Origin of the sequence: Rheinheimera sp. MM224 (assembly GCF_947090785.1) — a bacterium.
Taxonomy (GTDB): Bacteria; Pseudomonadota; Gammaproteobacteria; order Enterobacterales; family Alteromonadaceae; genus Pararheinheimera.
On sequence record NZ_OX352320.1, the window covers coordinates 2,885,687 to 3,001,029 of the forward strand.

The window sequence follows — 115,343 nt, forward strand, 5'->3', positions numbered from 1 at the left end:
CAGTCACATCAGCTAACCAGGCACCTGACTGATAACTGACACCAGCAAAAATAGCTTTATTGATACGGGAATCAACGTCATAACCTAAGTCGCTGTCTGACACATCTTCCTGATACCAGTTCACACCAGTTAACGCAGTTAAAGTCTGAGTCAGTTGGCGGCTGTATTGGTAATCCAGTTCCTGCCGCTCTGTTTCAAACAAACTGGCAGGGCTATCTTCGCCCCAGTTTAAGTCTTCAGTCTGATTATGTGAGATGCTCAGCTTTTGACTGGATTTATCGCCATCCAATGCCCAACCTAAACGGCTTTGATTGGTTTTGGTTTCAACCTGATCAGCACCAGGGCCCCATGCAGGGTCAAAGTCGTACTGGCCACGACTTATGAGCACGTTGTGATCGGCAGACCATACACCATAAGCTGTATTGTATTCTGCACCTAATTTACCGTAACGCTGATCAAAACCATCTTTATCCGCTTGTGTACCTGGGCGGACATCAAAACCTTCAGAGTCGGACCAACCTAAATTACTGCGAACCGTCAAATCACCATACTGCTGACTGGTGGCGATATCGGCTTCATGGCTTTGGTAACGGCCGGTTTTTAACTGCACTGAAGTGTTATCTGCTTTGCGGGTTGTGATAGCAATCACACCAGCTAAAGCATCAGAGCCATATAAAGCGGCTTTAGGCCCTTTAATAACTTCAATTTGTTCAATCTGTTGCAAAGATAATTCAGCTAAAGAGGCATAACCTAAAGTGGCAGATCCTGTTCGAACACCGTCAATCAGCACTAAGGTATGACCGGCAGACCCACCCCGTAAAAACACAGTATTAGTTTGGCCTTTACCACCAGAGCGGCTGATTTGTACACCAGCGACCTGACGTAATAAAGCGGGCACGTCAGACACTTGAGCCTGTTCGATTTGCTCACGGTCCAGAACTGTCACTGAAGATAAAATCTGATGCACAGGCTGAGGCTGGCGAGTGGCGTATACACTGATATGTTCTAGTGGATCGTCTGAGCTGTCGTCAGCTTGGGCGGTCAATACAAAAGCAGGCAGGCCAACGACTACTGTCGCCAGCAAAGATTTTTTAAACATGATGTCTCCCAAAGACGCCCACCGCGTCCTGAATAGTGAATGAACTTTTCAGGCCGGTCTCCGGGCTGACAGCAGGCTATTTTCCATAGCTACTTTAATCCCTTCCCATCCAAAGCAAAGACAGTGGTTTGATTAAAGCCAGAGCAAAGCTCTCTGTTGTTTTACCGTTGCGGGGGCAGCTCTGGGTTTTCACCAGATTCCCGTTTCACCCTTAAATGTCGATCACATTCTATAGGCACCTGAAAAACGCGGCGTCAGTGTAGCTGTCGCAGTCATAAAGTCAATAGAAATCCAGACGTCTCCCCTCGTCGATAAGGGCAGAAAACGGCTCGATGATGTTCGCTCCTTGGATTCTTTCGCTTATAATGGCCCAATAAATTTCAGTGGAAAAAAGAGAACGCTATGCCTTCATTTGATATTGTTTCAGAAATTGATATGAACCAGGCCAGAAATGCTGTTGAGAACGCGAAACGCGAGCTTGAAACCCGTTTCGATTTTCGTGGAGTTGATGCCAAAATTGAGTTGAATAAAGAGCACATTGAATTGACTGCAGAAGCTGATCAGCAAGTCATGCAGCTATTTGATATTTTTGCCACCAAAGCAAGCAAGCTTCAGCTGGATGTAAGTAGTTTCAAAATTGAAAAAGAAGATCGTCACGGAAAATACATCACGCGCCATGTCACCATTAAACAAGGCATCGACAAAGAGATCGCAAAAAAGGTCGTTAAACTGATCAAAGAAAGTAATATTAAAGTACAGGTGGCAATTCAGGGAGAAGAGCTGCGTGTCACAGGTAAAAAGCGCGATGACCTGCAAGAGGTTATGCAGTTAGTCAGAGGAAGTGACCTGGGTCAGCCGTTCCAATTTAAGAACTTCAGAGACTAAGTCCGTTCTCCATAAGTCTGAGCAGCACCTTAAACAGGAGGAGAGACCGAACCGCAAAACGGTGGCTCCTCCCAAAAGCTCAAAATCCCTGCATGCTGCCAGATAAGATCTAAGCCAGGTTTTACCGCTTTGGGCAGAAAAATTTCGATCACTTGTTGTCACTGAAATTCTGCTTCAGCTGTCGTGCTGATTTGTTTGTTTTTTTCTTTTATAACGAGCCTGCACAGCACGAAAATCAAAGCGGGTAGCCAATTCCCGGTTCGTGTAATCCACCGTATTCAGTACTTCTTGTTGATCAATTTTTGACACCAGGTCGAATGAAGACTTAGCGGGCCTCCTTGTTTCAGGCTGGAGATTGTAATCGTAAAACTGATACAATCCGGGCAGGTCTTTTAAAGAAGAGTATCTTGTGAAGCGTCATCTTTACCATGCGATTTGTTTGCTGGTGTTTACCGCCGCTACTTTTGGTTTTTTGACGGAAGTAAAAAGCAGTGGCATTAGCCTGAACCGCTATGACAAGCATCTGCATTTTTTAATCTTTTTTTGCCTTACCGCTCTGCTGCAATGGAGCTACAAACCTAAATTGTGGCAAGCCGTTGTTATTATGGCTGGATATGGTGTGGCTATTGAGTTTCTGCAGAATTATCTGACCAGTTACCGCAGAGCCGAATTACTGGATTGGGTTGCGGACATCACGGGTATGGCTGCTTTTTACTTATGCTATTTTGCTGTGAAGAAATGGCGCAACCGCAGGCAATAACACAATCTCTCTGGACTGTCGTAGGCGAAGGTGCCATTGGCCTTCTCTCGGCAGCTCAATTAATTATGGCAGGTTATCCGGTGCAATTGCATCGGCGCATTGCCGGCCCTTTTGACTTCGTTTTCCAGTCTGCTGATCGCTCCCAACATATTTCTTTGCCTCATCAGGCCCAGTCTCCCTACTCTTACGTCCTGCTGCCTGTAAAAGCTTATGCGGTGCTGGATGCTGTGCAACAGCTAATACCTTTGCTGAGCGATGATGCGCAACTGGTGCTGAGCCACAATGGTATGGGTACTATTGAACAGATATTGCCACTACTTAAACCAGAGCAAGGACTATGGTTTTTAAGCACCAGCCACGGCGCTTTTAAACCTGACGATGCAACCCTGATCCACAGCGGTCAAGGACAGTCTGTGTTGGGGGCTCTTAATCAGGCCGCTTTTGCGCAGCAACAAAAGGTTGAACAGGCTATGCAGACCGCTTTAGGGCCGCTGGAGGTTATAGCTGATATCTGGCCAGCACTCTGGCTAAAATTGGCAGTAAATGCGGTGATTAATCCACTGACCGCTTTGCATCAATGTAAAAATGGCGAGCTGAGCAACAGCAAATATAATGCAGCTATAGAGCTATTGATTGAAGAATTTGTGCTGGTGGCAAAAGCATCAGGGCAAGCCTTTAGCCTTGAGACGATACAAAGCAGAGTAGCGCAGGTGATCAGGCAAACCGCTGATAATTATTCCTCGATGCAGCAGGATTTTGCCAAAGGCCGCCGCAGTGAGCTTGACTACATCACAGGTTTTTTACTGAAACAGGCAGAGCAGCATCAACTGCAACTACCTACACATCAGGCTATTTATCAGCTTTTACGTCAAAAGTCGCCGCGATAAACACCAACGTTCTGATGCCCCTGTTCAGTCAGCAGCAGCGCCTGTAAACGACTCATCACCCCACGTTCACAATACAGATAATACTGCTGTGTTTGATCAAGTTGGCTGAACTGACTGGCAAGCTTATAAAAAGGCATGACTTGGACCTGATGACTGACCCCAGTCAGAGGTTTGACATCCACTTCATCCGGGCCACGAATATCCAGAATTATGGCATCAGCAGCCATGGCGCTTTCATCCAGTACAGTGCTGATTTGTTGCTCTGCCTGGAATTCTACAGTGCGAATATCCAATACGTTCGCATCCAAAGCCAGTTTTTCCAACGCAGCCAAATCGAGTTGCTGTTCAGCAAGCAGCACTTTGTTTAAATCGGCGTTGATAGTAGGCTTGTTGGAAATCACGCCGCAGTATTCCGGCATGGTTTTGGCCATATCTTCAGCACCAATTTTGCGGGCTAAATCAATGATTTCTTGTTTGTCCTGATAAATCAGCGGACGCAACACCAGGGTATCAGTGGCTTTATCTATCACACTTAAATTAGCAATAGTCTGACTGGCCACCTGACCGACACTTTCACCTGTCACCAGAGCCTGAACGCCAATACGTTCAGCCACTATAGCAGCGGCACGCATCATCTGGCGCTTCAGCACAACGCCCATCAGGCCGTTATCGACTTTCTCCAGAATTTCAGTGACCACAGGGGCAAAATCAACACTGATAAATTTCACTTTGTGCGACAAACTGAATTTTTGCCATAAATAAAAAGCCATCTGCCGCACACCTGTTTCATGGGCTGCGCCGCCTAAATTAAAAAACAGATAGTGAGTACGCAGGCCTTTGCGGATCATCAGATAACTGGCCACAGCTGAGTCAAAGCCACCAGAAATTAGTGACAACACATCACTCTGGCTTGGCAGCGGAAAGCCGCCCATACCATCAAACACCTGACTGACAATAATCAACTGGTCACGTTTAATCTCAACACGTACCACTTCATCAGGGTTTTTCAGTTGCACGCGGGCTGAAGGGATGTGCTGATTTAAACCACCGCCTATGTAACGTTCAGCTTCGAGCGAGCTGAATTCGTGATCGCCAGTACGTTTTACCCGCACACAGAAACTTTTACCTTGCAGTCTTTGGGTAAACACAGCTTTGACTTGCTCAAAAATGTCGTGCAGTGAACTGTAGGTGCCCGACTGCATTTCCATAAACTGCACTATGCCGGGAATACAGGCCAAATGATCAATCATCTGCTGACGCAATTTAGGACTGTCGGATGTAACCTGCACCAGCAAATGGTCGTAGTTGTTTTTGATGGCAACGGATGGGTCTAACCGCAACAAGATAGTTTTCAGATTCTGCTCTAAAAGCATGGTCTGACGTTTCCGGACCGATTTACTTTTAATCGATATTTCCGGGTGCAGTTTGACTAAAAATTCCATCACAAGGAGCTCACTGAAAAAATAAAGGCGCGAATTATAGCGCGCCTTGATGCAACAGTTTAGTTTTTATTGCTAGGGATTAGTGCGGCCCTGCGCTGCAGGTTCGAGGCTGATAGGTTCAGACTCTTTTGGTTTGCCCTGCATAATAGAAATCTCAACCCGACGGTTACGTCTTCTATTACTTTCAGTGTCATTCGGCACTAAAGGACGGGTTTCCGCATGTCCTACCACTACCAGACGGTTTTTATCAAAGCCCGGAGCTTTAATCATTTCTGAGGCTACAGATACAGCTCGTTGGGCAGATAAGTCCCAGTTATTGCTGTGTAATTCATCCGAAACCTGATCATCATCAGTATGACCAGACACAGTGATTTCGCCTGGTACATCTTTTAATAAAGCACCAATATTTTGAATAATAGGCTTAAATTTTGGCTGTAAAAATGACGAACCAGAAGGGAATGAGCCATTTTCACGAATACGGATAATGATTTGCTGACCTAAAGATTCAAGTTCAATAGCGCCATCCATAATTTGTTTTTCCAACTGCTCAGCAATTTTTTTCAACAGCTCGTTGGTTTGCTCCTGCAACTCACCTGCTGCGGCAACTTCTGGCGAGTCCATAGGTTCTTCTGCTGTACTGGTTGACTGACCACCGGTTTTATCCTCCCGCTGCTCCTGGCGTCCACCCGCTTCATCTTCCTTACCCGCCTGGAAATTCAGCATTTGTTGAGTCATTTCAACAGTTTGCTGTTGGATGGTGTCTATCGGCGTTGGATCAGGACGGCCCGGGCGAAACTCCATCGCAATGACGCTGGTTCCTTTAGGAATGTCTTTGACTTCTATCTTGTTTTGCACACCAAAAGCGTACTGCATCGAGCCTGCAATCTGCTTGAATTTCAGTACATCCATTTCAGAAAAAGACAACAACAACACAAAAAAGCACATCAACAGCGACATCAGATCAGCAAAGGTTCCCATATAAGCCGGTAAACCTGGTGGTGGGCACTTTTTACACTTGGCCATACCTGTGCCTACTCTGCGGCGGCAGGGGCTGCCGGGTCACGTTTTTTCGACTGCAGGTAATTACGTAAAATGCCTTCGATCACTTTCGGATTCTGACCATCCTGTATCCCCATAATGGCATCCAGTATCAGCTCGTTATTGGTTTTCTCTTCTTCATTACGCACTGCCATTTTTTCTGACAGAGGTAAAAAAATACAGTTTGCTTGCATAGCGCCATACATAGTGGTCAACAAAGCAACAGCCATAGCCGGGCCTATGGCTTTAGGGTCAGACATATTAGATAGCATGGCAACCAGACCTACCAAGGTCCCTATCATGCCCATAGCAGGGCCCAGATCACCCATTTGCTTAAATACCTGAATAGCAACATCATGGCGGGCATAAGTCAGCTCAATATCTTTTTCCAGTGTGCCCCGCACTACATCAGCATCATGGCCATCGACCAGCATATTGATGCCTTTTTGCATAAATTGATTAGGAATTTCAGCTTCTTCCAATGCTAAAAAACCGCCTTTACGAGCCGCATCAGCCAGTTGCACGGCCTTTTCAATCAGCTCCTCAGCTGACTCAATTTTAAACATAAAGGCTTTACCAGCGGCTTTCATCGAGTCGGCCAGCTGCGTGAAGGTAAATTTGATCATGACCGCAGTAATACTGCCGCCGAACACGATGACGATAGACACAAAATCGTAAAACATGGCGATATTGCCACTGGCGCTGAGCCACATTGCCCAGCCCATCATGCCCATGACCGCGACTAATCCTATGACGGTTGCTAAATCCACTGCGTATCTCCCGGAAAACTGAATGCAAATCGTTGATTTTGTACCAGCGTAAAGTTGGTTTTATCTTAGCTTATAGTGAGTTATCGGCAAAAGTATGGGATAGTTAACTATAAATTAAGGCTTCAAACAAATTTATCCTTTCCCAACGCGGTCCTGATTGCTCATAATAGCGCGCTGGGCTTGGTCAGACACCCATTATCAGGCGAAAATATGACAAAAAAGAAAACAGATTTCAGCCATTTTGAGCAGAGTATTGCCGAGCTGGAACAGATAGTACAGCAGCTGGAACAAGGTGATCTGAGCCTTGATCAGGCCTTGCAACAATTTGAACGTGGTATTGAACTCTCCCGTACCAGTCAGCAGCAGTTACAATCTGCACAACAAAAAGTCCAGTTATTAGTCCAGGACGCCGGGCAAGACCATCTGGAACCTTTTGTGACCAACGAAGGTGAATGATTTGACGTTAGATTCTTTAACCTCGTACCAGCAACGGCTGGAACAGGTACTGCAACAACAATTAGATAAAAAACCTCTGACCGACCCGCGGCTGCATCAGGCCATGGCTTATAGTTTGCTGCTCGGCGGTAAACGCATGCGGCCTTTTTTGGTTTATAGCTGCGGTCAGATGTTAGGCGCTTCTATCACGGATCTAGATGGTCCGGCAGGCGCTATTGAAGCTCTGCATACCTACTCCTTAATCCATGACGACTTACCCGCTATGGATAACGACGATTTACGCCGGGGTAAAGCCACCTGCCACAAAGCTTTTGATGAAGCTACAGCTATTCTGGCTGGCGATGCGCTGCAGACCTTCGCGTTTGAACTATTAAGCAGTCATCACTACCAGCAGGTTCAGCCAGAACGTGTTCTAGCCATGGTACAACAGTTAGCACTACATGCCGGCTACAACGGCATGTGCGGTGGCCAGGCTATTGATTTGGCACACACCAATCAGAAAATGTCGGTTGAAGCACTGGAGCAAATGCATCAGTTAAAAACCGGTGCTTTAATTGAGTGTTCGGTACGTTTTGCTTATCTGGCCAGTCCAGTGGATAATGTGGCTCATTTAGACGCTTTAGTTCGTTATAGCAGAGCCATAGGTTTAGCTTTTCAGGTGCAGGACGACATTCTTGATATCGAAGGCGACACGCAAGTGCTGGGTAAAACCGCAGGTTCAGATCAAAAAGCCAATAAAGCCACCTATCCGGCTTTATTGGGCTTAGATCAAGCGAAACAAAAAGCACACTTATTGGTTGAAGAGGCATTAGCCGCTTTGCGCGAACTTCCTTATGCAACAGACGAACTGGTGGCGTTGGCCCGGTACGTTATTGCCCGACAGTTTTAATACAGGCATTCTCATGACATCAGCTAGTCAGGATTTCCCTCTGCTTCATAAAGCCAACTGGCCTGCCGATTTGCGCCAGCTGCCACAGGATGAGTTACCCACTCTGAGTGACGAGTTAAGGGCATTTTTATTGAAAACCGTCAGCCAAAGCAGTGGCCACTTCGCCTCAGGTCTTGGCACTATTGAGCTGACTGTTGCTTTGCATTATGTCTACAACACTCCTTTTGACCGTCTGATTTGGGATGTGGGTCATCAGGCTTACCCTCATAAAATTCTGACAGGTCGTCGTGATCAGATGCACAGCATCCGTCAGAAAGATGGTTTACACCCTTTCCCATGGCGGGAAGAAAGTGAATACGATACCTTAAGTGTCGGCCACTCCAGTACTTCCATCAGTGCTGCTTTAGGCATGGCCATCGCTGCCCGCGCTGAGCAGAAAAACCGCAAAGTAGTGGCTGTGATTGGGGATGGTGCTATTACTGCTGGTATGGCCTTTGAGGCCCTGAACCATGCCGGTGAAGTCAAACCCGATATGCTGGTGATCTTAAACGACAACGAAATGTCGATTTCTGAAAACGTTGGCGCGTTAAATCGCTATTTTGCCCGTATTTTATCCGGTAATTTTTACACCAGCCTGCGTGAAGGTGGTAAAAAGATATTAAGTGGTGTGCCTCCTTTGCATCAGTTAGCCAGCCGCGCTGAAGAACATTTTAAAGGTATGGTCACCCCTGGTACTTTTTTTGAAGAACTGGGCTTTAACTACATAGGCCCCATTGACGGTCATGATGTCAAAGGTCTGGTCGACACTATCCGTAATATGCGCAACCTTAAAGGTCCGCAATTGCTGCATGTGGTAACGAAAAAAGGCAAAGGCTATTTACCTGCAGAACAAGATCCTATTGGTTACCATGCCGTCAGTAAATTTGACCCAACAGCAGAGTGCCAGCCGGCCAAAAAAGCCGGTAAAGCCACCTTCTCCAATATTTTTGGTCAATGGATATGCGATATGGCGGCGGTGGATCCAAAGCTGCAAGGCATTACACCGGCCATGCGCGAAGGCTCAGACTTAGTCCAGTTTTCTAAAAGCTACCCGGAGCGTTACTTTGACGTAGCTATTGCAGAACAACATGCTGTGACTTTAGCCGCAGGTATGGCGATTGAAGGCTTGAAACCTGTCGTAGCCATTTACTCCAGCTTCCTGCAACGTGGTTACGATCAGCTTATTCACGACATTGCGATTCAGAATCTGGATGTACTTTTTGCCATAGACCGCGCTGGTGTCGTAGGAGCCGATGGCCCAACCCACCAAGGGTCTTTTGATTTGAGCTTTATGCGCTGTATTCCAAACATGCTGATCATGGTGCCTTCGGATGAAAACGAATGCCGTCAGATGTTATATACAGGCTATCAACACAAAGGCCCCGCAGCTGTGCGTTACCCTCGGGGTAGCGGCAATGGCGAAGCGCCAGAAGCTGTGATGAGCGAATTAGCTATAGGTAAGGGTCTTATCCGCCGTCAGGGTGAAAAAGTCGCCTTGCTGGCTTTTGGGCCTTTATTACAGGCTTGCCATACAGTGGCAGAACAGTTGAATGCAACATTGGTCGATATGCGTTTTGTTAAACCTCTGGATCAGCAACTGCTGACTGAGCTTGCCAAAACTCACAGTCATTTTGTGACTATTGAAGATAATGCTCTGATGGGCGGCGCAGGTTCTGCGGTCAATGAATACTGCATTGCAGCACAGTTGCCTGTAAAGCTGCTGAATATAGGTTTGCCAGATCTCTTTATCAAACACGGTACTCAGGAGCAGATCTACGCCGAACTGGGGTTAGACTGCACAGGTATCCAGGCCAAAGTAGCAGCTTTTCTTAGCCGCTAAATCCACTCTGCTTTACGGGCGGGCCTTGTGCCCGCCAGTCCCACATTCGAATTCACGAGAAAGCGCAAACAACAACGCCGCAGCTTCAAGAACAACGGCTATTAGCCTAAGTAGTTTTTCACTTCGAACCAGGCCACACCATCAGCTAATAGCTTTTCAATCTGCACGTCGATATGCCCCGAATCTTCAAACTCAAACGCATCGACCTGAGGATCAAATCCTAAGGTCGCGCAGCCATTGCGGCCCGATTGCTTCACTTTTCGTAACGCGATTTCAGACAGTTGCAACGAGATCTCCCAGGAAATCAGTTGCCCTCCGAGCAGCTCCAATGGAAAACAGCTGTAGCCGATAGAACAGGTGAGTGATACGTTGCGGCCATCCGGGATCTGGAAATGAGCGTTAGCAACCAATTGATTCAGTTGCAAAGCAACATCCTTCACAGTGGCAAATTCCACGTCCCGTAACACCAGAACAAACTGCTCGCCGGCGTAACGCACCACATAATCAGCGCCACGGCTTTCACGCAGCAATAAACCACTGATTTGCTGTAAGACACTATCGCCAGCGCTATTGCCGTACAAGTCATTAATAGACTTAAAATTATCCATATCCAGCTGCAGCAGCGCTATGCACTTTCCTTGTTGCAGCATGGCATCTCTGTTGTGTTGATATTGTTCGACGTCTTTCGGTAATTGCTCAAACAGGAAACGACGGTTTCGAAGTCCGGTTAAGGTATCTTTATGGGTCAACTGGGACAACTGCTCGTTAAGTTCATACAAACGCGAGTTGCTGTTTTCAAGCTCCTGAGTACGCAGTCGCACCAGCTTACTTAGCTCCTGTTGCTGCATCACCGCATTACGGCGCCATAACCAGGCTAAGCCGTATAATGCCAGCACAACCAATAATACCCATAACCCCTTGTAGACGACCGTTTCTGTAAATAAACGTGGCACCACCAGATCTAATTTAAGTTGTTGCGATTCAGTCCAGCTTTGACTGGCATAACGGGCCTGCACCACAAACTGATAACTGCCTGGCGGCAGGTTGGTGTAAATAGCCTCACGGCGCTGCCCAACCTTTTGCCATTCCTGATCAAAACCTTTGAGCTGATAACGGAATTCAATGGCATTGGCTTTGATAAACTCCAGCGCGCTGTAACTGATACTGATATTACGATCTGAAGTTTCTAAAACTAACTGATGCTGATCAGGCAATAATGCATAAGATTTCTGCCCCATCACCTCTTGTAGCAAAGGCTGTAACGGTCTGTCCGGTGCCATTTTTAATTGCAATGGCACAGCCACCAGCCCTTTTAAACTTGGATACCACAACTGATCCAGCCACTTCGCTACTTTGCTATGACCAGCACCGTTACAACAGCGACCTGGTGCAGTGCCCAACTGCCTGTCGTAAGGAGATAAGATCAGCTCGAAATTGAATTGCTGGTCACTGTCTTTCATCGCAGTGGGTTTAAATCTGAATACGCCTTTTAAACTGCTGGCCCATAAATAATCAGTGTCTCTGTCGTACCATAAGCTGGTCACCGGGTCCAAAGGTAAGCCATTGCTGCTGTCATATTGTTGCCAGTGACCCTGTGCAGTTTTGATAAACAAACCATCATCTAAGGTTGCTACCAGCATCTGCTGATCCGGTAAAGTTAAAACACTGGTGATATAAGCACCAAACAAAGGAGTACCCAGCCCTACTCTGTTTAACTTATCCTGTTGATACCAATACAAGCCACTGGTCGTTCCGACCAGTAGATCCTCGCCCACAATTTCAATCACAGTGACAAAACCAGACTCCAGATCGGCATTAAAAGGGGCTGCTTGTAATGTTTTACCATCATAATGGTAAAGACCGCCGGCTCCGCCGAACCATAACCCTGTTTCTGCATGAGGCTGTACCACACGAATAGCGCTGCTCGCCAATTCTTTAAAAGGACGGCTGACGCTGTTGTCGTCAAAGTTATACAGCAGCAAACCATTATCTGTGCCCAACCACAACTGATTATTTCTGTCGTAAAAATCAAAAACGGTACTTTGTCCGAGGGATTGATGATCCACCAGCTCAACAAAGTGTTGATCGGCTTTTAACAGTCCGACATTGGTTTGCGTGGCAACCAGCAGGCTATTTAAGCGGGCTGAGTAGCGCACACTGCGCACCACAACATCCTGCTGGCCCTCTCCTACCACACGGCGCATTTTCCCCGGAGAAGCGCGATACAGGCCTTCACTGAAACTAGCCATCCAGATGTTGTGGTCTCTGTCTTCGAAGATATCGCTGAACCAGGGAGAACTGCCCAGTTCCTCAGCACTGATTTGTTGCCATGCTTGTCCGGCCTGACGGTGATGTAATTTGTTGTAGCCTGAGATCCAGTCGCTACCCGAGCTGTCTCTGAATAATTTATAGATGGCCGAATTATCCACACCGTTAATGGCACAGCGAACTATCTGTTGTTGCTTATCCAGATGGAAATAACCTGACTCACTGGCAAAATGCAGGCTGTCATTCAACCAGCTTAAATCATAAAGTGGGTGTTGTTGCAGCTCATCAGGCAGGGGGATCTGTTGGATTTCTCCTGCAGGCGTTAATTTATACAAAGAACGGGCAGTGCTGACCCATACCGCATCTCCCGCCTTCTCCATCTGTACCACAGCCTCTTTCACACTATGAATACGACTGACTTTACCTTGTTTTACTTTAAACAGATTTTCAGCTGCGACCCATAATTCATCCGGAGCCACCTGCACTATAGAGGTGACTTCAGCCAGGATCGGGTATCGGTCAAATTTCAGGGTCTGAGGGTTAAAGCCAGATAAACCAGCTTTAGTCCCTACCCACATATAGCCCTGTTGATCTAACAACAGTTTATTAATGGAGTTACTGGCAAGCTGACGACTGGTTTTGGTGCTGAACTGGGTGAAATGATGGCCATCAAAACGATTTAAGCCATATAAAGTGCCGATCCACAAATAGCCTTGTTGATCCTGACTGACAGCCCTGACCGAATTAGAAGACAGCCCATCAGCACTATTCCAGTGTTTGATATCAAAATCATAAATGGAACCAGACTGACCCTGACCGAATGCAGTCACAGAGAAAAAGGCTAAAAAAACCAAGAGCGCAAAACGCACAACAATCACCGGGTTGCAGGGAAAAATTTATATTAACTAAAAGCTTGCCACTGCACCAGCGCGAAGAGAATGAGCCAGCTAAAGAAACCGGCCAGCATATCGTCAATCATAATGCCAAAACCGCCGTGGATTTTTTTATCCAGTAAACGAATAGGCCAAGGTTTGACGATATCAAAAAAGCGGAAGAGTAGAAAACCAACCAGCAGGTACTGCCATTCAAACGGAATACACCACATAGCCAGACTGTAACCTGCGACCTCATCCCAGACGATGGCGCCATGATCATGTTCACCAATGTCTTTGGCTGTCTGACCACAAACATAACAACCCAACACAAAAGCGAACAATACCCAGAGCAACGCAAATTGGGGGCTGAGTAAAGATTGCAGATAAATTAAAGGCAAAGCAGCTAAAGTGCCAAAAGTACCTGGTGCTTTAGGGGCAAGACCTGATCCAAAACCCAAAGCGAGAAAATGAGTCCACTTTCTCAAGTCAAATTTAGCGGCGGATTTTTGAGGAGATGTCATCAAAAGTGCTCAAAGCCCTGATGCTGGTACACAAAGGGTAAATCCCCCTGCTTAAACTCCAGTTTACCCACAGCACCTGTGATGCGGCCAATACAAGTCACTGGCACACCATAAGGAGATAACAGCACTTCTAAAGAACCCCGACGGTTTTCCGGCACGGTAAACAGCAGTTCGTAGTCTTCACCACCGGACAAGGCAAATTGCAGCGCTTGTTCAGCGCTGCAACTGTCTTTGAGTGCCTGAGACATCGGCAGTTTGCTGACATCCACCACGGCTCCTACTTTAGAGCGCCTTAAAATATGAAGTAAATCGCCAGCAAGACCATCAGAGACATCCATGGCTGAACTTGCAATATTACGCAGCGCCTGACCTAAAGCCACACGAGCTGTTGGATAGTGAAAACGTTGCAGAATATGAGCCCGGTGTTTTTTACTGACTTCAACCTGCTCCTGCACCAGTTTTAAACCTAAAGCCGCATCACCTAAAGTGCCAGTGACATACAGGTAATCACCATTCTGAGCACCAGCGCGGGTAATGGCTTTGCCTTTGGGCACTAAGCCTTTGGCAATCATGGTTAAACTTAAAGGACCACGGGTGGTATCACCCCCTATCAGCTGGCAATTGTAATAATCCGCTGTTTCGCTTAAACCTTCAGCAAAAGCAGTCAACCAGTCTTCATCCACTTTAGGTAAAGTTAAAGCCAAAGATAACCAGCAAGGTTCAGCGCCCATAGCAGCTAAATCGCTGACATTGACTGCCACCAATTTATGCCCAAGCGAGCGCGGATCGACATCCGGGAAAAAATGGATGCCTTCGACCATGCTGTCGGTGGTGATCACCAGATCACAGCCTTCACGCACCTGTACCACAGCACCGTCGTCACCAATACCAATGGCAACGTCCGTGCGTTTACGGCCCGCTTCAGCAAAACAACGTTGAATTAACTCAAATTCACCCATAAAAAAGCCGACTTACGCCGGCTCTCCATTTTTTATTCGGTTCGCAGGCGTTTGACGGCTTTATCAAGTATGCCGTTGACAAACTTGTGGCTGTCATCGGCAGCAAAGGCTTTCGCCAGTTCGATGGCTTCGTTAATCACCACCTTGTACGGCACATCCAGACGGTATTTCAGCTCGTAGGCTGATACCCGTAATATGGCTTTTTCGACCAGATCAATTTCTTCAAATGGACGGTCTAAAAACGGCTTTACCGCTTCATCCAATACAGGATGATTCACAGCCACACCACGTAAAATATCCTGGAAATAGCCCACGTCCAGGTGTTTGGTGTTTTGTTCCAGCAATAACTGCTGTTCAATATCACCAATAGGGTTCTTGCTGACTTGCCAGCTGTAAACTCCCTGAACGGCCAAAGAACGGGCCAAACGACGTGCATTAGGTTTCATCAACAAATCCTACAACTGAGAGAGAACGTTTACCATTTCCAGCGAGGACATCGCTGCTTCTGCGCCTTTATTGCCCATTTTGGTACCAGCACGCTCAACAGCCTGCTCGATACTGTCTACAGTCAATACGCCAAAAGCAACAGGAATACTATGCTGCATCATCACCTGAGCCAGGCCCTTGGTGCATTCGCCAGCCACGTATTCAAAATGAGGTGTACCGCCACGGATCACAGCACCCAAAGCGATGATCGCGTCATACTTACCACTGGCAGCTACCTTTTGTACAGCTAATGGCATTTCAAAAGCGCCTGGGATTCGAACCACAGTGATGTCTTGATCAGCGATATCGCCGACACGCTTTAAGGTATCTACAGCACCGTCTAATAAACTTTCGACAATAAAGCTGTTGAATCTGGCCACAACGATGGCAAATTTTTTACCTTTAGCGGTTAACCCTGCTTCAATCACCTGCATTGGAGGTCCTTATTGCAATTTAGCTGCAAAAAAATGGTTTTAAACACCAGAATTCAAAAAAACGGGCGCCATGATAACACAAGATTGCCATTTCACGGCTAGTAAATCTTGATCTGTGATGGCGCCTGTATACCGTACTATTCAGAAACGTAATCGACGACTTCTAAGCCAAAACCGGACAAAGCATGGTATTTTTTTGGAGCGCTTAACAAGCGCATTTTTTTCACGCCTAAACTGGCCAGAATTTGTGAACCTACACCGACATTACGTGAGGTGCCTTTCCACAGATCGGTCTTGGCTTTTTCGCCTTTATCTTCGGCTTCAAAGTTTTGCACCATCTGTACCAGCTCTTCACTGCTTTCATTTTTACCTAAAAGCACCAGCACACCACCTTCATCGGCAATACGTTTCATCGCACAATGCAAAGAAAAACTGCGATTGGCGCCACGGTCAGATAACAGCAAATCACTGAAGGTATTATGTAAATGCACACGGACTAACGTCGGCTGTTCTGCTTCAACTACACCTTTGACCAAAGCAAAATGAATTTGATTGTCGATGGTGTCACGGAAAGTGACGAGATTAAACTCACCAAATTCAGTAGGTAACTGACAGCTGGCGACTTGCTCTATCGTGGTCTCATGCAGATTACGGTATTCAATTAAATCAGCGATGGTGCCAATTTTAATGCCGTGTTTTTCAGCAAAAACTTCTAAGTCAGGACGACGCGCCATAGTGCCGTCTTCATTTAAAATTTCAACAATCATTGCCGCAGGTTCTAAACCCGCCATGCGGGCTAAGTCGCACCCTGCCTCAGTGTGACCAGCGCGTACTAATACGCCGCCGTCCTGAGCCATCAACGGGAATATATGGCCTGGATAAACAATATCTGTAGGCTTGGCGTCACGGGCTACAGCAGCTTTGACAGTACGGGCACGATCGGCTGCTGAAATACCAGTAGTCACCCCTTCAGCCGCTTCAATAGATAAAGTAAAAGCGGTAGAGAATGGCGATAAATTTTTATCCACCATCAGAGGCAACTTTAACTGCTCGCAGCGCTTTTTAGTCAGAGTTAAACAAATCAAACCACGACCATGAGTGGCCATAAAATTCACTGCATCAGGCGTGACGTATTCGGCCGCCATCACTAAATCGCCTTCGTTTTCGCGGTCTTCGTCATCCATCAGAATAACCATTTTACCCTGACGAATATCTTCAATAATTTCTGCTGGTGTATTCAGTTGCATACTTCACCTCAGGCCCCGGGCCTTACTGCGTTATAAAAAACCACGTTGTTGCAATAAATCCATAGTCACGCCTTTACTGCCAGCGCCTTCCCGGCCTTGCAGCAAACGTTCTAAATAACGCGCTATTAAATCCACTTCCAGATGCACCTGACTGCCCACTTTTAGGCTCATCAAAGTGGTTTCCCGTGCCGTATGAGGCACTATGGTTAAACGAAAAGCGCTAGAACTTAATTCATTGACGGTCAGGCTGATGCCATCCACTGTAATAGAGCCTTTTTCAGCGATGTAATGTGCTAAGTCTTTTGGCATTTTTATCCAGACTTGCCAGGCTTCGCCAAACTTTTCAATTTTTTCAACACTACTGATGCCATCTACATGGCCGCTGACCAGATGTCCGCCTAAACGCCCTGTCGCCAGCAAGGCCTTTTCTAAGTTCAGTAACTGCCCTGCTTTGTACTGACCAAACAAAGTCCGTTTGACGGTTTCACCTGACACATCGGCATCAAAACTTTTGCCATTTAATGCGGTGACGGTCAGGCAAACACCATTACTGGCAATACTGTCGCCGAGTTTTACATCAGAAAAGTCCAGACTGTCAGATTCAATAGTCAGCTTTAAATCCACACCTGACGTTTTAATGGCGCTCACCCGACCCGTCGCTTCGATTATTCCGGTAAACATGGCTCTAACCTTGCTGTTAATTTTAAATCAGGCCCCAGTTTTTCAACTGAAGTCCATACAAAGTGCTGAGCTTCACAAAGCTCACTATAGTCAGGTAACTGCAGCATGGCTTTGGCTTTATCACCCAAAAGCACGGGCGCCTGATAAACAATCAGTTCATCCACCAACCCTGCCTGCCACAAAGAACCAGCCAGTACAGCCCCGGCTTCAACCCACAGGTCGTTGATGTTTTCTGCGGCTAATACAGGCATTAATTCGTTTAAATTCAGTCCTGACTCATCGGCATCCAGCGCAATAAAACGAAGGTGCGGATGCTCAAATGCAGGTTTGAATTGTTTGTCATGCACCAGCACTATGGGGCCATTTTGTGAAAACAAAAGCTCCTGGCCTGTTAATTTAAGGCTGCGGTCCAAAATCACCCGTATTGGCTGACGCACAGAGCCATCGTCCAAAGACGGTATGGCCAGTCCTTCAGAGCGCACTGTTAAACGGGCATTGTCAGCAAGCACAGTAGTAGCAGTCGATAAAATGGCATGAGTCTGAGCTCGCATCAGCTGCACGTCAGAACGGGACTGCGCCGAGCTTATCCATTGGCTTTTGCCGTTGGAAAGCGCAATACGCCCATCCAGACTGGTGGCAAGTTTAAGCCGGATATAAGGTTTTTGCCGCTCCATCCGGCTTAAAAAGCCAGGATTTAATGCACGGGCTTGATCTTCAAGCAAACCAACCTGCACTTCAATGCCTGCATCTTGCAGGATCTGAATGCCACGCCCAGCCACTAAAGGATTAGGATCCAGCATAGCTACTATGACTTTTTTCACACCGGCATTCACCAGCGCCAAAGCACAAGGCCCAGTGCGGCCATAATGACTGCAAGGCTCTAAAGTGACATAACAGGTGGCACCTGAAGCAAAATGCTCCGCCTGACGCAAGGCGAACACCTCAGCATGTGGACCACCAGCCTGACGATGATAACCTTCACCTACTATCTCGCCATCCCGGACTATGACAGAGCCGACATTTGGGTTAGGTGCAGTGGTAAAACGGCCTTTAGAGGCAAGTTCTATGGCACGCGTCATATAATGATGATCGAGTTCAGTAAAACTCACTTAGTTGTCTCCAAGCCGGGCAATCTCTTCGCCAAACTCACGGATATCTTTAAAGGAGCGGTAGACGGAAGCAAAACGCACGTACGCCACTTTATCGAGTTTCACCAGCTCATCCATAATCAGAGTACCCAGCATTTGGCTTGGCACTTCGCGCTCGCCCGTGGCGCGTAATAAGCTTTCCACTTTGCTGATCAGAGATTCAATCTGTTCTGTAGGGACAGGACGTTTTTCCAGTGAACGCATCACGCCACTGCGCAACTTAGCCTCGTTATAAGGCTCGCGGGAGCCATCGCGTTTTACAATACGGGGCATCACCAGTTCGGCAGCCTCAAAAGTGGTAAAACGTTCATGGCAGGCGCCACATTCACGTCGTCTTTTTACTTGAGACCCATCCGCGACTAAGCGGGAGTCTATAACTTTGGTATCGTCGGCACGACAAAAAGGACAAAACACGGAATTTCTCCGAAAAAAATGGCCGCATTAAGCGGCCATCATAACACTCTATCTTTGCTCAGTCATAGCTGGCAATCAGGCATAAACCGGTAAACGGCCACAAACTTCAGACACCTGAGCCCGCACTTTATCAATGACGCCAGCGTCACCGCGGCTGTCCAGCACGTCACAAATCAGGCTTGCAACCAAACGGGCTTCAGCTTCCTTGAAACCACGACGGGTGATAGCAGGAGTACCGATACGTAAACCGCTGGTGACAAATGGAGAACGTGGGTCATTTGGCACTGAGTTTTTATTCACAGTGATATGAGCCAGACCTAACCAGGCGTCAGCTTCTTTACCCGTGATGTTTTTGTCGATTAAATCCATCAGGAATAAGTGGTTTTGAGTGCCACCAGATACAATTTTGTAGCCACGTTTGATCATTTCATTACACATTGCCACAGCGTTTTTCAGCACTTGTTGCTGATAGACTTTAAATTCCGGCTCTAAAGCCTCTTTGAAAGCCACAGCTTTAGCTGCAATAACGTGCATCAAAGGACCACCCTGACCACCAGGGAAAACGGCAGAGTTGAATTTCTTTTCAAGCTCTTCGTTTTTACGGGCCAGAATTAAACCGCCACGAGGACCGGCTAAGGTTTTGTGAGTAGTGGTCGTCACAACGTCAGCAATTGGCACCGGGTTTGGATACAAACCTGCAGCCACTAAACCAGCCACGTGAGCCATATCCACCATCAGGTAGGCGCCCACTTTGTCGGCGATTTCACGGAATTTCTGCCAGTCGATAATGCCTGAATAGGCTGAGAAACCAGCGATGATCAGTTTAGGTTTGTGTTCCAAAGCTAAAGCTTCAGCCTGGGCGTAATCAATCACACCTGTTTCAGGGTGCAGACCGTATTGCACAGAATTGTATAACTTACCTGAAGAGCTAACAGAAGCACCGTGAGTTAAGTGACCACCGTGCGCCAGACTCATACCTAAAATGGTATCGCCTGCGTTTAATAAAGCTAAAAATACTGCAGAGTTGGCCTGCGAGCCTGAGTGCGGTTGCACGTTTGCGTAATCGGCACCAAACAATTCTTTCGCACGGGCGATAGCTAAATCTTCAGCCACGTCCACGTACTCACAACCACCGTAATAACGTTTATGCGGGTAACCTTCAGCATACTTGTTAGTTAACTGAGAACCCTGAGCCTGCAACACACGTGGGCTGGCATAGTTTTCAGAAGCGATCAGTTCAATGTGATCTTCCTGACGTTGGGTTTCATTGGTAATGGATTGCCATAATTCCGGATCAAAATCGGCAATGTTCATTTCGCGCTTTAACATGCTTGCTCCCAGGTGGCCAAAAGGGCCAGGCTATTTACAAAAAAACTGCGCGCATTCTACATGGAATCCACCAAAGATGCAGCTATTAAGTAGCCATCTAAACTTCTAAAATCAGCTTTCAGCCGGGTGGTCGGCGGAGTAATAGTATCAACTGTAAATAAAACCAGTATCTGACTTTACAAAAAGCCAAAACTGGTCAATTATACAACTGTATAAACCAACAGTGCTTTGTAAATGAAAAAAATCATTCATATCGACATGGACTGTTTTTTCGCTGCGGTAGAAATGCGGGACAGGCCTGATTGGCGTAACATTCCGTTAGCTATAGGCGGCAGTCGCAGCGAACGTGGTGTGATCAGCACCTGTAACTACCCTGCCCGCGTGTATGGTGTGCGTTCTGCCATGCCTACAGGACAAGCCTTAAAGCTCTGCCCTCACCTGTTGTTATTGCCCGGCAATATGGAAAAATACAAAGCAGCCAGCTTACAAATTCAGGCTATTTTCCATCGATATACTGATAAAGTAGAACCTTTATCCTTGGATGAAGCCTACTTAGATGTCAGCGACAGCACCTTATTCTCTGGCAGCGCAACCCGTATTGCCGAAGAAATCCGCCGGGTAATTTTTGCCGAAACAGGTTTAACAGCATCAGCTGGTGTAGCCCCGAATAAATTTCTCGCCAAAATTGCCAGTGATGAAAATAAACCTGATGGCTTGTTTGTTTTGCCGCCTGAAAAAGTCAGCGACTTCGTAAAATTCCTGCCTTTGCAAAAAATCCCGGGGGTTGGCAAAAAAACTGCTGAGCGACTGGCAACCTTAGGTTTCTATAAATGCGTCGATATTCAAAATGCACCTTTGCATACGCTGGTGAAACACTTCGGCAGTTTTGCTGAAACCTTGATAGAACGCAGTTTTGGCCGCGACAGCCGTGATGTACAAAACGATTATCCACGTAAATCTGTAGCTGTTGAACACACCTACACTGAAGATTTACCGGATCTGGATGCAGGTCAACAAAGCTTATCTGAGCTGTTACCAAAACTTCGGCGCCGCATTGAACGCTGTGAAGCTAGTGCTCATATTCAAAAAATTGGCATTAAACTGAAATTTGCCGATTTTCAGCAAACCACAGTAGAGAAACAACAACCCGAATTGGATATGGCCAGCTTAAAGCAGTTATTAGAGCAAGCCTGGCACAGAGGTCATGGTAAAAAAGTGCGGTTGGTGGGTATTCATGTTGGATTAAAAGCACAGGAAGCTCAGGCTCAGTTGTCCTTAGAACTTTGATACCAAGGTCAAGAAAGCCGAAACAAATTTCATATTTAACCAATAAAACAATGAGTTAAAAATAATTTCACTGAATTTCAGGCATAAAAAAAGCCAACTTAAAGTTGGCTCTTTTTCAGAAAACTATTAACCGGTAACAGTTACGTTCTCAGCCTGAGGACCTTTTTGGCCTTCAGTAACTTCGAAAGTTACGCGTTGACCTTCAACTAAAGTTCTGCGGCCTGTGCCATTGATAGCGCGGAAATGTACGAATACGTCTTTGCCGCCTTCACGCTCGATGAAACCAAAACCTTTATCTTCGTTGAACCACTTAACGGTACCGGAAATTAATTGTGACATAACATTCTCTTACTTTAACTAAATTTGCCAATTGTTTGGCGACTTAAATATTACCGGCCGTATTCGAGCTAGTACATATTACGACCCCATTATCAGTGAACCCGACAAAGTGGTCAATAGCTATTACTGTTCCGACAGAAAAATAGTTTTTCTGGTTTTGGCCGTTCCAGTTACTCTAAATAATTCTTCAGCCAAAACAATTGCTTGCATTAAAAACTGTCGAACAAATCTACAAAGTAACGACCTGAGTGTAGCACTATTTTCCGAATAAAAAACATACTACTGTAAATTATTTGATCTTTTTCTTCACTGGCGTCATGCCATCATCGCCAGCCTGATAAAAATTAGGTTTTGGCGCGACCTTTACTTTAGTCGTTGTATCTGTTGATTTTGCTTTGGCTTTTCTGACCACAGGCTTAGTTTTCTTTACGGCTTTCACCGGTGCATGCAAATCCACACCTTTAAATTTTGCCGGTAAAGATTCCACTTTTTCCATAGGTAAAGGACGGCGTAAGAAACTTTCTATTGCACAAAAAGCAACCCAGTCTTTTGGACCAACTAAAGAAATCGCACTACCTTTAGCTCCTGCTCTGCCGGTACGACCTATACGGTGCACGTACTCTTCAGCATGTTTAGGTAAATCAAAGTTCACCACATGGCTGACCTGCAATAAATCCAGACCGCGGGAGGCTACATCCGTAGTTACTAACACCTGATGTTTATTGGCGGAAAAGCCCTGCATCACCGCATTCCGCTGACCCTGAGTTAACTTGCCACTTAAACCTACAGCGGGATAACCTAAAGAGTCGCACAGTTTTGCAAGACGATCGGTATCTTCGCGGGTCGCGGTAAAAATAATCAGCTGACTAATTTGTTCCTGCTTTAACAAATAAGCCAATAAAGCCTCTTTGTGGGACAAATGATCAGCGAAATAACAACGCTGTTCTATATCTTCGTGTTGCTGATAAGAAGCGCCCACTGAAACTCTGTGTGGCGATTTTAACAACGACATCGCCAGTTCATTCACTTCCGCGTGATCTAAAGTGGCTGAGAACATCAATGTTTGGCGCAGGCGGTGATCAGCAGCTCTATTGATTTCATTCAATTGTGGCATAAAGCCTAAATCCAGCATCCGGTCTGCTTCATCTAAAATCAGCATTTCCAGACCCTGAATAAAAAATGTTTTGTGCTGCAGGTGATCAATAAAACGCCCTGGCGTTGCCACTATGATAGTCGGCTGACGCTTCAGGATTTTTTCCTGCTCGTTAAAGTTCTCACCGCCCACTATTAAAGCACTGGTTAACGGCGTATTGGCGACAAACAAACGTAATTTGGCATAGACCTGATGAGCCAGTTCGCGGGTCGGTACCAGAATCAAAGCCCGGGCATCTTGTTTGGATAAAGGTCTGCTGCGTAATAAGCGCTGCATCATCGGCAGCAAGTAAGCCAGAGTTTTTCCTGAACCGGTTTGCGAAGAAACCATTAAGTCTTTGCCCGTCATAGCAGCAGGCACAGCCTCCTGCTGAATTGGCGTTGGTCTCGCAAAGCCAAGATGCTGGATAGAACGGACTAAACGAGGGTCTAACGCAAGATCGTGAAATAACAAGATAAGGTCCCGGACAAATTCAATAAAAGTGCCTTATCATAACGCATTTTTTGCATGGGCAGTTAGTCTGCCCTTCTGCTCTTTGCAGCACAGCTGTAACATGAAACAATAGCGCTATCTGATCGACAGGACATTTTTATGAGTAAATCACTGCAGGAACAATTACTCAAAGCCGGACTAGGCAATGAGAAAAAGCTAAAAGCCATCAAAAAAGAGAAGCATAAAGAACGGGTACAAGCCGGAAAAAATGGCTCAGTCGTCAATGAAGCCTCAGTGCTCGCCGAACAAAGCCGTCAGCAACAACTGCAACGCGACCAGGAATTAAACCGTCAGCGTAAAGCCGAGCTGGATAAAAAAGCCTTAGCGGCCCAGGTGAAGCAACTAATTGAACTTAATACCATTACTCATAAAGGTGAAACCGCCTTTAACTTCACCGACGGTAGTGTGGTAAAGCGTTTATACGTCAGCAACCGTATCCATGCTGAATTAACCAAAGGTCAGGCGGCGATTGCCAAGCTTGCAGAGCAGTATTATGTGATCCCAGTGAAAGTGGCAGAAAAAATTCAGCAACGTCTGGCTGAAGCCATCATAGTACTGCATAACACAGGTCAAAGTGCCGAAGTGCAGGCGGAAGATGATCCGTACGCAGCCTATCAAATTCCGGATGATTTGATGTGGTAACTTTAGTTCAGGTCAAACCCGGCCTTGAGCTTGATTTGGATGAGCTGGAGTTCAGCTTTATCCGCGCTCAGGGCAGTGGTGGCCAGCATGTCAATAAAGTATCTACTGCGGTGCAGCTGCGTTTTGATATAGAGCGCAGTAGTTTGCCGAATGAATTTAAGCAAAAGCTGCTGCAGTATCCGGACGACAGGATCAGTAAAAGTGGTGTTATTGTCATTAAAGCTCAGGCCCACCGCAGCCAGGATATGAATAAAGAAGATGCAGTTGCGAAATTGATGCAACTGCTGCAATCAGCCAGTTTTGAAGCAAAAAAAGGCGCGCAACGAAGCCCACCTTTGGCGCTAGAATGGACAGGCTGAACCAAAAAACTCAGCACAAAGAACGCAAAAAACTGCGCGGCAAAGTCGGTTCTTTTGATTAATCAGATCTATTTACTCCAGAGGTTTTAAGCAGTGATCCGTATTTTTAGTCTTTTAACTTTATTACTGCTAAGCAGTTCTGTGCTCGCCGATGGCGTATGGAAAGTCAGCAAAGGTAAACAACATTTTTATCTGGCAGGCTCCATTCATATGCTTGGCGCTGAAGATTACCCTTTGCCAGCAGAATACCTGAAGGCGTTAAAGCAAAGCGACGTCCTGCTGCTGGAAACAGATTTAGAGCAGTTATCAAGCCCTGCCGGCATACAGCAGATGCTCGCTTTAAACTCCTACCCTTCTGGCGAAAATTTGCTACAACAACTCTCTGCACCGCTGGCGAAACAGCTGGCTGAATACTGCAGAGCACATAATATTCCCCTTGAACAAATCACCCGCTTCAGACCTGCCTTTGCCGCTGTGATGCTGACCACAACTCAACTTCAGGCTCAAGGCGCAACAGCTCCAGGAGTAGATGCCTACTTGCAAGAGGAAGCGAAAAAAGCCGGAAAAAAAGTAACGGGTCTTGAAACTATGCAGCAGCATCTGGCCGTGCTGACAGAACTGAATAACAGCGGCGCTGAAACCTTGATTAAAAGCACCATGGAAGACCTGACGGACAGCAGCGAAGACTTTGATGCGATGCGAAAAGCCTGGCGTAGTGGCGACCTGAAACAACTTGAGACTTTGTATCTGGATGATTTAAAAAACTATCCGGCGATTTACCAGACCTTGATTGTGAAAAGAAACCAGTCATGGGTGAAGCAGCTGGTCAGCGCTGAACACAAAAAGCCTGTTTTTGTCGTAGTTGGTGCTTTGCATCTGGCTGGAGATGACGGATTAATCCAGCAGTTCAAACAGCAGGGCTATCAGTTAACTTTGGTTCAAGGCCATTTATGAAACATGCTCCTTATCAGTTAAGTCCTGTTACACCAGAGCAATCGGCTTACCTGCACAACTGGTTTGATTCACAGCAAGACCTGGATCAATGGGGCGGCGATGGTTTTTATTTTCCTATTCGAGCTTTGCAGTTTTTGCAGCAGCTGTATTTACCAGGAACTCAAAGTTATTGGTTGTATCAACACAGACAACGTGTTGCCTTTGGTCAACTTTGTGATCGTTTTGACTGCAATCATCTGGCACGTTTACTGGTGCATCCGGAATCCCGAGGTCAGGGCCATAGTAAAACCCTGATAAAAGGTCTGATAGCACAGGGCCTGCAACAGCATCCCCAAAGGGATTTTTCGTTGTTTGTCTATCGCAAAAATCTCATTGCAGTGCAGTGTTATCAGCAGTTGGGTTTTATTGAGGCTGAGCAGCCTGGTGAATCGGACCCGCTGCTGTACTTTATGAAGCTTAATAATAAACAAGCCAGACAACTATTAAAGGATCATCAGGATGCCAATCTGGGTTGATGCAGATTCCTGCCCCAAAGTATTAAAAGAGATGTTGTTTAAGGCTGCAGAACGAAAACAAGTGCCTTTGTATCTGGTCGCCAACCATAGCTTACAAATTCCTCGCAGCCCTTATATCAGAGCTGTGCAGGTTGAACATGGTTTTGATGTGGCGGACCGCTACATTGAAGAACGCATAGCGCCGGGTGATTTACTGATCAGCAACGACATTCCGCTAGCGGCCGCTGTGGTTGCCAAAGGAGCACTTTGCATCACCAGCAAAGGCCGTCTGCTGACACCGGATAATATTAGTGACCGACTAACGATGCGCAATTTGCAGGAAGAGCTGCGCAGCGGCGGTGTGCAATTGTCTGGGCCTTCGCCTTTGGGCCAGCAGGACAAACAACAGTTCGCGAATCAACTGGATCAGTGGTTGCAAAAGCAGGTAAAAGTGGAGAAAGAGATCGATTAATCGTGATAGAGCCCCTGTCGGGCACTAATGCCTTTGACTGAAGTCTGGAAGGCCGGAGCACGTTGCCACTTAGGCCGGATTGGAGTTAAAGGCAACACCCTCTTGCGGGCAACCAGCAAATACGAAGCCCCAAAATACCCCAGGTAAGTTTCACACCATTTTTGCCAACGACTATCAGGTTTATGTTTACCAAGCAAACTAGACCAGAAAAAACGTTGTTCATACATCACTTCAAAGCCTAATAAATGCAGCCAGTCTTTGACACGGGACGGTGTAAAAAACCGGCCGGCCCACGGCAATTGCTGTTTCACACCAGGCCAGAGTTTAATAAAACCTGCACTGCTTAGCGGGTTGTAACCACTTAACAACAAATAGCCATCCGGCATCAGCACCCGGTGGGCTTCACGCACTATGTGGTGTGGGTCCGGATAAAACTCCAGACAATGTGACAACAAGACCGCATCAATGGAGTGTTCGAAAAATGGCAATGCATCAGGGTCCGCCACTACAGAGGCCTGATCGGATTGTTCACTTAAATTGATTTGATGTTTGATGTTGCAAGCTGACGTATCCAAGGCGCAACTTAAACTACCCACTTTCAGTAAATGATAACCGAAGATTTTTGGCCACCACTGACTTAGTTGCTGTTCTATCGCTTTGGCCATCAGCTCGCCTTGTGGCAATTGCTGCCACTGTCGGGGTATTGTCGTACTGTGGTAACTTAAAGCAGGTTTCATCCGGTACACTACACCTTATCAGAACATCAGCCATGGATATTATTTATGTCAGACATCACCGCCATTGCGGCTTTTAAGGATAACTACATTTGGTGCCTGCGCCAAGCGAAGTTGGCCTTGATTGTTGATCCGGGTGACGCTACTGCAGTGCAACAGCATTTACAACTGCACCAGTTGCAATTAGCCGTGATCCTGATCACCCATCACCATCCGGATCATACGGGTGGCATTAAAGAGCTAAAACAACGTTGGCCAGATGCGGTGGTGTATGCCCCAGCCTTAGAGCAAGACAAAATCCCTTATGCGGACGTCTGGTTACAGGACAAGGCTCAGATTGAGCTGGTTGATTTCAATTTAACCTTTCAGGTGATGCAACTTCCTGGTCATACCCTGGGTCATATAGCCTACTATTCAGCGCCCGTTCTGTTTTGTGGTGATACTTTATTTAATGCTGGTTGTGGTCGTTTGTTTGAAGGGTCGGCAGCGCAGATGTGGCAGAGTTTGTCACACATTCTGACGTTGCCGGATCAAACGTTAATCTATGCCACACACGAATACACTCTGGCCAATCTGGAGTTTGCCCGTTGGGCAGATCCCGACAATACAGAATTGGCCAATTACCAACACTGGTGTCAACAGCAAAGGGAACTGCAGCAACCTACCCTGCCCACTCCTCTTGCCATGCAGCGACAAATTAACCCTTTTTTAAGGGCTGAAGATGCCGCTCTGCAACACCGCTGGCAACAACACAATGCTGTGGATCTATTCACCGCATTACGATCCGCCAAAGATCGATTTTGATCACTAACCTTGCTTTTGAAGGCTGAGCAGGTAACATAAGGCGGATTTTTGATTTTGGAAAAAGCGAATGCTGAAAAAATTATCTGTCGCGGTAGCGGCTGCACTACTGGCCAGTTGTGCCGTTCAAACCTCACAGCATAAAACAGCAGACTCTGCTGGTGACTACCAGACATCGGCTTCTGATAGTTCTATGAAGGATAAAGCGGCCACTGCTCAGCAGGTTGCCAATGCCTTATTGAAGCATAACTCTCCGTTGCAACCTGACGCTAAGTTAGCCAAGTACGATAATTTATGGCAGCGTATCGCTGACCAAATGACCTTAACTGTGCCAGACAATGACGATATAGAAAGCCAAAAGCGCTTTTTTATCCGTAACCAAAAGCTGTTAAAAATAGCTTCAGATAATGCAGAACCCTTTCTGTATCATATAGTTACTGAGCTGGAACGGCGCAATATGCCGCTTGAACTGGCCTTGCTGCCTATAGTCGAAAGCACTTACAACCCTAAAGCAGGTTCATTTTCTGGTGTGCTTGGGATTTGGCAATTCAGTGCAGGCACAGGCCGTAACTTTGGCTTAAAACAAAACGCCTGGTATGACGGTCGCCGTGATGTGATTGAATCCAGTCGCGCAGCTATGGATTATTTGCAGTACCTTTACAGCAATGTTGATCAGGATTGGCTCAGTGCAGTCGCGGCTTTTAACGCAGGGGAAGGCCGGGTTTTTAAAGCAATTGAGCGCAATAGATACCGGGGAAAACCAACAGATTTCTGGTCATTGAATCTGCCAAAACAAAATACAAGCTATATTCCAAAATTACTGGCGCTGGCTGAGCTGCTGAAGAATAGCGAAAAATACGCTATTCCTATGCCACAACTTGCCAATCAGCCCCAAACCAAAGTGATCCAAATCAACAGAGGTTTGGATTTAAATAAAGCAGCAGATTTGCTAAACCTGAGTGTCACTGAACTCAGACGACTGAATCCGGGTTTTAAAAGTACAACGGTCCCAAGCGCCAGTTATCAGTTAGTCGTGCCATTTGGCAGCGCCGAAGACATAGACCAGCAGTTGGCCGCTTTGCCTAAAGTGAAAGTAGCTCCCGTTGCTTCAACTGGTCGTTATAAGGTCAAATCCGGTGATAGCTTAAGTAAGATTGCGGCACAACATAAAACCTCGGTCAAAGCCATACAACAAGCCAACCAGTTAAGTAATAGCCAGTTAAAAATAGGCCAGCAGCTGATTATCCCAGGCCTGGCGCAGTCTGCTGAAGCTCCGGCAGTGACAGGCTCAGGCAAAAAAACCACCTCTGGTGCCCAAACTTATACAGTTAAAAGTGGCGATAGTGTTTGGGAAATAAGCCAAAAACTTAAGGTAAGCAGTGAACAGCTGAAGAAATGGAACAAACTGAACGCAAAAACCCGGTTAAAGCCAGGTCAGACACTGACTTACTATAAAACGTCAGAGCCCAAATCAAGCTTTGACGGAAAAAGTATGATCTATAAAGTGAAGGCTGGTGACTCACTGGCCAGCATTGCCCAGCGCTTTAAAGTAAAAGTTGCTGATATTGTGAAATGGAATAATATTAAAGCAAATAAGTACTTACAGCCTGGACAGGAACTCACCTTGTATCTGGCGAGCTGACAGGCTGAAGTCGCAAATGGGGTTTGAGGTGTTGTATGGTTAAAACGAGCCTGATGTTGCTCTTTTTGCTATGGGTTCCAAGCACATGGGCCTATTTTACTGTGCCCGGACAGGGCCAGCTTATGCTGCTGGACGGGACCAAACAAAGCCTGCAATTTGGTTTTTCCTTTACGCAAAAAAATGGCACTGAAGTATTTCAGGCTGGTATTCAGGAAGTCGAAGTCGCTGAATTACCTGACAAATACACTTTAGCTTTGGTGTTGCATCAGGACGAACAGATTTGGGTAACAGATTGGATCAATAAACCCTTGCAAGGGTTTGAGTGGACCCTGGGGAAACACAGCTTTAAACTTAGTAAAAACACCGACCCAAAATACAAAGACAAAGCACGAGGTGGTTACGTGCTGATGTTTGATGATACGCCGTATTTTTTCCACAAAAATATGGCGCAAATCAAATTTCATTTTACCAAAGAGGGCGTCAGTGAAATCCGCATTGAAGGCATGTTCACGCCCGGACGTTAACAGTTAAATCACTGATACTAATCTTCTTTTTGAAGTTGTAAACGCGGAATTATCCCCCACAACAGACAGAGCGTCGGTGCCAGCCAGTGAAACCACCAATGCCAGTCCATGGTGCGGCCTTGAGTCAGTAAGTAGAAACTCACCAGCACCTGAGTCAGTAACCCCAAAGTCCCTACATAAAAAAGCACAGCATTGACAGGCTTTTTTGGCAGTTTCAACATACTTTATATTCTCCCTACTTCAAGTCGCGCCAGAGTAGCAAAAATGCCAGGCTGATGCGACTTAAACAGCATCAGCTTGTTGTTCAGGCGCAGCTTTTTGAAAGGCATCCAGTTCGTTGCAGCGCTGATAAATAGCGTTGATCAATGGATAATCTGTCATATCCAGTTGAAAACGTAAGGCGTTATAAACTTGTGGTACTAAACACAGATCGGCCACTGTCACTGCATCGCCAAAGCAATAACGCCCTGTCGTTAACTGAAGTCTTTTCTCCAGAGCAATAAAACCCACCGCCAGCCAGTGTTTAATCCACTGCATTTTTTGTGCTTCGGACAATGCCAGAGGCCCGGTCAAATACTGCAACACCCGCAAGTTATTCAAAGGGTGAATATCGCAGGCGATGTCCAATGCAAAAGCCATCACGGCGGCCTTCTGCGCTGACTCTTTAGGATATAAAGGTGCTTGCGGGTAACAGTCTTCCAGATACTGAATAATGGCTAAAGATTGGTTCAGACTCAGCTCACCATCTTCCAGAGTAGGCACCAGTTCTGCAGGATTTAAGCGCTGATAATCCAGACTGTGTTGCTCTCCGCCATGATTGACCAGGTGCACAGGGCAATGTTCCGCTTGTACACCTTTTAGATTCAATGCAATACGCACTCTGTAGGCGGCGCTGGAGCGCCAGTAACCATGTAGTTTCATTCTAAAACATCCCTTTCAGGCAGATATAAAAAAGCCAGTCGACCCCTTATGGAACAATCGACTGGCTCGTGATACTAAGGCAAATTAAGCGCCGTATTTCACTACTTTTTGGTTTATGGCACCAAAGATAGAGTGGCCAGCTTTATCCAGCATTTCAATGCGAATGCTATCACCAAACTTCATAAATGAGGTTTTAGGTGCACCATCACGTATAGTTTCAATCATACGGATTTCGGCAATACAGCTGTAGCCTAAACCACCTTCATCAATCGAAGTGCCGTAGTCAGTGCCTTGTTTATTCGACACAGTGCCTGAACCTATGACAGCACCAGCACCTAAGTTACGGGTTTTAGCTGCATGAGCCACCAACTGACCAAAATCAAAGGTCATATCGACACCGGCATTAGGTTGACCAAACAGCTTACCGTTTAAATGCGACACTAAAGGCAAATGCAGCTTAGCATCCTGCCAGTCACTGCTTAATTCATCCGGTGTCACAGCCACAGGGCTGAAAGCAGACGCAGGTTTTGATTGAAAGAAACCAAAGCCCTTCGCCAGTTCGTTTGGAATTAAACCCCGTAACGATACGTCGTTCACCAACATCACCAGACGAATTTTATGACGGGCGTCTTCAGCACTAATCGCCATAGGCACGTCGTCAGTGATCACTGCGACTTCACCTTCAAAGTCGATGCCGTAGTCTTCGCTAACTACCTCAATCTGATCGCGTGGACCAATAAAATCATCCGAACCGCCCTGATACATTAAGGGATCAGTCCAGAAGCTTGGCGGCATTTCTGAGTTACGGGCACGGCGCACCAGCTCAACATGATTGACATAAGCACTGCCATCCGCCCATTGATAAGCGCGTGGCAAAGGCGATTCGCACTGTGCCTGATCAAAGGCTTGTTCGCCTTGCACGGAGCCACTGTTCAGCGCCTGATAGACTTCAGACAGCTGCGGAGCTGCTACAGACCAGTGATCCAGCGCTTGCTGCATAGTGGCAGCAATAACAGGAACTGCGATGCAACGGGATAAATCACGGCTGACCACCACTAACTGGCCGTCACGCTGGCCGTTTTTCAAACTTGCTAACTTCATTTTTAATCCTTACAGAGCGGCCGGTTTGATTTTCCAGCTATTCACATAGTCCGGGTTTTCAGTGGCTACAGCCGCATCACCCACATAAAGTGCATCGCGGGTATCCAGCATCACAGCCACTTCGTCGGTAAATTTCTTTTTGTACTCACGACCCGCCGCAAAGGCTTTTGGATGAGGCCCATGAGTAAAACCTGCAGGGTGAAAAGTCACCATGCCACGCTCAATATTATCGCGACTGAAGAAATCACCTGCATGGTAAAACAGCACTTCGTCATAATCGTCGTTGTTATGGTAAAACGGCACTTTTAATGCGCCCGGATCACTCTCAATGGGGCGAGGCACAAAAGTACAAACTACAAAACGCTGTGCAACAAAGGTAGTATGAGCGGATGGCGGTAAGTGATATCTGTGGCTCATTAAAGGCCGGATATCACGCCAGTTAATCCGCATCACCGCCAAGTCACCATGCCAGCCAATCGCATCCAGTGGATTGTATGGGTAGGTGATTTGAGACACCTGATCGTGACGTTTCACCTGCACCCTGCTCTGCTGTTCGCTGTATTGAGCTTTGAAAGCCTCATCTATTTTTGGTGTATCGATCATAGCCGCATCAAAAATAGCGTGATTACCGACTAGACCTTTTTCCGGTAACTGGAAAGAGTCATTAGTCGCTTCAATCATCAACAAAAACAGCGGCTCTGTGACTTCTAAACGCCATAGGGTAGAACGTGGGATCACCACATAATCACCATCACGTAAGGTTAAATGACCATAGTCACAATAAAGCTCAGCAGCACCTTCGTGCACAAACAACAACTCGTCGCCGTCGGCATTACGCACCAGATAATCCATTGACTCTGTTAAACGCCAGGTGCGCATTTTTAAGTGCGCATTGTGCAATAAAGTCGGAACTTGCCATGGTGAAACGTTTTGATTGCCGGCTATGTCGTTAAAGTTATACAAACGTGGTTTTAACGGCCCTTCCCAGTCACTCCAGCCCGTTGGGGCATGGGTGTGATGGAAGTGGGTCGCTGGGCCAAAAAAGCCACTGCGGCCCACTTCACGCTCATAGATGGCTCTGTCTGGAAAATCAGCATGAGCCTGACGGGAAACTTCGCCTTCTTTTAGCGGAAAAGACGCCCATTTACGCATAATTAAATAACTCCGCGACGGATTTGATCTTCTTCAATGGATTCAAACAAAGCTTTGAAGTTACCTTCACCAAAACCTTCATTGCCTTTACGCTGAATGATTTCAAAGAATACAGGGCCAATCACAGTTTGGGTGAAGATCTGCAGTAAAATACCGTCTTTCAGTGGTGCACCGTCGATCAGAATACGCAGCTGTTTTAACTGGTCCAGATCTTCAGTATGACCTTCAACCCTAGCATTAACACGCTCGTAGTAGGTCTCTGGTGTTGGCATAAAGTCCATGCCACGCTGACGTAAAGTGCGGACTGTTTCATAAATATCGTCTGTGGTCAGAGCAATATGCTGGATGCCTTCACCTTTGTATTCACGGATAAATTCTTCAATCTGAGATTTATCATCCGAAGATTCGTTGATTGGAATACGGATTTTGCCACAAGGAGCGGTCATGGCTTTAGAGACCAAACCTGTCAGCTTGCCTTCGATATCAAAATAACGGATTTCACGGAAATTCCCGATCCGCTCATAAAAACCAGCCCACAGTGCCATATTGCCGCGACGGACGTTGTGCGTCAGGTGATCGATGACTTCTAAACCGACCTGGTTTTTCGCCATTTCGGCCTGCCAGTTATCATGGAATTTGAAATCAACGTCGTAAACAGAATTCTGACCATAACGGTCGACAAAATACAGCAGGCTGCTACCAATGCCATACACAGCAGGGATATTCAGCTCCATAGGGCCTACCTGATTCTGATAGGCTTTAGCGCCATTGGCCACGGCATGTTTTAAGGCTTCGGCAGCATCTTTGACACGGAAGGCCATAGCACAGACGCTTGGGCCATGTTCGGCAGCAAATTGTTCAGCCTGAGAATTTGGCTGACCGTTCACAATAAAATTCACGTCACCTTGTTTGTATAACCAGGCGTCTTTAGAACGGTGTTTGGCCACTTCAGTAAAACCTAACGACTTAAACAGTTGCTTCAGATCTGCAATGCCCTGTTCTGTGGCGGCAGTGTATTCAACAAATTCAAAACCATCGGTGCCCAAAGGGTTAATAGGGTCAAACATAAGAGTGTCTCCAGACAAAATAAGGCAAGTTTGTGCTTATCTTGCGCTTGCCGGGAAAAAATGGAAGAGAGGGTCAACGGATGGCAGAATTGCGATAAAAGCTCGATTTTGTACAGATTAACTGACAAAAACGTTATTTTGCTTAAATAAGAACCAAAAAGGCCCTAAAACCAGCTTTAGAGCCTTCCATTTGTAGAGCAAATCACACAAAGCGTATCTAAATTTTTACGCTCTTGCGGTTAATGCCGTATTCGCGCAATTTATTCGCCACAGCTGTGTGACTTAAACCGAGTTTTTTTGCCAATTGGCGTGAACTTGGATAAGCCGGATAGAGTTTTCGAAGTAAATCCGCTTCAAAATTTCGCACCGCTTCGTCCAAAGTGCCATCAAAGTCTTTTTCCAGATAACCAAAGTCACTGGTGTAACTTGGCAACTGCATATGTTCTTTATCCAGCTCATACCCTTCGAGCAAAGTCACGGCGCGGTACAAGGCATTTTCTAATTGGCGCACATTACCAGGCCAGGGGTAATGCTGCAGAAAATGTGCGCAGGAGTCGGTCATTTTGGGTGCTTTGCGGCCTAAACGGGCAGAAAAGCGTGCGATAAAAAACTCAGCCAAAGGCACAACATCCTGTTTACGCTCACGCAGTGGCGGCAGGTTGAGTGTCAGCACATTTAGCCGGTAGAACAAGTCTTCACGGAATTTGCCTTCCTGCACCATGGCGGGTAAGTCTTTTTGCGTGGTACAAATCACCCGCACGTCGACTTTCACTTCGTTTTCATCACCGACACGGCGGAAACTGCCATCCTGCAAAAAGCGAATGAGCTTAGTTTGCAGCTCTCGCGACATCTCGCCTACTTCATCGAGAAATACAGTGCCTTTGTTGGCCTGCTCAAAAATACCTTTTTTCGCTTCACTAGCACCAGGGAATGCATTGGGGCCATGGCCAAAGAGTTCAGACTCAGCCACTAAATCCGGCATAGCAGCCACGTTTACTGCCAAAAAAGGTTTGCCAGTTCTGCTGCTGGCGGCATGACAAGCACGGGCCAAGACTTCTTTGCCTGTGCCGGTTTCGCCCATAATCAAAATAGGAGCGTCCAGCTGAGCCATTTTCTTGGCTTCACGCACTACTTTGCGCATTAAATTGCTGTGAGCATGCAGGTTATTAAAACTTTCCTGATCGCCTTTTTTAAATACCACCATCTGCTCGCCTAAACGGCTTTCAGATTTCAGGTTCAGTACAGCCCCAGCCAGAATATCTTTACCAGAATCATCAGGCACCAATACAGGCAATAGATCGGCAATAAAACGTTTGTTCTGAATTTCTACCCGCCGGGTTTGTGCCAGTACATCATCACTTTCCAGCCAGCGGCTTAAATTAAAACCTTTGACCATGGCAGTAAGTGACTGACCTTCAATAGCGCTGCGCTCCATAGACAAGGCTTCAAGCGCTGCTTCGTTAATAATGGTGACATTGGCACGGGTATCTACTGCAATAATGCCATCAGGCAAAGTGCGTAATAAGGTGCTCAGTTCGTTGTGTTCCCGCTCGGATGGCATAAAAGCTGTGGTCTTCACATCGTCAACGCCAGGAATACGACGGATTTTAGCCATCAGCTCCTGAAATTTTTCAAACTCGACTGTTGGGAAGGATACAAAAATCCGGCCCAGAGTCGGATCTACTTCGATACCACGTAAATCCAACTGATAGCTGACCAGGATATTTAACACTTCCTGGGTAATACCCAGTCGGTCCTGGCAATGAATTTCTAACCTCATGATACTAAACCACCTCAAGCTTGTGCTTAGATTTAATCATACGGTAAAGAGGCTCGGGCAGACCAGTATTATTTGTAAAGAAATATGCACATCCCCTTGGGACTCTGTGCGGAGCATGGGCAGTCACGACTGGCGGGATCAAACTGTTAGGCCTGAGTGTTGCTGGCAAGACGGGATGGGACAAGCCCATCCCCTACAACCGCAGATATTAAGAAACTAACAAAGCGTCAGTTTTAGCAGCACAGATAAAATCGTTTTTATGCAGGCCTTTAATCGAATGCGACCACCAGGTCACTGTCAGCTTACCCCATTCCAGCAATAAGGCTGGGTGGTGGCCTTCATCTTCAGCCAACTGCGCCACTTTCTGATGAAAAGCCCATGCCAGCTTAAAGTTCTTAAATTTGAACTCACGCTCCAGTTGTAAAATGCCATCACGGGCCACTGGGGTCCAGTCCGGGATCTGGTGCATCAGCTGGGCTAATTCTTCATCCGATACCTTGGGTGCATCAGCACGGCAGGCTTCACATTTCGCTTGTTTTAATTCAGACATTAGAGTGTTCTCTGTTATCGGCAGGGCTTAACCTGCCTTTTTTTCTTTTGGCGGAAATTTAGCAGCATGTAAACCCAGAGATCGGGCTTGTTGTACCATAGCCATCAAATCCAATTGGGATACATCAAATAAATCGTTAATCGAATTAATCATAAAATACACCGGCTGCATAATGTCGATACGGTAAGGCGTACGCAGCACATCAACCACATCAAAGGCTTTACGCTCTGGCACGTCAGAACCAATAGCGTATTGAGTTTCACCAGGCGAAGATAAAATACCGCCGCCATAAATCCGCAAGCCATCTTTGCTGCTTAATAAACCAAACTCTATGGTAAACCAGTACAAGCGAGCCAGATACACACGGTCTTCTTTGCTGGCCGCTAAGCCCAGTTTGCCGTAGGTATGGGTAAATTCAGCAAAAGCCGGATGGGTCAGCATGGCGCAGTGACCAAATATTTCATGGAACACATCAGGTTCCTGCAGGTAATCAAACTCTTCCCTGCTACGAATAAAAGTCGCGACCGGAAACTCTTTATTGGCTAATAGCTGGAAAAACCGGTCAAAACTAATGAGTGCTGGCACTTCCGTGACTTTCCAGCCAGTACTTGGCTCTAACACTGCATTAATTTCTGCCAGCTGCGGAATACGATCCAGTGGCAAATTGAGCTTTTTCAGTCCATCCAGATATTCATCACAGGCCTTACCTTCAATGCAGGACAGTTGGCGCTGCATTAACTCAGACCAGATTTTATTTTCGTCAGCCGACCAGTGAATAAAGCCATCTTCATCCGACTGGTGCGATACGTATTTACTTGATTTGCTCATAGAACCCTGTTGTTTCGATCTTATAGTGGTTTTATCAACCTTTTAGTTGCGGCCGATACTAGAGGATTGGACAACAGCTGTTAACCCATGGTTGAGTTGACGTGAACGTCAACTCTGTTGTTTTTGTAAAGCAATGGTTACATTAAGCCATTGCGCTATGCTGGCGTTGCTGCATCAGGGTCAGTGCCTGCGCCAGGTCCGCAATAATATCTTCGACATGCTCAAGCCCTACAGAAATACGAATTAAGCCATCGCTGATTCCGGCCATCTGCCGTTCTTCGGCTGAATACGGACTATGCGTCATCGAAGCCGGATGCTGAATAAGCGACTCCGCATCACCAAGACTGACCGCCAGACTGAATAAGGTACATTGATTAATAAAATAACGACCATCATCCAGACTACCGTTTAGCTCAAAGGCCAATACCCCACCGGCTGCTTTCATTTGTTTGCCGATAAATTTATAACCCGGATGAGACTTTAACCCCGGGTAATAGACCTGGCCTACCGCAGGATGAGCTTCAAGGAATTCCGCTACTTTTTGCGCATTCTGACAATGCCGCTCCATCCGCACCGACAAGGTTTTTAAACCACGGATAATCAACCAGGCATCATGCGGGCTGATGGTTGCCCCCATATCTTTTAAGGTGGTCAGTTTAATCTGAGTAATACGCTCGGTGCTGCCGACGATAATACCAGCCACCACATCGCCGTGACCGTTCAGGTACTTGGTCGCGCTATGCAAAATAAGGTCGATGCCATAATCAGCCGGCTTTTGCAGTAAAGGCGTTAGGAAGGTATTGTCGATCACCGAAATCAGCTGGTGTTGTTTGGCAAACTGGCCAATAAAATCTAAATCCAGCACAGTCAAAGTCGGGTTAATGGGTGTTTCTGCAAAAATCATTTTGGTGTTGGATTTTAGCGCTTGTTTGATGGCGTTGTGGTCAGTCATATCAACAAAACTAACGTCTATACCGTAGCGGGCAAACTGATGATTAAACAGTGCAAAGCTGCAGCCATAAATGGCTTTGCTGGCAATCAGATGATCGCCTTGCTGTAAAAAGGCCATAGTGGCAGCTGCTACAGCGCCCATACCGGTGGCGGTAGCGGCGGCATCTTCCATGCCTTCCAGCGCAGCGACTTTCAACTCAAGCTCTCTTGTGGTTGGATTACCTAAACGAGTGTAGATATAACCTGGCTCTTCACCAGCAAAACGGGCTGCGCCTTGTTCGGCACTATCAAATACAAAAGTGGAGGTCTGGTACAAAGGCGTGGCTAAAGCGCCATGTGGATTTAAACCGGTTTTTCCGGCATGGATACATACCGTATCAGGATGACTGTACTGCTTGCTCATAAAACACCTGTTGCTGTATACCCTTCGTACTTGAAGCTGCAGCGTTGTTGACCGCACTCCTCACCCCATTCACATAGGACAACTATGCTTATGGGGTCTCGCTCGCTTGTCGCCTAGCTGCAGCACCAATTACTTTGGGTATGTATTTATTTGTTATGCGTTTTTTTATTTTATCTAAACAAAAGGTTATATCAGCGACAAGGCATATAGACATCTGACGGTCTGAAGCAGCACCGTCAGTTTGAGCAGAAACGACAGGAGATGTAGCGTTAAGTTGACAAAGGAGCCGCCTTACCGAGCAAACGTCGCACTAAGGCTTTGCTTAAATCCAGCAAACTTAGTTTCTGACTTTTCGCCAATGGCAAAGGGCGTAGCAATTGCTGTGCAGCTAAACCTAAACGAGCTACCAGCATACCTGCTATTAACCCCTGCCCTGCCCGCATCGATAATTTGCTGGTCAGTTCAGCACCCAGCACATCTGAACCAAGATCCAGCGCCAGCTCCGAACTGCCAGCCCATAACAAAGCCGCAAATAAGTGTTTAATCAGGATCAGACTGCGCAACTGCCCCAATGAGGCGCCATAAGTTTCAGCCATTTGGCGTAACAATTTACTGGTACGCCACATGACCAGCAGCATATCGGCCAGTGCAAAAGGACTGACGGCAACGGCCATAGCGGCGTCGGCAGAGGCCTGATGTATTTGCTGACGCACTTTTGCATCGGCTTTGCTCAGCACTTTGAGTTCAAACAAATCCAGCAGCTCCTGATCGCTGTGCTCTGCTTGTTTTTGCGCTTTCCAGTCCGCCACATCCTGCTGTGTTGATTCAGGTAATACGGCGGCGATATCCAGACAAAGCTGTTCGGCTTCACCGTATTGGATGCTGGCATGAATACGCTGATGCGCTTGCTGCCAGCTGCGGGTTTTGGCTAAACGTCGCCATAAGCGCCATTCCCTCGCCAGCAACAAGCTGCCTAAAGTTAATAAAGCGGCACAAAATAAGGCTTCCAGCACAGTACTGATACCTGGCGCTATAAAAGCCTGCTGGATGGTTGTCACAGCGCTGTACAAAGCCACAGACACTAACAGCACAACACTGCTGATCCCAGCCCACATCAGCGCAGACACAGGCTTGCGTTTTGCTGGTTCTGGTTCGAGGTGGGGTTCAACCACAAAATCTGCTTGCTCAAACTGTACAGCCTTTGTCATCGGTAGTTCTGATACCGCATCAGAGCCAATAAAATCGGCCTCTTTAAAGCTTTTGGCTTGTTTTAAATCTGTCATGTCAGTTTATCTCCTAACAGGTACTCCAGCAGATGATCCAGACGGATATGTTGCAGCACTTGCTGTTTAGGCCATGGCAAAGGCGCCAGGGACTGAAATTCAAAATGATGTTCGGTAAATAGCTGATGATCCGGCCAGTAGCGTGGCACATCACCAGGATAATACGTCAGCGCCTCTCCTGTTTGTGCGCTAAGGCCGCGTAAACAAGGCTGTTGCGAGCCGTTGTGTTTCACAAAACCAGCTTCACTGGCTTTAATAGCAGCTATCGCCATCACCTCGTAAGGGCAAAGCTGGAACTTCACACTCTGCAGATGCTGCAACAGCAGCTGTTGTAATAACAAAGTCAGCGCCTGATGCTGATCCGGTGTGACATGATCGGCTTTACTGACAGCAAATAACACTTTACTGATCCGTGGTTTAAAAATCCGCCGCAGCCAGTGTTCTGGACCATAATCAAAACTTTGTAAAATCAGTAATAGACTTTGTTTCAGCTCTAACAGTGCGGACTCACCTGCATTCAGTGCCCCCAAAATATCGACCAACACCACCTGACGGTCTAAACCTGAAAAGTACTGGCGGTAAAATGGCTCAATCACTTTGCTTTGGTAACTGACAAAATGCTTTTGCATCAAGTCCACCAAAGCTCCACCTTGCGCCAGCTGTTCTGGCAACAAAGGCAGGAGTTGCAGCAACGGCGTGCCTTCAAATTCACCAGGCACCAATAACCGGCCAGGCTGATTTAAGTAAGCGCCTGCCACTTCACGGAATTGCTGCAGTAAGTGGCTGTATTCAGTGCATAGCTCCTGCACAGAAAGCACTGAAGCATCATTTAAATCAATGGCCTCTAACCGCTTTCTAAACTCTTCTGCGGTGGCAGCCCTATGGGATTGGGCAAACAGCAACCAGCTTTGCTCACACCACTGCTGATAACTTTGTTGCAGCATAGGCAAATCCAGCAGCCACTCACCCGGATAATCCACCAGCACCAATTCGGTTTCCTGGTAGTCCTGAAACCTGGCACGTAAGCTGGATTCTGGTTGATAACGCAAAGCTAAGGTCAGTTGGCTCCAGCCGACAGTAGAAGGAGGCCAGCTGGCAGGTTGTTGCTGCAGGTAACTTAAGTTTTTTTCAAAAGCAAAACGTGGTAACTGTGGCAACTGATTGTCATCAATGCGGGCGCCTAACCAACGTTTTTGCATCACGGAAAAAAAGGGTAAATTGGAAGAGTGACTTTGGGTCAACTGGTGCACTATTGCAGTTAAGAGCGCAGTTTTGCCTGCGCCGCTTAAGCCGGTCACTCCCAGTCTGAGCTGACGGTGAAAGGCTCGCTGTGTCAATTGTTCTGAATGCCAGCGCGCCTTTTTTAACCAATCCATGCAGTGATCCTATATGGCGTCTTTTCGACAGGTCGACAAACTTATTCCCTACTTCGATTATAACTTACTGATTTCTCTGTTCAGTTGAAACTTGGCAGAGGTAACATGAGTTTCCATGTCGCGTAACCGCAGTTCCAGACTATTAAACTGATTGACCAGGTGGTGTAAGGCCGACTTTGGCACTTCCCCCCGTTGCCATACGCGGGTTTTTACTTCCACAGGGCGCTCGTCGTAAGATGGTTCAGTCACGCCCTTTTTCGCTTCATGCACTGATTTCTTTTCCAGAATAAACCAGGCTGCTACGTACAAAACAGGCAATAAACCACCTAAACCTAATAACACCGAAGTGACCACAATCAACCGCACTAACCACACTTCCCAACCGAAGTAGTCTGCAATACCTGCACAGACCCCGGCCAGTTTGCCGTTGCGGTCATCCCGCAACAGCTCTTTGCGTATTTTAGTCATGTTTCTCTCTCCACTTCGGTGACTCCGCATCTAAAATCGCTTCCAGCGTTTTGATGCGGTCCGCCATTTTTTCGGCGCGATGAGATAACTCATTCAGTTGAGCCAGTTCACTGTCACCCAAACCTTCACCAATTTTGTTTTTGCTTCTGTAGTGCATAAACACCCACAGTGGCGCCACAAAAATCATGAATACAATGAGTGGTACACCAATGACCTCAGTAATTTCCATCTTTAGCTCCTACAACGCCTGATAATCAGGCGTTATCTTTTTTAGACATTTTAGCTTTTAATTCAGCCAGTTCGTTATCGATTTTCTCAGATGATGCCAGTTCTGCAAACTCATCTTTTAAGGTCTTTTTGCCTAAATCGTACGATTCAACCTGAGCTTCCAGCGAATCGATTTTTTGCTCATAACGTTCAAACTTGTACATGGCGTCGTTTAAACGGTTGCTGTCTAAAGTACGCTTTACATCCAAACGGGATGACACAGTTTTCTGGCGCATCAGCATGGCTTTCTGACGGGCTTTGGCATCCGCCAACTTATCCTGCAGCTGACCCACTTCATCCTGTAACTTACTGACATGTTCATCTAAATGAGTGATGTCGGCAGCTACTGCTGCAGCCTGGTCGGCCGCTTTTTGACGTTCAATCAACGCGGCACGGGCTAAGTCTTCACGTTCTTTGCTTAAAGCCAGTTCAGCTTTAGCCTGCCAGTCGGCCACTTCAGCTTCTAATTTGGACACTACACGTTGCAGTTCTTTTTTCTCTGCAATGGTTTTAGCTGAGGTAGAACGTACTTCAACCAAAGTGTCTTCCATTTCCTGAATAATCAGGCGGACCATTTTTTCCGGATCTTCTGCTTTATCTAATAAAGCATTGATGTTGGAGTTTACGATATCTGAAAAGCGAGAGAAGATACCCATAATGTTTTACCTCTTAATGACTTGTTGGATTCGCTATTACCTATTCAGGTTTCTTGCCAACTTGCCAAACTATTTTAAATCATTGTTTTATATGAATTTTATTTATATATCAAAAAAGCTATGCCAAGTTCACGTTATGAAATACACTACTTATTAGTTAATTTCACCACTTCGTGAATCCAGATGAGCAGAAGTTTCCAGCAAGATAATTTAATAGGCCAATCCAACAGCTTTTTAAACGTATTGGATCAGGTTTCTCAAATCGCGCCTTTGCACAAACCTGTGCTGATCATTGGAGAAAGGGGCACAGGTAAGGAGCTGATCGCAGCCCGTCTACATTACCTGTCTCAGCGCTGGGATCAAAATTATTTAACGCTCAACTGTGCTGCGCTGAACGAAAATCTGCTTGAAAGTGAACTATTTGGCCACGAAGCAGGCGCTTTTACCGGTGCAGCGAAACGTCACGAAGGCCGCTTTGAGCGGGCCAACGGCGGCACCTTATTTTTAGATGAATTGGCGAATACTCCTGCGATGGTGCAGGAGAAGTTATTGCGGGTTATTGAATACGGCGAGTTTGAACGGGTCGGTGGCAGCCGTTCGGTGAAAGTGGATGTGCGTTTAATTTGCGCCACCAATGAAGACTTACCTTCGATGGCTGAACTGGGTGAATTTCGTGCCGACTTACTCGACCGGCTGGCCTTTGATGTGATCACCCTGCCTCCGATGCGGGAAAGGCAGGAAGACATTCTGGTACTGGCCGAACATTTTGCCGTCAATATGGCGCGTGAACTGGGTTTCGAACTTTTTAGTGGTTTCAGCGAAAAAGCCAAACGTATCCTGCTTGAGCACGAATGGCCAGGTAATGTGCGGGAGCTGAAAAACGTGGTAGAACGCAGTGTGTACCGCACCAATAATCCTTATGTACCAGTGCATCATATTCAGCTCGACCCTTTTGAGTCACCATTTCGCCCCAGAACCCGGGTTCGTACTTTAGATCGCAGACCGCAACCAGACAAAGCAGTGGTAGCATCCAGAGAGCAAAGCAGCGATAATCCGCCCGCTTTAGTAAAGGCGGCAGCAGCTTTTGATTTTAATCAGGTGCAGGATTTCAAAGTTTTATCAGAAAACTTTGAAATGGATTTGATAAAACAAGCACTTGCAGCCAGCCAATTCAATCAGAAGAAAACCGCTGAAGCATTGAATCTGACCTATCATCAGTTACGTGGTTATATGAAAAAGTACAAACTGCTGGACAGCCAACAATGATCAAAGCCTTACTGAGCCTGATGGTCCCCTGTGGCTCTGTGTTGATACTCAGTGCCTGCCAGCCTGATATTCCTGAAACTATTCAGCAAGGTATGGTGTATTGCGCCGAAGGCTCACCTGAGAGCTTTAACCCACAACGGGTCACCTCAGGCACCACTATCGATGCGATTAGTCAGCAACTTTATGACCGCCTGCTGGATATAGACCCAGTCACTGGTGAGCTGTTGCCTGCTCTGGCCACCACCTGGCGTTTAAGTGAGGATGGCAAAACCTACTGGTTCACCCTACGCCCTGATGTGCAATTTCACCACACTGTGTTTTTCTCTCCGGCCAGGCCACTGAATGCCAACGATGTAACTTTTACGTTTAACCGCATTTTGCAAACCGATCATCCTTACCATCAAGTCGGTGGGGCAAACTATCCGTATTTTCAGAGTGTCGATTGGGGCTCTTTGGTCAAAGCCGTGATCGCCGAAAACAGCACCACTGTGCGCTTTGAGCTGACTCGTCCTGACAGCTCATTTTTATCCAATCTGGCGACCGATTTCGCTGCCGTTTTATCTGCAGAATATGCTGAGCAATTACTGCAACAAGGCACACCTGAGCTGCTGGATCAACGACCTATAGGCACAGGGCCGTTTTTCTTTAAAGAGTATAAAAAAGATCAGTTTATTCGTTATTACCGCCACCCAGAGTACTGGCGTGGTAAAACAGAACTGACTCAGCTGGTATTTGACTTAGTGCCGGATAATGCCAAACGTATGGCCAAACTACTGACCCATGAATGTGATGTAGTGGCTTATCCTCGCAACGCCGAGTTAAAGCTGATTGCAGAACGACCAGATGTTGAAGTGCAAAGCCAAACCAGTATGAACGTGGGTTTCTGGGCTTTTAATACCAAAAAACCTCCTTTTGATAATGTATTGGTACGAAAAGCTTTAGCTTATGCCATTAATAAAGACGCCATTCTGGATGCGGTCTATTTTGGTTATGCCGACAAAGCTAAAACCTTATTGCCCCCTACATCCTGGGCCTTTTACCACGATTTACCTGAACAACAATACGACCCGGTGAAAGCCAAAGAGCTGTTGGCTCAAGCAGGTTATCCAAACGGCTTTCGTATGGATATCTGGGCTATGCCTGTGCAACGTTTATACAACCCGAACGCGCTAAAAATGGCGGAACTGATGCAGGCAGATTTAGCCAAAATTGGTGTACGGGCTTCGGTGGTTTCTTTTGAATGGAACAGCTTCAGGCGCAAACTTTCAGAATTTGAACATGATTCAGTGCTGATTGGCTGGTCAGCTGACAATGCCGATCCGGATAACTTCTTCCGCCCACTGTTAAGTTGCAGTGCCGCAGAGTCTGGCAGCAACAGAGCCAACTGGTGCGATCCTAACTTTGATACTCTGATTAATCAGGCATTACTGACAGCAGATGTGAAACAAAGACGCAGTTTTTATTTAACAGCTCAACTTTACATTGACGAGCAAATGCCTTTGGTCAGTATTGCGCATTCCAAAAGGTTTCAGGCCAAAAGTGTCAAAGTAACAGGAGTAACCATTAACCCATACGGTGGTATTTCAATGGCTGCAGCGAGAAAATCCTTATGATGCTGCATTACTTTTTACGCCGTGCTTTTTTAATAGGTTTTGTTTTTGTTGCCCTGACAGTGCTGGCCTTTAGCTTAAGTTATCTGTTTCCCGGTGATGTCCTCACCAACGTTTCGGGACTAACCAACATTCAACCGGAACAGCAGCAAAGCTTAATTCAGTATTATGCTTTGGATCAGTCACTGCTACAGCAGTACATAGCTTATGTGAATCGCATACTGGATGGTGAATGGGGCTTGTCATTCTCCAGCCAACAACCTGTTTTATCTGAAATTATCGCGGTATTTCCAGCCACATTGGAACTGGCAAGTTACGCGCTGATTTTATCTTTTGTCCTGGGAATTCCTTTGGGATTATTTGCCGCAGTCAAAGCCGACAGTTTTTTCGGCAAGCTGATCTCAGGGGTCACACTGGTGGCTTATTCCATTCCTATTTTCTGGTGGGCGCTGCTGCTTATCATGTTGTTTTCGCTGACGCTTGGTGTATTGCCCACTGCGGGTCGTATCAATGTGTTATTCGATATCCCAACGACCACTGGTTTTATGTTGCCGGATATCTGGCTGTCCGATATCAGCTATAAGTCTGAAGCCACCCAGGATGCTCTGCGTCACCTGTTATTACCCGCCATAGTGCTTGCTACCTACCCAACCACCGTGATGATCCGCTTTACCCGCGATTCGATGTTGGCCGTGCTGGAGCAAAGTTATATTAAAACAGCACGCGCCAAAGGCTTAAGCCGGGCACAGGTGTTGTATCACCACGGTCTGCGTAATGCGTTATTGCCAGTGATACGCCAGATTGGTTTGCAGTTCAGCACCTTGATTACCCTTGCGATGATCACCGAAGTGATATTTTCATGGCCTGGCATAGGCCAGTGGCTGCTGGACAGTATTTATCAGCGTAATTATCCGGCTATTCAGGGGGGGTTATTAGTGGTGTCCTGTTTAGTGATAGTGGTGAATATGCTGACAGAAATTCTGCATACTTTGTTTAATCCGCTGGCCAGGAAAGCATAAAATGAGAAAATTCCGGCTGTATTTTGAGGAACATAACCGCGGACCACTGACGCAACTGTGGCAGCAATTCCAGCGCCAGCACGCCGCTGTTTTGGGTTTAGTGATGTTTTCGTTTTTTCTGCTGCTGACATTGTTGGCTCCACTGATTACACCTCACAACCCCTATTTACAAAACCCGGATCTACTGCTGCTGGCGCCGTCCTGGAGCGACCAGGGTTTAGTGCAGTACCCTTTTGGCACTGATGATTTAGGTCGTGATTTAATGTCACGCCTGATGAAAGGTGCAACTTATACTTTTGGTATTGCCCTGGTTACTGTCATTGGCTCTTTGCTGATGGGTCTGGCCTTAGGTGCTATGGCAGGCATGAGCAAAGGCGTGAAATCCAGTATTTTTAACCATGTGCTGGATTTGGCATTAACTATCCCTTCCCTGCTTTTGGCGATCATTATAGTGGCGGTGTTAGGACCTGGTCTGTGGAATACCACCTGGGCCATTATGCTGGCGCTGTTACCGCAGTTTGTGCACGGTATTCGTAATGCGATACAAGACACTTTAAAACAGGATTACGTGGCAGCCTACCGGCTGGATGGCGCGTCCAACTGGCAGGTGTTACGTTATGCGGTTCTGCCAAATATCTGGGAGCATTTAACAGTAATGGCGACCATGGCACTCTCTACCGCTATTCTGGATATAGCAGCCTTAGGCTTTTTAGGTTTAGGTGCCCAGGCACCGACGTCCGAATGGGGCGTGATGATTGCAGATGCGCTGGACTTAATTTATCTGGCGCCATGGGCCATAGCACTGCCAGGGATTCTGGTATTTGCGTCCGTCTTGTCGGTGAATCTGGTGGGTGATGGCTTGCGCACAGCGATGAAAAAGCGGCGGGAAAACTGATGATTCTGCTCGATATAAAAAATATGACGATAGAGCTCGAAACTCCGGAAGGCTTAATTCGCGCTGTAGACAGAGTCAATCTGACCATACGTGAAGGTGAAATTCGCGGTTTAGTTGGTGAGTCAGGGTCTGGCAAAAGTTTAATCGCCAAAGCCATAGTGGGCGTGCTGAATAAAAGATGGCAAATCACAGCCGATCGTTTCAGCTGGGCTGGTCAGGATTTATTACGTTTATCTTATGAAGAACAGCGCAAAATCATTGGCCGCGATATAGCCATGATTTATCAGGAACCCAGCCGCAGTATGGATCCGACCGCTCCTATTCTGGATCAATTACTTGAAGCCATACCGGATTCTGAGCTAGTTGGCAGCTGGTGGAGCCGTCCTTTTGAACGCAGGAAAAAAGCCATAGCTCTGTTGCATAAAGTAGGCATTCGCGACCATCAGGCGATTTTTAACTCTTACCCTTATCAATTGCCTGAAGGGGTTTGTCAGAAAATAATGATCGCCATGGCTATTGCGAAAAAGCCAAAACTGTTGATCGCAGATGAGCCGACTACAGCGCTGGAAAGTACCACTCAGGCACAGTTATTCCGTTTGCTGGCCAGCTTTAACCAGCTTAAAGGCATGTCAATTTTATTAATAAGCCACGAGCTGGAAACTGTTGCCCGCAATACTCAAACCTTAAGTGTGCTCTATTGTGGTCAGTTGGTGGAAGCCGGTGAAACGGCTGCTATTCTGAAACAGCCTTTCCATCCTTATACAGACGCGCTGATTAAAAGCGTGCCTGAATTTCAGCCGGAGCTTGCCAGTAAACAGCCACTTTATGCGATGCATGGCAGTATTCCTACTTTGCAGCATTTACCTATAGGCTGTCGTTTAGGCCCACGTTGCCCAAATGCCCGCAAGGAATGTGTCAAAACACCTGTGCTGGAACGCCTACAAAATCACTATTTCAGTTGTCATTTTCCGCTGCAGGGTAAAAAGCTATGACCACCCCATTGCTGGAGATCCGGCAGCTTTATAAAAGTTATCAGAAAGCCCAGGGTATCTTTGGCCGTAAAACCATTCAGGCATTGTCTGATATCAGCTTTACGATTTATCCAGGACAGACACTGGCTATTGTGGGTGAAACCGGCTCAGGCAAAAGCACGCTGGCAAAATTGCTGGTAGGTATTGAAACACCGGATAGTGGCGAAATACTGCTCGACGGTAACGCCGTCACCATCAGTGATTATAAAAAATATAATCATGTCATTCGTTACATCTTCCAGGACCCTGCCCGCTCATTAAATCCTCACCATAAAGTAGGACAAATGCTGGATGATGTATTGCGGTACAGCACGCTACTGGATGAAGAACAACGTCAGGATAAAATTCATCAAACCTTACAGCAACTGGGTTTAATGGAAGAACACGTCGACTACTACCCTCATATGTTCTCAGGGGGTCAATTACAGCGTGTAGCGCTCGCCAGAGCCCTTATTATGGATCCGAAGCTGCTGATACTGGACGAAGCCTTAACAGCGCTGGACCCATCGCTGCGGGCTCAGATCGTGAACTTATTGCTGGAGTTGCAAAAGAACACCGGCTTATCTTATCTGCTGATCACCAATCATCTGCGTTTGGTGCGTCATATCAGTGACAGCATGCTGGTATTGCATCAGGGCAAAGCACTGGATTACGGCCTCACCAATGAAGTATTTAGCAACCCGCAGCATGACTACAGCAGAAAATTAATTAAAAGCGCACAAAGCTGACAGCCGCTGAGAGTACCTTGACCAGCCATAAAAAAACCAACCCGCAGGTTGGTTTTTTGTTTTCAGGCTAACAAGTACGAAGATTATTCGTCGACTGTCGCAGCTGGTAAAGAGCGGGTAATTTCAGCATTGGCTTTTAATGCAGCCAATACAGCAGCAAAACTACTTTGTGCTTTCTGATCCGCAAACTGTTGTAACTGTTCCACCGGCGGCTTGGTTGTTACTTCAGTATCTGTCACTTTCGTGACTGCAACCAAAGCAGCATCGCCACTGGCCAGATTTAACATAGCCACAGTCGCAGGTTGAGCTTCTGTAGGTTTTGCCAGTTCAAAAGCTTTAGTACGGATGTCTGAGTCGACATCACCACCAAAACGGGTCACAGCAGCTTTGCTTTCCAGAGTCAGATTCGCTGCGGCAACAACATCAGCTAAAGACTTGCCTGCAACCACTTCAGCTAATAAAGCTTCTGCTTTTGCTTTCGCCAGCTCAGAACTCTTAGTTGCGATCACAGCGGCTTGCACCTGTGCTTTCACTTCTTCAAGCTTTTTAGTGGTCTCAGCTTGATGAGCATTCACGCGCACTACCACTACATGTTGCGGAGCCACTTCAATCACATCACTGTTCACACCAGCACTGATAAAGTCTTCAGAGAACAAAGTTTCCAGCACCTTTGGCGCAGTTAACTCAGCAGGAGCTGCAGAGCGGCTGAAGGCTGGTACTGACACAACTTTAGTACCTACAGCTTCTGCAGCTTCTTGCAGGCTATCAGCGATTTCAAAACTCTTCTCGCCTAACAGTTGTTGCAGCTCAGCAAACTTCTCAGCCGCTTTTTCTTCTTTCACTGTCGCCAGAATTTGCTCTTTTACATCAGCGAAAGCTTTAGTTGAACCAGGCTGAACTTCAGTCAGTTTGATGATGTGGTAACCGAACTCGGTTTTCACTACAGGGCTGATATCGCCGGCTTTAGCCAGGGCATAAGCTGCTTTTTCAAATTCAGCATCCATCACGCCTTTTTCGATAAAGTCTAAATCACCGCCTTTTTCAGCAGAAAAAGTATCAGCAGATTCTTTTTTCGCCAGTTCAGCAAAATCAGCACCTTGCTGTAACTGCACTGCTAAAGCATCAGCCTTGGCTTTGATTTCCGCATTATCTTCAGCAGACTCTAACAGAATGTGTGACACACGACGACGCTCTTCTGACTGATAACGGGCTTGATTTGCATCGTAATAAGCTTGCAGATCGGCATCAGCCACTACAACAGACTTGGCAATATCAGCAGCAGTTAACTGCACATAATCCACAGACACTGTTTCTGGTGACACAAACTGATTGGTGTTGCTTTGATAATAGTCCTGCAGCAGTTGATCATTCATTTCAACAGCAGAGGCAAAATCAGCGGCTTTTAATACAGCGTACTGAATATCACGGTTTTGTTGTTGTAGTTTAGACAACAACTGCATTTCAGACACCGTCGCAAACTCTGAACCCGCTAAACCTACCACTAACTGGTTAGTTGACATTTGCGCACGCAAATAATCACGGAATTGATTTGGCTCGTAGCCATTTTGACGCAGCAGCGCTATGTAACGGTCGTTGTTAAACACACCCTCTACCTGAAACTCAGGCATAGTACGGATAGTGTCACGCAACACCTCATCGCTGACCATCAAATCCAGCTGGCTGACTAACTGACGTTGCAATTGCTCGTCAATCAGCTTTTCCAGCACTGAATTGCGGAAGTTGCTCATATAATTATTGTCAGCCGACAGCATGCCAAACATTTCACCAAATTGCTGCTGCATTCTGGCTCTTTCGTTTTGGTAGGCAGTATCAAACTGAACTTTGGTTATTTCATCACCGTTGACTGTGGCAACAGGTACTTCACTGCTGTTGCCAAGATAACTGCCAACCCCGGCTAAAGCGAACGTCAGGATCACAAAGCCAAGAATGACCTTGGCGATCATACCCTGCGAACCATCTCTGATCTTTTCTAACATTGTATCTACGTCTCTTTTGGCAACTTTTTGTTGTCTTAAAAAAAAAGCGCATCTTAGCAGATACGCCTTTTTCATAAAAGCTGTGGCAGCGTCAGGCTTAATGCGTTTTGCTTTTCTCCGCCTGTATCAATGGTGATTTGGGCAGAACCATCAGCTTCATAGGCCTGACTGTAATAGCCAAGCGTTCAGCTTAGTTTACGCTGTCTTTCAGCGCTTTACCTGGCTTGAACGAAGGAATTTTCGCAGAAGCGATTTGGATAGTTTCACCAGTTTGTGGATTACGGCCTGAACGTGCAGCGCGCTCGCGAACTGCAAATGTACCAAAACCAACTAAGGCTACTGAATCGCCTTCCTTAAGAGCCTCAGTAACAGCGTCGATGAACGCGTCCAGAGAACGACCAGCTGCCGCTTTAGAAATATCTGCACCAGCAGCGATTTTGTCGATAAGTTGAGACTTGTTCACAATATCATCCCCTTCAATTGTTATTATTTTCAACAACTACAGTAAATTTGGTTTGTCGTAGTAGCGAGTTTGTTATATCAAGCCTGATGTGGGCTTGCAAGCACAAAACGACGTACTACAAAAATTTCTGTTAGGCCACAACCCTTGCTGGGCAAGGGCTGCGTCGAAACTGCCCATAACTTAACACAGCCAGAGCAATTGAAAAGCCCCTAAGCCGGATTTTTTACGCTTTTTTTGCTTTTTGCTGGATTTTTTTCCACTTCAAGCACCGACATGCCTGTTGGCGGCTCTTGCAGAGCTAATTCCAGCACCTCATCAATCCATTTTACTGCACGAATTTCGATATCCCCTTTGACGTTATCCGGAATATCTTTTAAGTCCCGAACGTTGTCATGAGGGATTAAAACCCGTTTGATACCACCACGGTGTGCAGCTAACAGCTTCTCTTTCAGGCCACCTATAGGCAGAACTTCACCACGTAAGGTAATTTCACCTGTCATCGCCACATCAGCCCGCACCGGGTTGCCTGTTAAGCTGGATACCAGAGCAGTCACCATAGCTATACCAGCGCTTGGACCATCTTTAGGAGTAGCCCCTTCAGGCACGTGCACGTGAATATCACGCTTTTCGTAGAAATCTTCATTAATACGCAGTTTCTCAGCACGGCTTCGAACCACAGTCATGGCAGCCTGAATTGACTCTTTCATCACATCGCCCAAAGAGCCTGTGTACGTCAGTTTGCCTTTACCTACTACAGCAGCCGCTTCAATCGTCAGTAAATCACCACCAACAGACGTCCAGGCTAAACCTGTCACCTGACCGATGCGGTTGCTGTCTTCGGCTTTACCGTAGTCAAAACGTTGTACGCCTAAGAAATCTTCCAGATTGTCCTGATTAATCACAACTTTCTTCAGATCTTTACCCAGCAGAATGTTTTTCACTGCTTTGCGGCATAACTTGGAGATTTCACGCTCTAAGTTACGTACACCGGCTTCACGGGTGTAATACCGGATAATGCCGACAATAGCGCTGTCTTCAATCTCAATTTCATGAGGTTTTAAGCCATTGCGCTCAATCTGTTTATTGATCAGATGCTGCTTGGAAATATTCAGCTTCTCATCTTCGGTGTAGCCCGCTAAACGAATCACTTCCATCCGGTCCAGTAAGGCAGCCGGAATATTTAAGCTATTCGATGTGGCGAAGAACATCACGTCGGATAAGTCGTAGTCCACTTCCAAATAGTGATCACTGAATGAGGTGTTTTGCTCAGGGTCCAATACCTCAAGCAAAGCAGCCGCCGGATCACCGCGGAAATCTGATGCCATTTTATCAATTTCATCCAACAGGAACAGTGGGTTACGTACCCCAACTTTCGCCATTTTCTGGATAATTTTGCCTGGCATAGAGCCAATGTAAGTGCGTCTGTGACCACGGATTTCCGCTTCGTCACGCACGCCACCTAAGGCCATACGTACATATTTACGGCCTGTTGCTTTGGCAACAGACTGACCTAGTGAAGTTTTACCCACACCTGGAGGTCCGACTAAACATAAAATCGGGCCCTTTAATTTATTGACGCGCTGCTGTACTGCCAGATATTCCAGAATGCGTTCTTTGACTTTATCCAGACCATAGTGGTCCGAGTCCAGAATACGTTCTGCGCCTGCCAGGTCTTTTTTCACCTTGCTGCGTTTTTTCCATGGCACATTGGTCAGCCAGTCGATATAACTGCGCACCACTGTGGCTTCAGCCGACATAGGTGACATCATTTTTAATTTTTGCAGTTCAGCCGTCGCTTTAGTGCGGGCTTCTTCCGGCATTTGAGCCTGTTCGATTTTCTTTGACAGGGTTTCGAACTCATCCGGTGTATCTTCCAACTCGCCCAGTTCACGCTGAATGGCTTTCATTTGCTCATTCAGGTAATACTCGCGCTGGCTTTTTTCCATCTGCTTTTTAACGCGGCTACGAATACGGCGTTCCACTTGCAGAATATCGATTTCGCTTTCCATCATCGCCATCAGGAACTCTAAACGTTCCGTGACATCAATGATTTCTAATACCTTCTGCTTGTCGTCGACTTTTAATGGCATATGAGCAGCCATGGTATCAGCCAGACGTGCAGCGTCATCTATGCCAGAAAGCGCCGTCAGCACCTCAGGTGGGATTTTCTTATTCAGTTTGATGTAACCTTCAAACTGATTCACTGCAGAGCGCAGAATCACTTCCTGCTCGCGGCTGTCCATTTCCGGTGTCGGAATTAAATCAACATAAGCGGCGAAGGTATCTTCTGTGTCGGTAAATTCTACCAGTTGAGCACGCTTGCCCCCTTCCACCAGCACTTTGACCGTGCCATCAGGAAGCTTGAGCAATTGCAAAATAGTGGCGACAGTACCAACCTGATACAGATCAGTATCTTTAGGGTCGTCCAGCGTGGCGTCTTTTTGCGCAACTAAAAAGATTTGTTTCTCTTTTTCCATCGCGGCATCCAGGCATTTGATAGATTTAGCCCGGCCAACGAACAGCGGGATCACCATATGCGGATAAACGACCACGTCTCTTAATGCCAATACAGGCATATGCAAACGTTCAGTCTTTGCTACTGTCATGAAATCTCTCTCGAATTATTTACTGCAGGTGACATGATTCAACAGTATATGGGGGCTGTTTATGTCACTTCAATGAGTTAGCAAAAAATTTGGACTTCTAAAATGAGGTCAGATCACATTCATGTTGCATGATGTGATCTGACCTTTTTACTTACTGAGAAGCAGCAGCTTCTACAGTCTCATAGATCAATATGGGTTGAGACTCACCACGGATCACTGTCTCGTCAATAACAACTTTGCTGACATGTTCCATGGATGGCAAATCATACATGGTATCCAGCAAGACGTTTTCGACGATAGAGCGCAAGCCACGGGCACCGGTTTTACGTTCCATGGCTTTTTGCGCTATGGCTTTAAGCGCATCTTCACGGAACTCCAGCTCAACATTTTCCATCTGGAATAATGCACCAAACTGTTTCACCAGAGCGTTTTTCGGCTCACTTAAGATTTGCATTAATGCAGCTAAATCCAGCTCAGTTAAAGTCGCAACCACTGGCAGGCGACCAATAAACTCCGGAATTAAACCGTATTTGACTAAATCTTCAGGTTCCACATCTTTAAAGCTTTCGGTCAGAGTGCGGCTTTGTGACGTTGCACGTACTTCAGCACCAAAACCTATGCCCGAACCTTTAGCACAACGCTGTTCAATCACTTTATCCAGACCAGCAAAAGCGCCACCACAGATAAACAGAATCTTCGAGGTATCTACCTGTAAAAACTCTTGCTGTGGATGCTTACGGCCACCCTGAGGCGGAACTGAGGCAACAGTGCCTTCAATCAGTTTCAGCAGTGCCTGCTGCACACCTTCACCTGAAACGTCACGGGTAATAGATGGATTGTCAGACTTGCGTGAAATTTTGTCGATTTCATCGATATAGACAATGCCACGCTGGGCTTTTTCTACATCGTAATCGCATTTCTGCAGTAACTTCTGGATGATGTTTTCCACATCTTCACCCACATAACCAGCTTCAGTTAAAGTGGTGGCATCGGCCATAGTAAATGGCACATCCAGCAAACGGGCTAAAGTTTCAGCCAATAAAGTTTTACCGCTACCTGTAGGGCCAATCAGCAGAATGTTACTCTTGCTCAGCTCAACGTCCTGTTTATGCTGCATGCTGCGTAAACGTTTATAGTGGTTGTAGACCGCCACCGCCAGAACTTTTTTCGCGTGCTCCTGACCTATGACATAGTCATCCAGGTGGGCACGGATCTCTTTTGGCACCGGCAATTTATTGCTGTCGCGTTTTGGCGAAATATCTTTAATTTCTTCGCGAATAATATCGTTGCACAAATCAACACATTCATCACAGATATAGACCTGTGGGCCTGCAATCAGTTTGCGCACTTCATGTTGTGATTTGCCGCAAAAAGAGCAATACAACAACTTGCTGCTTTTCTCGCCATCAGAGCGATGATCAGACATGTAACTTCCTCTTCCACTACATAGGGATGGCCGGCTTCGCGCCCTTCACCACCCCTGAATTAAACTTACTTCGCATCCCTTTGAGTTAATATGGCATCGATTAGGCCATATTCCAAGGCTTGCTGTGCACTTAAGAAGTTATCACGCTCTGTATCTTTACAAACCTGTTCATACGTCTTGTCACAATGCTCTGCCATCAAACGGTTTAATTTCTCTTTGATAGACAGAATTTCACGGGCATGGATTTCAAAATCTGTGGCCTGGCCCTGGAAACCACCTAATGGTTGGTGGATCATCACACGGGCGTTGGGTAAGCAGTAACGCTTGCCTTTGGTACCACCAGATAATAAGAAAGCGCCCATGCTGCAGGCCTGACCCACACAAACTGTGGCGATATTTGGCTTGATATACTTCATGGTGTCGTAAATCGACATGCCCGCAGTGACAGAACCACCCGGTGAGTTGATATAGATATAAATATCTTTCTCCGGATTTTCAGATTCTAAAAATAACAGCTGAGCGACGATCAGATTGGCCATATGGTCTTCGACCTGACCGGTTAAAAAAATCACCCGTTCTTTTAATAAGCGTGAATAAATATCAAAAGAGCGCTCACCCTTAGCGGTTTGTTCAATAACGATAGGAACTAAGGCATTTACTAACTCATTCATTCTCGGCTCAAATGCCATAATGCGATTTCCTTAATTGAAAAGAGGGCTGTGTTATAGAGCTGTAGTCATTGATGTTGCAGCGCGCTGTCAACAATGCTGCAGCTTCAAGTACGACGGCTAAAAATGAAAATGGCCCGAACTATGATGTTCGAGCCATTAAAACTGCCTGACAAACAGATGTCAAATCTTAGTTTGCAGCTTGTGGATTCATGATCTCATCAAACTTGGCTTTTTCTTCTGTTACTTTCGCTTTGGTCAGAACCAGGTCAATAGCCTGCTCTTCTAAAGCAACATTACGCATGCCTTGTAACAATTCTTTGTTGCTGTTGTAGTACTGGATCACTTCTTGTGGATCTTCGTACGCAGAAGCCACAGTTTCAATCAGAGACTGAACACGGGCATCTTCAACTTGCAGGCTGTTTGTTTTGATCACTTCACCTAATAACAAACCTACTTTAACGCGGTCTTTGGCTTGTTCAGTGAACAGAGCAGCTGGCAGTTCTGGTAATTGTTTTGGATCCAGGTTGTTGCCAAAACGCTGTAACGCCTGACGACGTAATACATCGATTTCGCTTTCGATCAGAGCTTGTGGCACTTCAACTTCGTGAGTGGCTAACAAACCTTTGATTACCTGATCTTTTACACGGGCTTTGATGCTGTTGTTCAGCTCACGCTCCATGTTCTTTTTCACTTCAACTTTTAATGCATCAACAGTAGCTTCAGCCAGACCGAACAGTTTAGCGAACTCGTCGTTTACTTCTGGTAATTGTTGAGCTTCAACTGCTTTTACAGTCACAGCAAAGCTGGCTGCTTTGCCTTTTAAGTTTTCAGCATGATATTCAGCAGGGAAAGTCACTTCAACAGTTACTTCTTCGCCCGCTTTTTTGCCGATGATGCCGTCTTCAAAACCTGGGATCATACGACCCTGACCTAATTCTAAAGTGAAGTCAGAGGCTTTGCCGCCTTCGAACTCTTCACCATCGATAGAACCTACGAAATCGATGATCACGCGGTCACCTGAAGCTGCTGCAGCTTCAGTTTTTGCCCATGTTGCATGTTGCTTACGCAAAGTGCCTAACATGGTTTCTAAGTCATCAGCAGTGATTTCAACTACTGGCTTAGTCACTTCGATTTTGTCCAGAGCGTTCAGTTGAACTTCCGGGTAAACTTCGAAAGTCGCTGCGAATTCTAAGTCTTTGCCTTCAGCCAGTTGGCCAGGAGCAAAAGTAGGAGCACCAGCAGGAGTCAATTTGTTCGCAATGATTGCCTGATAGAAATGGTTTTGCATCTGACGTGAAGCTACGTCTTGTAATACAGACAGACCAAACATTTTTTTGATCATGGCAACAGGCGCTTTACCCGGACGGAAACCATCAACACGACGGTTTTTAGCAATCTGTTTTAATTCTTTGTCAACTTCAGTGCTGATTGCAGCAGCTGGAACAGTAATGGTCAAACGGCGTTCTAAACCCTGTGTGGTTTCAACAGAAACTTGCATCTTGTTACCTCAAAATCAAATCGGGCGTCTGACTACGCCATCTCTTCGCTTGTCCGGCTTATGCTTTAGGGCGCACAATCCAGACCTGTTATATAGGACGCGGCATTATAGCGAGGGTTTTTCGCCGAGTCGAGCTTTTGATACAACATCAGATACGACGCGGCTTAGAGGCCTAATTTCACTTCATTTTTTAGTTCAAAGACGACTCGTTCGAAAGAAAAAACAACAAAGGGCAAGCATCGCTTTTCCAATGATTTTTAGCGTTTTGCTCTCGCCTTAGCCCCCCATTTTGTGTAGCAATAGACTTCGATCACAAAAACAACAGGATTTTTATGCCCGATTTCAGCCTTTGGCCTTTGCTTGGCATCGCCGTCGTGATGCTTGGTTTTTTATTGAAATTTAACCCTGTGCTGGTGGTGACAGTGGCCGCTTTTGCCACAGGTATGGCGGTCAACATGCCCATTCTGAGCTGGCTTGAATCCTTGGGTACGGCCTTTTTAAAAACCCGCAATTTACCGCTGATCTTGTTATTGCCTTTGGCTGTTATTGGTCTTTTAGAGCGGCATGGCCTGCGTGAAAAAGCCCAAAGCTGGATACAACAAATTAAAGCCGCCACTACAGGGCGTTTGCTATTGGTGTATCTGGCACTTCGCGAAAGTACAGCAGCGGCGGGCCTGACAAGTTTGGGTGGACATCCACAAATGGTAAGGCCTTTGCTCTCTCCTATGGCGGAAGCGGCTTTTGAGCAAAAACACCACAGCCTGCCGGATAAAATTAAATACAAAATCCGCGCTATGTCGGCTGCGACCGACAATATAGGTCTGTTTTTTGGTGAAGATATTTTTGTCGCTTTTGGCGCCATTATTTTGATGCATACGTTTTTACGGGAATCCGGTATTGAAACTGACCCTTTGCATATTGCACTCTGGGGTATTCCAACTGCCATAGCTGCTTTTTTAATTCACGGTACCCGTTTAATCCGATTTGACGCCTATCTGGCGCGCAAACTTAAACATGAGTTGAAGCAAGAACAGCAGGAGCAGCGCCATGATTAGTATGACTTTGCTTTACTACGTGGCTGCTGTGCTGTTTTTTGCTGTGGCTTTTTTTAGTTTCAAAGATAAAAGATATAGTAGTGCTCTGTTCTGGTTAAGTTATGGCCTGATTTTCTTGTTGGGTGATTTGATGCCACCTGCTCTGGTCGGTGCTTTAGTGGTATTGATGGCCTTAGTGGCAGGTTTTGGCGGTGTCAAAGGGGGTGAGTATCAGACGCTGGAACTGCAACAACGGCTGGACTCGGTCAAACGTCTTGGCAATAGATTGTTTATTCCCGCCTTGATGATCCCTTTGCTTACGGTATTTTCAGCTTTGGTTCTGGTGCATATTCAGGGCGATGGCTGGTCTTTATTGGATCCCAAAAATGCAACCTTATCGGCTTTAGGTTTAGCAGCTTTTTTTGCAGTACTGGCGGCTTTGTATTTCACTAAAGAAAAACCGCAACAAGCCTTAAAAGAATCCTCACGCTTAATCGAAGCCATAGGCTGGGCTTTTTTATTGCCGCAGTTACTGGCCACTTTAGGTTTATTGTTTAATCAGGCCGGTGTGGGTGAAACCGTATCGCAACTGACGAGTTTGTATTTAAATTTAAATCATCCTCTGCTGGCTGTGGCTTGTTATGCCATAGGCATGGCCTTATTTACTGTCATTATGGGTAATGCTTTTGCTGCCTTTCCTGTCATTACCGCAGGTATAGGTATCCCGTTATTGGTGCTGCAGCATGGCGGCGATCCGGCCATTATGGCGGCTATAGGTATGTTTTGTGGCTACTGTGGCACTTTGCTCACCCCTATGGCGGCGAACTTTAATATAGTGCCGGCTGCACTTCTGGAGCTGCCGGATAAAAATGCAGTCATTAAAGCTCAGGCGCCTACAGCCCTGCTGCTGCTTGGCGTCAATATAGTGTTGATGTATTTGTTAATGTTTTAAGCTGGAGCACACATGCAAACTATTTTACTGACAGGCTTTGAGCCTTTTGGCGGCGAACAAAGCAATCCGTCCTGGCTCGCCGTACAGCAGTTGGATGGGTATCAACTGGACGATGAAGTGCAGATTGTCAGCAGGCAACTTTCTTGTGTGTTTGAAAAAAGCCAGCAGGAACTTAAAACAGCCATTGATGAATTAAAACCTGTGCTGGTGTTGGCTGTAGGTCAGGCCGGTGGGCGCACCGAACTTTATTTTGAAAAAGTCGCTATTAATTTTATCGACGCCCGTATTGCCGATAATGCCGGACAGCAGCCTGTGGGTACGTCTGTGATCACTGATGGCCCTACGGCCTACTTCACGACCTTGCCAATCAAAGCCATGGTCAACAATCTGAAACAGCAAGGTATCCCCGCAGCAGTATCTTACACAGCTGGTACTTATGTCTGCAATACAGTGTTTTACGCGTTGATGCACCAGCTTAAAAACAGCCCCAAAGTGCGGGCTGGTTTTTTACATATCCCTTATGCACCGGAACAAGCCATTGGCAAAGCCGTCGCTTCAATGCCGGTCGATATGGTGGTCAATGCATTAAAGCTTTGCTTACCTGTGGCACTGCAGACTACTGAAGATTTACAAATAGCAGCGGGCATACTCGACTAGATTTCAGCCTAAAGCTTGCCTTAAAGCGCCAGCATGGTTAAAATTGCGGCGCTTTTTCTACAAAGCCTTAGTCAAAAGCCTATCGGGACGACCCGATAGCGCATCAATAATTCGGGGACGACCCCAACTTCAAAAACTGGAATACCTTATGAACTGGTTATTGCTTGTTGTGGCTGGCTTATTGGAAGTCGGTTGGGCTGTGGGTTTAAAATACACTGAAGGTTTTACCCGATTCTGGCCATCGGTCTGGACTTTGGGCGCTATGTTGCTGAGTATCACAATGCTCGGACTCGCGATGCGCGATTTGCCCGTCGGCACTGCCTATGCGGTCTGGACTGGCATAGGTGCGGTCGGCACTGTGATAGTCGGAATTTACTTGTTAGGTGACCCGGCTACAGCAGGACGCTTAATCAGTATTGGCTTGATATTATTAGGTATTATCGGCCTAAAACTCAGTTCTTAAATAGAAGGGGCACTGCTGTGCCCCGCTAAAAAGTTAAAGTGTAATATGCTGACGTACTCGTTCACCTAAACCCACACCAGCTTCTGACATCGTCAGATAAGTGTGATCAGCACCCGCTTCCAGAATCGCAGCCGCTTCATCTTTGTGCATGCTGTGCGAGACTATCAAACCACCAAACCCTGCTTGCCGCAGTTTTTTGGTCGCTATCACTTTAGCTTCGACATCATTTAAACAAAGCACTACAGCTTTAATGCCACCTAATTTTAAGCCCTGCCAAAACACCTGATCCTCTGCATCCGCAAACAGCACATTGTTGCCTTTGTCCTGATGTTCAGCCACTTTGGCTGGATCGGAGTCCAGCGCCACCAAATGGCATTTATGCTCCAGATATTGATAGGCAGCAGAGCCTGTGCGTCCCATGCCCATAATCAGCACTTCAGCGTCGCCCAAAGACACAGGCTGCTCGTCAGGGTGATGGATATCGCGCTCAAAAGGAATAAGCCGATGAGCTAAACGTTCATACAAAGGGTGAGCAAAGCGGTTTAAAGGTGCAGAAACCACAAAAGATAAAGCCACTGTTAAAGCCAGCGGAATAAGGAATTGTGGCATCACACTGGCAGCGACAATAAGCGCAAATTCACTGTAGTTACTTAGGGCCAAACCGGATAAGAATGCGCTACGGGCTCTTAATTTGAATAACACCAGCAGCGCAAAAAACAGCACAGCTTTAAAGGGCAATAATGCCGTCATCAAAGCAGCAAAAAGCCAGGCTTGTTGGTCAGGCAAACCACCTAAACCTATTTGCAGGAAAAACCCGACCAGGAAAAACTCTTTTAAACCCCATAAAGTTTTAGATAGCTCCCCTGCTCTGTTGTGTCCCGCCAGCAAAGCACCAAATACCAGAGCCCCCAATTCAGAGCTTAAGCCTATGGCATGAAAGCCTGAACCGCCGAGTACCACAGCAAGCAAGACACCAAATAAAATCTGCAAGTCGTCATGGCCTGTTAAATCCATTAGCTTGTACAGCAGTGGTCTTAGTAAGGGGAGCAACAGCACCAATAAGGCCCAAGGCGATGGCGTAATGCCCTGAGTAAAACTCAGCAGTGCCATCGCTATTAAATCCTGCATAACCAGAATGCCAATAGCGACACGGCCATGGAAAGCACGGATTTCACGTTTACCCTCCAGTACTTTGGCCGCCAGCACTGTGCTGGAAAACGCCAAAGCTGCTGAGAGCATCAAGGCGTAATACCAATCGGGTTCAAAGGTCAGATAGATAATGGGGGTATAAAGCAAAGCTGAGCTGGCAAAATGCGCCAGACCTCCCCCCAGAACTTCAGGTTTACCTAAACTGCGGATATTCAGTTTTAAACCTACAGTGAATAACAGCAACAACACGCCTAAATGCGCAACATGGGCAATAATGGCATTGCCTTCTTTAGGTAAATTAAGTTCTGTGGCTGAGGCTGTGATCATAAAACCAGCAGCCAGATAACCAATTAATGGCGGCAAACCAATTAATCGCACCAACAAACCTAAACTAAAAGCAAAACCTATCCATACCGCTTCTAACATAACAATCCTGTATTTATAATTTATCGTTTGCCTTGATCAGGGTCTGTTTCCAACTGTTCATTACTATCACCTGCACTATCCCCTGCTTTACGGGCAATCCAGTCTTTTGTTGTTCTGTGTACACCACGACGCAATGCCGCGCTGGCATTTTCCAGCGTATCCACGCCTGTTAATACTCCTACCACCACGACTGATAACCAAATAGCCACCTGATAATGGCCTAAACCCGTGGCGACACCTATAGCAGCGAGCACCCAAATTGTGGCTGCTGAAGTGACACCTACCACTATGCCTTCACGGGTTAACATGACACCGGCACCAAGAAAACCAATACCTGTCACCACCTGACCAATAATACGGCTTGGGTCTGTCACAACTTGTCCCATCAAACGGCTGGGATCGAGCACTGAATGGCCTAAAGGCAACGACAAAGCGACAAATAAATAAGTGCCCAAAGTGATCAGAATAGAAGTACGGATCCCCGCAGGTTTACCCCGCAGTTGCCGCTCTAATCCAACAATACTGCCAGCTAACAAGGTGACACCTATGGCTTGCCAGGATAAAGGGCTGATATCAAACCAGGCTGGATCCAGCATCATACTGCACCTCCGGCCATTAATTTTTCAGCGTTACGGGCTCTGGCCGCTTTCCACTCGGCTTCAGTCATAGGAACAGTTTCACCTAAACTTCGGGCGACTGCTTTACGATTTTGAATATTCAATGAAATTTGTTGATACTCTTCTGGCGTCTTTTTACGCCAGTCGACTATTTCATCCATATGGCGGTAACAACCGACACAAATTTTATCTTCATTCAGCCTACAACAGGCGACACAAGGAGATTCCACTTCAGCTCCGGCTTTTTATTCTAACTCACTCCAGTGTAACCATTTTTTGATGCGGGCCAAAGTTTTACTCCAAACTAAAGTCATCAGTCCGAAATGTAGGGCCTTTAACCGCAGTTTTGCTTGTGAGACTTTACCCTGCTTTGGCTTTATGGCAGCGTACGGTCAACCAACAAGAGGTCCACTGATGAAAAACTATAACTACAGTCTGATAGCCCTGGCTTTATGTTCCACTTTGGCAGTTGCAGCCGATGATAAAAAACCAAGCTGGAATGTCGATAAACCCACCGGAAAATTCACTGACATCAAAATCGATGTGCAACAAGGCACCTGGATGAATGTCAGTGTCAGTCCTGATGGCAAAACCATCGCCTTTGATTTATTGGGCGATATTTACACTATGCCAGTCAGCGGTGGCAAAGCAAAAGCCTTAACCTCTGATATAGGCTGGCAAATGCAGCCAGTGTTCAGCCCGGACGGTCAGTACATCGCCTTTACCAGCGATCAAGGCGGCGGTGACAATATATGGGTGATGAAAGCGGATGGTTCTGACCAAAAAGCTGTCACAGAAGAGACTTTCCGCTTATTAAATAGTCCTGCCTGGAGTCCGGATGGTGAGTTTATTGTCGCCCGTAAACACTTCACTGCCGGTCGTTCTTTAGGTGCTGGTGAAGTATGGCAATACCATAAATCAGGTGGCGCTGGTGTGATGTTAACGGCCAAAGCCAATGATGAAAAAGACCTAGGTGAGCCGGCTTTTTCGCCTGACGGTAAATACATTTATTTTTCACAGGACGACACGCCGGGCAAAAGCTTCCATTACAGCAAAGACTCAGAACAAGGCATTTATGTCATTAAACGCTTTGAGCGTGAAACCGGCAAAATTGATGTGCTGCTGCAAGGCGCTGGCGGAGCTATCCGCCCTACACCTTCGTCTGATGGCAAATATTTAGCTTATATCCGCCGTGTCGATTTCCAGACCACTTTGTTTTTATATGATTTAGAAAGTGGCGAGCATATCCAGCTGGATAACCAGTTAGATCGTGATATGCAGGAAACCTGGGCTATTCATGGGGTTTATCCAACCTTAAGCTGGACACCGGATAACAAAAAGCTGGTGTACTGGGCCGGTGGTAAAATCAATAGTCTGGATATCGCCAGCAAAACCAAAACCGACATTCCGTTTTCTATTGAGCGCAGCAAAAAAATTCAACAGGCGGTTAAATTTAAGCAGGATTTAGACAAAGACCAGTTAGACGTCAAGGTCCTTGGCAACCTGCATATGTCGCCTGATGGTAAAAAAGCTGTGTATTCGGCTTTAGGTCATTTGTATATCAAAGACTTAAAATCAGGTTCAGCCAAACGCCTGACCAGCCAGAACGAACATTTTGAGTTTTATCCACAGTTTTCCCGTGACGGCAGCAAGCTGGTATATGTCAGCTGGCATGACACAGAACAAGGCCGGGTCAAACTGCTGGATTTAGCTTCAGGCCAAAGCCGTGATCTAACGCCAGAAGCTGGTAAATATGTTGAACCGACCTTCAGCCCGGATGGTCGCACTGTGGTATACCGCAAATCTGGTGCCGGCTCTTTACTGGATAAAAAGTGGTCACTGAATACCGGCCTTTATGCGGTTAGCGTCAGTGGCGCTGATAAACCTAAACTGGTCAGCCGTAATGGTTACGCCCCAATGTTTGGCAAAGACAGTAAAAGAGTTTTTGCTCAGGATTATGGCGAATCTCCGACACTGCTCAGCATAGATTTGACCACAGAGCAGCAACGCACTTTATACACAGCGAAGTACGGCACTGAGTTTAAGTTATCACCGGATGGCAAGTACTTAGCTTTTGTCGATCGCTTTAAAGTTTATGTCACACCTTTTGCCGAACGGGGTGCAGTCATTGATATCAGCGGCTCAGACACTCAGTTCCCGGTGAAACAGTTGTCAGTCAAAGCCGGTACTGATATCAGTTGGACATCAGACAGCAGCAGCTTGTATTGGCACTTAGGGCCTGAGCTTTATCATCACAGCATTGCCGGTTTGTTTGATGTAAACAGCAAAGTTAAAGTCGATGCCAAAAACGGCAGCAACATTGGCTTTACTGTGCCTATGGATAAACCACAAGGCCAAATCGCTTTTGTCGGTGGTCAGGTCATTACGATGGAAGGCGATACAGTACTGCAGGATGCTGTTGTGCTGGTTGAAGGTAATAAAATCAAAGCTGTCGGCACTAAGACTGACGTCAAAGTTCCGGCAGGCGCCGAAGTCATCGACATTACCGGCAAAACCTTATTGCCAGGTTTATTTGATGCACACGCCCACGGTGCTCAGGGCGTAAACCAGCTGATCCCACAACAAAACTATGCGAACTATGCAAGTTTAGCTTTGGGCGTCACCTCTATCCATGATCCGTCGAATGACACTCAGGAAATCTTCACCGCCAGTGAATTACAAAAAGCCGGTCTCACAGTGGGCCCACGTATTTTCTCCACTGGTACTATTTTGTACGGTGCTTATGGTGCAGGCTATACATCGCATATCGACAGTCTGGATGATGCGAAATTCCATCTGGAACGGCTGAAAAAAGTCGGCGCATTTTCGGTGAAAAGCTACAACCAGCCACGTCGTAATCAGCGCCAACAGGTCATTGAAGCTGCGCGTGAGATGGAAATGCTGGTGGTGCCTGAAGGCGGCTCTTTACTGCAGCATAACCTGAGCATGGTGGTGGATGGTCACACCACACTGGAGCACTCTTTACCTGCGGCTGTGCTTTATGATGATGTAAAACAGCTGTGGCAACAAAGCAACACAGCCTATACACCGACCTTGATTGTGGCCTACGGCGGTATCTTTGGTGAGAACTACTGGTACGATAAAACCGACGTATGGAAACATCCACGTTTAAGCCAGTATGTGCCTGCCGATGAACTGCGCCCACGCAGCATGCGTCGTCCTAAAGCCCCGGATCATCACTACAACCACATCTCGATCGCCAAAATGGCCAAAGAGTTATCCGATTTAGGCGTCGTCACTAACATTGGTGCTCATGGTCAGCGCGAAAGTTTAGGTGCGCATTGGGAAATCTGGATGTTTGCGCAAGGTGGTATGAGCCCGCTGGAAGCGTTAAGAACAGCTACTATCAACCCAGCTAAAACCTTTGGCATGGATCATCAACTGGGTTCAATCAAAGCTGGCAAACTGGCCGACTTGATTATCCTTGATGCAGATCCACTGAAAAACATCATGGATACAGACAAAGTGAAATACAGCATGGTCAACGGCCGTTTGTATGACGCTGAATCGATGAACCAGGTTTACCCGGAGAAAAAACAACGGGCGCCCTGGTTTTTTAGTCCAAAGAACTAAGCTGTCCAAGCTCAGAACATGCCGGCATTAAGCCGGCATTTTCTTTTAAAGCTAAGCTATATTTAACCAGCTGACTTTGCTTATGCATTTTGGGCTGCTAGGATCTGAACAGGCATTGGCATGAAGCCCATTTCTTTGTTTTATAGAGGCTTTTCCTGGTATGCATCCAGTTTTTGTGTGGTCCTTGTTGTCTGTTTTGCTGATGCTGCTGCCCTGCACCTTGTTAGCATCTATGCAGTTTTCCTCTCTGGCACAGCAGCATGCTGATGCCCCTTTAATAAGTTATGACATCAAACAAGACCACAAAGGTTATATCTGGTTTGCCAGTGAGCTGGATGGTTTACAACGTTTTGATGGCTACGAATTAAGCCGCTGGAAAACCTTAACAGAACAAGAACTTCAAGCCGGCATGGCCAATGTGAATCAGCTGCTTATCGACAGCCAAAAGCGCATTTGGGTCAGTACCTGGGGTCAGGGTGTTACCCTGCTGGACGACAACCTCAATATACTGGTCCGTTACCATAGCAAAGCCGCGCCTGCACTACAGCTGCCATCAGACAGAGCCCAAAGCTTTTTTGAAGATCAACAACAAAGAGTATGGATTGGTACTGTAGAAGGTCTGCGTTATGTTCAGGCTACAGACAAAAATACCCTGCACCAGGTCGAACTATTGCAAAATTTGCGGGTTTGGCAAATGACACAATCCGCCAATGGCACCTTATGGCTGGCCACCTCAAAAGGGCTCTACAGCTTATCGGAAGATTTAACACAGCTGCAGCACAAACCATTGCCTCCGTTGGCAGACGAAGATATCAGCCTGAACCCAAAAGAGATCCGTACTCTGCTTATGGTTGAAGAAGGCCTTTGGCTTGGTACTCAACTTGGGTTGTTTTTCTTTAGTTTTGAAGCAGCACAAATCACTCACAGGTACGCCGCTGAATTTGGTGTGATCAACACTTTATTTGAGCCTGAACCGGGCCAGTTATGGCTGGGTAGTGGTGCAGGCTTATTCCGCATAAAAACAACAGAGGCACAACAATTACCACCGGAGCACATTCTGCAAACTGCAGATATCCGCAAGTTTTTTAAGGATCAAACAGGCGTTATTTGGGTTGCGAGCCGCAACAGGGGGATTTTTAAATGAACCCTTTGCCACAGAATTTTGTGGCAGTGCCATTCCCGCCTAAACCCGGTATGCCGGACAACACTTTACGCCGGATTTATAGTCAGAACATTATCGGTGACAGAATTTGGCTTGGTGTCGATCATGATTTGCTCAGTTACGATATAAAACAGCAACACTGGCAAAAACATTTGTTACCCACCCATAGGCCTCATAATCAAATTCAGGCGGTAACCCGTGATCATAAAAACCAGTATTGGGCGGCCACCGATCTGGGGTTATTTTTGTCTGAAGCTTTAGGGCAAGACTTTAGCCAGCAGAGCCTGCCCGCAGCCATTAAACAATTAGCCGGTATTACCTCCGTTGCCGCAGACGCTGATGGTTCACTCTGGCTAGGGATCTGGGAAAAAGGCCTAATCAAGTGGCCACAACAAAACCCGGAAGGACAACTTGAATACTACAGCATCACCTCGCAGCCAGGCGATGCTGTGATCAGCATTCTCAGCGATCAGTCAGACAGCCTCTGGGTGGTGAGCCGCTTTAGCGGTTTGTATCAATTAGAACGCAGCACAGGGCTTATCACCCGTTATCACAGCGGTGCCGACAGCCTGTTAAAGCTGCCCAGCGATATTTTGCTTTGCCTTGAAAAAGTAAATGAGCACCAGTTTTGGGTCTGTACCAATCAGGGCTTGTTTTTTATGGATTTAAAACAACATCACAGCGAGCTTTATCAAGTAGAGCAAGGTTTACCTGATAACAGAGTAGTTGCCATCAATGCAAAGCAATCAGGCTCTGTCTGGGTCAGCACCAAAAGAGGTCTGACTGAACTTGATTTAACAACTAAAACCTTCAGACTTTTTGCCGAAAAAGCCAATATCAACCCGCTGCTATTGGAAACCAGAGCACTGAACCACACTGCGTCTGGTCAATTCTGGTTGGGTACGGCTGAGGCTTTGTATCATTTTATTCCCAGCCAGATGCAAGATTATAAATTTAACGCTCTGATGGTAATCAGCAAACTTAAAGCCGACCAGACACAATGGCTGGATCCACAAAGCTCAGTCCAAAATCCGCTTGTATTGCCAGTCCACACCAAAGAGATCAGCATTCATTTTAGCTTTTTGGAGTATTACTTTAGCGACGGCCATCAGTATCAATACCGATTTTCCGGCTCTGAGCAGGACTGGCGTTCTATAGGACACCAAAATCAGGTCAGTTTTAACAGGCTGCCTGCTGGATCTTATACTTTTGAAGTACGTAACAGCCTGGAGCATTCAGAACAAAGCACTGCCAGAGTTCACTTTGTGATCCCTGCCCCTTTGTGGCAGGACAAAAGGCTCTGGTTATTTGTGTCTTTGGTCGCCTTGTTGGTGGTGTGGTTGATTTGGCAGGTTCGCACCCGTAATCTGCATCAGCAAAACTCCAGGCTAAACCAGCTGGTTCGACAACGTACCGCAGATCTGGAACAAGCCAACTTGGCGCTGAATCAGCAAGCCCGTACTGATTTTTTAACTAAACTGCCTAATCGACTGGCATTTTCGGAGCAATTTGAATTACTGCAACGCCAGGCGATACGACAAAAATCGACTTTAACTTTGGTGCTGTTAGATATTGACCACTTCAAAGCGATCAATGATACCTATGGTCATGATGCAGGGGATGTGGTGTTAAGCAAAGTGGCTCAGGCGTTAAGCCAGCGCTTACGTCAACGCGATGTGCTGGCGCGCTGGGGTGGCGAAGAGTTTATTTTGTTATTGCCTGAAACCTCTGCCCAGGGGGCTTTAGTTGTCTGTGAAGAATTGCGCCGTTGTCTGATGCAGCTGGTGATCGAGTATGATCATCAGCAAATTTCTGTGACCGCCACATTAGGTGTAGCTCAATTAGATGATGTGCAACTGGAACTGATCCGCTGGCAATCAGCCGCTGATATTGCTTTGTATATGGGTAAAAAATCTGGTCGAAACAAAGTAGTGCTCTACCAGGGGGATGCTGCAGCAATCAATTGACCGATCTAAATAATCGAATAAATATCGGACAATTTCGCCCTATTTAATCGAAGTCGTAACTCCTATACTGCCTTTTTGTTGGAGTGGAGTGATGTGATGTCGATTGAACCTGCTTTATTTATCGGCCATGGCAGCCCTATGAATGCGCTGGAGCACAATGCTTTAGTGCAGCAGTGGCAAGCTGTAATACAAGGCATAAAACCCAAAGCTATTCTGATGATTTCCGCCCACTGGTACACGAAAGGCACAGCGGTAACAGCTATGTCCACACCCAAAACTATTCATGACTTTTATGGTTTTCCTGAAGAGTTACATCAGGTGCAATATCCTGCTCCTGGCAGCCCGGAACTGGCCTCAGAGATCAAAACTTTATTAGCACCTCATCCGGTGGAGCTGGATTTGACCTGGGGTTTGGATCATGGAGCCTGGTCTGTGCTGATGCATATGTTTCCCAGCGCCGATATCCCTGTAGTGCAGTTGAGTCTGGATAAAAATTTAAGCCCGGCTGCGCATTTAGAGCTTGCTAAAAAGCTGGCACCGCTGCGCCAGCAAGGCGTGATGATTGTGGCATCTGGCAATGTGGTGCATAACCTGCGGATGCTGGACTGGCAAAGCACCAGACCGCCTTTGTGGGCAGAGCAATTTAACCAACAGATCAAGGAGTTTTTACTGACAAAAAACTTCGCTGCTATAGCCCGGTATCAGGATTTAGGTGAAGCGGCTAAACTGGCCGTGCCCCACCCTGACCACTTTTTGCCTCTGCTTTATATGCTGGGCAGCCTGCTGGACGGCGATGAAATCAGCTTATTTAATGATGAGATTTTATATGGGGCTTTGAGTATGTTGTCAGTGCAGTTGTCCAACAAAAAGCCAAACTGAAAAAGAAACGCCTTAATCGAGATAACGTTTTTTCTGCTGCTGCACATCACTGATAGCCTGAGACAATTCAGCACCTGTCAGGCGATGCTGCTGCATAAGACGCTGCATAGATCCAGACAATTCAGCACTGCTGTGTTCGGTCACAGGGATTTTGGCCTGACGGTAATAAGTAGTGCCAAAATCAATCAGAGCACAAAGCAGATACACCAGCAGAAAAACCGCCGGATATTTTATTTTGTGTACCATGTTTTTAGCTCCTGTTCCCATTGTATCCGCTCTTGTGGCCATAAGTCTTTGGTGGTCGCATCATCAAACTTATATCTTTTATTGGCTTTAAGTTTTAACAGCACGGCGCCAGGTAAACTCTCTAAATCGTCATATTCCAACTCACCCGCTTTCAATACTTTGGCATAGTCGAGAATTTTAGCGGTGAACTCTTTGGTCAGGGGTGTAGGAGCCATCAGTTTCACCTGACATAAGGTATTGCGACATTCGCTGTCGAGGATACGTAATTCGTTGTTGGTCGTCGTGACGGCCAAATGCGCCAGCAGGTACTCAGTCGCGTCAGCCCAGCCTTCATCTCTGTCCTGATCGTCCCACTGTGCATGTTGTTCCAGCAGAGCACTTTCTTCTGCCATTAAAGCACGAATACCCAAATAAGCATGGATCAGCTGGGCAGCTTCGGGGTTTTTAGCTTCAAAGTCGTTGGCTTGCTTTAACTGGGATTGGGTCATAGGTTCAGGCAACAGCATAAATGCCAACCAGGGCTTAGCCTGATAAGCAAAAATAGCAGCAAGAACCAACAGCAAACAGATGATCCACTGTGCAGCAACAGATTTTATATTGAGCTGAAACTTCAACGCCATACGAACTCCAATCAAAAGGCGGCAAAGTTTAACAGAGCCTGAATCAGTACTAAAGCGGCTTGTTTAAATGGCGCAGGGAAATAATAAGCCAGAGCCCAGGCTCTGGCGTTTAGACTATAAAAACTTAGATGGTTCTGGAAAAAAGTAATAAATCCTGATTTTCAATCAAAGACAGCTCTGTTTTCCCTTCCAGAGCAAAGCCCAACTTAGTTGCTACCTGTTGAGACCCTTCATTATCCGGATGGATCACAGCCACTAATCGCGTCAGACTTAAGCCCTGTGCAAACTGAATGACAGCCTTCCCGGCTTCTGTAGCCAACCCCTTGCCCCAGAACTCTGGTAAAAAACGGTAACCAAGTTCGGTTTCAGAAATTTCTTCCAGAAACTTAATGCCACTAAAACCTATCACCTGGCCAGTTTCTTTCCAGACACAGGCAAAACGACCATAACCATACACCTGATAATCCCGCAGTGGATGCTGCATCAGATAATCCAGCGTGTCTTGTTTAGACTGCGCTGGCTTATTACCGACATAACGTATCACTTCAGGCACTGTCATCAGCTGATACATGGCATCCACATCATCCAACGTAAAAGCACGCAAGATTAACCGTGGAGTTTCCAGTACAGCCTTCATCGACATAGGTTAACCCTTAGCTTTTTTGCTAAAAGACGGCTTACCGGACGAGCGTTTAATTTTTTCTACCGCTTTGGCCGCAGGATTAACCCCTGTGTGACGGGTTAACGCCACCTGGCCTGGCTTTTTACCTGGTACTTTGATGTTACGCAGGAACATGTCCTCTTTGCCCTCTTCTGGCACCAGACAACCTTTGCTTCTGCCAATCAGGTGTTTTAAGCCCATTTTGACTAAAGCTTCGCGGATCATCGGCCAGCCTTTTGGATCGTGGTAACGCAACAAGGCTTTGTGCAAGCGGCGCTGACGTTCACCTTTAGGCACAGGCACTACTTCGGTATTGCCTTTGATATTTTTCAGCGAGTTCATCTCTGTGTGATAGATGGTGGTCGCGTTCGCCATAGGGCTTGGGTAGAAGTTCTGCACCTGATCCAGTTTAAAATCACGTTCTTTCAGCCAGAGCGCTAAATTCACCATGTCTTTATCTGTAGTACCAGGATGCGCTGAAATAAAATACGGGATCAGGTACTGCTCTTTGCCCGCTTCACGGCTGAAACGGTCAAACATTTCTTTAAACTTGTCATAAGCACCCATGCCAGGTTTCATCATCTTCGACAATGGGCCAGTTTCGGTATGCTCAGGGGCTATTTTTAAATAACCACCCACATGGTGCTGCACCAACTCTTTTACGTAATTTGGATCTTCAACCGCTAAGTCGTAACGCACGCCGGATGCCACCAGAATCTTTTTAATACCATCCACTTTACGGGCAGCACGGTATAAATCCACAGTCGGGCTTTGGTCTGTGTCCATATGTTCACAAATGGTCGGATAGACACAAGAAGGCCGGCGACAGGTTTGCTCCGCTTTTGGATTTTTACAACGTAAGCGATACATATTGGCGGTTGGGCCACCTAAATCCGAGATCACGCCGGTAAAACCAGGCACTTTGTCACGAATTTCTTTAATTTCTTTTAAAATTGATTCCTGCGAACGGCTTTGAATCACGCGGCCTTCGTGTTCTGTGATAGAACAAAAAGAACAACCACCAAAACAGCCACGCATAATGTTGACCGAAGTTTTGATCATCTCATAAGCAGGAATTTTCGCCTTGCCATACACAGGGTGTGGCACACGTTGATAAGGCAAGCCAAATACGCCGTCCATCTCTTCTGTGGTCAGCGGGAAAGCTGGAGGATTCACCCATAAATGACGGTCACCATGACGCTGGTAAATAGCGCGGGCACAACCCGGGTTGGTTTCCTGGTGCAAAATACGTGAAGCGTGGGCATACAACGACTTATTGACACTGACTTGCTCAAAAGCCGGCAGTTTGACATAAGTTTTTTCCCACGGCTTTTGGCGTGGCGGCTGCACCAGTATAGGCTTAGCTTCCACTTCAGGCGCTTTGCTTAAGTCGATGCCTTGCTGAGCAAACTCAGAGAAAGTGCCACAACCCACGTCATCTGCGCCATAAGGATTAGGCACAGGGTCAATTTTTCCGACTTTATCAATAGCGGTGGAATCGACACCACGCCAGCCCGGTAAAGGCTCTTTGCGGATCACAGCAGTACCACGAATATCATGCAGCGTATTGATATCTTCACCATTGGCGATACGATGCGCCACTTCAATCAGCGGACGTTCGGCGTTGCCGTAGATCAACATCTCGGCTTTGGCATCAAAAATAATGGAGCGACGAACTTTTTCCTGCCAGTAATCATAATGGGCGATACGGCGCAGGCTGGCCTCAATACCACCAATGATCACAGGCACGTCTTTGTAGGCTTCTTTGCAGCGCTGCGAATACACCAGTACTGCACGATCAGGTCGTTTGCCACCTTCATTGCCAGGCGTGTAGGCATCGTCGTGACGTAATTTTTTATCCGCTGTGTAGCGGTTAATCATCGAATCCATATTGCCGGCAGAAACACCAAAAAACAGATTCGGTTTGCCAAGCGTCATAAAAGCATCTTTGGACGACCAATCAGGCTGAGCAATCATACCCACCCGAAAACCCTGACTTTCCAGCATACGGCCTACGACGGCCATACCAAAACTTGGGTGATCGACATAAGCGTCACCGACGACCAGAATAATATCGCAGCTGTCCCAGCCCAGTTGTTTCATCTCGGCCCGGCTCATTGGCAAAAATGGTGCAGTACCAAAGGACTCAGCCCAGTATTTAGGATAAGAAAATAGTCCCCGCTCGGCCGCCATGCGGTCCACTGCTGCGGATTTTCTTAAAGGGACCTGATTCATTTGCATCTGTTGCTTCACTCGGTTTTGCCTGCCAAAAATGGCCGCGCATTATACTTGTTTAAGTAAAGGATTACTAACTTTAAGCTGAACTGCTTTAGCCCTTTTGTCGATTAAAATTTAGCCGAAACCCCTTTTCTGCGCCATCGCTGACATCCACTTGCAACGAATCAGCAGACAGCAGTTGGTAATCCAGCTGTTTTGGAAAGTCGTGGTTTTTATTTTCAAAGCGGAATCTATTGTTTTGACAGGAGATTAGTGCAAAGGCTACAGGCAGCGGGTTGTGTTTTACTTTGGCAAGATAAAACACTGAGCCTTGCATCTGCACTAAGCGTAATTCTTCACTGTCCTTCAGAACACCAGCTAAATCATGGGTGTTTCCAAGCCCTTCAAAGCTTTGATCTGAGACTTTGCGCCAGCTTTCACTTACTACAGATTTTTTAGTCTGCGCTTGCCACTGCCCCACTAAAGGTGTGAGTGAGCTGAGTTCACACTGAGCCAATACCGAATAACAGAGCGGATAACAGACTAAACACAACAGAGATACAAAGAGTTTCATTGCAGCCTCTTACTCAAGCTAAACCGGCTTTAGCATAGAGGCTGCCACTTAAAAGCACTAGTACATCAGAATGGTGATGACACCCAGCAGCATAAAGATCGCACAAGCGACACGGCGCGCCCAGTCTAACGAAATACGTTCCAGCAACCAGCTGCCTGCATAGACTACAGGTACATTGGCGGCCAGCATGCCGATGGTAGTGCCTAAAATCACCTGCCAGGTTTCTGGGTAAGTAGCTGCCAGCAGCACTGTAGCTACCTGAGTTTTATCGCCAATTTCAGCAAGGAAAAATAAAATACAGCTGGCAAAAAAGGCACCGTATTTTAAAACGCTGACTTCTTCGCTGTCGTCTTTATCCGGAATAAGTAACCACAAGGCCACGGCAATAAAAGAGCCACCTAACAACCAGCTATGCCAACCTTGTGGAATAAACTGCGCCACCCAGGCACCAAACCAAGCCGATGCGGCGTGATTTAATAAAGTAGCCACCAGAATACCGGCAATAATAGCGCCACGAGAGCGAAAGCGAGCCGCGAGGAATAAAGACAAAAGCTGAGTTTTATCGCCGATCTCTGCAACAGCAACAGAAGCGAAGGAGGCAACAAAGGCATCAAAAAACATAAACTGCACCTGGCGGGAAAACTAAACATAAGACAACACACCAACTCCCGCCTGGGGTTAGTACGTTGTCTTAGGTCTCATTAATACCTGATCAGCGACGATCAATGGGACGTTGTTGCCATGTACAGTGAGGTACAAGTATGTTGACAACAACACAAAACCTGGCGGTTTTGTAAATTACTCCCCTAAGCGCGGATGCATTTTAGCCGTGCTTAGGGAGCTTGAGCAAGCAAAAATTCGGCAGCAGCAGAAATTCAGCTTAACCTTTTAAGTGCCTTGCATGAAAACGCAGATGTTCTTCAATAAAGCTGCTGATAAAAAAGTAGCTGTGATCGTAACCCGATTGTAGGCGAATTTGCGCTCCACTTTGGCTGCGCTGATTGGCTTCCATCAAAGATTCAGTGCGAAGCTGTGACGGGTAAAATTGATCGCCCTCGCCCTGATCGATCAGCATCGGCAAACTGCTTTGTTTTTGCGCCAGTAAAAAACTCGCGTCGTACTGCAACCATTGGCTTTGTTCATCGCCAAGATACGCAGTAAAGGCCTTTTTGCCCCAGTCACATTCTGATGGCTGACAAATAGGAGAAAAAGCCGACACTGAGCGGTAAGCCCCAGCTTCACGTAAAGCAATCACTAAAGCACCATGGCCGCCCATCGAGTGACCGCTGATGGCTTTGGCTGATGTGACAGGTAAATGTGCTTCCACTAAAGATGGCAGTTCACGGCTGATATAGTCGTACATCTGATAATGAGCAGCCCAGGGCTCTTGTGTCGCATTGACATAAAAACCTGCCCCCTGACCTAAATCATAAGCGGCATCGTCAGCCACCTGCTCACCCCGTGGGCTGGTGTCCGGGATCACTAACGCTATGCCAAGCTCTGCCGCTACGCGCTGCGCACCGGCTTTGACCGAAAAATTTTCATCAGTGCAGGTTAAACCTGATAACCAGTACAGCACTGGCACTTTTTGTTTTTCAGCCGCTGGCGGCAAATAGACAGAAAAGTGCATCACGCCTTTGACTGAATCTGAGTGATGCTGATACTTAATCTGGCGGCCAGCAAACAGTTTATGTTCGGATAACTGAATTAATGTCATTGCTTTATCCTTGTGCAGATAAAGCCCGGCGAACCGGGCTTTTAATAAATGACTAAATACTGTGGTTAGAAATGAATGACGGTACGGATCGACTTACCTTCATGCATCAAATCAAAGGCTTCGTTGATTTGCTCCAACGGCATGGTATGGGTGATAAAGGTATCGAGTTCAAACTCACCTTTTAAATAACGCTCTACATAATCCGGTAATTCAGAGCGGCCTTTGACACCACCAAAAGCAGTACCACGCCATACACGACCTGTGACTAACTGAAATGGACGGGTAGAGATTTCAGCGCCAGCGGGCGCCACACCAATAATCACCGACTCGCCCCAGCCTTTATGACAACACTCTAAGGCCGAACGCATCACGTTGACATTACCAATACATTCAAAAGAGAAATCAACGCCGCCGTCTGTCATTTCAACAATCACATCCTGAATAGGCTTGTCGAAATTCTTTGGGTTAATCACATCAGTAGCACCCAACTGACGGGCAATATCAAACTTAGACTCGTTGATATCGATGGCAATAATACGGCTGGCTTTGGCCATAACAGCGCCAATAATGGCAGATAAACCTATGCCACCTAAACCAAAGACCGCAACAGTATCGCCTTCTTTGACTTTAGCGGTATTCATCACAGCGCCCATGCCTGTTGTGACGCCACAACCTAATAAACAGACCTTTTCCAAAGGTGCGTCTTTATTGATTTTGGCTAACGAAATTTCCGGCAGTACAGTGTATTCAGAAAAGGTAGAAGTGCCCATGTAGTGATAAATAGGCTGACCATCTTTAGAAAAACGAGTGGTGCCATCCGGCATTAACCCCTGACCTTGGGTGGCACGAATAGCCTGACACAGGTTAGTTTTACCGGATAAACAGAATTTACATTTACCGCATTCAGGCGTGTATAAAGGGATCACATGATCGCCCACAGCCACGCTGGTGACGCCCTCGCCTATAGCTTCGACCACACCACCACCTTCATGGCCCAGAATACAAGGGAATTTGCCTTCAGAATCCTGACCCGACAAGGTATAAGCGTCGGTATGACACACACCGGTCGCCACTATACGCACCAGCACTTCGCCTTTTTGTGGTGGCATTAAATCCACTTCTTCAATTTTTAACGGTTGACCCGGGCCCCAGGCCACAGCAGCACGTGTTTTGATCATCTTCATCTGAATTCTCCAGTCTTAGTTGTCAGTGAGTATAACCCATTGTAATTTTTTCTTAATCGATGATAATCCCTGCAAATAACAAATGAGTTTTGCATAAATGAAAGAATGGCAAGGCATCAGCGAATTTGTGGCGGTAGCAGAACTTGGCAGTTTCTCTAAAGCAGCCAAAGTCTTAGGCATTTCAGTCGCTCAGGTGAGCCGCACAGTACTGCAATTAGAACAGCGGCTGAACTGCAAACTGGTACTTCGCACCACCCGCCAGGTACGGCTCACTGAACAAGGCACTCTGTATTACCAACATTGCCGCGCTTTAGTCAACGGCCTGCAACAAGCCAATCAACTACTGACCAGCCTGCAGCACGAACCTTCAGGCGCGATAAAAATTACCGCTCCTGTGTATTATGGCGAGCAATTTATTGCACCTTTGCTGCATGAATTTTTATTACGTTACCCCAAAGTGCAGCTGGATTTGCAGCTGACTAACGACCAGCTGGATCTGGTGCAAGGCGGTTTTGATTGCGCCATACGCTTAGGAACTCTTAACGATTCCAGCTTACAGGCCAAAGCCTTAGGCAAACGCACCCTGTATTTATGCGCCAGCCCCGACTATCTGCAAAAGTTCGGCACCCCAGCTAGTGTGGCCGAACTGCATCAGCATAGATGCTTAGTGGGATCTGTCGATTTCTGGCGCTTTGAACAACAAGGCCAAAAGCTGCAGTTTAAACCCCAGCCTTATTTACGTTGTAATAGCGGCGTGGCTTTAACAGATGCGGTACTTAAAGGTTTAGGTGTGACCCAACTACCGGATTATTACTTGCAGCCCTTTTTAGAAGACGGCCGTTTAGTGGCCTTATTAGCAGAGCAACAACCGTCCGACGAAGGCATCTGGGCCTTGTATCCACTCAACCGGCATTTACCTGTCAAAGTGCGATTACTGCTGGATTGGTTGCAGCAAGGCTTGGAAAGCTTTCCAAAGCTGACAGGCTAATATGTCTTTAGTTGTCACGGATCAGTTTTCAAACACTGAGTTCATTGCGACTTTGTTATCCCCTAAAAAAACCAAGAGCAAAATGAAAGGCTTGCCACTGCTATCATTGAGATCCCGCACTCACTTTGTATGATGCTTGAATTAGTTTTTCAGCTTCTTCGTCCGTTATCGCCTCGGGGTTACAAATAACATAGCCATTAACCTGTGAGATTATGTATTTAACTAAACCAGCTGTCGGAATATGTTCATATTGACTTTCTTTTACTCTGACTGATTTAAAATTTTCTGATTTACATAATTCTGTAGCCCTTCGTTTAAACATTTTATGTGCTGTAGAAAAATCAGCCCAAGGAGCAAAATTAGTCTTAGCAACAATAGAATAAAGACCCTCATGTACTTTATGATCTGCGAACCCTCCTCCCAAAGAATTAGATCCATCTGTATTTAAATTATGGTACGAAGACGTACACCCGGACATTAACATTACAAGACCAATAACCTTTACATATTTCATCTAAACTCCTGAATATAATCAATCACTTGCACCTGTAAAGACTTGGGATTTTATCTGCTACAAAGCTATTGCGCAAAGCGAATGGACTTTAGTGTCAGGTCTTGCCCTTTGCCCCAGTGGATACTTTGTAGCTTTTCCCTGAAATGATACGGCTAATAGTTCCATATGTAATCCAAAATAATGACTTAACTCTGTCTGATGATATCCTCCGCTGGCGTAAGCTAAGTGAATAGCCTTGTTTCTGTCCCCTGAGGCTTGCTCTACATACCAATCTAAAGACTTCGCGGGTAAACGTTTTTGCTTAGCCGGAATTTCAGATAACAATTCAGGGCAGGATATTTTGCTTTGCATTTCACTGACAAAACTATCTGAACCAAGATAAATCAGTTGCTTGACCTCAGGCCACAAATTTTTTCCCACCCCGCGCAATACGAAAACCTGATACTTACGAATGGCAAGTGACCGCTCGTTACCAAAGAGCGACAACAACTGGTCCACTGCCAGCCATGGCGGAGGCTCCTGATAATGGCAGGTAAAAACATAACTACTCCAGGGCCACTCTTCGCAGCTATCCACCATGGCCGCACGCACCGGATTCAATACAACATAACGGCTTACTTCCAGCAGATAACTGTCCTTTTGCACCAGAATTCCTTTAAAGCGTCCCTGAAACAGATGACCTACCCTTTTGTGTGTCCGGTTAAAAATTTGGGTATAAACACCATTGAGTTGGCGCATGCCGTCACTTAAATTGGCATCCGGAGTTTCAAGCAGAAGATGGTAATGGTTGGTCATTAGACAATAGGCGTGAATGACCCAATTGAAGCGTTCACATACCTGCGCGACAAGCTCCAGAAAAACCTGATAGTCCGTTTCATTCAGATAAATAGCTTTACGTTCATTACCACGTGAAGTCACATGATACAAAGCCCCGGCGAATTCCAATCGTAGTGGTCGGCTCATCCTTGCCCCCAAAACAGATAAGGTCATTTAACCATAGTTAACCTTCTCTGTCCGAGCAAGGATTTACACTCTCTGGCGTTTTGATGAATGATGGATGGTTATTGCGGTTTGCAATCAGGAAGCGGGGATTCCCCGCCACTGAAAATAAATGAAAACAATGCCTTACAACGAGGGGCAAAGGGCAAGACCTGACACCAAGTTTTTATACTGAAAATAAATGAAAACAATGCCTTACAACGAGGGGCAAAGGGCAAGACCTGACACCAAGTTTTTGTGATGGCCGTGTATGCTTTTGGCAGTCAGGTCGTAGGCACTGCTAATGAGAATAGCGATTTGGATTTTGCAGTACTGATGCCAGGTTATGCCGATGTAATTGATTTATGGTATATCAGTAGCGATCTCGCAGAGCTGCTGCACTGCGAAGTGGATTTACTGGATTTTCGTGCCGCATCCACTGTGATGCAATACCAAATTTTGACCAAAGGACAGCGGCTTTACGCCGTCGATCAACAGGTTGGCAGTTATGAAGCCACGCTGCTGTCAGCAATGACCACACTCAACGAAGCCCGAGCCGGACTCTTAGCTGATATTAAAAAGGATGGGTCTGTTTATGGCCGTTGATAATGACTCTCAGCCTTCAGGTAAACAGCTTTCTGATACGCTGCCTGATGATGTACTGCTGAACAAAGCTGCGACTATTGAGCGCTGCATCCACCGCGCTTTGGCAGAATACAATAAAAACCCTGAAACTTTTGCCAGCGATTTTACCCGTCAGGATGCGGCCCATTCTGAATATTCAACGCGCCTGTGAAGCCGCACTGGATATGGGCCAGCATCTGATCAGGAAGCATAAACTTGGCGTGCCGCAAAGCTCCCGCGATGTATTTAGTTTGTTAGCCACCGCAAATTTTATCCCTGCTGAACTTAGCGACAACCTGAAAAAAATGATTGGTTTCAGAAATATAGCGGTACACGAGTATCAACGCTTGCAGTTGGCCGTCACCGAACATGTGATTTTGCATCGTTTACAGGATTTTCAGCAGTTATGCCGGATTTTGCTTGGGGATCAACAGGTTTGAATACAACCTTCCACGACATCGAGGTTAAAGCAGGTGTACCAAGTCTCTCAAAATATAACTTTCCAACTCTGTATATATACCACTGACCTGATAGCAATTACCTTTTTTAATAACTGAAAATCTATCCTCGTACAGTACTTTTTTTGTTTTATCACAATTAAGAGCCTTAAAGTGTGTTACCTCCCCACTCTGATGCAGTTCAAATGTTGTAACCGCACTGCCAATAGGAATATAGGTCTTTTTAAAGATTTCAGAATCACTCTGAGGGCAGTCTGAAAAAAAATCTGTAGGGATGGCAATTACATATATAAGGTTTTTACCTTTAAGCAGAGGAATGTCTTTACTAATGTGTCGACTTAACTTTATTTTCTGACCTAACTTTAAAACGCCTTTATGACTTTTAGTCACAACTACTCGCTGCACAGAGTTCAAGCACGTCATATCGTTATTGCTGGTGTAAGTATGATCATCGACCGTAATTTCAACAATATCTAGCGAGCCCTTTGTAACTTGAGCATTACTTGGGGAATACAATACGAGACTTTCTGCACCCGACAAACCACAAAAAAACAATAGCACCAGAAGAATATTACAACCTAACTTTTTCATATACTTCCCTTCTACTGACTACGACTCTCAGCATGAGCTCTCCGCCCTTGCCCCTATTCATGCCAGTATCAAAATCACGAAAGCCGAAATACAATAATCCCGTTCAATCCCCATCAACCATAGTCTCATTGCCACTGTTAAGTTTTGACAACAGCCACGGGGTTTTCACTATGAATACAGTGATCCACTACTGTGCAAAGCGAATACTAAAATTTCCGGGTTCTTAAAGCTGTGTCCTGTTGCCATGTTTTTACAATTCCTTTCACCTTGAACTATTACACTTACTCTAAAGCATTTATAGCAGCAATAACAACCACATAAGACTGATTACAACTTAATACAGTCTTGTGCTTTTAGCTGCTGGGCAAGTCGATAAAAATACGTTAATGTAACTTTTTTGCAACTTTAGAGGTGACAATGAATAAGTGGTTGTTGTTAGCCCTGATGAGTACCAGTGCACAGGCATATGAGCCAGACAGAGATCAGGTACTACGGTTTGAACCTTCCCCCTTTCAGAATGTAGAACTCAATTGCCAGCGTGATAAAGACGTTGTGCCCAGACGCAGCGACCTACTGTTGGATCACTATGCCTTGCTGGCTTCGGATAATGGTGAGCGTATGGCCACTATCACCGTGACCAATGGTGCCGGAGGCCAGCGTATGTTTAATCAGGAACATTTAGTTGCCATCATGGCGGACTGCAGCCGCATCTATCCACTGTCATTCGAGCTGACTCTGGGAGCTGGCCAGCAAGAAACCTTTCAAATCTATTTTGGCCGTCGGGCGCAACCTGTGTTGCAATTAATCAGCAATAATTAAGTCGCTGTGTTTATTGAGTCAGCCTCAGAGGTTTTGACCGCCAAGGCTGACTTCATGTATTACCTCAGAAAAACATTCTGTAATCCCCGGCTAAATACATCCCTAATTCCTGTCGATTAAACGCAACCTCAACCGACTACTACCAAATTTGTTTAGATTTGCCACCACCCCAGCCCGCTAAAGCAGGTAAACTAGCCCCGCCTTTTTTCGGGCCGTTTTAAACAAGGAATGCTGTGAATGTCTGATTACTCCACTCATGCGCCTAAGTCGCGTATTTCTACTGGTGAATTTACTTTGCTGGTGGCGCTGCTGATGTCGATTGTTGCCATCTCTATTGATGCCTTATTGCCTGCGCTGGACGCTATTCGTGCCGATATAGCAATGAGTCATCCAAACCAGGCGCAGTTGGTGGTCAGTGCATTGTTTTTTGGTATGGCCATAGGCCAGCTGATTTGTGGTCCTTTGTCCGATGCCACTGGCCGTAAAAAAGTTTTAAACGGCGGCATAGTGCTGTTTTTAGTCGGTACTGTGATTTGTTATTTTGCCACCGATATCAACACCTTATTATTTGGCCGTTTTGTGCAGGGTTTAGGCGTGTCAGGCCCTTATGTGTCGGCTATTTCCATAGTGCGGGATAAATACTCTGGCAATGATATGGCACGTATTATGTCGCTGGTGATGATGATATTTGTCATGGTGCCCGCTTTGGCGCCAAGCCTGGGCCAGGCGGTGTTATGGATAGGTTCATGGCGCGATATTTTTATCCTTTATGTCTTTTATGCGCTGCTCATTGTCGTCTGGATTTTCTGTCGCTTAGAAGAAACCTTGCCCAAAGAACACCGTATTGCCATGAGTACTAAAGGTTTTGCTGAAGGCTTTAAAGAAGTGATCAGCAATGTACCTACTGTGTGCTACATGATTTGTATGGGTTTATTTTTTGGCAGCTTTATTGGTTACCTGAATTCGTCGCAACAAATTTTCCAGGACTTATTTAAAACAGGTGAGCTATTCACTTTGTACTTTGGCTTACTGGCCATAGTCTTTGGCGCAGCCTCTTTGGTCAATTCACGCCTGGTGCAAAAATGGGGTATGCAGCATTTATCTAACCGCGCTGTCTGGGGCATTATTATCAGCTCAGCGCTGTTTTTAGTGGTGCATTTGAGTGTTGAAGTACAGCTGTGGATGTTTGTAGTGTATGCGTCCTTGCTGTTTTTCTGCTTTGGTCTGGTGTTTGGTAATATCAACGCCATGGCGATGGAACCTATGGGCCACGTGGCTGGTATAGCTGCTGCAATTATTGGCTCTACATCGTCCATTATGTCGATGAGCATAGGCACAGTGATAGGTCAGATGTACAACGGTACCCTAATTCCTGTGACAGCTGGCTTTTTGATTTTTGGTAGCATCAGTATGGCGATTTTAACTTTTGCCAACAGCTATAAACAAAAACATCAGCAAAATGAGCCTGTACAACAAAGTTAAAGTCTGCGGCTCTGGTTTCGCCCTGTTCAATGCTTAAAAAGTCCTGTGTTGTCTAAACGCAGCTCAGATAAGGAAGGCCTGCCATAACAAGTGCAGGCCTTTATTTTTGGAAAGAGTAGGATTTATTGTTTACTGAGTCACACCCAACTCAGCGTTTTACCTTGCGATCCAGAAAATCACGCATCAAACGGGCTATCTCGTCACCCTCCTCTTCCAGTGCAAAATGGCCAGTGTCGAATATATGCATTTCAACATTAGGCAGATCACGTTTGTATGGATAAGCTCCTTCAGCTGGAAAGATTTTGTCGCCCTTACCCCACACAATCAACATAGGTGGTTGGTGTTTGCGGAAATAAGCCTGCCATTTCGGATAAAGTGGTGGATTAGTGCCGTAGCTGTAAAAAAGCTCTAGTTGAATTTCTTCGTTGCCAGGACGGTCAAGATAAGCCTGATCGATCATCCAGGTGTCTGGACTGACGTTGGTGGCTGGATTGCGAAAACCTTCCGAGTATTGCCATTTCGTTGCACCCAATTCCACGAGAGGACGTATCTTTGCCGCTTTGGCTTCAGATTTGTCTTTCCAATACTCTTTGATTGGAGCCCAGAACTCATTGTCGAGCCCTTCGTCATAAGCGTTTCCATTCTGAACAACTAAAGCAGTGACCCGTTCAGGGTGCGCAGCTGCCAGGCGAAAACCTATAGGCGCACCATAGTCCATCACGTACAACGCATAGCTGTTCAAACCCAGTTTAGCGATCAACTTCTCCATTACTGAGGCAAGGTTATCAAAACTGTAGGTAAATTTGTCCATGGGTGGCTGATCGCTTTGGCCATAGCCAGGGTAATCCGGCGCTATCACATGGTATCGATCAGCAAGCTTCGGGATCAGGTCTCTGAACATATGAGACGAGGTAGGAAAGCCATGAAGCAACAGTAAAGTTGGAGCAGTTTTAGAGCCTGCTTCCCGATAAAATACCTTCACACCATCAATATCCACAGTGTGATAACTCACAGTGGTTACAAGACGGTCAGCCGGAGGTTTTACCGCTGGAGTCTCTGCGTGGACGGGGGATGTCACTGTTAAGACCAATAAACATGTGACAACTACAACTGATGACAGGTAGGCGCGTGAAAGTTTCATCGTCAATCCTCTGTGTACGTTTAGGCTAGGCATTTGGAGTATTGCGTACAGAGGTAAAGATGAGAATAGCCGCTCAGCGCAATTAATTATTACACTACGAGAAACATTGAGGCGCTGCCGAAGGATAGGTTTAGCAACAGATAGTGTTTGTAGTGGCACACTGAGTTTGAGATGGATGATGCATAAAGGACAAGGCTGGATCCCCATCCCCTATCTTAGTTTTCGTTGTTAATGCTGTAACTGCAGCCATTCTCTGGGACTACAGCCGGTTTTCCGCCTGAAGGTGCGAGCCAAAGCCGATGGGCTTTCATAGCCCACTTCATCTGCTATCAAGGCTATAGGACGGCCCTCACGCAATAGTTTTTGTGCCAGGCTTACCCGCCAACTCACCAGATAATCGGCTGGAGTAATTCCTACTACTTTATGAAACTTGGCAGCAAAACTGGCTCTGGACATACTGGCAGCAGTGGCAAGTTCAGCCACAGACCAGGCTTTAGCGGGCTGGTCGTGCATTAAAGTGACAGCTTTTGATAGCCGCAAATCTGCAAGTCCGGCCATCATGCCTGTTGATACACTGCGATTTGCCATCATATAGCGCAGCAATTGGATCACCACCAGTTCAAACAAGCGGTTGAGTACTGCATTTTTACCACAATGCTGCGCAAAAGCTTCATCAAACAACCAATCCAGATTGCCGCTAAGCATAGCGACATCAGCCAAAGGCATCAGCACATAAGCAGGCAAAGCCGTGGTCAGTGGGTTATCCAATCCCCCATCAAAACTCAGCGCAGCTGACACTAACTCAACCTTCTGATCTGATTTCGCCCCTTGCGCAGCGTTCAGGCTATGACAACAAGGCCTTGGAATAAATAACAAACTTGGCTCTGTGATCTGCACGGTTTTTTGTTGATCCAGTTGCAATACCGCATCACCAGAGCGCAGCAAATGTAGCTTGGCTGTTCTGTCTGTGGCATCAAAACCAATTTCAGTACTGAGCACACCACCGAAGATGGTGGTGGCATGCATACCAAATTGAGCTAACAGCGTAGATAACCTATCCATATACAGCCTTTTTCGTTAAACAAAGCAAAATTAGACGATCTGTTGCATAACTTAGACTATATGAACCCAAAAAGAAAGGAAGGCAGCTTACTATAATCACAGCCGCTAACAAGGGGAAAACAACAAAACCCTCTTGTCTGAAGCGAGCGAAAAACTAAACAGGTAAGCGCACCAACAAGAGCGCAACCAACTAACTAAGCTTGCAAATCCAAAAGGAAACTAACATGACTAATTTCAAATCACGTTTATTAACAACAGCTATCGCAACATTTGGCCTGACCTTTGGCGCTGCAGCTTTTGCAGCCGAAAAACCAACAGTGTTATTGGTACATGGCGCCTTTGCTGAATCATCCAGCTGGAATGGCGTAGTCGCTGAACTGCACGAACAAGGTTACCCGGTGATTGCAGTCGCTAACCCACTGCGCAGTGTAAAAAGCGATGCTGCTTATCTGGCTGATGTAGTGGCAAACACCAAAGGACCCGTAGTTTTAGTAGGTCACTCTTACGGTGGCTCAGTGATCAGCAACGTGACAGCCGATCAAGCAAAAGTAAAAGCCTTAGTATACGTCGCAGCTTTTGCTCCGGAACAAGGTGAAAACATTGCAGAATTATCAGGCCGTTACCCAGGCGGCACTTTAGGCCCAACACTTGCGGCTCCAGTAGTATTAAAAGATGGCAACAAAGATTTGTATATTCAACAAGACAAATTCGGCGCTCAGTTTGCAGCTGACGTACCTGCGGCAGAAGCAGCATTAATGGCCGCCACTCAGCGCCCTGTCACTGAAGCAGCTCTACATGAAGCTTCAGGAGCTCCGGCCTGGAAAAAAATTCCTTCATGGGCCATTTACGGCACTGCCGATAAAAACATCCCGGCCGCTGCAATGAAATTTATGGCCGAGCGCGCTGGTGCCAAAAAGATTGTTGAAATCAAAGATGCCTCTCATGTAGTGATGACATCTAAACCAGAACAGGTTGCAAAGCTGATTGTTGAAGCAGCAGAAGCCACAAGCAAATAACAGCCTTATCAAAAATACAAACTCAAAAGCCCTGGGTGATACCCGGGGCTTTTTACATTTTACTAATTTGCTGCTTCGCAAATTCAATCAGGCTTTTGAGTGCATAAGGCACCTGACGCCGGCTGGGGTAATACAAAAATAAACCCGGATAATAAGGACACCAGTCTTCCAGCACCCGCACCAGCTTGCCCTGATCTATTAAAGGTTCGGCCATTTTCTCGAAAACAAAAGCTAAACCGCCCCCCAAAACAGCAGCATCCAATGCCAGGCGCATATCGGTGAGTAGCAGATTGCCTTGGGGCGAAACTAAAAGCTCAACTCCCCCTTTAGCAAAATCCCACTGATAAATACTGCCACTGGGAAAGCGCTGGGCGATCATCGGTAGCTGCTTTAATTGCTCCGGGTGAGTTGGAATCACATGCCGCTTAAAAAACTCCGGCGATGCCACCACAGCACTACGCAGTGGCAGGCTGATGGCTGTTGCTATCATGTCCTGCGCCAGATGTTCACCAAAACGCACTCCGGCATCAAAACCTTCGGACACCATATCCAGCAACGCATCACTGCCCCCTATCTCAATACTGACTTCAGGGTAAGCCGCCAGAAATTGGGTAACTACAGGCAACAGCACGATTTGAGCACTGGGCAAACCACAATTAATACGCAACACACCGTAAGGCCTGCCGCTGAAATTACTCAAGTCTTCAAGCGCATCTTCAATATCGCGAAAAGCCGGTGCTATGCGTTTGAGCAACTGTTCACCTGCATCTGTTAACGACACACTACGTGTAGTGCGGTTAAACAAACGCACATTCAGCCGCTCCTCAAGTGCACGCATGGCATAACTGATAGCCGAAGGTGACACCGCAGTTTCAGCAGCCGCTTTGCTAAAGCTTTTGTATTTGGCGATCTGTAAAAACACCACCAGTTCGTTGGGATTAATAGCTTTCATCTGTGCCTTTCATTTATAAGCTGAATTCACAACCGAATGAAAAATTATGGTGATTATCAGAATAATCGAACTTCTTTAAAGTAACAACTGAGCCAACACACTGACAACACAGGGTCGGTTCAGTCCTTAAATACTAACTTTGGAGAGTCTGATTATGCGTACATGGTTTATTACCGGAGCATCCCGTGGTTTTGGTGCCTTAATAGCTGAACAAGCTTTACAGGCTGGTGACAATGTTATTGCGACAGCCCGCAATCCTGAAACTGTTACAGCGCGCTTAGGCGAACATCCCCGCCTGCTGGCTGTGAAACTGGATGTCACTGACGAAACAGAGGTTTTTTCTGCTGTAGAGCAAGGCATCAAAAAGTTTGGCCGGTTGGATCTGGTGGTCAATAACGCGGGTTACGGCTTATTAGGAGCGGTCGAAGAAGCCAGCCCAACTGAAATTGAAAACTTATTTAAAACCAATGTGTTTGGTGTACTGGCGGTCAGCCGTGCAGCCTTACCTCATATGCGCCGCCAAGGCAGTGGTCATATCATCAATATTTCGTCTATTGGTGCTGTGCAGGCTTACGTCGGTTGGGGTGTGTACTGCGCTACCAAATTTGCAGTTGAAGGCCTGACCGAAGCTATGGCGCAAGAGCTGGCCCCTTTAGGTATCCATGCCACAGTGGTACAACCCGGCTTTTTCCGTACTGATTTTCTTGATGAACAATCACTGGTGAAAAGCAAAACTGAAATTGCCGACTATCATCAAACTGCGGGCGCGATGCGCGAATTAGCGCACAGCTACAATCACGCGCAACCTGGCGATCCACAAAAACTGGCGGAGGCCATCTATCAGCTGTCGCACAAAGACAAACCTCCGGTCAGATTGCCGCTGGGTAGTGACACTGTTGCCTTGATCCGTGAGAAAACAGCAGAAGCTCCGGCCTTATTAGGTCAATGGCTGGCCTTGTCTCTGTCGACCGATCATGCAATAGTCTGAGTATAAAAAATAGACGAAGGGTTACCACAGCCCTTCGTCATGCCGTTTTTCAGACGACATAAAAACAACAGGAGTGAGGATCAGGATGTTTATAGCTATTCCCAAAGAGACACTACAAGACGAAACCAGAGTGGCAGCTACTCCAGCTACCACTGAGCAACTGCGCAAATTAGGCTTTACTGTGCTGGTCGAAAGCGGCGCTGGGGTCAGTGCTGGTTTTAGCGATGAAGCTTATGTTCAGGCAGGTGCCAGCATAGCCGACAGTTCGAAGCTTTGGGCCAGTGAGCTGATTTATAAGGTTAATGCCCCGACAGAGCAGGAAATCAGTTTACTGCAAAAAGGCAGCACGCTGGTGAGCTTTATCTGGCCAGCACAAAACCCGGATTTAGTGGCGCGCCTTGCCACTGTGGGTGTGAATGTATTGGCGATGGATATGGTGCCACGTATTTCGCGTGCTCAGTCGCTGGATGCCTTGTCGTCCATGTCGAATATTGCAGGTTACCGCGCAGTCATTGAAGCGGCCCATAGTTTTGGCCGTTTTTTAAGTGGTCAAATTACCGCCGCAGGTAAAGTGCAGCCTGCCAAAGTGCTGGTGATTGGTGCTGGTGTGGCTGGTCTTGCTGCTATTGGCGCTGCACGTTCTTTGGGCTCTATAGTGCGGGCTTTTGATACCCGTCTTGAAGTGGCTGAACAAATTGAGTCGTTGGGTGGTGAATTTTTAAAACTGGAATTTGCTGAAGATGGCTCTTCGTCCAGCGGTTACGCCAAAGTGATGTCGGATGAATTTATTGCCGCTGAAATGGCATTGTTTGCAGCTCAGGCCAAAGAAGTCGACATTATCATTACCACAGCGCTTATCCCAGGCCGTCCTGCTCCAAAGCTCATCACCAAAGAAATGGTCGATTCCATGAAACCGGGCTCTGTGATTGTTGATTTAGCAGCAGCTACTGGGGGTAACTGTGAATACACAGAACAAGGTCAAATCACAGAGACAGCGTCAGGTGTCAAAGTGATAGGCTATACCGACTTACCAGGTCGTTTAGCGGCTCAATCCTCACAGCTTTATGGCACCAATCTGGTGAACTTAGCCAAACTTTTGTGTAAAACCAAAGATGGTCAGATGGTGCTGGATATGCAGGATGTAATTATCCGCAACATGTCTGTGGTGCATCAGGGTGAAGTCACTTTCCCACCTCCTGCCATTAGCGTGACAGCCACAGCTAAACCAGTAGCTACCACTACAACAGCTCCGGCAGCCCCTAAAAAGTCTATTAATTCCAACTGGTTTATAGGCGTTGCCGCTTTGTTATTACTCTGGATAGGTTACTCAGCCCCTACTGACTTTTTAGCGCACTTCACGGTGTTTTTATTATCCTGCGTGGTGGGTTACTACCTGGTCTGGAACGTGACTCATGCCTTGCATACGCCTTTGATGTCAGTGACCAATGCGATTTCCGGCATTATCGTTCTTGGCGCTTTACTGCAAATCAGCAGTGACTCGCTGTTGGTGCAGGTGCTGGCGTTTTTTGCCGTGCTGATTGCCAGTATCAATATAGTGGGTGGTTTTACCGTGACGCAGCGCATGCTGAAGATGTTTACTAAAGGCGGGGAGTAACAGCCATGACACAAGGATTAATCACAGCAGCTTACATAGTGGCCGCCGCTTTTTTTATCGCAAGTTTAGCCGGATTATCTCAGCAGGAAACCGCCCGTCGCGGTAACTGGTTGGGTATTTTAGGCATGACCATAGCCCTGTTAGCCACCATTGCCGGTGTCAGTATGGATGCCATGTTGCCCTTGCTGGTAGCTCTGGCTATAGGTGCGGCTATTGGCCTTCGACTGGCACTTAAAGTTGAAATGACCCAAATGCCAGAATTAGTGGCTATTTTGCACAGTTTTGTCGGTTTGGCCGCTGTGTTGGTCGGCTACAACAGCTTTTTTGAGTTCGCAACCAGCACAGGCGCAGAACTCACAGTGCATTTAACTGAAGTGTTTTTAGGTGTATTTATAGGCGCTGTCACCTTCTCAGGCTCTATTGTCGCTTTTGCCAAATTACGCGGCATCGCCAGCTCCAAGCCTTTAAATATTCCGCATAAACACAAACTGAACTTACTGGCGTTAATAGCATCAGCTGCACTGCTGGTTTATTTTGTAAGCTTCGATAGTGCTGTCCCTGCCCTCCTTATCATGACGCTGATTGCCTTGCTGTTTGGTCTGCATCTGGTCGCCTCCATTGGTGGTGCCGATATGCCGGTCGTGGTGTCTATGCTGAACTCTTACTCAGGTTGGGCCGCTGCTGCTGCGGGTTTTATGCTGTCCAACGACTTGCTGATTGTCACTGGTGCTTTGGTCGGCTCTTCCGGCGCTATCTTGTCGTACATTATGTGCAAGGCGATGAACCGCTCTTTTATCTCTGTCATCGCCGGAGGTTTTGGTCAGGCCGATGCCAAGCAAAGTTCAGGCGACGAAGAACAAGGCGAATACCGTGAAATCAATGCAGAAGACGTGGCGGATTTACTGAGAAACTCAAGCTCTGTGGTCATCACACCAGGTTATGGCATGGCGGTCGCTCAGGCACAGTATCCGGTAGCGGAGATATGCCAAAAACTGAAAGCCCGTGGTGTCAAAGTGCGTTTTGGTATTCACCCTGTGGCTGGCCGTATGCCAGGGCATATGAATGTGCTGTTGGCTGAAGCCAAAGTGCCCTACGACATAGTGCTGGAAATGGATGAAATTAATGAAGATTTCTCTGATACAGACACTGTGCTGGTGATAGGTGCCAATGACACAGTCAACCCTGCAGCCGCAGAAGACCCAACCAGCCCTATCGCCGGTATGCCAGTGCTCGAAGTCTGGAAAGCACAAAATGTCATTGTATTTAAGCGCTCTATGAACACAGGCTATTCAGGCGTGAACAACCCACTGTTTTATAAAGATAATACCCAAATGTGTTTTGGTGATGCCAAAGCTACTGTGGATGCAATTTTAAAAGCGCTGTAACAAGCTATTGAGTCCAACAATGCAAAAAAGTCCGTCTGATCTGATGATCTAGCGGACTTTTCATTTTTCACCACAGCAGCTACGCAATGTCACCCAACCATTGAGTGATAAAGTCTATAAAAGCTCTGAGCCTGCGCTGATGACGTAAATCCTGATGATAGCCCAACCAAATCTGTCGTGACGGCGGTGGAGTGGAAACAGGCAGTTGCTGCAATCCCTGAATTTGTTCCGCCATCCGCACTGGTAATACCGAAAGCCCAAGCCCGGCAAAACATAATCTGGCCTGTGCTTCTCTGCTATTGCTGCTAAAGGCTAGCTTTGCGCCGGGAAACTGAGTTTTAAGCCAGGCCACATCAGGCAAATCGCTAAAATAACTGTCCATACTAATCAGGCGCAGCTGCTCTGGAGTATTCAGCAAGCTAAGGTCAAAACCAGCAGCGGCGTACAAGCCATAATCCAACTGCAGCAGTTTACGCTGCGCTATATCAGGTTCGTCAAAAGCTTGCAGCCGGAATACTAAATCCGCCTCACGCCGCGCCAGATTAAACAATCTGCTGTCGGTTAAAAGCTCTATGCTGACTTGCGGGTGCAAATGCAAAAAAACAGCACAGCAATCGGCCAATACATAATGACTAAACCAGTCAAAAGACGAAATACGTAACGTGCCTGTCAGTTTTTCTTCCTGACCAGCCAGCTGCCGCATAGCTGCGTCTGCTTCTTCGGCCATACGTCTGGCTGCAGGCAATAAAGCAAGTCCGGCCTCGGTCAGCAAAAAGCCCTCTGCAGTGCGTTGAAACAGCTTCAGACCCAGACTCTGCTCCAGACTTTGAATACGCCGCCCTAAAGTCGGCTGAGTAAAGCCTACTGCACGCGCAGCCGCTGTTAATGTGCCCTGCTCTGCCACCGCCAGAAATAAACGGATGTCGCTCCAGTCCAGATGATCCATAGCTGCCCTCTTAAGCTGACTCATACATTTTCGCATGACATCAATGCATATTAGTTGATTTCAGTTCTTTTTGGCATGGGCAATACTGCAACCAGCCCAATAACGAGGCCCCCACTAAATCACAGCAGAGGAGATCAGCATGAGCACTCAACACAGTATGCAGGCGTTACAAATCACTGAACCGAATGGCAGTTTCAAATTAATTGAACAAGCTATACCTCAACCAGGAATAGGTCAGGTTCTGGTGAAAGTGGCCGCAAGTAGCATCAACCCACTGGATTTAAAAATCAGAGCAGGACAAGCAGCTCATGCTAAACAGCCTTTTCCCACCATATTGGGGATCGACATGGCGGGTGAAGTGGTTGCAACAGGTCCCGATATCACTCACTTTGCAGTGGCAGATAAAGTCTATGGCATGACGGGAGGCGTGGCAGGTCAGCAAGGCGCTTTGGCTCAGTATCAGTTGGTGGATGCTGACTTGCTGGCCAAAGCTCCGTCGAACATCAACCTGCGTCAAGCCGCTGCTATGCCGTTGGTGGTGATTACGGCATGGGAAGGTTTGGTAGATAGAGCCAGAGTGGCGGCCGGGCATAAAGTACTGGTGCAAGGTGGCGCGGGTGGTGTAGGTCATGTAGCGGTCCAACTCGCCAAAGCCTTTGGTGCAGAAGTCTATGCCACGGCTTCAGCCAAAGATGCAGACTATATCCGTTCTTTAGGCGCTGTTTTTATTGATTATCAGCACACATCTGTCGGGCAGTATCTGGCAGAACATACCGATAATAAAGGCTTTGATATTGTATTTAATACCACTGGCGGAGTCAGTCTGGATCAGGCTTTTCAGTCGGTAAAAACCTATACGGGCCATGTGGTCAGTTGCCTCGGCTGGGGTACACATAGCATAGCGCCTTTATCATTCAGAGCGGCCAGCTACTCTGGTGTTTTCACCTTAATGCCGCTATTAACGGGTCAAAGTAGAGCACATCACGGCAATATTCTGCGTCAGGCCAGTCAACTGACTGAACAAGGGCTGTTAAACATACGGCTTGACCCACAGGAGTTTGACTTTGAGAGTCTGGATCAGGCTTATGAAAAAGTGGCAACTGCACGCAACAGCGGCAAAGTTGTCGTCACTGTAGCGGCTTGATAAACAACTCAGGGAGTTAACCACCAACTGGTATCTATCGGAGCTGTGCCTGCGGGCACAGCTGGATTATTCAGATAAATCATGGTTCTGCTGTTTAAATTAGCTTTCTTAATAGTGTCAGCATAATAACTCTGGAACAAGGCTTTATAGGAGCCATCCTGCGTGGCTATCTTCAGGCCTTTTTCCACTAAAGCAGCTAATTCAGGCCTGTGTTTACCGACAAAAAAATACACTGGGTGCGGGTAAAACAACATAAGATTGTCTGCTATCACCAGTTGGTCTGAATGCTGTGCCAATTCAGACCAGACCTCGTTTACACCTCTGGAGAAGTAGTCGAACCTTTCGTGCTTTAACATTTCAAATAAGGCGTCATAATTGGTGGTGCTAACCACTTTTAAGCCATTGGCTTTAAACACAGCAAAATCGCTCCAGTGCACGTTATGACCAGCCACATAAGGTTTCAAAGCTTGCAGATTTTTTATCTGTTTAAACTTTTCATTATTTTTTGGCTTAATCAGCAGTAACCGCAATCCGAGCAAGCCTCGGTAAATGGGTTCTTTAATGGGGATCATAGCGCTTTCGCGTGCTGCAGAAGTGGAGATAAACAGCATATCCAGCTCGCCATCCACCACCATTTTCTCTACCCTGCCCTCGGTTAATACCTCATTCGATTTCACCGCGATAATTTGATAAGGCGTGCCATTTTTTGACAGCACCAGTTCCAATAGTTTTAAGGCAAAATCATGGCGGGGCTGCAAATGATAATGCCGGATCCTGATCACTTCTTCAGCCCTGGACTGTGCAGGAAACAACATCAGAGCACACAAGATCAGACAACTCATCATAAATGACATGGTGAAACCAAAAGATGACTAAACCAACACTAAGAATAGATGCAGCTTATTGATTTACAAGGAAGATAGGCTAAGGAATGGGAACTACCAATAAAATTTATCTCTGCTTTGCGCAGCGTTCCCCCTGAATGCGCGACTTTAAATCTTTACCTATTGAACAAAAATCCTTATCCAGACGTAACATAAATACATCACTAACAAAAAATGAAGAGTCTACAAAATGTTTAGTTTTTTTAAACGAGATCCACTAAAAGCCTTACGCCAAAAATACGATGCCAAAGCTGAACAAGCCATGCTAGCCCAGCGAAAAGGTGATATGCGCTTATTTGCCGATTTAACCGCAGAAGCGGAAGAGTTATGGGCACAGCTGGAAAAATTGCAGGCTGAAACAACAAAGCAGGATTAGGGCGCAATTGCCGCAGCCACTCTCGATAAAAGGATCTGCGGCAACTATACAGAGCCTTGAGCCTTGGCACGGCGTAGCTGATGGTTGCCCACAACAGATGACGGATAGAAAGGCTCTTTATTGCTTCGAATATTCAATCAGTTCTTCGACATACAAATAATCACTTTGCGTCTGAGTAAGCTTAATAAAAGTTTTTACCTCAGGCGCATAGAGATGAATATCTTCAACGTCGGCACTGTAGCCTCTGGAGTTGGTGATCTTGCCCTTGTATCTGATGGTGTAGGCCATAAAGGTTCCTGCTGACACAGTTTCTTCTTTAAAAGACAAAACTTCAGCATCCTGAATGGTTGCGCCCTTAGTGCCGTCGTCGCTAGTCCAATGCTCCTCAAAGGTCCACGTCTTGCCTACCTGCAAAGGCCAGCTATAGCGGGGCGTTTTGCTCTCAACAGGCTTAACAATAGCGGCTAATGGAATGGCCTTAGCTGCAGTTTGCATAAAGAGTTCGCCATTCTGGCTGATTATTTTTTTGCTATCTTGCCCATCTGCACGTATTTCACCTGCAGTAGTTACGCCCTTGTATTTCCAAACCCATGTTTCACCTTCTTTATAGTCAGCTAGCTTTGGTTGTGGTGTGGTATCAGCTCCGGCGGCAAGGCTAGAAAGACTGAACAAGAGTAAGGTCAAAGAGATTAAATAGTGACTTCGCATTTCAAAATATCCTTATAAATTGAGGGGATAACTAACACAAATGTAGTCAAGTGCGCTCCTTGCCACAACCAATACTTAAGATTTACATTAAGAATATATCGCCATGAACCCAAGCCTTTTAATCATGTTCGCTAAAAGCTACCTCAACCATCTGCGATAGTTTTTAATTCGATATCTGCGCAAAAACAGCCTGTACACACTCAGGAATTTGCACTAATCAATCGTCACTCAAAAGCTGGAGAGAAGGCGAAAGACTTAAGCTCATTTTCGTTAAAGGCGCAGTTTTTCCAGATTACCTGAAGGTTGAATCAAGCGGTGTCAGCTGTGACGTGCTGATGTCATAGAGAAACCATACGGGTTTTGCTGCTGTACCACTCTGGATCAGCACTTTATTGTTGCCAATGATACGAAAACCAGCAGTGTCTTTCATTATCGAGCGCAGCTGACTGCCATCGTACTCTGACACCAGAATCTCTTGCCGATCTATGTAGTTGAGTATCTGGTCTTGATTAGAATCTGCACGGACCACCGCATACACATTTTTTGATACTGGAGACGTTTCCTGTTCAAACCGTGCTGTCGCAATCTGGCTTATCATGGTTGGTATATCAAATAATTGATGTTTTTCGCCATTTTGCCTGACAAAGAGTAAATTCACCGTATTACTGCTGATGGATAAGCCGTTACCGATAATAAGCCGCTCAGAGCGGACTTGGCTTGATGCTTCCGATATCAACATATCGACCGTCTGTTCAAACACATACACATCTTTAATTTGTCCCAGATAGGCTGTGCTATAGCTAGGTTGTTGTTGAGTGGCGGCAGCATCGTCAGCAGTCACTACTCTAACTTGCGCCATGCCGTAATCTGTTGGAAATAAACGATTGAACACTTCAACGGTAAAAAAACCAATCACAAATAATCCGCCAATAAAAAACAGCACTTGGTTAGATTTTTGAATAAAACTCATAGTACGACCGCCCACATTACCTTCCTTCAGATCAATTCTGTCTTTAGGGTCAAGTCTTGCACTGTGCCCCAATCAATGTTTACGTTTAACTTTCACATTCTGAAGCTTGCTCATCACCATTCTTTAAACCATCTTCAGCAGAAGTGAACCATAGTAGCGCTGCTTTATAATTTTTTGGCAGCAGAAAATTCGCTCTTACTCAGCCAAACTTTTTGCACAAATTACAACATCACTCAAACTCAGGGGGACGGTGCAAGACTTGCCCCCGTTGGCGCGTTCTGGCATTTATTTTTCATTACGGTCAGCTGCATACTCTTCCATTGTATTTTGAGATGATGCTGCCTGCCTGATGGTTGATAGCCAGAGATCATCTGCGCTTCTGATTGGCTCAAATGATCTCCTTAGAGAATCATCATTAAGAAATATGAGATATTGCATGCCAACGCGATAGTAGCCTCGATTTACACAATCTCCGAAATCAGCTCCATTATCAGCTAAAAAAGACCAAAACTCAGCTACATGGTGCTTTCCTGCCCATTCATGAAACGATGATTTGTAGAAATCACCTTTGTAGTCCATATCTGCACCGCGGAGCTTAAGTAAAGATCGTTCTTTACCCCTAAGCGTTTCATCCACTTTAAAAACGAAATCAGCAATGTGGCTATGCTTAATGTTTTTCTCAGTGACGGTAGCTAAATAAATTTCTGATTTGGCAACTAAATAGCTAATGGAGTCTCGCTTAGCAAATTCCCCCCAGTCGGGCTCATCGCTGCTAGGAACCATACTGCACCCTATAGCGAGCTCGCTCACCATAAGCAGAATGACAAAAGTAAAGCTACTTAATTGCATCGATACTCCGATAAAATATTACAATCCATTCTCAAAGGCAGCCTACCCGCAATTCGGACATTATTCTGCCTTCTTTCATGATTTTTACTCATCCCAAACTAACTCTGATGTACCTCTATTTCAACAGGTTTTTCTGAAATCAGTAAATTTGAATCCGACAAAATTTATACAGGTAGTACACTAGTTGTTCTTGAATTTACTCAAGCTGGATACTTGGTAATTTATCCAGTGGTTTGGGCTAATAAAGGGAGCGATGAATAGGTATTTACCAGAACGCCGTATGTCCGCTATTGGCACTAAGCGGTTATCCGATTTGCTTATACTCAGACAAAGCTAAGATTGGAATTGCGTTCTGCAGAGGAGTAAGCCGCCAAAGCGAGGAAAGTCATGGTGCTTAGCATACCCTGTCCAGCATGGATGCTGGACAGGAGCCTATAGGGACATATTTACGGCGAGTCTGCGTGCACTATGGCTTTTCCGCTGCCACCTTCACCAACTACTGAAGAGCGGCAGATTTAAACTAGCAACGAAGCAACTTAAGGCGCAGTAATCACCTTATTCGCCAACACTCTGGCTTTGCCTAAAAAGCCGGACCAACGGATGTTAAAGCGGATTAAGCCCCAGTAGGTTAATGGCACTAGCAATAAACTGGTTAAGGTTGAGAATACCAAACCACCAATGATAGCGATCGCCATAGGCGCATAACTTGGGCCGTCGCCGCCTATAGTGGCATCACCAAAAGCCAGCGGTAACAGACCTAATACAGTGGTGGATACCGTCATCAGAATAGGGCGTAACCGTGCTTCACAGGCTTCGATAATCAATGGCACCAGCTCTGCATCAGGTCGCTCGTTACGCAGCTGATTAATGCGATCTACCAATACAATACCGTTATTCACCACTATGCCCATCAGCACCAACATACCTATCATGCCCATAATGCCCATAGAAGTGCCGGTGAATAAAAAGGCCCAAAACACGCCAACAAAAGAGAACAGCAAGGAGCCAATCACAGCTGTTGGCATAATCAAGGACTCAAACAAAGCGGCCATGACCAGATAAATCATCGCCACAGCCAGTAACATATTGATTTGCATAATGCCCTGGGCTTCATCCTGATACTGGAAGCTGCCTTCAAAAGACCAGGCGTAACCCGCTGGCAACTGCAGCTGATTTAATCTCTTGGTCAGCTCTTCGCGGGCTTTATCCATAGTCAGGTCTTTGCTCATATTCATACCAATGGCAAGCGTAGTCTGGCGATTAAAGCGGCGGATTTCCGACAACAATGGCTCTACTTTCAGTTCAGCCACCTGAGCCAGCGTAATGACTACATTGTCTTTCACCAGCACCGGAATAGCCGCCAGCTCAGCAGGTGAATGACTGACTTTTTCGTCGTACAACACCCTAAGTTGCACTTCGCCCTGCTCGTCTGAGCGGAAGGTGCGCAAGTTGGTGCCACGCAATGCCAGAGTCACAGCTTGCGCCACTTCGCTGGCATCCAGGCCCTGACGTTGTAACTCTTCGTTGTTCAACTGAATTTGCATTTCAAACTGGCCATCGGCAATTTCAGAGCGCACATCCTCCAGGCCTTTAATTTGTGAAATCACCGGCACTATATCAGCGGCTAATTTAGTCAGCATTTCAGTAGAAGGGCCAGATAAATGCACCTGCATGCCACCACCGTTATCACTCCAGCCAAAACTGGGTTGTGAACGCACCAATTGTGGCCAGCCTTTGCGAATGCTTTCTTTAATTTCAGAGACAGGCTTCACCAGTGGATCGTTAAACATAATGATCGAAATCGCATGATTGGGTGTGTAGTAACTGTACACAGACTCAATTTCATACTCTTCTTTATGCTGATACAGATAAGCTTCCATCCGGTTTACTTCCTGCTCTACTTCGGCCAGGTTGTAATTGCCCTGCACGTTGTAGTTCAGAAAAGCTCTGTTGCTGTCGCCGTCATCATCATCACCGCCAGACACCTGGCTGATCGGAATAGCTATGCTGAATAGCAATAAAAAGGCGATGCCGGTAGCCGCTTTAGGCGATGCCATCACCCAGCGTAAACAGCGGCCATAAAATTTGTCCAGCTTGCTTGGCTGTGCATTATCGCTGCTATGGATTTGCTTAATTTTTGTGGTCAACAGCGGAATTAAGGTTAAAGCCATCAGTAACGACACGCCAAGAGCTATGGTGATTGCAATAGCAACGTGCTCTAAAAACACAGTCACGTCCACTTTCTGGCCAATAATATTAGGCAAAAACACTATGGCTGTGGTTGCAGTACCGGCAAGCACGGCCAAACTGACACGATTGACCCCAAGTTCAGTGGCTCTTTTCATATCAGGATCGGCAGCACGTTCGCGGAATATACTTTCAGTCACTACCACAGAGTTATCCACCAGCATACCGACTGCCAGCATTAAACCCATCATACTCAACACATTCAGGCTGTAACCAAGGAAATACATAGCACCTAAGGTGATGGCGATAGAGACAGGCACAGACAACACCACCACTAAAGTGGTTGGAATATGGCGTAAGAATAAATACAGCACACCAAAAGATAATAAAGCACCCATAGCACCAGAACCCAGCAGGTTCGACAACGAATCTGTGACGCCTTTGGCGGTATCATCCATCAGGAATAAATTAATACCATTAAAAGCCGGATCTTTACCCGCAGCATCCACAACAGCTATTGCGGCGCGGGATACATCAACCAGGTTAGCATTGGATTCTTTAAATACGTTCATACCCACAGCATAAGTCTGGTGTAAATGCCTGCCTTCAATACGTTTTGGTAGCTCCAACACTACATCAGCCACTGCGCCCAGGGTTAAACCGGCACGAATAGGCAAAGCGCGGATTTCATCCAGACTGGTAAATTCCCCAACGGGTTTAACCAGAATGCTTTCGTTTGGATTACGCAGCTCGCCCGCTGTCATTGCAAAGTTACTAGCCTGTAGCAACTGCACTAGTTGCACCGGGTCGACCTGTAAGTTACGCATACGTTGTGGGTCAAGGCGAATAGTCACCTGACGTTTATCCACCCCATAAAGCTCTACTTTAGACACGCCAGGCACCCGCTCCAATGGGCGTTTAATCACACGCTCCAGTAAGTCGTACGCCATAGCTAAATCGCGTTCACTGGAAATACGCAGCTGGAAAATAGGCATATCGCTGGTATTAAACTGATACACCATCACCCGCTCCACGTCACGTGGCAACAGGTGACGCATATTATCTAAACGCTCGCGCACTTCAATACTTTTGGTATTGATGTCTTCTTCCCAGTTAAATTCCAACGAAATATCAGCACCATCTTCTTTGGAGAAACTGCGCATCTTTTTAATGCCAGTCACTGTCGCCAGCGCTTCTTCCACTGGTCTGGTGATCAAACGTTCGGTTTCACTGGGTGTGGCATTTGGATATGGCACATGCACATAAATTTCAGGTATGTCGATGCCAGGGAATTTCTCCAGTGGCAACATCCGGCTGGCGATTAAACCAAACACCAGCAAGGACAAAAACAACATACATAAAGTGACAGGCCGGGTTAAAGCAAAACGGGTGATGGCTAAAGGTTTATGATCCATAGTTTTACTCCTTAGCCGGTTGCACGTCACGCGCAGTCAGACGATACAGCACAGGAATAAATACCAAAGTCAGCAGCGTTGACAGGCTTAGGCCCCAAATCACCGTAATTGCCATTGGAGAACGGATTTCTGCACCATCACTGCTGCCCAGCACCATAGGTAATAAGCCCAGCACTGTGGTTAAGGTGGTCATCAATACAGGACGTAAGCGGGTTGCACCTGCTTCGACTATGGCATCAGACACAGCCATGCCCTCATCCCGCAGTTGGTTAATACGGTCGATCAGTACTATGGCGTTGTTCACCACTATACCGGCCAGCATAATCAGACCGATAAAGACGATGACAGAGACACGAGTACCAGTCAGCCACAAGCCAAGTACGGCACCCGCACCAGCCAAAGGTACGGTAAATAAAATCAGCAAAGGTTGCAGCAGGTTTTCAAACTGCGACGCCATCACCAGATACACCAGAAACACCGCTAACAGCAAAGCCATAATCAAGGAATTAAACGAACGTTCCATCTCTTCACTTTGGCCGACAATAGTGGCACCAACCCCATAAGGCAGCGTCAGTTGTGCTAATACAGCTTTGGCTGCAGCAGTGGCTTGCTCTAAGTCACCATAAGAAAGGTTGGCACTAATTAAAGCCACACGCTGCTGACCAATACGGGTAATTTCGCTTGGCCCTACTTCGCGTTTAATGTCAGCCACGGCAGACAACGGCAGTGGTTTTTCACTATTTGGGTTGATGATAATTTGCGACAGTTGTTGCTCTGAGTTGCGGAAGTTTTCTGCCAAACGCACGCGGATATCGACTTTGCGATCGTTAATCGAATACTGACCTGCAATCTCGCCGCCAATATAATTCGACACCCGTTTGGACACATCAGCCGCAGTTAAACCCAGCTGAGATAAACGGTCGTGGTGGAAATGCAAGGTGATTTCCGGCTGACCAGAACGTAACGAGCTTTTAATATCAGTAAATCTGTCATTGGCTGCCAGGGCTTTAGCCAGTTGATCCGAGGTTGCTTTTAAGCTGCTTAAATCATGACCGGATAATTCTATTTCCAGTGGAGTGCTGAAACTAAACAGCTCTGGCCTGTCTATTTTAGCTGTCAGATCCGGCATAGTGCTTACCGCATCACGGAACAATTGAATTAAACGCTCTTCATCTGCAGTAGTAGCACTGTCTTTTAAAATAATATTTAAGCGGCCCCAATGACTGCCACCGATATTTGGGTCCACAGTCATTTGCTGGCCTGTACCAGCTTGTGCATAACTGCGATCAATTTCAGGTTGCAGTGAAGCGACGTCCGCCAGTTGTTTTAATACCTTGTCAGTACGTTCTATCGCACTGCCTACAGGAAGTTGAACTTCCACATAGAATTCGCCCTGGCTCATGCTTGGGATCACGTCAAAACCTAAACGTGGGATCAAGGTATAAATCAACGCCGTGGACACTACGGTAAAAATTAATACTAAAGCTTTTGCCTTCAGGGCTGTTTTTAATACAGATCTATAACCTGATTCCAATCCACGCAGAAATGCCTGCACTACGTTCAACAGCGGGTTAAAGATAAAACTCAGAGCTTTAGACAGAGCCCGAAACAGGATAGTCAGCAGAGTAAATAACCCTAAAAATACAAAACGCACGCCCAGATACAGCAGATGAAAAGGCACCAGCGGCCATAAATACCAGCGCTCTGGTTTTATGCGTGTAGCCTGAGTTGGCGCAGAATCTGAAGTAGCACCTGAAGCAACATTACTGCCGCCTTCACGGGCCGCCATGGCAGGAATAAGAGTTAAAGCCACCAGCAGTGATGCCAATAAAGCGTAAGTGACGGTCAAAGCCTGATCTTTAAACAACTGACCTGCCACACCTTCAACAAACACCAACGGGAAGAATACGGCCACTGTGGTCAAGGTTGAAGCGGTAATAGCCATAGCTACTTCACTGGCGCCTTTTTTCGCCGCTTCCATAGGTGCCATGCCCTGTTCTTTATAGCGGGCGATATTCTCTAATACCACTATGGCGTTATCCACCAGCATACCTATGGCCAGGGCTATACCGCCTAAGCTCATAATATTTAAGCTGATATCCTGCGCATACATCAGGTTGAAGGTCGCAATCACTGACAGCGGAATAGAAATCGAGATCACCAGCGTGGTCCAGACATTACGCAGGAATAAATACAGCACAATCATCGCCAGAATACCGCCTTCAAATGCGGCTGATTTCACTTCGTCTATGGCTTGTTTGATAAAGGTGGATTGATCGTACACTAAGGTCAACTGATAACCGGCTGGCAGATTCTTTTGTAAGTCCTCCAGTTTTGCAGTGACAGTTTTAGCCACTTGTACTGTATTGGCATCGCCCTCTTTGTAGATGGCAATTTCAATGGCTTCTTTGCCATGCACATAGGTAATGCTTTGACGGTCGACAAAAGAGTCACGTATTTCAGCGATGTCAGACAAACGGATCTGGCTTTCACCCACTTTGGCAATGTACAAATTGCGGATTTCGTCCAGATTGGCAAATTGGTTAATAGTGCGGACTAAATAATCATGACTGCCGGTTTCTAAACGACCACCAGCCTGGTTAATGTTTTGCTCTTTTAAACGCTGATTGACGGTGCTGATATCCAGCTTCAACTGACTGAGTTTTTCATTGTCGATCAGAATTTGAATTTCCTGAGTTAAACCACCATCTGGCCGCACTGCAGCTACACCAGCTAAGGATTCTAAACGGCGACGTAAATCTTCTTCAGCAAAAGTACGTAAGCTCACCAGTTGCGCTGGCGTTAAATCTTTTTTCTCATCACGGCTTAAGGCCAGACGAACCACAGGATCTAAATTTGGATTAAACCGCAGTAACAATGGTTTTTTCACATCTAAAGGCAGGTACAGCACATCCACTTTTTCCCGCACTTCAAGACCGGCCAGATCCATATCTGAGCCCCATTCAAACTCCATAATCACGTCGGAGCGGCCAGCGCGGGATACCGAGTGCACTTTACGAATGCCTTTGACAATACCCACAGCTTCTTCAATCGGTTTGCTGACCAATTGCTCGACTTCGGCCGGAGCTGCGCCTGCATATTCAGTACGGATAGTTAAAGTTGGGTAAGACAAATCAGGAAGTAAATTGACGGCCAGTCGGCCCATAGCGACCAGACCAAATAACATAATGCCTAAAGTGAACATCCACATGGTGACCGGACGTGCAACGGCTGTATCCACTAGTTTCATAGAAGATCCCTTATTTATTTTTTATTTATTATTCACAGCAGGGCTTTCGCCCTGCCATGGAGGGAGATTGAATTAACTCTTTGCAATAACCTGAACCGGGCTTTGCTCTTTTAAGCTGGCCTGGCCTGCAGTAACCACTTGCTCGCCTTCAGTTAAACCTTCCACTACTTCAAACATAGTGTCGGATTCATAGCCTGTAGTGATGGTTTTACGTTCTACTTTGCCATCTTTGTTCACAACAAAGACTGAACTGCTGTTATCCATCGCCATCACAGCACGTTTTGGTACTAACAGGGCCGCCGCTTTGGCGTCGTATTGCACTTCGACCTGAGCAAACATACCGGCTTTTAATGTTAGGTCACTGTTATCTACAGCAACTGTGACACGGGCTGTACCAGTGGTCGCGTCAACCACCGGAGAGATACGGATAATTTTCGCTTCTTTTGCTGGCAGAGCAGCAAAATGTAAGTGCGCGACCTGACCTACTTTAGCCCGTGGTAACTGATGCTCTGGCAAATTGATCACGGCTTCTAAACGCTCTTGTGACACAATTTCAAACAAAGCTTTGGATGAATACTCAGTGATCAACTGGCCTACTTTGACATGACGACGGGCAATCACGCCGCTGATAGGCGCGATGATCTTCGTTTCTTTTAATGCCAGCTCAGACAAAGCGACAGAAGCGGATAAAGACTCCACCTGCCATTTTAGTTTGTCGTATAAGTCAAAGCTCACCAGTTTTTTCTGATACATAGCTTCTAACCGGGCCAGCTCACTTTTTAACTGACCTAATTCAGCTTTGCCTTTGGCTAAGTTGAGTTGCTGACGTTCGGTGTCCAGGATAGCCATAACCTGGCCCGCTTTGACTACATCACCTTCTTCAACAAACAGTTGTTGCACTATACCTGTTGATTTGCTGTTTACTTCAGCATCTTCTTTAGCTTCCAGTGTGCTGGTGGTGCGATACAAACTACTGATTTCACCACGACTGACTAAAGCGGCTTCGACAGGGATGCTGATCACAGCCTCCACTTTCGCAGCGTCCGGACTTCCTTCAGCGCTGCCGCAACCTGTTAATACCAAAGAGCTGGCCAATAAAGCAGTAGTGACAGCAGTAGCGAGCAATGAGCGGGTTTTCATAATTTATCCTTAAACATTCAAAGTCGAATCAGTTGCAATGGGATTGCATCCCTTGTGCCATTTCGAAAATAAAAAACAAATCCATTTTGAAACAACAACTTAAAACAAAAAATACAAAAATCAGCTTGAGTTCATTTTAGGCGTTTAGCTAATTCCACCACTTTTTAGTCAAAGCAAGATCCGACCAGTAGCAAAATTTGCCAGACTTAGAGCATGTACTCTAAGGCCCTACCCTCCTATAATGCCGCGAAATTTATTACAGGGTACAAAAACAATGTTACGAAAAGCTTCATTACCATTAGCAATCAGCCTTGCTTTGGTCAGTCAGTCTGCTTTCGCTGAAGGCTATAAATTATTTGAACAATCAGTCAGTGCAGCTGGCAATGCCTACGCAGGTCGTGGTGCTCAAATCACAGACGCCTCTCTGGTCTATTCCAACCCTGCAGCCTTAACAAAACTTAAAGGCGCTCAATTTTCCGGTGGTGTAAACCTGATCCATGCCACAACCCGTTACAATGATGCATCGGCGCAAAGTGCCAATGGTATGCCTGTTTCAGGCCGTGATTCAGGCAAACTGACCTTGTCTGAATTGGTGCCTTTTGCTTTTTACAGCGACCACTTCACCGACAACTTAAGCTGGGGTATAGGTGTCTACGCTCCTTTTGGTTTGTCATCCGACTATCAAAACGATTGGGTTGGCCGTTATTTTGCGGATGAAACGTCAATTAAAGTGGTTGCTATGCAACCAACTGTGGCTTACAAACTAAGCCAGGACTGGTCTTTTGGCCTCGGCTTAAACGTCAATTACGCTGAAGGCACCTTGTCCAAATACAAAGACCATTCTGGTTTATGTGAACTGGGCACCAACATCAATAGCTTATATGGCGCTAATGTCTATAACGCAGCCTACTGTGACAGCCATTATGAAGTGAATGGTGATGATGTAGCCGCGGGTTACAACGTCGGTATTCATGGCGATTTAGGTTCAACCAAGCTGGCATTGGTCTACCACTCAGAAGTGAAATACACGTTAAAAGGTGATTCTGAAATCACCAATACACCTATCACAGGCGCAAACGTGGCAGGCAATCCAAACTTTATTGTGGTGGGTCCTAACTTACCTGCAATCAGCTTAGCGACAGGCAAATTGGCTTCGAACAGCTACCTGTCAGAGCAAAGTAAACTGAATTTAACCACACCTGCTAACCTGGCTTTTAGTGTCGATCAACAACTGACCAATGTTTTATCTGTGCAAGCCAGCGTGAACTGGACTGGCTGGAGCAGCTTTGAGTCTATTGATATTATCAGCGACGATGACACTCCAAGCATTTCATTAAGCACTCAGATGCCGCAGAACCTGAATAAAGCTGGTTACATTGGCTATATCCCAGAGCACTGGCAGGATACCTGGTCTTTCTCCGTTGGCACTACAGTGCAATACAACGACGAGCTGACGTTAAAAACCGGTCTGGCGTACGATGAAAATCCAATCAGTGGCAACCATAAAACAGCACGGGTACCAACCGCAGACCGCATCTGGTGGACCTGGGGTGCGAACTGGGCCCTGACTGCAGAACAAAGCATTGATTTTGCTTATGGTTACATGTGGATGAATAAAGTCAGCATCGATGAGCATGAATACAACGCCAATGGCGATCGTATCTATAACTCAGGTGTACAGGCCACCTACCGTAACAAAGCACAAATCCTGGCTGTACAATGGAACTATAAGTTCTAACCAGGAAGTTCTAACCAGCAAGCTCTAATCAGGCCTAGCTCCGGTTGCCCAAAACCATCCTTTAGAGGGTGGTTTTTTTTACCTGAGATATAATCAATACTCATCGTTTTTATATCGTGGTCAACACGACCATCAGGCTCACACTCATCCATTGCTATAGCTAAAAAATGGGAGCCCATTCAAAACTGAAGCGGATAATGATACCCCACGAGCGCGTTGCGAACTGCGCACATAAAAAAACGGCCACTTCCTGTGGCCGTTTTTTACTTTACAACTTCACTACCAGTGAATTATTTAACCAGAGTGATTTTAAAACCACTTGGCGCAACAGTAGATGGTTCTGCTGCCAAAATGTAGTTTTCACCCGCTTCCAGCTGCAGCGTGTCTGTTTTATCTAACAGGCTGATGGTGCCGTTTTCAGCCACATGCACCAGAGAAATAGAGTAGAAATCTTTTGGTAATACCAAAGTGGCGTACTTCTTAAAGTCCAGCGCTTTCACATGAAACTTAGCACTTTCAATAGTTTCGTTTTGACGAACAAAATAGAAATGCAAGTTTTTGAAATCAGGCACCAGGTTGGCCACATTGATCTCGTGTTCGTGAATTTGTGGCAGATTTTTTTCAGTAAAGCTGACTAAACCTACTTTTTGCTCCGCGTCGCGGAACAACAGTACTGACTTACTTTGGCCTGCGTTGATGGTCAACAGCACGTTGTTTAACAACAACTCGTTGTTTTGATCTAACACAGCAATGCTGTAATCGTTTTTGTCTAACTGAATATAATCCGTCAGAGTATCCTCAACTAAATCACTGACAGGTAAGTTGTTAATGGCAATCTGACCTTGTTGGTTATCCAGACTGTTGTAGATACGTACCTGACCTTTAGCCAGACGGTGCTCTAAAGCGTCTACCGTGGTAGAGTTACCAATGATATCCAGAGAGACCTGATTCACCATAGGACCTAACTTGTCACGCACAACCATCACATAGCTTGTGGTGTACTGGAAATTAAAGGCTGCAGCTTCAAAAAATGGGGTTTTGCTGCCTGCAGTAGTGATAAATAGTTTGTATTTGCCGCGCTTCAGCATTTTACCTGTAGTAGTAATTTCTTTAGCAGAAACCGACTCTAACAAAGTAGCTTTGCTGAAATCATCGGTTTCGGCAGCAGTGTAAATATCAACTTTATCGTAGTTTGAGGATAAGTTAGCCACAAATACTCGGAACTCATCATCAAACTTTTCTTCACGCTTGTGGGTTAACGTCAGAATGCTTGGATTCGCTGCGTCACCTGCCATAAGCAATAGAGTTTTATCGCCTTTATTCAGCGTTACATCTGCTTCTTTAATCAGTGCTGCGCTGGTTGCATTTTTAATCTGGTATTTGTAACTGCCTGGTTCAACACTTAACATGTTAGATGCATCGCCAAAAATAGCGGCGCCTGCAACCTGATCATTTACTGTAAAAGAACTGTTGGCACTATTAGCAGCACCGTTGTAGAACTGCACGTACCCTTGGTTAAAACCTTCTTCTGCGTTATCGTCAGAGCTGCTACCGCAGGCTGCTATGGCGATCAACGAAAACAAAGGCAAAGCGAGACGGCTAGCACGCTGTATTATGTTCATTAAGCTATCCTGTAACTTGGTTGTTAGTTGGCCAAGAGATTATGTATAGCCCCATGAAAAACCTAGCGTTTTTACCAACTCCAACAGTTAATAACAAGTCTTAACAAATCGCGCATAACTGAACACTAAATGGCTATTGCAAAGTTATGTAAAGATGGTGTGATAAAGATAGGCAGCAGGAACAAGACCTACTGCCGTTGTGGGTTTAGTTTGTCTCCAGCTTTAACCCACCGCTGACAGTATTCATCTGAATACTGCCTTCACCCTGACCTGTGCTGAATTCCAGACTGCGGCGTGGGCCATATTTAGCTTTTTCAGCTTTGTGACTGGTCAACTCATTTCTGATAGAACCGCCAGCATTAGCCACCAGATTAAACTTAGCGTTAATGTCCTTCTCCAGTTTCAGTTTGGCATTACCACTCACAGTACTGGCCTCAACTCTTGGCGTAGTGCTGCCTTTGAGTTCTGCATCTAAAGAGCCATTCACCGAACTCATGCTGAGCTGCTGTACATTGGTTAATGCCAAATCAGCTTCACCATTGACCACAGAGACTGAAACTTCAGAAGCCGAAGACTTAGTTTCAATGCTGCCATTGACAGCATCAATGCTCAGTCGACCTTGTGAGCCACTGTCTTCTATTTCGCCATTGACAGTATTCAGGCTGATACGACCGTTATTGTTCACACTGGTAATTTCACCATTGACGGTTTCCAGCTGAATAAATTTCTCCAGCTTTTCACCATACACAGAACCATTCACAGTGCTGATTTTGCTACTGCCCTGAACTCCTGTGACGCGGATATTGGCATTTACGCCCTGAAACTCAACTTCAGCGCCTTTCGGTACTTCAATTTTTAAACGGGAGCCTTCCTTTTCCTGCTCATCCCAATCGCCGTAGTTACGCATACTGGGCATCTTCACTTTGAAGCTGGTAAAGCCATTTTTGGACTCAAGCGCATAGCCATCGGCTTTTTCATCTAAAGTTCCGGAGACTTTAAAAAGACTGGCTGAAGTTGCGACTATCTCCACTTCACCACGCATGCTTTCAATATAAATTTTTTCGTTATTGGCCACTTTCAAATTTTCATTTACAGATTCAGCTGCCCATAAAGGCTGGCTGAATACAGATAAGGCCAGACCTAAAATCAGTTGTTGTTTCATCATGTTACTCCAGATTAAACCAGGCCCGACTGGACCACTTTTTGTAAATAATTCTGCTGTTGGCTATACAATTGACGTAATTGTTTTAGCAACACTGCTTCATTTGGATTGTATTTCAAAGCCAGTTGTACTTGCCCTATCGCCTGCTGCCACTGAGCCAGTTGTTGTTGCCAGTCAGCATACACAGGATCAATAGCCTTCATGCTGGCCAGTTGTTCTGCTTTAGCCTGTTCAAAGCTGTACACTATGGCAGTTTCGGCATCCACCAGTTGCGGGTTAAATACAACAGTTTGCACTGGTGTAGCCGGTTGCCAAAATAAAGTGACAGCCAATAACACCGATGCAGCGCTCGCTACATAAGCACTGGCAAAAGGCACTGACAACCATCTGCTGGTTTTGAACTGCACCACTTCAGCAGTAACACTTTGGCGGTCAGTTAAACGCAGTTCCAATTCTGGCCATAAATCGCGGGACGGCTTTAATTCGTTGGAAAGTCCGGCGATTAAGGCATCTAATTCATGTTCAGTTTTCATCTAACCACTCCCGTAATAACTGCCGTGCTCTGTGATACTGCGATTTCGAACTGCCTTCAGCTATACCTAGCAGCTCTGCAATTTCCTGATGTTGATAGCCTTCTAAAGCAAACAACACAAACACGGCTCTTGCCTGGTGAGGCAAGCGTAAAATCAACTGCTCTAATTCCCGGCTCTGACCTAATTCCTCTCCTGCGATTTCAGGCATCTCTTCTGTCGCCAGTCTCAGCAACTTATCCTGACGCCATAAGTCTATGGCAGTTCGGGTTGCAATGCTGTGCAGCCAGGTGCTGAAACTGCTGTCACCACGAAACAAGGTTAATTGCTGCCAGACTTTTACAAAGACTTCCTGACAGGCATCTTCTGCTTTACTGCGATCAGCCAGCAAACGTACGCACACCGCATAAACCCGGCCAGAATGCTGTTGATACAATTGCCTGAACGCAGCACGATCGCCTTGTTGTGACAAAGACACCAGATCATCCATGGGGCGCACGCATTGTTCTGGCGGGCTTTGTGCCGGAAAGTCAGACCTTAACATTCCATTCCTGTTGTTTTATTGCTGTTGTTATCTGGTTAGTCGCACGTACAGCTGCAAAAGGTTTAAATGCGAAAATAAATATTTTCAAACCCAGAATAATAATGTCCCATACTATAGCTGAGTGACTGATTTTTAATATAAATTTTGTTTGGTGTCCGATAGAAAAATCTGACAGACTGAAGCTATATTTAGTGTTCAACAGGAGCTACAGGTGCAAGCACGGCTTAAAACTATCAGCTTGTTTTTGCTCTGCCTGTTTCTGCTTGCCGGCTGCACCAGCCCACATTTTTTAAAACTACTACCCTCAACAAAAAGAGCACTGGAGGCCAACCAGCTTTTTGCTTACCAATATGCTCGTATGCAGCAGTTGGACGCTTCAGAGTTAAGCTTGTATTGCCCGGATTTACTGAACTTACCGGACGAAACAGCCAATAAAAGTTTACTGCAACTCAGCTGTGCCCAGTTTTGGCTCTCATCATCCCAGTTAACAGGCACACAGCAGCAGCAAGCCACTACCTTATACAATCAAAGCCTGACCAGCTTTTTGCAACTGATGTTACCCAAACAAAAATACCGTCACCCTGCGCTTCGTATCGTGCTGGAGCCTCCGTTGGATGAAACCGGCTTACCCTTTGAAGACTTTGTACTGGCTAGTGATTTTCAGGCCATAAAAAGCCATCACAAAAAAATAAAAGGCACAGGGTTAGGGGTCAGTCTGGTAGCTGCACGGGAAAATACCGGCAAAGGCTGGGATAAAAACTACCCGCCAGAAGGTATTTTCCGCTCTGTGACAGTCAGCCTTAAGGAGCTGAAGTTTAATAAAGACCTGCAAATTCAACTGACATTGCAAGGGTATATGATGCAGGGAGCAACAGAGTTGAAGTTTGCCTCGGCGTCTTATCCGCTGCTGTACGATGCAGCCAGCAGTTACTTATGGTTGATGCAACAAGCCAAGCTGGCCGATTTAGAATTACCCGGATTATTTAATGCTGAACTGGCTGACAATAAATTAGGCATTTACAGCATAACGCCGCTGCAAAAAAACAAACAACCTCTGCTGATGATCCATGGCTTAAACTCCAGCCCTTTGATTGGCTATGAATTAACAATGGCTGTGCTGCAGGATGAAGAGCTCAAACAACGTTATCAAATTTGGCATGCCTTTTATCCATCTGGCCCTCCGCCTTTTTATAATTCGATGCGTATCCGTAAAAAACTGGATGAATTACATGGCGTGCTCAAAGCCGAAGGAGGCACAAAGGAGCTGGATCAGATGCTGGTGGTTGGTCATAGTATGGGCGGTATTATCAGTAAAACTCTGATCCAAAATACAGATTATGTATTGTGGGACCTCAGTTTTACGGAGCGGCCTGAACAGATAGGTTATGCGCAAAAAGAACTGGATAAAATTCAGGATATTTTTATCTTTAAGGCCAGACCTTATATCGACAAAGTGGTGTTTATGGACACGCCACATGGCGGTTCAGAGTATTCTGAATCCATTCTGGCCAAAATGGCCAGCTGGTTTATTAACTTACCAAAAAACTTCACGCTGATCCTGAGCAACTTTATTTTGAAACTGGGGCCGGACAAGGTCACTTTACCTATGAGGGAATACTTAAGCGGCAGCGGCCCACATTCGGTCCAGGTGTTATCGCCACGTCATCCACTATTGCAGGGTTTAAATAAGCTTGAGTATCAAAGACCCGTTTATTCTATTGTCGGCAGCGATGGAGCTTTATCCTGCAAGGACGAAAAAAGCTGCAGTCAAATCAGTGATGGCGTGGTGCCCTTTTTCAGCGCGCATCAAGCTAAAGCTGTGCAGGAAATTATTGTACCTTCACGTCATAATTCGTACCAATCCCCTCAAGCCATTGCGTTTTTACTACAAGTGTTGCGCCAACCCGCAGGCGAGGCCAAAATCCTGCCCCTTGCGCCTGACAAGCCTGACGATTAAAGCTATACTCGCCGCCCTTTTTTCTGACAGGTGATCTTATGTCTGCTCCTTATCTTGCTGTTGATTTTGGTACATCCAACTGTGCCGCTGGTTTTATGCTGGAACAACAGCCGCATTTATTAGCTTTGGAGCAGGACGGCAGCCGTTATTTAAGCTCGGCTTTGTATATCGAACGCCAGCGTGATCCGGAAGACGAAGACGCTTACTTATCAGCTAGTCTGACCCGTTTATTAGCGCAAAACAGCACTGTGCTGGTCGGTAAAGCCGCGCATGAGCGCTACAGCATGGATCCCTTAGGTGGTGTGTTTATTCGCTCGCCTAAGTCGATGCTGGGCAGCCGTTTAACGCCAGCACAAACTGAAATTTATACGCAAGTGGCTACGCTGTTGTTAGGCCGGATTAAACAAGGCGCAGAGCAAAAATTAGGACATCAGGTTGAACGTGTGCTGATTGGCCGCCCTATCCATTTTCAGGGCATAGATTTAGCGCTGGGCGATGAACGGGCTTTGGCAATTTTAAATCAGGCCGCAAGCAGAGTTGGTTTTAAAGAAGTCGATTTTGCCTATGAGCCGGTAGCAGCGGCTATTGAGTACGAAAGACATTTAACCCAGGAGCAACTGGTGCTGGTGGTTGATATTGGTGGTGGTACCAGCGATATCAGCTTAATTCGTTTAGGGCCAGAGCACAGCCAGAAGTTTGATCGCAGCAGCGATTTACTAGGCCACAGTGGTAAACGTATTGGTGGTGTGGATATGGATATCAAACTAACCATTTACGGCTTGATGAAACTCTTTGGCCGCCAGAGCCTGGCGCTGG

The 115,343-nt window shown here is 46.4% G+C and carries 111 protein-coding genes and 1 riboswitch (2 of these 112 running past the window's edge); of the genes, 44 read left to right on the top strand and 67 right to left on the bottom strand.

What is annotated here, in order from left to right; genetic code table 11:
* A protein-coding gene (locus tag OM978_RS13515; RefSeq protein ID WP_264342716.1) for a TonB-dependent receptor domain-containing protein crosses the window boundary here: on the bottom strand, positions 1–1,099 show its 5' portion. It extends 719 nt beyond the left edge of the window; only the first 1,099 of its 1,818 coding nucleotides appear in the window; its start codon is at positions 1,097–1,099; its stop codon lies beyond the left edge, outside the window.
* Positions 1,100–1,132: 33 nt separating this feature from the next.
* Positions 1,133–1,357: riboswitch (cobalamin riboswitch) on the bottom strand.
* Between the two features lie 144 nt (positions 1,358–1,501).
* Here OM978_RS13515 and OM978_RS13520 point away from each other — a divergent pair.
* Positions 1,502–1,984 carry a YajQ family cyclic di-GMP-binding protein gene (locus OM978_RS13520; RefSeq protein ID WP_264342717.1) on the top strand — a complete coding sequence of 161 codons (483 nt, stop codon included), beginning with the start codon at positions 1,502–1,504 and terminating at the stop codon, positions 1,982–1,984.
* A gap of 174 nt (positions 1,985–2,158) precedes the next feature.
* Here OM978_RS13520 and OM978_RS21515 read toward each other — a convergent pair whose 3' ends face one another.
* Positions 2,159–2,293, bottom strand: coding sequence for a DUF520 family protein (locus OM978_RS21515; RefSeq protein ID WP_413690721.1), 135 nt, complete (start codon positions 2,291–2,293; stop codon positions 2,159–2,161).
* A 100-nt stretch (positions 2,294–2,393) separates the two neighbouring features.
* On the opposite strand from OM978_RS21515, the gene OM978_RS13525 reads away from it, so the two are divergent.
* Positions 2,394–2,744, top strand: a complete 351-nt coding sequence (locus OM978_RS13525) for a VanZ family protein (protein ID WP_264342718.1) — start codon at positions 2,394–2,396, stop codon at positions 2,742–2,744.
* Positions 2,723–3,631, top strand: a complete 909-nt coding sequence (locus OM978_RS13530; RefSeq protein ID WP_264342719.1) for a ketopantoate reductase family protein — start codon at positions 2,723–2,725, stop codon at positions 3,629–3,631. Before OM978_RS13525 ends, OM978_RS13530 begins: the two co-directional genes overlap by 22 nt.
* Here OM978_RS13530 and thiI read toward each other — a convergent pair.
* From thiI to pomA, 3 genes are all read right to left on the bottom strand, one after another.
* Entirely contained in the window at positions 3,613–5,073 is a 1,461-nt protein-coding gene (gene thiI, locus OM978_RS13535; RefSeq protein WP_264346949.1) for a tRNA uracil 4-sulfurtransferase ThiI, read from the bottom strand. The two genes, OM978_RS13530 and thiI, sit on opposite strands and share 19 nt — an antisense overlap.
* A gap of 72 nt (positions 5,074–5,145) precedes the next feature.
* Positions 5,146–6,096, bottom strand: a complete 951-nt coding sequence (locus OM978_RS13540) for a flagellar motor protein MotB (protein WP_264342720.1) — start codon at positions 6,094–6,096, stop codon at positions 5,146–5,148.
* A gap of 8 nt (positions 6,097–6,104) precedes the next feature.
* Positions 6,105–6,881, bottom strand: coding sequence for a flagellar motor protein PomA (gene pomA / locus OM978_RS13545; protein WP_264342721.1), 777 nt, complete (start codon positions 6,879–6,881; stop codon positions 6,105–6,107).
* Between the two features lie 210 nt (positions 6,882–7,091).
* Between pomA and OM978_RS13550 the strand changes: the two genes are divergently transcribed.
* From OM978_RS13550 to dxs, 3 genes are read left to right on the top strand one after another with little or no spacing between them, the layout of a single operon-like run.
* The gene (locus OM978_RS13550) at positions 7,092–7,337 is read left to right on the top strand and encodes an exodeoxyribonuclease VII small subunit (protein WP_233010199.1); all 246 of its coding nucleotides are present in this window, start codon (positions 7,092–7,094) and stop codon (positions 7,335–7,337) included.
* A 1-nt stretch (position 7,338) separates the two neighbouring features.
* Entirely contained in the window at positions 7,339–8,226 is an 888-nt protein-coding gene (gene ispA, locus OM978_RS13555; RefSeq protein ID WP_264342722.1) for a (2E,6E)-farnesyl diphosphate synthase, read from the top strand.
* Between the two features lie 13 nt (positions 8,227–8,239).
* Positions 8,240–10,105, top strand: a complete 1,866-nt coding sequence (gene dxs, locus OM978_RS13560; protein WP_264342723.1) for a 1-deoxy-D-xylulose-5-phosphate synthase — start codon at positions 8,240–8,242, stop codon at positions 10,103–10,105.
* A gap of 101 nt (positions 10,106–10,206) precedes the next feature.
* Here dxs and OM978_RS13565 read toward each other — a convergent pair whose 3' ends face one another.
* The 10 genes from OM978_RS13565 to glyA form a co-directional block, all read right to left on the bottom strand.
* Positions 10,207–13,242, bottom strand: coding sequence for a diguanylate cyclase (locus OM978_RS13565; RefSeq protein ID WP_264342724.1), 3,036 nt, complete (start codon positions 13,240–13,242; stop codon positions 10,207–10,209).
* A gap of 32 nt (positions 13,243–13,274) precedes the next feature.
* On the bottom strand, positions 13,275–13,769 hold the full coding sequence (locus OM978_RS13570) for a phosphatidylglycerophosphatase A (protein WP_264342725.1): 495 nt from the start codon (positions 13,767–13,769) through the stop codon (positions 13,275–13,277).
* The gene (gene thiL / locus OM978_RS13575) at positions 13,769–14,728 is read right to left on the bottom strand and encodes a thiamine-phosphate kinase (protein ID WP_264342726.1); all 960 of its coding nucleotides are present in this window, start codon (positions 14,726–14,728) and stop codon (positions 13,769–13,771) included. Before thiL ends, OM978_RS13570 begins: the two co-directional genes overlap by 1 nt.
* A gap of 32 nt (positions 14,729–14,760) precedes the next feature.
* Positions 14,761–15,174, bottom strand: coding sequence for a transcription antitermination factor NusB (gene nusB, locus OM978_RS13580; protein WP_008898294.1), 414 nt, complete (start codon positions 15,172–15,174; stop codon positions 14,761–14,763).
* A gap of 9 nt (positions 15,175–15,183) precedes the next feature.
* The gene (gene ribE, locus OM978_RS13585) at positions 15,184–15,648 is read right to left on the bottom strand and encodes a 6,7-dimethyl-8-ribityllumazine synthase (protein WP_008898293.1); all 465 of its coding nucleotides are present in this window, start codon (positions 15,646–15,648) and stop codon (positions 15,184–15,186) included.
* Positions 15,649–15,785: 137 nt separating this feature from the next.
* Entirely contained in the window at positions 15,786–16,895 is a 1,110-nt protein-coding gene (gene ribBA / locus OM978_RS13590; RefSeq protein ID WP_264342727.1) for a bifunctional 3,4-dihydroxy-2-butanone-4-phosphate synthase/GTP cyclohydrolase II, read from the bottom strand.
* Positions 16,896–16,925: 30 nt separating this feature from the next.
* Positions 16,926–17,576 (bottom strand): riboflavin synthase, encoded by a 651-nt coding sequence (locus tag OM978_RS13595; RefSeq protein WP_264342728.1) that lies wholly within the window; start codon positions 17,574–17,576, stop codon positions 16,926–16,928.
* The gene (gene ribD / locus OM978_RS13600; RefSeq protein WP_264342729.1) at positions 17,561–18,685 is read right to left on the bottom strand and encodes a bifunctional diaminohydroxyphosphoribosylaminopyrimidine deaminase/5-amino-6-(5-phosphoribosylamino)uracil reductase RibD; all 1,125 of its coding nucleotides are present in this window, start codon (positions 18,683–18,685) and stop codon (positions 17,561–17,563) included. The genes OM978_RS13595 and ribD overlap by 16 nt, the downstream gene beginning before the upstream one ends.
* A complete protein-coding gene (nrdR, locus tag OM978_RS13605; protein WP_264342730.1) occupies positions 18,686–19,138 on the bottom strand; it encodes a transcriptional regulator NrdR in 453 nt (150 codons plus the stop codon). It lies immediately after the preceding gene.
* A 75-nt stretch (positions 19,139–19,213) separates the two neighbouring features.
* Entirely contained in the window at positions 19,214–20,467 is a 1,254-nt protein-coding gene (gene glyA / locus OM978_RS13610) for a serine hydroxymethyltransferase (protein ID WP_264342731.1), read from the bottom strand.
* A gap of 234 nt (positions 20,468–20,701) precedes the next feature.
* On the opposite strand from glyA, the gene dinB reads away from it, so the two are divergent.
* Positions 20,702–21,754 carry a DNA polymerase IV gene (gene dinB, locus OM978_RS13615; RefSeq protein ID WP_264342732.1) on the top strand — a complete coding sequence of 351 codons (1,053 nt, stop codon included), beginning with the start codon at positions 20,702–20,704 and terminating at the stop codon, positions 21,752–21,754.
* A 126-nt stretch (positions 21,755–21,880) separates the two neighbouring features.
* On the opposite strand, the gene OM978_RS13620 is transcribed toward dinB, so the two are convergent.
* Positions 21,881–22,093 carry a cold-shock protein gene (locus OM978_RS13620; RefSeq protein WP_008898286.1) on the bottom strand — a complete coding sequence of 71 codons (213 nt, stop codon included), beginning with the start codon at positions 22,091–22,093 and terminating at the stop codon, positions 21,881–21,883.
* A 289-nt stretch (positions 22,094–22,382) separates the two neighbouring features.
* Positions 22,383–23,699: a DEAD/DEAH box helicase gene (locus tag OM978_RS13625; protein WP_264342733.1), complete on the bottom strand. Its 1,317-nt coding sequence runs from the start codon at positions 23,697–23,699 to the stop codon at positions 22,383–22,385.
* 138 nt (positions 23,700–23,837) lie between these two features.
* Between OM978_RS13625 and OM978_RS13630 the strand changes: the two genes are divergently transcribed.
* The 5 genes from OM978_RS13630 (at position 23,838) to OM978_RS13650 (ending at position 26,659) form a co-directional block, all read left to right on the top strand.
* Positions 23,838–24,380, top strand: coding sequence for a DUF2058 domain-containing protein (locus OM978_RS13630; protein WP_264342734.1), 543 nt, complete (start codon positions 23,838–23,840; stop codon positions 24,378–24,380).
* Complete coding sequence (gene arfB / locus OM978_RS13635; protein WP_413690722.1) at positions 24,374–24,739, top strand: alternative ribosome rescue aminoacyl-tRNA hydrolase ArfB; 366 nt, start codon at positions 24,374–24,376, stop codon at positions 24,737–24,739. The genes OM978_RS13630 and arfB overlap by 7 nt, the downstream gene beginning before the upstream one ends.
* Positions 24,740–24,832: 93 nt before the next feature.
* Positions 24,833–25,693, top strand: coding sequence for a TraB/GumN family protein (locus tag OM978_RS13640; protein WP_264342735.1), 861 nt, complete (start codon positions 24,833–24,835; stop codon positions 25,691–25,693).
* The gene (locus tag OM978_RS13645; RefSeq protein ID WP_264342736.1) at positions 25,690–26,208 is read left to right on the top strand and encodes a GNAT family N-acetyltransferase; all 519 of its coding nucleotides are present in this window, start codon (positions 25,690–25,692) and stop codon (positions 26,206–26,208) included. The genes OM978_RS13640 and OM978_RS13645 overlap by 4 nt, the downstream gene beginning before the upstream one ends.
* Entirely contained in the window at positions 26,192–26,659 is a 468-nt protein-coding gene (locus OM978_RS13650) for a YaiI/YqxD family protein (protein WP_264342737.1), read from the top strand. Before OM978_RS13645 ends, OM978_RS13650 begins: the two co-directional genes overlap by 17 nt.
* Here the strand turns inward: OM978_RS13650 and OM978_RS13655 are convergent.
* A complete protein-coding gene (locus OM978_RS13655) occupies positions 26,656–27,396 on the bottom strand; it encodes a class I SAM-dependent methyltransferase (RefSeq protein WP_264342738.1) in 741 nt (246 codons plus the stop codon). The two genes, OM978_RS13650 and OM978_RS13655, sit on opposite strands and share 4 nt — an antisense overlap.
* Positions 27,397–27,441: 45 nt before the next feature.
* Between OM978_RS13655 and gloB the strand changes: the two genes are divergently transcribed.
* The 3 genes from gloB to OM978_RS13670 all read left to right on the top strand — a co-directional run bounded on the left by gloB (position 27,442) and on the right by OM978_RS13670 (position 30,360).
* Positions 27,442–28,197, top strand: coding sequence for a hydroxyacylglutathione hydrolase (gloB, locus tag OM978_RS13660; protein ID WP_264342739.1), 756 nt, complete (start codon positions 27,442–27,444; stop codon positions 28,195–28,197).
* Positions 28,198–28,264: 67 nt separating this feature from the next.
* Entirely contained in the window at positions 28,265–29,836 is a 1,572-nt protein-coding gene (locus OM978_RS13665; protein ID WP_264342740.1) for a LysM peptidoglycan-binding domain-containing protein, read from the top strand.
* Between the two features lie 35 nt (positions 29,837–29,871).
* Positions 29,872–30,360 carry a hypothetical protein gene (locus tag OM978_RS13670; RefSeq protein WP_264342741.1) on the top strand — a complete coding sequence of 163 codons (489 nt, stop codon included), beginning with the start codon at positions 29,872–29,874 and terminating at the stop codon, positions 30,358–30,360.
* A gap of 17 nt (positions 30,361–30,377) precedes the next feature.
* On the opposite strand, the gene OM978_RS13675 is transcribed toward OM978_RS13670, so the two are convergent.
* The 14 genes from OM978_RS13675 to pspA form a co-directional block, all read right to left on the bottom strand.
* Positions 30,378–30,581: a hypothetical protein gene (locus tag OM978_RS13675; protein ID WP_264342742.1), complete on the bottom strand. Its 204-nt coding sequence runs from the start codon at positions 30,579–30,581 to the stop codon at positions 30,378–30,380.
* Between the two features lie 61 nt (positions 30,582–30,642).
* Positions 30,643–31,281: a maleylacetoacetate isomerase gene (gene maiA / locus OM978_RS13680; protein WP_264342743.1), complete on the bottom strand. Its 639-nt coding sequence runs from the start codon at positions 31,279–31,281 to the stop codon at positions 30,643–30,645.
* 84 nt (positions 31,282–31,365) lie between these two features.
* Positions 31,366–32,382 carry a fumarylacetoacetate hydrolase family protein gene (locus OM978_RS13685; RefSeq protein ID WP_264342744.1) on the bottom strand — a complete coding sequence of 339 codons (1,017 nt, stop codon included), beginning with the start codon at positions 32,380–32,382 and terminating at the stop codon, positions 31,366–31,368.
* Positions 32,383–32,391: 9 nt separating this feature from the next.
* Complete coding sequence (locus OM978_RS13690) at positions 32,392–33,534, bottom strand: homogentisate 1,2-dioxygenase (RefSeq protein ID WP_264342745.1); 1,143 nt, start codon at positions 33,532–33,534, stop codon at positions 32,392–32,394.
* Positions 33,535–33,536: 2 nt separating this feature from the next.
* A complete protein-coding gene (gene hppD, locus OM978_RS13695; protein ID WP_264342747.1) occupies positions 33,537–34,601 on the bottom strand; it encodes a 4-hydroxyphenylpyruvate dioxygenase in 1,065 nt (354 codons plus the stop codon).
* Positions 34,602–34,818: 217 nt separating this feature from the next.
* Positions 34,819–36,381 carry a transcriptional regulator TyrR gene (gene tyrR, locus OM978_RS13700; protein WP_264342749.1) on the bottom strand — a complete coding sequence of 521 codons (1,563 nt, stop codon included), beginning with the start codon at positions 36,379–36,381 and terminating at the stop codon, positions 34,819–34,821.
* Between the two features lie 208 nt (positions 36,382–36,589).
* A complete protein-coding gene (locus OM978_RS13705; RefSeq protein ID WP_008898269.1) occupies positions 36,590–36,931 on the bottom strand; it encodes a 4a-hydroxytetrahydrobiopterin dehydratase in 342 nt (113 codons plus the stop codon).
* Positions 36,932–36,958: 27 nt separating this feature from the next.
* Entirely contained in the window at positions 36,959–37,759 is an 801-nt protein-coding gene (gene phhA, locus OM978_RS13710) for a phenylalanine 4-monooxygenase (RefSeq protein WP_264342750.1), read from the bottom strand.
* A gap of 142 nt (positions 37,760–37,901) precedes the next feature.
* On the bottom strand, positions 37,902–39,113 hold the full coding sequence (gene megL / locus OM978_RS13715; protein WP_264342751.1) for a methionine gamma-lyase: 1,212 nt from the start codon (positions 39,111–39,113) through the stop codon (positions 37,902–37,904).
* 269 nt (positions 39,114–39,382) lie between these two features.
* On the bottom strand, positions 39,383–40,396 hold the full coding sequence (locus OM978_RS13720) for a TIGR01620 family protein (RefSeq protein ID WP_264342752.1): 1,014 nt from the start codon (positions 40,394–40,396) through the stop codon (positions 39,383–39,385).
* A complete protein-coding gene (locus OM978_RS13725; protein WP_264342753.1) occupies positions 40,393–41,772 on the bottom strand; it encodes a YcjX family protein in 1,380 nt (459 codons plus the stop codon). The genes OM978_RS13720 and OM978_RS13725 overlap by 4 nt, the downstream gene beginning before the upstream one ends.
* Before the next feature lie 57 nt (positions 41,773–41,829).
* Positions 41,830–42,240: an envelope stress response membrane protein PspC gene (gene pspC / locus OM978_RS13730; RefSeq protein WP_264342754.1), complete on the bottom strand. Its 411-nt coding sequence runs from the start codon at positions 42,238–42,240 to the stop codon at positions 41,830–41,832.
* Entirely contained in the window at positions 42,233–42,469 is a 237-nt protein-coding gene (pspB, locus tag OM978_RS13735; RefSeq protein WP_127024275.1) for an envelope stress response membrane protein PspB, read from the bottom strand. Before pspB ends, pspC begins: the two co-directional genes overlap by 8 nt.
* 25 nt (positions 42,470–42,494) lie before the next feature.
* On the bottom strand, positions 42,495–43,163 hold the full coding sequence (pspA, locus tag OM978_RS13740) for a phage shock protein PspA (protein ID WP_233010167.1): 669 nt from the start codon (positions 43,161–43,163) through the stop codon (positions 42,495–42,497).
* A gap of 183 nt (positions 43,164–43,346) precedes the next feature.
* Between pspA and pspF the strand changes: the two genes are divergently transcribed.
* The 6 genes from pspF to OM978_RS13770 are packed head-to-tail and all read left to right on the top strand — an operon-like array spanning position 43,347 to position 49,712.
* Complete coding sequence (pspF, locus tag OM978_RS13745; protein ID WP_264342756.1) at positions 43,347–44,429, top strand: phage shock protein operon transcriptional activator; 1,083 nt, start codon at positions 43,347–43,349, stop codon at positions 44,427–44,429.
* The gene (gene sapA, locus OM978_RS13750; RefSeq protein WP_264342758.1) at positions 44,426–46,042 is read left to right on the top strand and encodes an ABC transporter substrate-binding protein SapA; all 1,617 of its coding nucleotides are present in this window, start codon (positions 44,426–44,428) and stop codon (positions 46,040–46,042) included. The genes pspF and sapA overlap by 4 nt, the downstream gene beginning before the upstream one ends.
* Positions 46,039–47,058 (top strand): ABC transporter permease, encoded by a 1,020-nt coding sequence (locus OM978_RS13755; RefSeq protein ID WP_264342759.1) that lies wholly within the window; start codon positions 46,039–46,041, stop codon positions 47,056–47,058. Before sapA ends, OM978_RS13755 begins: the two co-directional genes overlap by 4 nt.
* Position 47,059: 1 nt before the next feature.
* Positions 47,060–47,953, top strand: coding sequence for an ABC transporter permease subunit (locus tag OM978_RS13760; protein ID WP_264342760.1), 894 nt, complete (start codon positions 47,060–47,062; stop codon positions 47,951–47,953).
* A complete protein-coding gene (locus OM978_RS13765; RefSeq protein WP_264342762.1) occupies positions 47,953–48,945 on the top strand; it encodes an oligopeptide/dipeptide ABC transporter ATP-binding protein in 993 nt (330 codons plus the stop codon). The genes OM978_RS13760 and OM978_RS13765 overlap by 1 nt, the downstream gene beginning before the upstream one ends.
* Positions 48,942–49,712, top strand: coding sequence for an ATP-binding cassette domain-containing protein (locus tag OM978_RS13770; RefSeq protein ID WP_264342763.1), 771 nt, complete (start codon positions 48,942–48,944; stop codon positions 49,710–49,712). Before OM978_RS13765 ends, OM978_RS13770 begins: the two co-directional genes overlap by 4 nt.
* 83 nt (positions 49,713–49,795) lie before the next feature.
* On the opposite strand, the gene OM978_RS13775 is transcribed toward OM978_RS13770, so the two are convergent.
* The 6 genes from OM978_RS13775 to tig all read right to left on the bottom strand — a co-directional run bounded on the left by OM978_RS13775 (position 49,796) and on the right by tig (position 58,373).
* Positions 49,796–51,709 (bottom strand): SurA N-terminal domain-containing protein, encoded by a 1,914-nt coding sequence (locus OM978_RS13775; RefSeq protein WP_264342764.1) that lies wholly within the window; start codon positions 51,707–51,709, stop codon positions 49,796–49,798.
* A 190-nt stretch (positions 51,710–51,899) separates the two neighbouring features.
* A complete protein-coding gene (hupB, locus tag OM978_RS13780; protein ID WP_008898812.1) occupies positions 51,900–52,172 on the bottom strand; it encodes a nucleoid-associated protein HU-beta in 273 nt (90 codons plus the stop codon).
* Between the two features lie 209 nt (positions 52,173–52,381).
* Positions 52,382–54,778 (bottom strand): endopeptidase La, encoded by a 2,397-nt coding sequence (gene lon / locus OM978_RS13785; protein WP_264342765.1) that lies wholly within the window; start codon positions 54,776–54,778, stop codon positions 52,382–52,384.
* Between the two features lie 151 nt (positions 54,779–54,929).
* Positions 54,930–56,204 carry an ATP-dependent protease ATP-binding subunit ClpX gene (gene clpX, locus OM978_RS13790; protein WP_233010158.1) on the bottom strand — a complete coding sequence of 425 codons (1,275 nt, stop codon included), beginning with the start codon at positions 56,202–56,204 and terminating at the stop codon, positions 54,930–54,932.
* A 65-nt stretch (positions 56,205–56,269) separates the two neighbouring features.
* Positions 56,270–56,893, bottom strand: a complete 624-nt coding sequence (gene clpP / locus OM978_RS13795) for an ATP-dependent Clp endopeptidase proteolytic subunit ClpP (RefSeq protein WP_301331808.1) — start codon at positions 56,891–56,893, stop codon at positions 56,270–56,272.
* A 169-nt stretch (positions 56,894–57,062) separates the two neighbouring features.
* Positions 57,063–58,373, bottom strand: coding sequence for a trigger factor (tig, locus tag OM978_RS13800; protein ID WP_233010157.1), 1,311 nt, complete (start codon positions 58,371–58,373; stop codon positions 57,063–57,065).
* A 332-nt stretch (positions 58,374–58,705) separates the two neighbouring features.
* Between tig and OM978_RS13805 the strand changes: the two genes are divergently transcribed.
* The 4 genes from OM978_RS13805 (at position 58,706) to sugE (ending at position 61,479) form a co-directional block, all read left to right on the top strand.
* On the top strand, positions 58,706–59,428 hold the full coding sequence (locus OM978_RS13805) for a DUF969 domain-containing protein (RefSeq protein WP_264342767.1): 723 nt from the start codon (positions 58,706–58,708) through the stop codon (positions 59,426–59,428).
* Positions 59,421–60,359, top strand: a complete 939-nt coding sequence (locus OM978_RS13810; protein WP_264342768.1) for a DUF979 domain-containing protein — start codon at positions 59,421–59,423, stop codon at positions 60,357–60,359. The genes OM978_RS13805 and OM978_RS13810 overlap by 8 nt, the downstream gene beginning before the upstream one ends.
* Positions 60,360–60,371: 12 nt before the next feature.
* Entirely contained in the window at positions 60,372–61,016 is a 645-nt protein-coding gene (gene pcp, locus OM978_RS13815) for a pyroglutamyl-peptidase I (RefSeq protein ID WP_264342769.1), read from the top strand.
* A gap of 148 nt (positions 61,017–61,164) precedes the next feature.
* Positions 61,165–61,479, top strand: a complete 315-nt coding sequence (gene sugE / locus OM978_RS13820; RefSeq protein ID WP_233010153.1) for a quaternary ammonium compound efflux SMR transporter SugE — start codon at positions 61,165–61,167, stop codon at positions 61,477–61,479.
* Positions 61,480–61,512: 33 nt separating this feature from the next.
* On the opposite strand, the gene OM978_RS13825 is transcribed toward sugE, so the two are convergent.
* The 3 genes from OM978_RS13825 to OM978_RS13835 are packed head-to-tail and all read right to left on the bottom strand — an operon-like array spanning position 61,513 to position 63,901.
* Complete coding sequence (locus OM978_RS13825) at positions 61,513–63,054, bottom strand: cation:proton antiporter family protein (RefSeq protein ID WP_264342770.1); 1,542 nt, start codon at positions 63,052–63,054, stop codon at positions 61,513–61,515.
* A gap of 20 nt (positions 63,055–63,074) precedes the next feature.
* On the bottom strand, positions 63,075–63,653 hold the full coding sequence (locus OM978_RS13830) for an MgtC/SapB family protein (RefSeq protein WP_264342771.1): 579 nt from the start codon (positions 63,651–63,653) through the stop codon (positions 63,075–63,077).
* On the bottom strand, positions 63,650–63,901 hold the full coding sequence (locus tag OM978_RS13835) for a DUF1289 domain-containing protein (RefSeq protein ID WP_264342772.1): 252 nt from the start codon (positions 63,899–63,901) through the stop codon (positions 63,650–63,652). Before OM978_RS13835 ends, OM978_RS13830 begins: the two co-directional genes overlap by 4 nt.
* Positions 63,902–64,085: 184 nt before the next feature.
* Here OM978_RS13835 and OM978_RS13840 point away from each other — a divergent pair, with 184 nt between their 5' ends.
* The 4 genes from OM978_RS13840 to ygiD all read left to right on the top strand — a co-directional run bounded on the left by OM978_RS13840 (position 64,086) and on the right by ygiD (position 71,273).
* Positions 64,086–67,265: an amidohydrolase family protein gene (locus OM978_RS13840; protein WP_264342773.1), complete on the top strand. Its 3,180-nt coding sequence runs from the start codon at positions 64,086–64,088 to the stop codon at positions 67,263–67,265.
* Between the two features lie 160 nt (positions 67,266–67,425).
* On the top strand, positions 67,426–68,409 hold the full coding sequence (locus OM978_RS13845; RefSeq protein WP_264342774.1) for a two-component regulator propeller domain-containing protein: 984 nt from the start codon (positions 67,426–67,428) through the stop codon (positions 68,407–68,409).
* Complete coding sequence (locus OM978_RS13850; protein ID WP_264342775.1) at positions 68,406–70,394, top strand: ligand-binding sensor domain-containing diguanylate cyclase; 1,989 nt, start codon at positions 68,406–68,408, stop codon at positions 70,392–70,394. Before OM978_RS13845 ends, OM978_RS13850 begins: the two co-directional genes overlap by 4 nt.
* A gap of 96 nt (positions 70,395–70,490) precedes the next feature.
* Positions 70,491–71,273: a 4,5-DOPA dioxygenase extradiol gene (gene ygiD, locus OM978_RS13855; RefSeq protein WP_264342776.1), complete on the top strand. Its 783-nt coding sequence runs from the start codon at positions 70,491–70,493 to the stop codon at positions 71,271–71,273.
* Positions 71,274–71,285: 12 nt separating this feature from the next.
* On the opposite strand, the gene OM978_RS13860 is transcribed toward ygiD, so the two are convergent.
* The 8 genes from OM978_RS13860 to OM978_RS13895 all read right to left on the bottom strand — a co-directional run bounded on the left by OM978_RS13860 (position 71,286) and on the right by OM978_RS13895 (position 78,486).
* The gene (locus tag OM978_RS13860) at positions 71,286–71,519 is read right to left on the bottom strand and encodes a hypothetical protein (protein ID WP_264342778.1); all 234 of its coding nucleotides are present in this window, start codon (positions 71,517–71,519) and stop codon (positions 71,286–71,288) included.
* A complete protein-coding gene (locus tag OM978_RS13865) occupies positions 71,504–72,139 on the bottom strand; it encodes a hypothetical protein (RefSeq protein WP_264342779.1) in 636 nt (211 codons plus the stop codon). The genes OM978_RS13860 and OM978_RS13865 overlap by 16 nt, the downstream gene beginning before the upstream one ends.
* A gap of 124 nt (positions 72,140–72,263) precedes the next feature.
* Positions 72,264–72,782: a GNAT family N-acetyltransferase gene (locus OM978_RS13870; RefSeq protein WP_264342780.1), complete on the bottom strand. Its 519-nt coding sequence runs from the start codon at positions 72,780–72,782 to the stop codon at positions 72,264–72,266.
* Positions 72,783–72,785: 3 nt separating this feature from the next.
* Positions 72,786–74,993, bottom strand: a complete 2,208-nt coding sequence (locus OM978_RS13875; RefSeq protein WP_264346950.1) for a YgiQ family radical SAM protein — start codon at positions 74,991–74,993, stop codon at positions 72,786–72,788.
* Positions 74,994–75,129: 136 nt separating this feature from the next.
* Positions 75,130–75,591: a DUF6265 family protein gene (locus OM978_RS13880; protein ID WP_264342781.1), complete on the bottom strand. Its 462-nt coding sequence runs from the start codon at positions 75,589–75,591 to the stop codon at positions 75,130–75,132.
* 57 nt (positions 75,592–75,648) lie between these two features.
* Positions 75,649–76,212, bottom strand: coding sequence for a TMEM165/GDT1 family protein (locus OM978_RS13885; protein WP_264342783.1), 564 nt, complete (start codon positions 76,210–76,212; stop codon positions 75,649–75,651).
* A gap of 259 nt (positions 76,213–76,471) precedes the next feature.
* The gene (gene fghA / locus OM978_RS13890; protein ID WP_264342784.1) at positions 76,472–77,308 is read right to left on the bottom strand and encodes an S-formylglutathione hydrolase; all 837 of its coding nucleotides are present in this window, start codon (positions 77,306–77,308) and stop codon (positions 76,472–76,474) included.
* A 65-nt stretch (positions 77,309–77,373) separates the two neighbouring features.
* Positions 77,374–78,486 carry an S-(hydroxymethyl)glutathione dehydrogenase/class III alcohol dehydrogenase gene (locus OM978_RS13895; RefSeq protein WP_264346951.1) on the bottom strand — a complete coding sequence of 371 codons (1,113 nt, stop codon included), beginning with the start codon at positions 78,484–78,486 and terminating at the stop codon, positions 77,374–77,376.
* Between the two features lie 103 nt (positions 78,487–78,589).
* Here OM978_RS13895 and OM978_RS13900 point away from each other — a divergent pair, with 103 nt between their 5' ends.
* Positions 78,590–79,480: a LysR family transcriptional regulator gene (locus tag OM978_RS13900; RefSeq protein ID WP_264342785.1), complete on the top strand. Its 891-nt coding sequence runs from the start codon at positions 78,590–78,592 to the stop codon at positions 79,478–79,480.
* A gap of 103 nt (positions 79,481–79,583) precedes the next feature.
* Here the strand turns inward: OM978_RS13900 and OM978_RS13905 are convergent, their stop codons facing one another.
* Both OM978_RS13905 and OM978_RS13910 read right to left on the bottom strand, forming a co-directional pair.
* Positions 79,584–79,994 (bottom strand): hypothetical protein, encoded by a 411-nt coding sequence (locus OM978_RS13905; protein ID WP_264342786.1) that lies wholly within the window; start codon positions 79,992–79,994, stop codon positions 79,584–79,586.
* 57 nt (positions 79,995–80,051) lie between these two features.
* A complete protein-coding gene (locus tag OM978_RS13910) occupies positions 80,052–80,957 on the bottom strand; it encodes an REP-associated tyrosine transposase (RefSeq protein WP_264342787.1) in 906 nt (301 codons plus the stop codon).
* 276 nt (positions 80,958–81,233) lie between these two features.
* Between OM978_RS13910 and mntA the strand changes: the two genes are divergently transcribed.
* Genes mntA through hepT form a run of 3 tightly spaced genes read left to right on the top strand, consistent with a single transcriptional unit; the run spans position 81,234 to position 82,036 of the window.
* Positions 81,234–81,578 carry a type VII toxin-antitoxin system MntA family adenylyltransferase antitoxin gene (mntA, locus tag OM978_RS13915; protein WP_264342788.1) on the top strand — a complete coding sequence of 115 codons (345 nt, stop codon included), beginning with the start codon at positions 81,234–81,236 and terminating at the stop codon, positions 81,576–81,578.
* Positions 81,568–81,768, top strand: coding sequence for a hypothetical protein (locus tag OM978_RS13920; protein WP_264342789.1), 201 nt, complete (start codon positions 81,568–81,570; stop codon positions 81,766–81,768). The genes mntA and OM978_RS13920 overlap by 11 nt, the downstream gene beginning before the upstream one ends.
* A 13-nt stretch (positions 81,769–81,781) precedes the next feature.
* On the top strand, positions 81,782–82,036 hold the full coding sequence (gene hepT / locus OM978_RS13925) for a type VII toxin-antitoxin system HepT family RNase toxin (RefSeq protein ID WP_264342790.1): 255 nt from the start codon (positions 81,782–81,784) through the stop codon (positions 82,034–82,036).
* Positions 82,037–82,060: 24 nt separating this feature from the next.
* On the opposite strand, the gene OM978_RS13930 is transcribed toward hepT, so the two are convergent.
* A complete protein-coding gene (locus OM978_RS13930; protein ID WP_264342792.1) occupies positions 82,061–82,645 on the bottom strand; it encodes a hypothetical protein in 585 nt (194 codons plus the stop codon).
* A gap of 417 nt (positions 82,646–83,062) precedes the next feature.
* Here OM978_RS13930 and OM978_RS13935 point away from each other — a divergent pair, with 417 nt between their 5' ends.
* Positions 83,063–83,464: a hypothetical protein gene (locus OM978_RS13935; RefSeq protein WP_264342794.1), complete on the top strand. Its 402-nt coding sequence runs from the start codon at positions 83,063–83,065 to the stop codon at positions 83,462–83,464.
* A gap of 237 nt (positions 83,465–83,701) precedes the next feature.
* A complete protein-coding gene (locus tag OM978_RS13940) occupies positions 83,702–84,946 on the top strand; it encodes a multidrug effflux MFS transporter (RefSeq protein ID WP_264342796.1) in 1,245 nt (414 codons plus the stop codon).
* A 148-nt stretch (positions 84,947–85,094) separates the two neighbouring features.
* Here the strand turns inward: OM978_RS13940 and OM978_RS13945 are convergent, their stop codons facing one another.
* A complete protein-coding gene (locus tag OM978_RS13945) occupies positions 85,095–85,958 on the bottom strand; it encodes an alpha/beta fold hydrolase (RefSeq protein ID WP_264342798.1) in 864 nt (287 codons plus the stop codon).
* 357 nt (positions 85,959–86,315) lie between these two features.
* Entirely contained in the window at positions 86,316–87,149 is an 834-nt protein-coding gene (locus tag OM978_RS13950; RefSeq protein WP_264342799.1) for an AraC family transcriptional regulator, read from the bottom strand.
* Positions 87,150–87,373: 224 nt separating this feature from the next.
* Here OM978_RS13950 and OM978_RS13955 point away from each other — a divergent pair, with 224 nt between their 5' ends.
* Positions 87,374–88,165 (top strand): alpha/beta fold hydrolase, encoded by a 792-nt coding sequence (locus OM978_RS13955; protein ID WP_264342800.1) that lies wholly within the window; start codon positions 87,374–87,376, stop codon positions 88,163–88,165.
* 52 nt (positions 88,166–88,217) lie between these two features.
* Here the strand turns inward: OM978_RS13955 and OM978_RS13960 are convergent, their stop codons facing one another.
* A complete protein-coding gene (locus OM978_RS13960; RefSeq protein WP_264342802.1) occupies positions 88,218–89,117 on the bottom strand; it encodes a LysR family transcriptional regulator in 900 nt (299 codons plus the stop codon).
* A gap of 154 nt (positions 89,118–89,271) precedes the next feature.
* Between OM978_RS13960 and OM978_RS13965 the strand changes: the two genes are divergently transcribed.
* The 3 genes from OM978_RS13965 to pntB all read left to right on the top strand — a co-directional run bounded on the left by OM978_RS13965 (position 89,272) and on the right by pntB (position 93,105).
* On the top strand, positions 89,272–90,105 hold the full coding sequence (locus OM978_RS13965) for an oxidoreductase (RefSeq protein WP_264342803.1): 834 nt from the start codon (positions 89,272–89,274) through the stop codon (positions 90,103–90,105).
* Between the two features lie 85 nt (positions 90,106–90,190).
* Positions 90,191–91,720 (top strand): Re/Si-specific NAD(P)(+) transhydrogenase subunit alpha, encoded by a 1,530-nt coding sequence (locus OM978_RS13970; RefSeq protein WP_264342805.1) that lies wholly within the window; start codon positions 90,191–90,193, stop codon positions 91,718–91,720.
* A gap of 5 nt (positions 91,721–91,725) precedes the next feature.
* The gene (gene pntB / locus OM978_RS13975; protein ID WP_264342807.1) at positions 91,726–93,105 is read left to right on the top strand and encodes a Re/Si-specific NAD(P)(+) transhydrogenase subunit beta; all 1,380 of its coding nucleotides are present in this window, start codon (positions 91,726–91,728) and stop codon (positions 93,103–93,105) included.
* 79 nt (positions 93,106–93,184) lie between these two features.
* On the opposite strand, the gene OM978_RS13980 is transcribed toward pntB, so the two are convergent.
* Positions 93,185–94,075 carry a LysR family transcriptional regulator gene (locus OM978_RS13980; protein WP_264342809.1) on the bottom strand — a complete coding sequence of 297 codons (891 nt, stop codon included), beginning with the start codon at positions 94,073–94,075 and terminating at the stop codon, positions 93,185–93,187.
* 115 nt (positions 94,076–94,190) lie between these two features.
* Between OM978_RS13980 and OM978_RS13985 the strand changes: the two genes are divergently transcribed.
* A complete protein-coding gene (locus tag OM978_RS13985) occupies positions 94,191–95,195 on the top strand; it encodes a zinc-dependent alcohol dehydrogenase family protein (protein WP_264342811.1) in 1,005 nt (334 codons plus the stop codon).
* A gap of 8 nt (positions 95,196–95,203) precedes the next feature.
* On the opposite strand, the gene OM978_RS13990 is transcribed toward OM978_RS13985, so the two are convergent.
* Complete coding sequence (locus tag OM978_RS13990) at positions 95,204–96,049, bottom strand: transporter substrate-binding domain-containing protein (RefSeq protein WP_264342813.1); 846 nt, start codon at positions 96,047–96,049, stop codon at positions 95,204–95,206.
* A gap of 220 nt (positions 96,050–96,269) precedes the next feature.
* Between OM978_RS13990 and OM978_RS13995 the strand changes: the two genes are divergently transcribed.
* Entirely contained in the window at positions 96,270–96,455 is a 186-nt protein-coding gene (locus OM978_RS13995) for a DUF6435 family protein (RefSeq protein ID WP_264342815.1), read from the top strand.
* A 117-nt stretch (positions 96,456–96,572) separates the two neighbouring features.
* On the opposite strand, the gene OM978_RS14000 is transcribed toward OM978_RS13995, so the two are convergent.
* The 6 genes from OM978_RS14000 to OM978_RS14025 all read right to left on the bottom strand — a co-directional run bounded on the left by OM978_RS14000 (position 96,573) and on the right by OM978_RS14025 (position 106,974).
* Complete coding sequence (locus OM978_RS14000) at positions 96,573–97,163, bottom strand: hypothetical protein (protein WP_264342817.1); 591 nt, start codon at positions 97,161–97,163, stop codon at positions 96,573–96,575.
* A gap of 292 nt (positions 97,164–97,455) precedes the next feature.
* A complete protein-coding gene (locus OM978_RS14005) occupies positions 97,456–98,133 on the bottom strand; it encodes a hypothetical protein (protein ID WP_264342818.1) in 678 nt (225 codons plus the stop codon).
* Positions 98,134–98,418: 285 nt separating this feature from the next.
* A complete protein-coding gene (locus OM978_RS14010; protein WP_264342819.1) occupies positions 98,419–98,982 on the bottom strand; it encodes a hypothetical protein in 564 nt (187 codons plus the stop codon).
* Positions 98,983–99,518: 536 nt separating this feature from the next.
* Positions 99,519–102,584, bottom strand: coding sequence for an efflux RND transporter permease subunit (locus OM978_RS14015; RefSeq protein WP_264342821.1), 3,066 nt, complete (start codon positions 102,582–102,584; stop codon positions 99,519–99,521).
* Between the two features lie 4 nt (positions 102,585–102,588).
* Complete coding sequence (locus OM978_RS14020; protein WP_264342823.1) at positions 102,589–105,834, bottom strand: efflux RND transporter permease subunit; 3,246 nt, start codon at positions 105,832–105,834, stop codon at positions 102,589–102,591.
* A 72-nt stretch (positions 105,835–105,906) separates the two neighbouring features.
* On the bottom strand, positions 105,907–106,974 hold the full coding sequence (locus OM978_RS14025; RefSeq protein WP_264342825.1) for an efflux RND transporter periplasmic adaptor subunit: 1,068 nt from the start codon (positions 106,972–106,974) through the stop codon (positions 105,907–105,909).
* Positions 106,975–107,248: 274 nt separating this feature from the next.
* Here OM978_RS14025 and OM978_RS14030 point away from each other — a divergent pair, with 274 nt between their 5' ends.
* Positions 107,249–108,712: an OmpP1/FadL family transporter gene (locus OM978_RS14030; RefSeq protein WP_264342828.1), complete on the top strand. Its 1,464-nt coding sequence runs from the start codon at positions 107,249–107,251 to the stop codon at positions 108,710–108,712.
* Between the two features lie 290 nt (positions 108,713–109,002).
* Here the strand turns inward: OM978_RS14030 and OM978_RS14035 are convergent, their stop codons facing one another.
* From OM978_RS14035 to OM978_RS14050, 4 genes are all read right to left on the bottom strand, one after another.
* Entirely contained in the window at positions 109,003–110,334 is a 1,332-nt protein-coding gene (locus OM978_RS14035) for a DUF4397 domain-containing protein (RefSeq protein WP_264342830.1), read from the bottom strand.
* 205 nt (positions 110,335–110,539) lie between these two features.
* Positions 110,540–111,499 (bottom strand): DUF4097 family beta strand repeat-containing protein, encoded by a 960-nt coding sequence (locus OM978_RS14040; protein WP_264342832.1) that lies wholly within the window; start codon positions 111,497–111,499, stop codon positions 110,540–110,542.
* Between the two features lie 11 nt (positions 111,500–111,510).
* Positions 111,511–112,029: a hypothetical protein gene (locus OM978_RS14045; RefSeq protein WP_264342834.1), complete on the bottom strand. Its 519-nt coding sequence runs from the start codon at positions 112,027–112,029 to the stop codon at positions 111,511–111,513.
* Entirely contained in the window at positions 112,019–112,570 is a 552-nt protein-coding gene (locus OM978_RS14050; RefSeq protein WP_264342836.1) for an RNA polymerase sigma factor, read from the bottom strand. The genes OM978_RS14045 and OM978_RS14050 overlap by 11 nt, the downstream gene beginning before the upstream one ends.
* 211 nt (positions 112,571–112,781) lie before the next feature.
* Between OM978_RS14050 and OM978_RS14055 the strand changes: the two genes are divergently transcribed.
* Positions 112,782–114,527 (top strand): esterase/lipase family protein, encoded by a 1,746-nt coding sequence (locus tag OM978_RS14055; protein ID WP_264342837.1) that lies wholly within the window; start codon positions 112,782–112,784, stop codon positions 114,525–114,527.
* Positions 114,528–114,565: 38 nt separating this feature from the next.
* Positions 114,566–115,343, top strand: partial view of a molecular chaperone gene (yegD, locus tag OM978_RS14060; RefSeq protein WP_264342839.1) — the 5' portion only. It continues 527 nt past the right edge of the window; only the first 778 of its 1,305 coding nucleotides appear in the window; the start codon lies at positions 114,566–114,568; the stop codon falls past the right edge of the window.

Excerpts from the sequence above, each read along its gene's own strand:
- OM978_RS13520 (WP_264342717.1), top strand. The coding sequence starts at position 1,502 with ATGCCTTCATTTGATATTGTTTCAGAAATTGATATGAACCAGGCCAGA.
- OM978_RS13530 (WP_264342719.1), top strand. The coding sequence starts at position 2,723 with ATGGCGCAACCGCAGGCAATAACACAATCTCTCTGGACTGTCGTAGGC.
- thiI (WP_264346949.1), bottom strand. The coding sequence starts at position 5,073 with ATGGAATTTTTAGTCAAACTGCACCCGGAAATATCGATTAAAAGTAAA.
- OM978_RS13540 (WP_264342720.1), bottom strand. The coding sequence starts at position 6,096 with ATGGCCAAGTGTAAAAAGTGCCCACCACCAGGTTTACCGGCTTATATG.
- OM978_RS13550 (WP_233010199.1), top strand. The coding sequence starts at position 7,092 with ATGACAAAAAAGAAAACAGATTTCAGCCATTTTGAGCAGAGTATTGCC.
- dxs (WP_264342723.1), top strand. The coding sequence starts at position 8,240 with ATGACATCAGCTAGTCAGGATTTCCCTCTGCTTCATAAAGCCAACTGG.
- OM978_RS13570 (WP_264342725.1), bottom strand. The coding sequence starts at position 13,769 with ATGACATCTCCTCAAAAATCCGCCGCTAAATTTGACTTGAGAAAGTGG.
- thiL (WP_264342726.1), bottom strand. The coding sequence starts at position 14,728 with ATGGGTGAATTTGAGTTAATTCAACGTTGTTTTGCTGAAGCGGGCCGT.
- nusB (WP_008898294.1), bottom strand. The coding sequence starts at position 15,174 with ATGAAACCTAATGCACGTCGTTTGGCCCGTTCTTTGGCCGTTCAGGGA.
- ribE (WP_008898293.1), bottom strand. The coding sequence starts at position 15,648 with ATGCAGGTGATTGAAGCAGGGTTAACCGCTAAAGGTAAAAAATTTGCC.
- ribBA (WP_264342727.1), bottom strand. The coding sequence starts at position 16,895 with ATGCAACTGAATACACCAGCAGAAATTATTGAAGATATTCGTCAGGGT.
- OM978_RS13595 (WP_264342728.1), bottom strand. The coding sequence starts at position 17,576 with ATGTTTACCGGAATAATCGAAGCGACGGGTCGGGTGAGCGCCATTAAA.
- glyA (WP_264342731.1), bottom strand. The coding sequence starts at position 20,467 with ATGTTAAAGCGCGAAATGAACATTGCCGATTTTGATCCGGAATTATGG.
- dinB (WP_264342732.1), top strand. The coding sequence starts at position 20,702 with ATGAAAAAAATCATTCATATCGACATGGACTGTTTTTTCGCTGCGGTA.
- OM978_RS13620 (WP_008898286.1), bottom strand. The coding sequence starts at position 22,093 with ATGTCACAATTAATTTCCGGTACCGTTAAGTGGTTCAACGAAGATAAA.
- OM978_RS13630 (WP_264342734.1), top strand. The coding sequence starts at position 23,838 with ATGAGTAAATCACTGCAGGAACAATTACTCAAAGCCGGACTAGGCAAT.
- OM978_RS13645 (WP_264342736.1), top strand. The coding sequence starts at position 25,690 with ATGAAACATGCTCCTTATCAGTTAAGTCCTGTTACACCAGAGCAATCG.
- OM978_RS13650 (WP_264342737.1), top strand. The coding sequence starts at position 26,192 with ATGCCAATCTGGGTTGATGCAGATTCCTGCCCCAAAGTATTAAAAGAG.
- OM978_RS13655 (WP_264342738.1), bottom strand. The coding sequence starts at position 27,396 with ATGAAACCTGCTTTAAGTTACCACAGTACGACAATACCCCGACAGTGG.
- gloB (WP_264342739.1), top strand. The coding sequence starts at position 27,442 with ATGTCAGACATCACCGCCATTGCGGCTTTTAAGGATAACTACATTTGG.
- OM978_RS13665 (WP_264342740.1), top strand. The coding sequence starts at position 28,265 with ATGCTGAAAAAATTATCTGTCGCGGTAGCGGCTGCACTACTGGCCAGT.
- OM978_RS13670 (WP_264342741.1), top strand. The coding sequence starts at position 29,872 with ATGGTTAAAACGAGCCTGATGTTGCTCTTTTTGCTATGGGTTCCAAGC.
- OM978_RS13675 (WP_264342742.1), bottom strand. The coding sequence starts at position 30,581 with ATGTTGAAACTGCCAAAAAAGCCTGTCAATGCTGTGCTTTTTTATGTA.
- maiA (WP_264342743.1), bottom strand. The coding sequence starts at position 31,281 with ATGAAACTACATGGTTACTGGCGCTCCAGCGCCGCCTACAGAGTGCGT.
- OM978_RS13685 (WP_264342744.1), bottom strand. The coding sequence starts at position 32,382 with ATGAAGTTAGCAAGTTTGAAAAACGGCCAGCGTGACGGCCAGTTAGTG.
- OM978_RS13690 (WP_264342745.1), bottom strand. The coding sequence starts at position 33,534 with ATGCGTAAATGGGCGTCTTTTCCGCTAAAAGAAGGCGAAGTTTCCCGT.
- hppD (WP_264342747.1), bottom strand. The coding sequence starts at position 34,601 with ATGTTTGACCCTATTAACCCTTTGGGCACCGATGGTTTTGAATTTGTT.
- tyrR (WP_264342749.1), bottom strand. The coding sequence starts at position 36,381 with ATGAGGTTAGAAATTCATTGCCAGGACCGACTGGGTATTACCCAGGAA.
- OM978_RS13705 (WP_008898269.1), bottom strand. The coding sequence starts at position 36,931 with ATGTCTGAATTAAAACAAGCGAAATGTGAAGCCTGCCGTGCTGATGCA.
- phhA (WP_264342750.1), bottom strand. The coding sequence starts at position 37,759 with ATGAGCAAATCAAGTAAATACGTATCGCACCAGTCGGATGAAGATGGC.
- megL (WP_264342751.1), bottom strand. The coding sequence starts at position 39,113 with ATGAGCAAGCAGTACAGTCATCCTGATACGGTATGTATCCATGCCGGA.
- OM978_RS13720 (WP_264342752.1), bottom strand. The coding sequence starts at position 40,396 with ATGACAGATTTAAAACAAGCCAAAAGCTTTAAAGAGGCCGATTTTATT.
- OM978_RS13725 (WP_264342753.1), bottom strand. The coding sequence starts at position 41,772 with ATGGATTGGTTAAAAAAGGCGCGCTGGCATTCAGAACAATTGACACAG.
- pspC (WP_264342754.1), bottom strand. The coding sequence starts at position 42,240 with ATGACTAAAATACGCAAAGAGCTGTTGCGGGATGACCGCAACGGCAAA.
- pspB (WP_127024275.1), bottom strand. The coding sequence starts at position 42,469 with ATGGAAATTACTGAGGTCATTGGTGTACCACTCATTGTATTCATGATT.
- pspA (WP_233010167.1), bottom strand. The coding sequence starts at position 43,163 with ATGGGTATCTTCTCTCGCTTTTCAGATATCGTAAACTCCAACATCAAT.
- pspF (WP_264342756.1), top strand. The coding sequence starts at position 43,347 with ATGAGCAGAAGTTTCCAGCAAGATAATTTAATAGGCCAATCCAACAGC.
- sapA (WP_264342758.1), top strand. The coding sequence starts at position 44,426 with ATGATCAAAGCCTTACTGAGCCTGATGGTCCCCTGTGGCTCTGTGTTG.
- OM978_RS13755 (WP_264342759.1), top strand. The coding sequence starts at position 46,039 with ATGATGCTGCATTACTTTTTACGCCGTGCTTTTTTAATAGGTTTTGTT.
- OM978_RS13760 (WP_264342760.1), top strand. The coding sequence starts at position 47,060 with ATGAGAAAATTCCGGCTGTATTTTGAGGAACATAACCGCGGACCACTG.
- OM978_RS13765 (WP_264342762.1), top strand. The coding sequence starts at position 47,953 with ATGATTCTGCTCGATATAAAAAATATGACGATAGAGCTCGAAACTCCG.
- OM978_RS13770 (WP_264342763.1), top strand. The coding sequence starts at position 48,942 with ATGACCACCCCATTGCTGGAGATCCGGCAGCTTTATAAAAGTTATCAG.
- OM978_RS13775 (WP_264342764.1), bottom strand. The coding sequence starts at position 51,709 with ATGTTAGAAAAGATCAGAGATGGTTCGCAGGGTATGATCGCCAAGGTC.
- lon (WP_264342765.1), bottom strand. The coding sequence starts at position 54,778 with ATGACAGTAGCAAAGACTGAACGTTTGCATATGCCTGTATTGGCATTA.
- clpX (WP_233010158.1), bottom strand. The coding sequence starts at position 56,204 with ATGTCTGATCATCGCTCTGATGGCGAGAAAAGCAGCAAGTTGTTGTAT.
- clpP (WP_301331808.1), bottom strand. The coding sequence starts at position 56,893 with ATGGCATTTGAGCCGAGAATGAATGAGTTAGTAAATGCCTTAGTTCCT.
- tig (WP_233010157.1), bottom strand. The coding sequence starts at position 58,373 with ATGCAAGTTTCTGTTGAAACCACACAGGGTTTAGAACGCCGTTTGACC.
- OM978_RS13805 (WP_264342767.1), top strand. The coding sequence starts at position 58,706 with ATGCCCGATTTCAGCCTTTGGCCTTTGCTTGGCATCGCCGTCGTGATG.
- OM978_RS13810 (WP_264342768.1), top strand. The coding sequence starts at position 59,421 with ATGATTAGTATGACTTTGCTTTACTACGTGGCTGCTGTGCTGTTTTTT.
- pcp (WP_264342769.1), top strand. The coding sequence starts at position 60,372 with ATGCAAACTATTTTACTGACAGGCTTTGAGCCTTTTGGCGGCGAACAA.
- sugE (WP_233010153.1), top strand. The coding sequence starts at position 61,165 with ATGAACTGGTTATTGCTTGTTGTGGCTGGCTTATTGGAAGTCGGTTGG.
- OM978_RS13825 (WP_264342770.1), bottom strand. The coding sequence starts at position 63,054 with ATGTTAGAAGCGGTATGGATAGGTTTTGCTTTTAGTTTAGGTTTGTTG.
- OM978_RS13830 (WP_264342771.1), bottom strand. The coding sequence starts at position 63,653 with ATGATGCTGGATCCAGCCTGGTTTGATATCAGCCCTTTATCCTGGCAA.
- OM978_RS13840 (WP_264342773.1), top strand. The coding sequence starts at position 64,086 with ATGAAAAACTATAACTACAGTCTGATAGCCCTGGCTTTATGTTCCACT.
- OM978_RS13845 (WP_264342774.1), top strand. The coding sequence starts at position 67,426 with ATGCATCCAGTTTTTGTGTGGTCCTTGTTGTCTGTTTTGCTGATGCTG.
- OM978_RS13850 (WP_264342775.1), top strand. The coding sequence starts at position 68,406 with ATGAACCCTTTGCCACAGAATTTTGTGGCAGTGCCATTCCCGCCTAAA.
- ygiD (WP_264342776.1), top strand. The coding sequence starts at position 70,491 with ATGTCGATTGAACCTGCTTTATTTATCGGCCATGGCAGCCCTATGAAT.
- OM978_RS13860 (WP_264342778.1), bottom strand. The coding sequence starts at position 71,519 with ATGGTACACAAAATAAAATATCCGGCGGTTTTTCTGCTGGTGTATCTG.
- OM978_RS13865 (WP_264342779.1), bottom strand. The coding sequence starts at position 72,139 with ATGGCGTTGAAGTTTCAGCTCAATATAAAATCTGTTGCTGCACAGTGG.
- OM978_RS13870 (WP_264342780.1), bottom strand. The coding sequence starts at position 72,782 with ATGTCGATGAAGGCTGTACTGGAAACTCCACGGTTAATCTTGCGTGCT.
- OM978_RS13875 (WP_264346950.1), bottom strand. The coding sequence starts at position 74,993 with ATGGCGGCCGAGCGGGGACTATTTTCTTATCCTAAATACTGGGCTGAG.
- OM978_RS13880 (WP_264342781.1), bottom strand. The coding sequence starts at position 75,591 with ATGAAACTCTTTGTATCTCTGTTGTGTTTAGTCTGTTATCCGCTCTGT.
- OM978_RS13885 (WP_264342783.1), bottom strand. The coding sequence starts at position 76,212 with ATGTTTTTTGATGCCTTTGTTGCCTCCTTCGCTTCTGTTGCTGTTGCA.
- fghA (WP_264342784.1), bottom strand. The coding sequence starts at position 77,308 with ATGACATTAATTCAGTTATCCGAACATAAACTGTTTGCTGGCCGCCAG.
- OM978_RS13895 (WP_264346951.1), bottom strand. The coding sequence starts at position 78,486 with ATGATCAAAACACGTGCTGCTGTGGCCTGGGGCCCGGGTCAACCGTTA.
- OM978_RS13900 (WP_264342785.1), top strand. The coding sequence starts at position 78,590 with ATGAAAGAATGGCAAGGCATCAGCGAATTTGTGGCGGTAGCAGAACTT.
- OM978_RS13905 (WP_264342786.1), bottom strand. The coding sequence starts at position 79,994 with ATGAAATATGTAAAGGTTATTGGTCTTGTAATGTTAATGTCCGGGTGT.
- OM978_RS13910 (WP_264342787.1), bottom strand. The coding sequence starts at position 80,957 with ATGAGCCGACCACTACGATTGGAATTCGCCGGGGCTTTGTATCATGTG.
- mntA (WP_264342788.1), top strand. The coding sequence starts at position 81,234 with ATGGCCGTGTATGCTTTTGGCAGTCAGGTCGTAGGCACTGCTAATGAG.
- OM978_RS13920 (WP_264342789.1), top strand. The coding sequence starts at position 81,568 with ATGGCCGTTGATAATGACTCTCAGCCTTCAGGTAAACAGCTTTCTGAT.
- hepT (WP_264342790.1), top strand. The coding sequence starts at position 81,782 with ATGGGCCAGCATCTGATCAGGAAGCATAAACTTGGCGTGCCGCAAAGC.
- OM978_RS13930 (WP_264342792.1), bottom strand. The coding sequence starts at position 82,645 with ATGAAAAAGTTAGGTTGTAATATTCTTCTGGTGCTATTGTTTTTTTGT.
- OM978_RS13935 (WP_264342794.1), top strand. The coding sequence starts at position 83,063 with ATGAATAAGTGGTTGTTGTTAGCCCTGATGAGTACCAGTGCACAGGCA.
- OM978_RS13940 (WP_264342796.1), top strand. The coding sequence starts at position 83,702 with ATGTCTGATTACTCCACTCATGCGCCTAAGTCGCGTATTTCTACTGGT.
- OM978_RS13950 (WP_264342799.1), bottom strand. The coding sequence starts at position 87,149 with ATGGATAGGTTATCTACGCTGTTAGCTCAATTTGGTATGCATGCCACC.
- OM978_RS13955 (WP_264342800.1), top strand. The coding sequence starts at position 87,374 with ATGACTAATTTCAAATCACGTTTATTAACAACAGCTATCGCAACATTT.
- OM978_RS13960 (WP_264342802.1), bottom strand. The coding sequence starts at position 89,117 with ATGAAAGCTATTAATCCCAACGAACTGGTGGTGTTTTTACAGATCGCC.
- OM978_RS13965 (WP_264342803.1), top strand. The coding sequence starts at position 89,272 with ATGCGTACATGGTTTATTACCGGAGCATCCCGTGGTTTTGGTGCCTTA.
- OM978_RS13970 (WP_264342805.1), top strand. The coding sequence starts at position 90,191 with ATGTTTATAGCTATTCCCAAAGAGACACTACAAGACGAAACCAGAGTG.
- pntB (WP_264342807.1), top strand. The coding sequence starts at position 91,726 with ATGACACAAGGATTAATCACAGCAGCTTACATAGTGGCCGCCGCTTTT.
- OM978_RS13980 (WP_264342809.1), bottom strand. The coding sequence starts at position 94,075 with ATGAGTCAGCTTAAGAGGGCAGCTATGGATCATCTGGACTGGAGCGAC.
- OM978_RS13985 (WP_264342811.1), top strand. The coding sequence starts at position 94,191 with ATGAGCACTCAACACAGTATGCAGGCGTTACAAATCACTGAACCGAAT.
- OM978_RS13990 (WP_264342813.1), bottom strand. The coding sequence starts at position 96,049 with ATGTCATTTATGATGAGTTGTCTGATCTTGTGTGCTCTGATGTTGTTT.
- OM978_RS13995 (WP_264342815.1), top strand. The coding sequence starts at position 96,270 with ATGTTTAGTTTTTTTAAACGAGATCCACTAAAAGCCTTACGCCAAAAA.
- OM978_RS14000 (WP_264342817.1), bottom strand. The coding sequence starts at position 97,163 with ATGCGAAGTCACTATTTAATCTCTTTGACCTTACTCTTGTTCAGTCTT.
- OM978_RS14005 (WP_264342818.1), bottom strand. The coding sequence starts at position 98,133 with ATGAGTTTTATTCAAAAATCTAACCAAGTGCTGTTTTTTATTGGCGGA.
- OM978_RS14010 (WP_264342819.1), bottom strand. The coding sequence starts at position 98,982 with ATGCAATTAAGTAGCTTTACTTTTGTCATTCTGCTTATGGTGAGCGAG.
- OM978_RS14015 (WP_264342821.1), bottom strand. The coding sequence starts at position 102,584 with ATGGATCATAAACCTTTAGCCATCACCCGTTTTGCTTTAACCCGGCCT.
- OM978_RS14020 (WP_264342823.1), bottom strand. The coding sequence starts at position 105,834 with ATGAAACTAGTGGATACAGCCGTTGCACGTCCGGTCACCATGTGGATG.
- OM978_RS14025 (WP_264342825.1), bottom strand. The coding sequence starts at position 106,974 with ATGAAAACCCGCTCATTGCTCGCTACTGCTGTCACTACTGCTTTATTG.
- OM978_RS14030 (WP_264342828.1), top strand. The coding sequence starts at position 107,249 with ATGTTACGAAAAGCTTCATTACCATTAGCAATCAGCCTTGCTTTGGTC.
- OM978_RS14035 (WP_264342830.1), bottom strand. The coding sequence starts at position 110,334 with ATGAACATAATACAGCGTGCTAGCCGTCTCGCTTTGCCTTTGTTTTCG.
- OM978_RS14040 (WP_264342832.1), bottom strand. The coding sequence starts at position 111,499 with ATGATGAAACAACAACTGATTTTAGGTCTGGCCTTATCTGTATTCAGC.
- OM978_RS14045 (WP_264342834.1), bottom strand. The coding sequence starts at position 112,029 with ATGAAAACTGAACATGAATTAGATGCCTTAATCGCCGGACTTTCCAAC.
- OM978_RS14050 (WP_264342836.1), bottom strand. The coding sequence starts at position 112,570 with ATGTTAAGGTCTGACTTTCCGGCACAAAGCCCGCCAGAACAATGCGTG.